Annotated in this window: 86 protein-coding genes and 1 pseudogene (1 of these 87 running past the window's edge); 45 read left to right on the top strand and 42 right to left on the bottom strand. The window is 57.9% G+C overall.

The window, feature by feature from the left end:
• Positions 1–22 carry the end of a hypothetical protein gene (locus CHB65_RS16830; RefSeq protein ID WP_143420365.1) on the top strand. It extends 416 nt beyond the left edge of the window, so the window shows 22 of its 438 coding nt (coding positions 417–438); its start codon lies off the left edge, out of view; it ends in the stop codon at positions 20–22.
• A 162-nt stretch (positions 23–184) separates the two neighbouring features.
• Positions 185–1375 (top strand): hypothetical protein, encoded by a 1191-nt coding sequence (locus CHB65_RS07635; RefSeq protein ID WP_143420366.1) that lies wholly within the window; start codon positions 185–187, stop codon positions 1373–1375.
• A gap of 14 nt (positions 1376–1389) precedes the next feature.
• Here the strand turns inward: CHB65_RS07635 and cmk are convergent, their stop codons facing one another.
• Positions 1390–1938, bottom strand: coding sequence for a (d)CMP kinase (cmk, locus tag CHB65_RS07640; protein ID WP_089384470.1), 549 nt, complete (start codon positions 1936–1938; stop codon positions 1390–1392).
• Between the two features lie 853 nt (positions 1939–2791).
• Between cmk and CHB65_RS07650 the strand changes: the two genes are divergently transcribed.
• From CHB65_RS07650 to CHB65_RS16835, 3 genes are all read left to right on the top strand, one after another.
• Positions 2792–3457, top strand: a complete 666-nt coding sequence (locus CHB65_RS07650; protein WP_179213610.1) for a sigma factor-like helix-turn-helix DNA-binding protein — start codon at positions 2792–2794, stop codon at positions 3455–3457.
• Positions 3450–4400 carry a recombinase family protein gene (locus CHB65_RS07655; RefSeq protein ID WP_089384472.1) on the top strand — a complete coding sequence of 317 codons (951 nt, stop codon included), beginning with the start codon at positions 3450–3452 and terminating at the stop codon, positions 4398–4400. Before CHB65_RS07650 ends, CHB65_RS07655 begins: the two co-directional genes overlap by 8 nt.
• A gap of 834 nt (positions 4401–5234) precedes the next feature.
• Positions 5235–5603: a DUF7344 domain-containing protein gene (locus CHB65_RS16835; RefSeq protein WP_143420367.1), complete on the top strand. Its 369-nt coding sequence runs from the start codon at positions 5235–5237 to the stop codon at positions 5601–5603.
• 194 nt (positions 5604–5797) lie between these two features.
• Here CHB65_RS16835 and CHB65_RS07665 read toward each other — a convergent pair whose 3' ends face one another.
• The 4 genes from CHB65_RS07665 to CHB65_RS16840 all read right to left on the bottom strand — a co-directional run bounded on the left by CHB65_RS07665 (position 5798) and on the right by CHB65_RS16840 (position 8631).
• A complete protein-coding gene (locus CHB65_RS07665) occupies positions 5798–6157 on the bottom strand; it encodes a hypothetical protein (protein WP_089384474.1) in 360 nt (119 codons plus the stop codon).
• Between the two features lie 68 nt (positions 6158–6225).
• A complete protein-coding gene (locus CHB65_RS07670) occupies positions 6226–6621 on the bottom strand; it encodes a hypothetical protein (protein ID WP_089384475.1) in 396 nt (131 codons plus the stop codon).
• Between the two features lie 283 nt (positions 6622–6904).
• Positions 6905–7639, bottom strand: a complete 735-nt coding sequence (locus CHB65_RS07675) for a hypothetical protein (protein ID WP_089384476.1) — start codon at positions 7637–7639, stop codon at positions 6905–6907.
• 440 nt (positions 7640–8079) lie between these two features.
• The gene (locus CHB65_RS16840; protein WP_143420368.1) at positions 8080–8631 is read right to left on the bottom strand and encodes a hypothetical protein; all 552 of its coding nucleotides are present in this window, start codon (positions 8629–8631) and stop codon (positions 8080–8082) included.
• 315 nt (positions 8632–8946) lie between these two features.
• On the opposite strand from CHB65_RS16840, the pseudogene CHB65_RS07680 reads away from it, so the two are divergent.
• Positions 8947–9770: pseudogene (locus tag CHB65_RS07680) on the top strand (transposase).
• Here CHB65_RS07680 and CHB65_RS16845 read toward each other — a convergent pair.
• Together CHB65_RS16845 and CHB65_RS07690 are read right to left on the bottom strand one after the other, a co-directional pair.
• Positions 9745–10014 (bottom strand): hypothetical protein, encoded by a 270-nt coding sequence (locus tag CHB65_RS16845; protein ID WP_143420369.1) that lies wholly within the window; start codon positions 10012–10014, stop codon positions 9745–9747. The pseudogene CHB65_RS07680 and the gene CHB65_RS16845 overlap by 26 nt on opposite strands.
• A gap of 418 nt (positions 10015–10432) precedes the next feature.
• The gene (locus tag CHB65_RS07690; protein WP_089384478.1) at positions 10433–10915 is read right to left on the bottom strand and encodes a hypothetical protein; all 483 of its coding nucleotides are present in this window, start codon (positions 10913–10915) and stop codon (positions 10433–10435) included.
• Positions 10916–11056: 141 nt separating this feature from the next.
• Here CHB65_RS07690 and CHB65_RS16850 point away from each other — a divergent pair, with 141 nt between their 5' ends.
• On the top strand, positions 11057–12220 hold the full coding sequence (locus tag CHB65_RS16850) for a hypothetical protein (RefSeq protein ID WP_143420370.1): 1164 nt from the start codon (positions 11057–11059) through the stop codon (positions 12218–12220).
• 163 nt (positions 12221–12383) lie between these two features.
• Here CHB65_RS16850 and CHB65_RS16855 read toward each other — a convergent pair whose 3' ends face one another.
• Positions 12384–13469, bottom strand: coding sequence for a hypothetical protein (locus tag CHB65_RS16855; RefSeq protein ID WP_143420371.1), 1086 nt, complete (start codon positions 13467–13469; stop codon positions 12384–12386).
• A gap of 248 nt (positions 13470–13717) precedes the next feature.
• On the opposite strand from CHB65_RS16855, the gene CHB65_RS16860 reads away from it, so the two are divergent.
• From CHB65_RS16860 to CHB65_RS16865, 3 genes are all read left to right on the top strand, one after another.
• Entirely contained in the window at positions 13718–14839 is a 1122-nt protein-coding gene (locus CHB65_RS16860; protein ID WP_143420372.1) for a hypothetical protein, read from the top strand.
• A 448-nt stretch (positions 14840–15287) separates the two neighbouring features.
• Complete coding sequence (locus CHB65_RS07705; protein ID WP_143420373.1) at positions 15288–16448, top strand: hypothetical protein; 1161 nt, start codon at positions 15288–15290, stop codon at positions 16446–16448.
• A gap of 224 nt (positions 16449–16672) precedes the next feature.
• Positions 16673–17074: a hypothetical protein gene (locus CHB65_RS16865; RefSeq protein ID WP_143420374.1), complete on the top strand. Its 402-nt coding sequence runs from the start codon at positions 16673–16675 to the stop codon at positions 17072–17074.
• A 312-nt stretch (positions 17075–17386) separates the two neighbouring features.
• On the opposite strand, the gene CHB65_RS07710 is transcribed toward CHB65_RS16865, so the two are convergent.
• The 3 genes from CHB65_RS07710 to CHB65_RS07720 all read right to left on the bottom strand — a co-directional run bounded on the left by CHB65_RS07710 (position 17387) and on the right by CHB65_RS07720 (position 22469).
• Positions 17387–19498 (bottom strand): pentapeptide repeat-containing protein, encoded by a 2112-nt coding sequence (locus tag CHB65_RS07710; RefSeq protein ID WP_089384482.1) that lies wholly within the window; start codon positions 19496–19498, stop codon positions 17387–17389.
• Positions 19499–19821: 323 nt separating this feature from the next.
• On the bottom strand, positions 19822–21054 hold the full coding sequence (locus CHB65_RS07715) for a recombinase family protein (RefSeq protein ID WP_179213611.1): 1233 nt from the start codon (positions 21052–21054) through the stop codon (positions 19822–19824).
• Between the two features lie 284 nt (positions 21055–21338).
• Positions 21339–22469, bottom strand: a complete 1131-nt coding sequence (locus CHB65_RS07720) for a tyrosine-type recombinase/integrase (RefSeq protein WP_089384484.1) — start codon at positions 22467–22469, stop codon at positions 21339–21341.
• A gap of 224 nt (positions 22470–22693) precedes the next feature.
• Here CHB65_RS07720 and CHB65_RS07725 point away from each other — a divergent pair, with 224 nt between their 5' ends.
• From CHB65_RS07725 to CHB65_RS16870, 3 genes are all read left to right on the top strand, one after another.
• Complete coding sequence (locus tag CHB65_RS07725) at positions 22694–23908, top strand: hypothetical protein (RefSeq protein WP_218818925.1); 1215 nt, start codon at positions 22694–22696, stop codon at positions 23906–23908.
• Positions 23909–23934: 26 nt separating this feature from the next.
• Positions 23935–25497: a DNA-directed RNA polymerase subunit B'' gene (locus tag CHB65_RS07730; protein WP_089384486.1), complete on the top strand. Its 1563-nt coding sequence runs from the start codon at positions 23935–23937 to the stop codon at positions 25495–25497.
• Between the two features lie 91 nt (positions 25498–25588).
• Complete coding sequence (locus tag CHB65_RS16870) at positions 25589–26209, top strand: hypothetical protein (protein ID WP_143420375.1); 621 nt, start codon at positions 25589–25591, stop codon at positions 26207–26209.
• Between the two features lie 483 nt (positions 26210–26692).
• Here CHB65_RS16870 and CHB65_RS07735 read toward each other — a convergent pair whose 3' ends face one another.
• The 3 genes from CHB65_RS07735 to CHB65_RS07745 all read right to left on the bottom strand — a co-directional run bounded on the left by CHB65_RS07735 (position 26693) and on the right by CHB65_RS07745 (position 34166).
• Complete coding sequence (locus CHB65_RS07735; RefSeq protein WP_089384487.1) at positions 26693–30739, bottom strand: AAA family ATPase; 4047 nt, start codon at positions 30737–30739, stop codon at positions 26693–26695.
• 140 nt (positions 30740–30879) lie between these two features.
• Positions 30880–31704, bottom strand: coding sequence for an IS5 family transposase (locus tag CHB65_RS07740; RefSeq protein ID WP_089384488.1), 825 nt, complete (start codon positions 31702–31704; stop codon positions 30880–30882).
• A gap of 272 nt (positions 31705–31976) precedes the next feature.
• Complete coding sequence (locus CHB65_RS07745; protein ID WP_143420376.1) at positions 31977–34166, bottom strand: hypothetical protein; 2190 nt, start codon at positions 34164–34166, stop codon at positions 31977–31979.
• Between the two features lie 235 nt (positions 34167–34401).
• Here CHB65_RS07745 and CHB65_RS07750 point away from each other — a divergent pair, with 235 nt between their 5' ends.
• The gene (locus CHB65_RS07750; RefSeq protein WP_089384490.1) at positions 34402–35223 is read left to right on the top strand and encodes an IS5 family transposase; all 822 of its coding nucleotides are present in this window, start codon (positions 34402–34404) and stop codon (positions 35221–35223) included.
• Positions 35224–35740: 517 nt separating this feature from the next.
• Positions 35741–36286 (top strand): hypothetical protein, encoded by a 546-nt coding sequence (locus CHB65_RS16875; RefSeq protein ID WP_143420377.1) that lies wholly within the window; start codon positions 35741–35743, stop codon positions 36284–36286.
• A 104-nt stretch (positions 36287–36390) separates the two neighbouring features.
• Here the strand turns inward: CHB65_RS16875 and CHB65_RS07755 are convergent, their stop codons facing one another.
• Positions 36391–36702: a hypothetical protein gene (locus CHB65_RS07755; protein WP_089384491.1), complete on the bottom strand. Its 312-nt coding sequence runs from the start codon at positions 36700–36702 to the stop codon at positions 36391–36393.
• A 170-nt stretch (positions 36703–36872) separates the two neighbouring features.
• Between CHB65_RS07755 and CHB65_RS07760 the strand changes: the two genes are divergently transcribed.
• Positions 36873–37181, top strand: a complete 309-nt coding sequence (locus CHB65_RS07760) for an HTH domain-containing protein (protein WP_089384544.1) — start codon at positions 36873–36875, stop codon at positions 37179–37181.
• A gap of 31 nt (positions 37182–37212) precedes the next feature.
• On the opposite strand, the gene CHB65_RS07765 is transcribed toward CHB65_RS07760, so the two are convergent.
• From CHB65_RS07765 to CHB65_RS17740, 7 genes are all read right to left on the bottom strand, one after another.
• Positions 37213–38223 carry a tyrosine-type recombinase/integrase gene (locus tag CHB65_RS07765; protein ID WP_089384492.1) on the bottom strand — a complete coding sequence of 337 codons (1011 nt, stop codon included), beginning with the start codon at positions 38221–38223 and terminating at the stop codon, positions 37213–37215.
• Between the two features lie 376 nt (positions 38224–38599).
• A complete protein-coding gene (locus CHB65_RS07770; RefSeq protein ID WP_089384493.1) occupies positions 38600–43207 on the bottom strand; it encodes a PGF-CTERM sorting domain-containing protein in 4608 nt (1535 codons plus the stop codon).
• Positions 43200–47636, bottom strand: a complete 4437-nt coding sequence (locus CHB65_RS07775) for an outer membrane protein assembly factor BamB family protein (protein WP_089384494.1) — start codon at positions 47634–47636, stop codon at positions 43200–43202. The genes CHB65_RS07770 and CHB65_RS07775 overlap by 8 nt, the downstream gene beginning before the upstream one ends.
• A 1094-nt stretch (positions 47637–48730) precedes the next feature.
• Complete coding sequence (locus tag CHB65_RS17390; RefSeq protein WP_179213612.1) at positions 48731–48871, bottom strand: hypothetical protein; 141 nt, start codon at positions 48869–48871, stop codon at positions 48731–48733.
• Positions 48872–48896: 25 nt separating this feature from the next.
• Entirely contained in the window at positions 48897–49385 is a 489-nt protein-coding gene (locus CHB65_RS07780) for a type II toxin-antitoxin system death-on-curing family toxin (protein ID WP_089384495.1), read from the bottom strand.
• Positions 49386–49628: 243 nt separating this feature from the next.
• Positions 49629–49805 (bottom strand): hypothetical protein, encoded by a 177-nt coding sequence (locus CHB65_RS17735; protein WP_245809928.1) that lies wholly within the window; start codon positions 49803–49805, stop codon positions 49629–49631.
• 217 nt (positions 49806–50022) lie between these two features.
• The gene (locus CHB65_RS17740; RefSeq protein ID WP_245809929.1) at positions 50023–50214 is read right to left on the bottom strand and encodes a hypothetical protein; all 192 of its coding nucleotides are present in this window, start codon (positions 50212–50214) and stop codon (positions 50023–50025) included.
• 125 nt (positions 50215–50339) lie between these two features.
• On the opposite strand from CHB65_RS17740, the gene CHB65_RS07790 reads away from it, so the two are divergent.
• From CHB65_RS07790 to CHB65_RS07810, 4 genes are all read left to right on the top strand, one after another.
• Positions 50340–51905 carry a hypothetical protein gene (locus CHB65_RS07790; RefSeq protein ID WP_218818926.1) on the top strand — a complete coding sequence of 522 codons (1566 nt, stop codon included), beginning with the start codon at positions 50340–50342 and terminating at the stop codon, positions 51903–51905.
• A 445-nt stretch (positions 51906–52350) separates the two neighbouring features.
• Entirely contained in the window at positions 52351–53025 is a 675-nt protein-coding gene (locus tag CHB65_RS07800; protein WP_089384497.1) for an HAD family hydrolase, read from the top strand.
• A complete protein-coding gene (locus CHB65_RS07805; RefSeq protein WP_089384498.1) occupies positions 53022–53981 on the top strand; it encodes a phosphotransferase family protein in 960 nt (319 codons plus the stop codon). The genes CHB65_RS07800 and CHB65_RS07805 overlap by 4 nt, the downstream gene beginning before the upstream one ends.
• A 66-nt stretch (positions 53982–54047) precedes the next feature.
• Positions 54048–54488, top strand: a complete 441-nt coding sequence (locus CHB65_RS07810) for a hypothetical protein (RefSeq protein WP_089384499.1) — start codon at positions 54048–54050, stop codon at positions 54486–54488.
• A 121-nt stretch (positions 54489–54609) separates the two neighbouring features.
• Here CHB65_RS07810 and CHB65_RS07815 read toward each other — a convergent pair whose 3' ends face one another.
• Positions 54610–54996: a thiol-disulfide oxidoreductase DCC family protein gene (locus CHB65_RS07815; RefSeq protein ID WP_089384500.1), complete on the bottom strand. Its 387-nt coding sequence runs from the start codon at positions 54994–54996 to the stop codon at positions 54610–54612.
• A gap of 144 nt (positions 54997–55140) precedes the next feature.
• Here CHB65_RS07815 and CHB65_RS07820 point away from each other — a divergent pair, with 144 nt between their 5' ends.
• Positions 55141–55653 (top strand): OsmC family protein, encoded by a 513-nt coding sequence (locus CHB65_RS07820; protein ID WP_089384501.1) that lies wholly within the window; start codon positions 55141–55143, stop codon positions 55651–55653.
• Between the two features lie 32 nt (positions 55654–55685).
• Here the strand turns inward: CHB65_RS07820 and CHB65_RS07825 are convergent, their stop codons facing one another.
• The 6 genes from CHB65_RS07825 to CHB65_RS07850 form a co-directional block, all read right to left on the bottom strand.
• Positions 55686–57992 (bottom strand): heavy metal translocating P-type ATPase, encoded by a 2307-nt coding sequence (locus CHB65_RS07825; RefSeq protein ID WP_089384502.1) that lies wholly within the window; start codon positions 57990–57992, stop codon positions 55686–55688.
• A 278-nt stretch (positions 57993–58270) separates the two neighbouring features.
• Complete coding sequence (locus tag CHB65_RS07830) at positions 58271–58567, bottom strand: hypothetical protein (RefSeq protein WP_143420378.1); 297 nt, start codon at positions 58565–58567, stop codon at positions 58271–58273.
• Between the two features lie 166 nt (positions 58568–58733).
• Positions 58734–59435 carry a DUF7343 domain-containing protein gene (locus tag CHB65_RS07835; RefSeq protein WP_245809930.1) on the bottom strand — a complete coding sequence of 234 codons (702 nt, stop codon included), beginning with the start codon at positions 59433–59435 and terminating at the stop codon, positions 58734–58736.
• 72 nt (positions 59436–59507) lie between these two features.
• A complete protein-coding gene (locus CHB65_RS07840) occupies positions 59508–62696 on the bottom strand; it encodes an FAD-binding and (Fe-S)-binding domain-containing protein (RefSeq protein ID WP_089384504.1) in 3189 nt (1062 codons plus the stop codon).
• A gap of 98 nt (positions 62697–62794) precedes the next feature.
• Positions 62795–64582 carry an L-lactate permease gene (locus tag CHB65_RS07845; protein WP_089384505.1) on the bottom strand — a complete coding sequence of 596 codons (1788 nt, stop codon included), beginning with the start codon at positions 64580–64582 and terminating at the stop codon, positions 62795–62797.
• Positions 64583–64859: 277 nt separating this feature from the next.
• Entirely contained in the window at positions 64860–65858 is a 999-nt protein-coding gene (locus tag CHB65_RS07850; protein ID WP_089384506.1) for a radical SAM protein, read from the bottom strand.
• Positions 65859–65975: 117 nt separating this feature from the next.
• Between CHB65_RS07850 and CHB65_RS07855 the strand changes: the two genes are divergently transcribed.
• A complete protein-coding gene (locus tag CHB65_RS07855; protein WP_089384507.1) occupies positions 65976–67094 on the top strand; it encodes a DUF373 family protein in 1119 nt (372 codons plus the stop codon).
• Between the two features lie 39 nt (positions 67095–67133).
• Here CHB65_RS07855 and CHB65_RS07860 read toward each other — a convergent pair whose 3' ends face one another.
• Positions 67134–68183 (bottom strand): DUF7139 domain-containing protein, encoded by a 1050-nt coding sequence (locus CHB65_RS07860; protein ID WP_089384508.1) that lies wholly within the window; start codon positions 68181–68183, stop codon positions 67134–67136.
• A gap of 136 nt (positions 68184–68319) precedes the next feature.
• Positions 68320–68928, bottom strand: a complete 609-nt coding sequence (locus tag CHB65_RS07865; protein ID WP_089384509.1) for a hypothetical protein — start codon at positions 68926–68928, stop codon at positions 68320–68322.
• Between the two features lie 158 nt (positions 68929–69086).
• On the opposite strand from CHB65_RS07865, the gene CHB65_RS07870 reads away from it, so the two are divergent.
• Positions 69087–69377 carry a DUF5789 family protein gene (locus tag CHB65_RS07870; RefSeq protein ID WP_089384547.1) on the top strand — a complete coding sequence of 97 codons (291 nt, stop codon included), beginning with the start codon at positions 69087–69089 and terminating at the stop codon, positions 69375–69377.
• A gap of 57 nt (positions 69378–69434) precedes the next feature.
• Positions 69435–69884, top strand: coding sequence for a DUF302 domain-containing protein (locus tag CHB65_RS07875; RefSeq protein ID WP_089384510.1), 450 nt, complete (start codon positions 69435–69437; stop codon positions 69882–69884).
• Between the two features lie 71 nt (positions 69885–69955).
• Here CHB65_RS07875 and CHB65_RS07880 read toward each other — a convergent pair whose 3' ends face one another.
• Entirely contained in the window at positions 69956–70603 is a 648-nt protein-coding gene (locus tag CHB65_RS07880; protein WP_089384511.1) for a DUF7095 family protein, read from the bottom strand.
• A 15-nt stretch (positions 70604–70618) separates the two neighbouring features.
• The gene (gatB, locus tag CHB65_RS07885; protein WP_089384512.1) at positions 70619–72106 is read right to left on the bottom strand and encodes an Asp-tRNA(Asn)/Glu-tRNA(Gln) amidotransferase subunit GatB; all 1488 of its coding nucleotides are present in this window, start codon (positions 72104–72106) and stop codon (positions 70619–70621) included.
• A 333-nt stretch (positions 72107–72439) separates the two neighbouring features.
• Between gatB and CHB65_RS07890 the strand changes: the two genes are divergently transcribed.
• The 10 genes from CHB65_RS07890 to CHB65_RS07935 all read left to right on the top strand — a co-directional run bounded on the left by CHB65_RS07890 (position 72440) and on the right by CHB65_RS07935 (position 81483).
• On the top strand, positions 72440–73495 hold the full coding sequence (locus tag CHB65_RS07890; protein ID WP_179213613.1) for a Bug family tripartite tricarboxylate transporter substrate binding protein: 1056 nt from the start codon (positions 72440–72442) through the stop codon (positions 73493–73495).
• Between the two features lie 209 nt (positions 73496–73704).
• On the top strand, positions 73705–74694 hold the full coding sequence (locus CHB65_RS07895) for a hypothetical protein (protein WP_179213614.1): 990 nt from the start codon (positions 73705–73707) through the stop codon (positions 74692–74694).
• Positions 74691–76205 (top strand): tripartite tricarboxylate transporter permease, encoded by a 1515-nt coding sequence (locus CHB65_RS07900; RefSeq protein ID WP_089384513.1) that lies wholly within the window; start codon positions 74691–74693, stop codon positions 76203–76205. The genes CHB65_RS07895 and CHB65_RS07900 overlap by 4 nt, the downstream gene beginning before the upstream one ends.
• Positions 76206–76293: 88 nt before the next feature.
• Entirely contained in the window at positions 76294–76998 is a 705-nt protein-coding gene (locus CHB65_RS07905) for a phosphoribosyltransferase (RefSeq protein WP_089384514.1), read from the top strand.
• Positions 76999–77008: 10 nt separating this feature from the next.
• Entirely contained in the window at positions 77009–77647 is a 639-nt protein-coding gene (locus CHB65_RS07910) for an HD domain-containing protein (RefSeq protein WP_089384515.1), read from the top strand.
• Positions 77648–77730: 83 nt separating this feature from the next.
• Positions 77731–77901, top strand: a complete 171-nt coding sequence (locus tag CHB65_RS17395) for a hypothetical protein (RefSeq protein WP_179213615.1) — start codon at positions 77731–77733, stop codon at positions 77899–77901.
• Complete coding sequence (locus CHB65_RS07920) at positions 77901–78896, top strand: YeiH family protein (protein WP_089384517.1); 996 nt, start codon at positions 77901–77903, stop codon at positions 78894–78896. The genes CHB65_RS17395 and CHB65_RS07920 overlap by 1 nt, the downstream gene beginning before the upstream one ends.
• A gap of 70 nt (positions 78897–78966) precedes the next feature.
• Positions 78967–80028 carry an ABC transporter ATP-binding protein gene (locus tag CHB65_RS07925; protein WP_089384518.1) on the top strand — a complete coding sequence of 354 codons (1062 nt, stop codon included), beginning with the start codon at positions 78967–78969 and terminating at the stop codon, positions 80026–80028.
• Positions 80025–80780, top strand: a complete 756-nt coding sequence (locus tag CHB65_RS07930; RefSeq protein WP_089384519.1) for an ABC transporter permease — start codon at positions 80025–80027, stop codon at positions 80778–80780. The genes CHB65_RS07925 and CHB65_RS07930 overlap by 4 nt, the downstream gene beginning before the upstream one ends.
• 55 nt (positions 80781–80835) lie before the next feature.
• Positions 80836–81483 carry a bifunctional 4-hydroxy-2-oxoglutarate aldolase/2-dehydro-3-deoxy-phosphogluconate aldolase gene (locus CHB65_RS07935; RefSeq protein ID WP_089384520.1) on the top strand — a complete coding sequence of 216 codons (648 nt, stop codon included), beginning with the start codon at positions 80836–80838 and terminating at the stop codon, positions 81481–81483.
• A gap of 52 nt (positions 81484–81535) precedes the next feature.
• On the opposite strand, the gene CHB65_RS07940 is transcribed toward CHB65_RS07935, so the two are convergent.
• A complete protein-coding gene (locus CHB65_RS07940) occupies positions 81536–82024 on the bottom strand; it encodes a cupin domain-containing protein (protein ID WP_089384521.1) in 489 nt (162 codons plus the stop codon).
• Between the two features lie 290 nt (positions 82025–82314).
• Between CHB65_RS07940 and CHB65_RS07945 the strand changes: the two genes are divergently transcribed.
• On the top strand, positions 82315–83841 hold the full coding sequence (locus CHB65_RS07945; RefSeq protein WP_281251560.1) for a (R)-citramalate synthase: 1527 nt from the start codon (positions 82315–82317) through the stop codon (positions 83839–83841).
• A gap of 67 nt (positions 83842–83908) precedes the next feature.
• Here CHB65_RS07945 and CHB65_RS07950 read toward each other — a convergent pair whose 3' ends face one another.
• The 3 genes from CHB65_RS07950 to CHB65_RS07960 form a co-directional block, all read right to left on the bottom strand.
• On the bottom strand, positions 83909–84613 hold the full coding sequence (locus CHB65_RS07950) for an energy-coupling factor transporter transmembrane component T family protein (RefSeq protein WP_089384523.1): 705 nt from the start codon (positions 84611–84613) through the stop codon (positions 83909–83911).
• Positions 84610–85452 (bottom strand): energy-coupling factor ABC transporter ATP-binding protein, encoded by an 843-nt coding sequence (locus CHB65_RS07955; RefSeq protein ID WP_089384524.1) that lies wholly within the window; start codon positions 85450–85452, stop codon positions 84610–84612. Before CHB65_RS07955 ends, CHB65_RS07950 begins: the two co-directional genes overlap by 4 nt.
• A 64-nt stretch (positions 85453–85516) precedes the next feature.
• A complete protein-coding gene (locus tag CHB65_RS07960) occupies positions 85517–86101 on the bottom strand; it encodes a biotin transporter BioY (RefSeq protein WP_089384525.1) in 585 nt (194 codons plus the stop codon).
• Positions 86102–86274: 173 nt separating this feature from the next.
• On the opposite strand from CHB65_RS07960, the gene CHB65_RS07965 reads away from it, so the two are divergent.
• Positions 86275–86880 (top strand): hypothetical protein, encoded by a 606-nt coding sequence (locus CHB65_RS07965; protein ID WP_089384526.1) that lies wholly within the window; start codon positions 86275–86277, stop codon positions 86878–86880.
• 66 nt (positions 86881–86946) lie between these two features.
• Positions 86947–87705 carry a CRISPR-associated protein Cas4 gene (locus CHB65_RS07970; protein ID WP_089384527.1) on the top strand — a complete coding sequence of 253 codons (759 nt, stop codon included), beginning with the start codon at positions 86947–86949 and terminating at the stop codon, positions 87703–87705.
• Between the two features lie 9 nt (positions 87706–87714).
• On the opposite strand, the gene cysS is transcribed toward CHB65_RS07970, so the two are convergent.
• Positions 87715–89193, bottom strand: coding sequence for a cysteine--tRNA ligase (gene cysS / locus CHB65_RS07975; RefSeq protein WP_089384528.1), 1479 nt, complete (start codon positions 89191–89193; stop codon positions 87715–87717).
• A 333-nt stretch (positions 89194–89526) separates the two neighbouring features.
• Positions 89527–90060: a DUF7523 family protein gene (locus tag CHB65_RS07980; protein WP_089384529.1), complete on the bottom strand. Its 534-nt coding sequence runs from the start codon at positions 90058–90060 to the stop codon at positions 89527–89529.
• Between the two features lie 53 nt (positions 90061–90113).
• Here CHB65_RS07980 and CHB65_RS07985 point away from each other — a divergent pair, with 53 nt between their 5' ends.
• From CHB65_RS07985 to CHB65_RS08010, 6 genes are all read left to right on the top strand, one after another.
• A complete protein-coding gene (locus CHB65_RS07985; protein ID WP_089384530.1) occupies positions 90114–90449 on the top strand; it encodes a hypothetical protein in 336 nt (111 codons plus the stop codon).
• An 81-nt stretch (positions 90450–90530) separates the two neighbouring features.
• The gene (locus tag CHB65_RS07990; RefSeq protein ID WP_089384531.1) at positions 90531–91400 is read left to right on the top strand and encodes a CbiX/SirB N-terminal domain-containing protein; all 870 of its coding nucleotides are present in this window, start codon (positions 90531–90533) and stop codon (positions 91398–91400) included.
• Positions 91401–91403: 3 nt separating this feature from the next.
• Positions 91404–92564, top strand: a complete 1161-nt coding sequence (locus tag CHB65_RS07995; protein ID WP_089384532.1) for a DR2241 family protein — start codon at positions 91404–91406, stop codon at positions 92562–92564.
• 164 nt (positions 92565–92728) lie between these two features.
• Positions 92729–93568, top strand: coding sequence for a proline dehydrogenase family protein (locus CHB65_RS08000; RefSeq protein WP_089384533.1), 840 nt, complete (start codon positions 92729–92731; stop codon positions 93566–93568).
• A gap of 87 nt (positions 93569–93655) precedes the next feature.
• A complete protein-coding gene (locus CHB65_RS08005) occupies positions 93656–94447 on the top strand; it encodes a DUF502 domain-containing protein (protein WP_089384534.1) in 792 nt (263 codons plus the stop codon).
• Positions 94448–94573: 126 nt separating this feature from the next.
• Complete coding sequence (locus CHB65_RS08010) at positions 94574–96223, top strand: alpha-amylase family protein (RefSeq protein ID WP_089384535.1); 1650 nt, start codon at positions 94574–94576, stop codon at positions 96221–96223.
• Positions 96224–96256: 33 nt separating this feature from the next.
• On the opposite strand, the gene CHB65_RS08015 is transcribed toward CHB65_RS08010, so the two are convergent.
• The 3 genes from CHB65_RS08015 to CHB65_RS08025 all read right to left on the bottom strand — a co-directional run bounded on the left by CHB65_RS08015 (position 96257) and on the right by CHB65_RS08025 (position 100812).
• Positions 96257–98848: a methyl-accepting chemotaxis protein gene (locus CHB65_RS08015; protein ID WP_143420379.1), complete on the bottom strand. Its 2592-nt coding sequence runs from the start codon at positions 98846–98848 to the stop codon at positions 96257–96259.
• Positions 98849–98995: 147 nt separating this feature from the next.
• Entirely contained in the window at positions 98996–100210 is a 1215-nt protein-coding gene (gene ilvA, locus CHB65_RS08020) for a threonine ammonia-lyase (RefSeq protein ID WP_089384536.1), read from the bottom strand.
• Positions 100211–100389: 179 nt separating this feature from the next.
• On the bottom strand, positions 100390–100812 hold the full coding sequence (locus tag CHB65_RS08025) for a gamma-glutamylcyclotransferase family protein (RefSeq protein ID WP_089384537.1): 423 nt from the start codon (positions 100810–100812) through the stop codon (positions 100390–100392).
• Positions 100813–101460: 648 nt separating this feature from the next.
• Here CHB65_RS08025 and CHB65_RS08030 point away from each other — a divergent pair.
• Positions 101461–101706, top strand: coding sequence for a hypothetical protein (locus CHB65_RS08030; protein ID WP_089384550.1), 246 nt, complete (start codon positions 101461–101463; stop codon positions 101704–101706).
• A 7-nt stretch (positions 101707–101713) separates the two neighbouring features.
• Entirely contained in the window at positions 101714–101992 is a 279-nt protein-coding gene (locus CHB65_RS08035) for a DUF7123 family protein (protein WP_089384538.1), read from the top strand.
• Positions 101993–102310: the final 318 nt, after the last annotated feature.

Raw genomic sequence — 102310 nt, forward strand, 5'->3', positions numbered from 1 at the left:
TCGACTCAATAAACTTGAGTAGAATGGCTCTGTTAAAACCCTCCGAGGTTGATATTTTTCAGCGGTCGTGCTGAATATAGAGTGTAGATTCAACAGATGACTGTATTTGGTCTTGACAATAGCATTTAATACCCCACCTGTTCAATACGCATTAAACTCGCGGAGGTAAACCATTCCACCGAAAGTGGTTTTGTCTGATGTTAGAGGCCGTGCTGGAGAGATAGGAGCAGGTGTCTCTTCATTGAAAGAAGAGGTTGAGATAGTTAAAATTACAACAGGGACATTTATAGAGGAACAACAGTCGGATATCTGGGTAGAAATAGTGCTTGGGAATGACTCTGATGAAGAATTGATGATAACTGAACTCGATATTCAAACTGACATCTCTGTTGAAGACTTTTCTCTGGGTGAATCTGACTACGTTTCAACTGAACTTGATACGACTACACCGTATTATGAGGCTGATAGTACACATGGAAATGATGGTGATGATAGGTGGGATAGCATGTACAAACATTTTGAAATTTTGGATGATACAGAACCGTATTTTGAGAAAGGTACTGTTGCCACAACAGACAAAGTGTTTTTACATACTGTCAACAGCGATATATTCTCTCAACGAGTAGTGACGATCCCTGTCACTTGCGACATTGAACCTCAGACAAAGGATGAAGATTGGACACACTTCACCTGCTATAATTTCGATACAGGCAGTGAGAGCGGTGAACCCAGTTTGCTCCCCAAGGAGGAGGTACGCGAGAAACTCATCACACAAGGTCCAGATTTTGATGAGTACGTAGATGCAATCACGTTCTGGATCCGGTTCAGCACCGATACCATACCAACATACAACGGTGAGGGAGAGTTTATTTTCGATCTACAAACGGCCAGTGAGTTTGGCCCGGTCAGGCATACATATCACTTTTATACGTTACCGAGGGGTGGGACGTTCGGGTCAAGCTGGACAAGTCCCGAGATTGAATACTGGTCACCGATGGAAGATCGGACAATGTTCATCCAGTGGGAAGATGAATATGGTGTCGAAGAGGCAACACAGACTGGGACCGGTAGCGATCGCCAGATGATTCGGGTTAGGGATGGAGTCCGTAACGAGGACAGCGTCACAACACGGGGTGACTATAAAATCTCTTCCGTCAAAGAAATTGATGACTCGCTCCGGGACTTTCTGAACATTACTCTAGCGATCTTGGGCACGCTGGTAATCGGCGCTTTCGTTGGAGGAGGCCAAATCTTCAATTTCGCTACTGTAACAGTAGCTGTCCTTTTTTTAATCTTCCTTTTGGTCCTCGTCCTGAATCTCTATGTACGTGATCTCTTTACTAATATCCTCTGGCGACTTTTTAGAGGACTGTGATTACACATCCCGTTCTACACTGATGGCGGCTTCACAATGAGATCCTCCTCAAAGAGTAGATTTTGTAGTTGCTCAAACGACTCGGAGACAGTGGCCTCCCCGGTATTGATGACTGCATCATACACCTGACGATCCTCAATATCGATCCCATAAAATTCGCGAGCCCTGAAACGAATGGATCTTTCGATAGACGGCACTCTTTCGCTGGCTTTTGCTACAGATATTCCCTCCCGATCAGCAAAACGTCGTATTCGCTGTTTATGGGGTGCGGTCATCCAGATATGTAAAGCAGTATTATCTAATCGATGTCCGGAATAGCAAGACTCTAAGATCACCCGATTGTACTCAGCGACTCGGCTGCGGATCTTGGCGTCCAGTTCCCGGTCGAGTTCTTCGTTCTCACAAAGCGTCTGGTCAAAGGCGACCAAACTCTGTCCGTGAGCTTCTGCAGCCTCACGAACGATCTCACCTGCCTCAATACGAGTGAAGGAATATCGATCTGCAAGCCGCATAGCCAGCGTCGTTGTTCCACTAGCTGGGTATCCCGAGAGTACGATATTCATTTATTGATCTATCTAGAGCAAGAAGGCACAAATAAGTTGAGACTGGAGTCAATGGAAACCGCCATCACATTATTTAAGACATAAATTATTTCATATATTAGGCCCATATTCCCGGGGCTTCGTGTTATAATTAGTTACTCTCCTAACACTACTGAATACGCGCGCTCTATTCAGCACTCGGATCTTGTCAGAGTCGAAGGATTTCAAAAAAGCCAGTAGAATGTATAATTAATATGAGTCTCGCTTATTGACTCCTTGTACAAGCAATATATTTATCAAATTGGTTTTGACACTAGCCTGTCTCTGTGGTTGAGATATGCGTGGGATCCCACCAGACTATCGCTCGTGCACCCACCTTCTTTGATCTGAGCTTATCTTCTTCTTCCAAATTTTCTAGTCGATTCCGTAGCCCTCGGTGAGTAATATCAAATTCCGCTGCTACTTCGCTAGTCGTCAAGACAGGTTCTGATGACGATTTAAACACCGCGAGTATCTCTTCGTCCGTCACTTCTGGGCGGCGACCCGGGCCATCACTCATCATGTTATCTGCTGGTACGTTTCGTGATAGCACTTTATTCTCTTGTGGGAACTATCATTTGTTCTTACAAAAGAACTATTAATCACGATGTCATAGACATGGCACGGTCACTGATGAGATCGACTGAGAACCCGATATACCCTATCCGTCTACGCCGCGGTAGCTGGTCTAACTATCCGGATAAGCGAGGATACGAAGGGGTAGTGTAATATGTCGTCAGAATCACAGGCCTGTCGCCAGTGCCCTGCGTGCAGTTCGGAACAAATTGATCGAACCATCGACGACATAGGCGGAATCTGTGAGGCCTGTGGATTTGTGGTTGATCACGATTCTGTCTCCCTTGACTGGGAAATTGCAGACGGCGTACTCCGCCGGTCAAATAATAGAGAGTGGCGCTCGGCGTGTCACATACACAATGCCACTGAAAAACGGCTGATGCAGGCTATTGAAATATTAGAGACTCTAGGCGATGATCTCGATCTCTCGAACGATCTCCGTGATGCAGCGGTTGATGTCTATTGTGATGCTTTTCGGTCTGGAGTCACTGACGGGCGAGTCACCGCATGTGTGGTCGCCGTGGCGTTGTGCATTGCCTCACGACGCACAGGCCATCCCATCCCAATGAGTCGGCTCACTCAGAGCGAGCAAGTTGACGAAACAAAATACAACCGCTGTTACATTGCTGTTTGTGACGCTCTAGATGTCGATTTGCAACTTCTAAGCCCATCAGATTACTTGGCATTTATTCGTGGACAGCTATCGGGTGAGACTGACGATCAGGATCCTGCAGCAGAACTACTAGACGCTGTTGGAGAGGATACACAATTTGTCGGGAAGGATCCCGCGGGAGTCGCTGCTGCCAGCGTCTATCTCGTTGAACAAGAGCACACTCAAAAGGAGGTTGCCGAGGTCGTCGGATTATCTACAGAAACGATCCGTCAGCGGGTAAGCGACCTACGAGAGGTGGCTGACGATGTTTGATCGAGATCAAGTCCGGACCCGAGTCGCTGAGCAGGATGATCCCGATGAACTACGAGCAGCAGTGTATGCGCGCACCTCATCGACAAGCCAGAAGTACGGATACTCACTCGATGAGCAAGTGAGTCGGTGTCTTAGCCGATGTAGATTGCTCGGCTGGGACGTGCTGTTCGTGTATCGAGACGGTGCCGAGAGTGGCAAAGATACTGACCGACCGATGTTTAAACGGATGCTTAGCGCCGCCGAGAAGCGAGTATTTGACGTGATCGTCTTTTGGAAGCTAGATCGGTTTTCTAGAAGCCTTTTACACGCAGTCCAGCTGGAATCAGAACTCCGGCAGCATGGTGTGTATCTGTATTCAGTGACTGAACAGATCGATACGACCTCTGCAACTGGGAGATTTAATTTTAGGAATCTGGCGAGTGCCGCCGAATTTGAGAGGGATATGATCCGCCAACGCACCCAGATAGGGCTTGATGCACTTGCATCTGAGGCATGCTGGCCCAATGCCTCTGCGCCACTTGGATACAAGATCGACAACGACGGACGTCTACAGATTATCGAGGAAGAGGCGGAATTGGTGAGAGATATTTTTGAAATGTATATCAAGGCCAGATCGATGCCTGACGTAGCAGCGGATCTGAACAGCAGAGGTATCCAGACCAAGCAAGGTGGGGACTGGACACCACGTGCGGTCGGCGACGTGCTCCGGAACGAGATATATACAGGCCAGTACGAAGTTGGCGAGATTTCGAAGCATGTTCAAGAATACCAAATCATCAAGACAGAGATATTTGAGGAGGTCACGGCCATCCGTCGGCGGTTTGTCGAGGATGAAGATGCGAAGAGGTCACCGATGGCCGACAGCCGCAAAGAGCGCGCTATCACCCGCGTACGTGAGATGTACCGGGACTACCGAGAGGGATCAATCGGTGATAGCTTATGAGCGCTCACTGGACTGCAGGTATTCCTCCTCCGAGCTATGGATGCCTATCCGAGAAGAAACAACATGAAAATGAAGAAACAGATCAATAATGACCGAAACACGCGACCTCGTCGATACGGAACGCCATTCAATCATCAAACAGCGAACAGCGATTGTGGATGCTATTACCTCTACGTCTTCGGTCGCTGCACACCTGTACGCCGTTATCGAGACCACAGACCACAACATCAACCGGACGCCTCGACAGAATGGAGAGGAGAGAGTCACACTGCATGTCGGCAGAGATGGTCTGAGACAGTGGCTACGCTACGGATGCGAACGTGTGATGCAGATCGGGGGACAAACAGTTTGTCGCCCTCATAAACGGCATGGAGCCTTTACGCGACCGTCTGATGGCTATCACGACGCGAGTTCCTGCGCTGGTGTTGAAAATCCTGCTGGCTGCCTCATCCACGATTTGTTCGGCGGCGATGCACGTTTATCACAGCAGCTGGTTACTTCCCGACCAACTAAGAGACACTTGTGGGAGATAGCAGTCGACACGCCACAACCAGCAGACATCGGATTGATTGTCGAGGCTATTCGCTATCTGGACTCACGAGATGTGTCTCTCCCAGCACATGGCCATGTGAACACACGGCTCGTAAACCCACTGTACGACGAGAAAGAGGTATTGCGGACATACCTAACTCAGACCGTGACGGACTCGATGCATCACAAAGATCAGCGTTGGCGTGATTCAACGTGTGAGAAGCATATCGCTGCGTTGCGGGAACAGCTAGCTGTTCGAGATGAATTACACCCTGCGATCTATCCTGACGGAGGTGAACGCTGATGAGCCAAAAGGCATGGCAGCATCCACAGCACGCGTATCCCGAGCGCATTTCGCGCCTGTATAACTGTCTCTCAGCGACACGACGATGCTGCGTTATTCAAATACTTGCTGCGAGTGAATCTGATGATGAGCCCATGTCTGTGCGCTCATTAGCGCGACAAATTACAGCAGCAGAACAAGATATCCGTATTGAGGCAGCGACAGGCGATCCGTACCGTAGCGTGTACATGACGCTTGTAGATACTCATCTCCCAACGCTAGATAGGGCCAACATTATCGAGTATGACTCAGATCGGCAGACTGTAGCCACAGGGCAGGATCTCGATGATGCCGTGCAGTTGCTGCGAGTTTTCGATGACAACAAGTAGATATTCCGCTCTATCGGTCTCACGCAGTGAACGATCAAATCATCTGTGACGGATACACGGACCAAGGGTAGTCAATAGATGGGTGATACCTGATTAGCTCGGCTAAAAGCTAGTGCCGCTTCAACTGTGAATCGCTAGGTTCGTCGGCTACAGAGTCTCTTAGTTGATTGTAGCTGATCAGGCTTGAAGCAGCACTAGTTTTCTTCAGTAAAAACAGTAATACCGCGATCAACCAGCAAATGCTCCTTCTCTGTCTCATCCAGTATCTTTCCAAAGAACTCTTCGGATTCACATGCTGCCATCATAGGGTATTTCGCCCGACCGATGTTCTTGCCCCCTCTGGCGCTGCGGAACCCAACCACTACTTGATCTTTTGATTTAGCCACTTGGATGACTTTTTGTGACTCAGGATACGCTCCTGTTTGAGCAATCACTGTCCGTCCTTTTGACGTATACTGCTTGTTGAAATAATCAAAATCAGCAGTCAGAAAAGCCTCTAGTTGGAGCAGGACCGCTGCGACCGATTCTAACTCAAGCACATCTAGCGGAATCATCTGCGTCGAACACCGCTAACGCGGTGTCGGTGTCCTCTTCAGTATCAACAATTTCCTACAAAAGAACGCTAATTTCTAACGTTGTCAGCTGCTTCCTCCACGATCTCGTCAGCTGCTTCCTCCACGATCTCGTCAGCTGCTTCCTCCACGATCTCGTCATCTAATTCGTCGTCCTCTACATTATCCTGAATGAACACCAACAGGAGACTCCAAATTGTCAATATCATTAGAGCACTAGTAAGTGCGAAAAGCTCAAGTTGATCAAATATGAATATAGTCTGATTGGCTCCTTCCAGAGTTGTATACATAGTCATTAATATAGTCATTCCCGCTATCGCAGAACAAATTACAGCAACATATTTCCCGAGACCTTCTGCATCATAATTCTTTAACACATACGCGAGAATCCCCAATATCACACTGTACAACGTAACAAGAGCTCCCATTACTTCAGCGCCTGTCATGGTAGTTGAATATTCTCACCAGTATATATTATTAACTGACATAGAAAAGAAACAGAATTTAATTTCCTACCAGCCCGGTATCCCATCTTCACGCTCACTCTTGATAGTTTTCCGGTTTCACGCTTTGTCACCGATACAAGTGCACATAGGGCACCCTGAGCGTGCCATAGAATGGTTACGCGCCCTTTTATTCCATACCTACTAACCACCAGTTGAAAATCATACAGTATGAGTCGGCCACAACATGTTTTAATTGACTAATAGATCAGAAAGATAGAGACATCTATATTGACAGCGACCAAACGAACTCGACATACGCGACAAACAACGAGTAGAAAACCCAGAGGGCGCTAATGCAGAGAAATATTGGATAGGATACGTCTTTGAGATGCCTCCACGAAGTGCTCGAATAGACGGGCTTCTCTCGCACCGGGTCAATCCAACCGGGTAGATGTTGGATGATAGGCTCCGCGTGATTGTCGCCTACTACTGCTACGACCCGTCCTCCATCCTTAGCTGCATCAGTGATCAATTCCGCCATCAGTTCGTTCCGACTATTATTAGTCCTAGCAGATTCATGAAAACGGAGAAACAATAATGGAACAAGTGCACTCCCGAGCAAAAGTGGGACCCCGAGGAGGTGGTTGCCTAATATTCCATAGAATGCAGAGATAGAAAATAATCCCAGAAACATAATCGCGGCAGCAACCCTTGCAAGGCTGTGAGAGTTTTCGAGGACTGAAGCATCCGATTTACGGGTTTTCACAACTTCGCCATCTTGCGCTTTGGTGATATCTTCAAGGACAGAACTGTCGGTTTGGAGAATTCGAAAGAACAGGTAGTTAGTGAGCATCATTACAAAGGCGTACCACTGTTGGGTCAGAGAATACTCAGCTTCATTCTCTGGGCCTTCCAGAATAAGATGGTCGACACCCTCAACCAGAAGCTCTCGTTCGTGGGCGAGATCACCCTTCGAGCTATGCAACTCGCCTTTGATAATAATCTCGCAATCAGTCATTCACAGGGTTGATTCACCCGTTTTACTTAAATTTGCTTCTGTGGGAACAACCGCAGGGGTAGCTATCGAGGGCCAACCCTTTCAGTAAACAAGTAGATCTACTGGAGAGTCATCAGATCATCTTTAACAAGAGTCACGGAAACGGCTCTGTTGAAATCCTTGAGCGATGATAGGTTTCGGGCGTTGTGCTGAATATAGAGGGTGAGTTCAGCAAGGTGGCTGGTTGCTTACGACCAATCTATGCTGAACTAGCTGGCCACTGAAGACGGCGTATTGATTACGATGAGCTCTACCAGCTTCAGACGATATCCTGAGAGCTGTACGACAGACCGCGCAAATTTTGGATTGAGGATCCGATAAAACAGGACGCTATTTACACGGGATATTTCACAAGAGTAGTCTATGTTAATTATATTAGAAAACTCCAACTATCTTCCTAATCATGATCGCAGAGAAAGGACAGAAATGGTAAATCCTCCGATACCATCGGCCTGCTCTACTGCCCGCCTGAGACATATCTTTCTCTTCTCCCACGAGAGGTCATTCATAAATTCTTCTTCTTGTACGTGGTTACATACTATCTGGAGAATTTTTGTGACTTCGGTAGAATTTGAAATGCCATTAAGTTCAAATAATATACAATCAGATTCCGACAATTTTCGGTAAAAAATATTTTTCCTCGTGTTCTTGTCTACTTTCTCTTCTGCTTTGGCTAAGTAACCGGGATGATCTTCAAACACTACCAGAGCTGGATGGTTACCACTCCACTTCTCCTCAACTCTTTCGGGCAGATCCGACATACGCAACGATGAAAATCGTATATAAATCTCATCATCCAGATATTCTCCGACCCTCTCAAAATTGTCATCAAGCGCTAGAGTCACCTCATCCCTTAGATCCGGTTCAGGTCTCAACTCAAGTATATAGCCATCGTAAGCCCCAATTCTAACGAGGTTATTAGAGGATGTGATAACAGCGGCTGGCCGTGGCATGACATATTATTTAGTTGCAAAAATAATAAGATTTCCTTGGCGTGTACTGAGTAGTTAACCCCGACGTGAGCCGATAGTGAAAGCCTGTACTGATTAGGGAGATTAACCTGAGAGGTAACGTTCATCCCGTGCCACATTCGCTCGGTAGATGCAGCACGCAGTTCGTATCAGATCTGAAGGATTTCAACAGAGCCAAATAATCAAGGGTATTTATTTTCGAATGCCATTCCCTATTCTGCTGCTCTATTGAAAATGGAAGACGGCAACGCGATCACGCCGTAATGAGTTTAGGAAAACGAGGTCGAGAAGACGGTAATGGGAGTCGTCTTGCTCGACCTCGCTAAGACAGCACTACGCGTAGCTAAACAATCGTTAGGGAAGCGAGCGGGCAAGCCCGTCTCAGGCGGGCCTGCCCGCGAGGCGCATATGTCGCGCACGTTATTTGCAAGGAAGAGGGCCACAGCTATGCCGAACTCGTTGATCGGCTTAGCCTCATGCCAGACGTGTGTGATTGTCTTGGGATCAGCTCGGATGCTCCCCCCGATCCAACCACGTTCTACCACTCGTTTGATCGATACGCGATGCATGTTTGGCGGGCGTTGCTGCGCGTTTCAGCGCAGCAACACCCGCAATCTGGTTACGTTGCACTCGACAGCACGTTCTTCGAGCGATCTAACGCGTCCCAGTACTACTGTCAGCGGAAAGGACGGAAAGTAGAGACGGTCAAAGCAACGACATTAACCGATACAGAGTCGCTGGCGGTGCTGGACGTGCACTGCTGTATCGGGCGTGAGTATGATACGAAGGCTGGCCCGCGGGTCGTCCGCCGGAACGCGGGCTACCTGCTGGCCGTCGCTGCTGATAACGGATTCCAAGATTGGTACTCAGAATACGAAATGGCCGCATTAAATGTGGACTACCTCATTCAGTACCGTGGATCGACTCCGAAAGCAGCAGCAAACAACGCGCTGATCCGGTCAAAAGGCTACACACAGCGGTAGATGTCAGAAACATCCTACTCAATGGTCAAGCGAACGCAGGACTCCGCCCTGCGTTCGCAGTTATGGTAACGAAAGTTCCGTGAGATCATCCTCTCGTTCGCCCTCAACAACCTCAAGAGGCTCGCCAAAAGACTATGATCCCGCTCCCGCACCGCATTTTCAATAGAGCAGGGGAATCGACAACCGAGAGCGTGGCGAATTTCCACGAGTAGGCGTAGTTGCGGCCCGGTTTCGTCCCCTGCACCCAGCCGGGACGGTCGTCAGGGTCGATGGTGCCGTACCACGGCCAATCCGTGATGTCCGCCGCCACGTCGACGGACTCTCTGGAGTCGTGGTACAGCTCTGCGAGGTCAATCAGGGCCTCGTTCGCGGCGATGAACATCCGTTCGACCTCGCGCTGCTGGATGGGGTAGACGTGGTGAAACAGGTCTTGGCTGTCCGGAACCGGGCGTTCGTAGTAGAACGGCTTGAGCGCCAGATTCTCCGCTGCCTCGTTCGGAAAAATGCCGTCTTTCCCGGCGGCCGCGAGGATCGACAGCAGTTCGTCCTTCCGGTAGGTCGTGCTTGCGTCGCGGTCGAAGCGGACGAACTGCTGGATCGACTGTCCATCTGGTAGCCGATCTCTACGACCTTGGGCGGGCCGCTCCCGTCCGGGGTCGGATCCGGGTCTGGAAGCCCGAGGGCGTCGGTGTCCATCCCGTGGGCCCTGAGACGGTCGGCAAGCAATTCACGCTCAGCCTTGATATAGGCCTCTGCTTCAGGCTGAACACGATCCTCGATGCGGTTGATTGTCGGCTGGCTCACCGGTTTGTAGACAGCCAGCCGCTCACGGAACGATTTTCGGTTGAACCGGTTGGCGATGCGGAGCTGCGGGAGCGTTGAGAGCTCGTCAAAGATGTACAACCGGAACGCCTCTCCGGTAGAAAGTTTGCCCGAGAATTGGGGGTCGCCTCGAAGTCGAGATACTTCCCCTCTACGTCGATCTGTCCGATCTGCTCACCGAGTAGTTCGTGGGGCGTCGGGTCGGCACTCTCACACCACCCGTCGGGCAGCCCCTCGAAGATGAGTTCGGCCAGCGACACCTCGATGACGCGCTCTTCCAGCTCCTCGCGGTAGCTCTGATACTCGGCGTAGCTGTCGAACTCCTCGAAGATGTCGCCGTACTCGCCTTCTATGCCGAGAATCGCAGGCGGTTCCCAGTCCTCGGGCTCGTCCGGCCACGTCGGCCGTTCCGCCCCGTCTTCCTCGGAGGCGTTCTGGCCGTCGTCGCCGGGGGCTGTCATACCGCCGGCAAGCGACCGCGGGTACTAAAATATAGCTGAAGATGTGGTGGTGATTACCCCTCTTGAGGTTCTCAGTTCTGACGAGAATATAACAGAGAACAACATCTTTGTCGAATCGGCTTGATGGTTCGACTATGGAGAATGAATATTGATCACCACAAATTCAGCCTAAAATATGTGGAGATAATCGAAGATGTCTTACACCTTGGTGAATCCGAATCTATTCGTCCTGTTCCAGAGGCTCGTGTTGAAGAACTTTCTCGAAGGCTATACACTCATTTTTCGGTGTGGCAACGAGGAGCATTAAATTCATTAAGAAATAGTGACCAAAATATTGTATTTCACTTTGGCAATTCTGATAGACTTACTGAAACTCTGGAATACTCTCCATTATATGCCGACCACGTTGTCTTGCAAGATTTGATTTTTCGACAACTACAGACGCGAACTACTCCAGCGAAGAAACTAATGAGAATTAAACCGGTTATAAATGAGATTATAAAGTGGAAGCCACTTATAGAAGAAGGACGAGTGTCGATAGTGCCAAGTCCTAGGTATTGGGATGATCAAATTGAGGAACATCATATGGGGTTAGGGCCTCAAGAACGTCTGTTTGCTTCACCTCTTTATGCCTCAGTTTTATTGGATTGTCAACCCTTGACGGATGTTCCCACTATAGAGCGTAAGCTTCCTAAATTAGCAAAAAGCAGTATGGGGGAAGAAATAGCAAAAATTAGCGTAGACCAGAACGCAGTTAGCACAGAAGAGATATTTGAAGATGAGGAATTTTATAGAAATACGCTATCAGAGTTTGAAAACAACCAAGTATTTGATTTACTTCCGAACTTAATTGGGTCATCTCCAAAAAACAGCAATCCCGAGCTTTGGTGCTTGAAAGATCCAGACCCGGAACAATTGAGTGAGCTGTCTGAAGATATTCATGGATTCCGTGAGTGGATTCATGAGACAATTAGAGAAATTGAAGAGGTGGATGATGCAAGCGAAATACACGAGATCGTAGAGGTTGCTTCTGAACAGGCCCAGAAAGAGTATGTAACAATTCACCAAGAGAGGGTTGAATATCGAGACCAATTAGGTAAACAATCTATCCGGGTTGTATTCCAAAGTATCCCAATTGTCGTAGGAGTAACTCATCAAGATATTCTAATATCTATGTTAAGTTCAACCGCAGGTGCTGGGTTGACTGGGATAGAATTGTATGATCTAATCAAAAAATGGAGAGAGGGGCCATCTGAGTCGCATAATTCTGTATTCAGAGTCTTTAACTTCTTTGATAAGAATTGATCTAATTTGAGCCTCTTCTTTTGATTCATCTCTTTCTATAAGATACTAGCTCAGACCTTCCTGTTCGTTCTGACACCCTTCTAAAATTGGTGTTTAATTTTTCTTGCGAAAAACGCTGGACCAGCAAATAAATCTGGGGGATTATTTATTCCCTAAGAATGTTCTAAACAGGAGATTGATCGACCAGTTGCCTCTCATCATCTATATACAGTTGACGGGCATCTTCACGCAAATAGACTCCCCACGGATCAGTTTCCATCAAGTAATTTAAATTTGCTAGATATTCGATGGACTCTCCACGTATGAAAACAATATGTTCTGGGGCCATCTGTTCTGGGAACTTCACCAGATCGGTTATTGAATCCACAAATTTATTCATCGCCCTAATAGATTCGCGAATTATATACGCTAATACGGGCCAAAGAGGTGCTACTTTATTTTCTGATATGTGTTCACTATCCCATTCATTTTCAAAATAATGTAACACTGGATCATCTGTACTCACGCCCAATCCGGAAGATGATCTGAAAATTGGCCCAACTGTCTTCCCGTGGTGAACTATTGAATCTCTCGCATCGCGTATTTTTGCGAACGGTTCTGCGGCATCAACATAGTACTCCGCAAATTCCTCTGGTATTCCATAATCTTCTGTTAATTGGTCTACTTCAACTGGATCATCTCCATGCAACGCCATCGATGAGAATTTTTTAGACAACGTATTAGTACCCCCACCATCCTGCAATTCAACTCGATCCCAAGTGTTGCGGATTACCTTCTGCAACGTCTCATACATACTCCTACAAGTAGTAAGAATATATTCAATTTCAGTTTTGATAAAATGTGTCGAGTTCGAATTCCCTTCTTGAATCAAGTAATCAAATAATCCAATCTGCGCCATACTACTCGAAAGATGGCGTAAATCGGAAAGTAACATATTGACGAGCGTTGATGTATCTCTGAACATAGCACACTGTATATAAAATTCAAAGAATTTTGAATGGACATCTCTCCACGAAGTTGCTTCTGTGCCAAAATAGATGTTTTCTGACGGCCATCCACGAAGGCGGGTTAATTCGTCATCCTGTACCGCCCAAATATACCAATCAGATTCATCACCCCAATCCCGATACTCTTCACCATCATAATCAGGATCATAAACTGGGTACAACGGAAGCTCCTCTGGATTAATGTTATCTCGGAAATGAAACAATCTGTCTAATTCATCCTTCTTGATAGACCCTCTACTCATGAGATTCCGTATTCATTGAGAACGTATATAATTCCGTCCACGAGAATGTTCACAATCCCGTTAGATCAAAATCTCCGAGTGGGAGGATGAAGAACTCGAATCCGAACTAATGCTGCTTCAAACCTGATCTGCTACAATCAACCAAGAGACGCTGTATCGGATGAACCTAGCGATTCACAATTGAAGCGGCACTATGTCCAACCACCCATCCACTAGATTGATTCCAATTACTATCCTATGGCTAAGCAATGCCACGACCTAATAAACAAATTCAAAAACTTGATACAGATTGGCCCGGGATTATACTCATTCTCTGCAACGGGGACACGTTGTTCGGAAAATGTCATGAATCTCATTGGTCTGGTGATGAAATTGAACTAATCAGTCTCCTTTGGGACAGGTATTTTGAGATTCCCAAAGATCGGGTTGCTGGAATATATCCTATAACTGCCTCACAAGAGAAAATTGAAAATAGTGTACAGAGTGATAACTCACCGTTAATTCAGAATCTGTCTAAATTTACTGAAAGAAAGGTGAATGAACACGGATTTAATACGCATTCAATCGGTTTATCTTATTTTTCTTCAATCGACTCGGAGTTAGGAGAGGCACCACAGGTTAATATCCCAAAAGAGGATACTGATAAGAGGTCATCGGATACCGATGCATACGGTGAAAAAGTTAAACCGGTTGACCGGCACTACGGCGGCCCACCACCGTCTGACGATGAAGAATATGATGAAAATGACAGTTTAAGTCAGGAGACTATACAATCGGTCACGCATACTGTTGAGCGACGGGGCGAGGTCTGGGCAGAAGAGAAAAGTTGGTTTGAAGAAGGATTTGACTGGGGAGCAATTGAATTTGATAACGACACACCACTTTACTGCGACTGGGATTTTCTCACCCGGAAACAAGGAAAGACTTTGAACAGTCTGGGTGCAGGAGCATTAGGACTCAGTTTATCTGCAGGATGGGACACACAGCTCTGGTCAGACTTCCAGAATAAAGTTGATGAAAGCAAAACACCCATTCAGTCAATATCTAATGAACATGAAGTGACTGTTGTAGGACATACTCAGTTCATTTCTTTAGGAGGTGGGGGATTGTCGATGACAATGGAAGGAGATGACTGGTATGCCGCAATCATTTCCCCCTCCCCAATTAAAAAAATAGATCAGTTATCGGATTATGACTGGGCTATCGTCTTTTTCAAATCGGACTGCTTTATGTTTCCAAAGAGTTTGTGGGACCAAATAGAAGAGCGAATGAATGTCTACGGCGATGTAGTTAGCACGAATTTCAGTACACCTATAGGTGAAGCGAAATGTTTCGTGAAGGCCCGAGCTTGTGCGTATATTGAGGACTGACTTTTCTGGACTTTACTGACGTGAGCTACCTCCGCAAGAACCATTGACTCGCGTGCCTTGCCTCTCCTATGCCGGACGCATCTCTCGCTCGCTCTACTATGTGAGAAGTGACGGCCAGCGTGGATGCTCACTCGTTGGATAGCAATCAAAAATGGGTATGGAGCGCAGGTCGGGTTCCCCAAAATAAATGAAGGCAGGTATTTCCTATGTGATTATTTGGTGGATGCTAGTTGCCAAAGGCGTGCATTCCCGACTTTTCGGGAAGTCACCTCTCACCCGTCTTCTAAGTCCGAGAGTTTGGCGAATGCTGTCCGGTAAGAGTGATTATTTCGCATCTGCATTAGATTTGCATGAGAAGTAAATGAGATTACATGCCGTTTGGGTGAATGTTTTGGAAAGATCAACTTGCGCCTGAGTAAATGTATGTAGCACCACTATCCAAATGGCTATGAGCCAACCCCAGCAGACTACGACACGAGCCGCAGGAGATACAGCTAATCAACCAACAGCTGAGCCAGTGGATATTGATGATCCAGACGACTATCGATACCAGTGCCCGCTATGTGAGGCGGTCTATGATAGCGAGATTGCTGCTCGCGTCCACATTACTCGTTCGGACGATGATACTCATCAAAATCAAAATGGGCTCATGCCAGAGAGCTACATTGAGATTATCGCAGACGACGATGAGGTAATTGGCACGGTGTCACGACAACCCGATGAGATCGCAGTCGGCAGCTTCTCGCTTGATCAGGTCCCTGATGAGTACCCCGAACATCACAAGCACATAATCAAGATCGCTACTCAGCATCCATACAAAAATTATGCTGAGATCGAAGATCTGGTCATCAAAGAATTTGATGAGAAAGGCATTGATGTACCGTCATACTCCACGATCCGCCGCGTGGTGCGTGACTTCTACCATCCACGCGAGCTCAGTGAACAAGTTGAATCACTCGAAGCTCTAACAGCCAAGCAGCAGGCTATCATTATCGCCCGCACGTTGTTGCCGTCCGAGCCAAAAGCGAAAATCTCTGACAGAGTAGGCTGTGCATCGTCGTATCCCGCGCAAGTTTACGAACGTGCACCCGGTATAATTAGATCCATCGAAGAGTCAGGTGATGTTTCTGAGCGGATAAAGTCGGAGCTGTCTGTCGAGAGCAAAAGGGAACTGACGACTGCCGGACTCGTTGACGAACTCCCGATTGAATTCGACGTGGCGGTCGAGGAAGTAGCAGATACAGACACCGAGGAAGCTAATGATAATGGTCAGCAGAGTCTGTGGGGATCGCCTGTCGATAATCCCACGGGTCTGCGAGGAGTTCCAACGCCAGAGTCTGTTATTGATACTGATGACGATGATGCTCACGAAGACGCGCAGACGAAAGTACCAGCCGCACCACAGGCTGATGATTCAAAACCAGAGTTAGACAGTCTCGCAGAGGCAGATGTTCTTCGAGCTGATGTTGCTGATTTATATCAGGACATCAGCTTCTTATCAGATGTTTATCAGCACGTAGGAGGAAACAACGACCCCGATTTCACTCAGGCGGTTATTACAGCGGTCGCAGATCGGTGTGAGTCAATCCTACAGCGAGGTGAGGCGTGATGTACGTTGCTCGCGACATACATCGTGACATTGCGATTTCAGGTGATGAGGTTATGAAACACACAGATAGTGGTAGCGATCAATTTCGTTGCCTGTTCTGTGATGAGCCGCTTACGTTCGACCCATGTAGTACCGGTCGTTTTGATTCTTTCCACCACCAGAATCACTCGGAACCGTGCGTAGCCGAGGGAAACATCTCAACGGCCCATCGAGTTGCACAGGAGATGGTGGCAAAGAAGGTGTATAATTTGTTCCCACACGGCTCGAAGATAGCTAGGGTTGACCTCGAAAGACGTGTCGGTAACAAGTCTGATTTTGTGATAACCGATCTGCTGTCCGACCCTGCAAGAGTAGCAATAGAGGTGATATACAAAAACACAGATCTTGGCCTGCAGCGTCGGTTACGGACGCTCTTTGACGAGGGCTATGCAGTAATGCTAGTAGTGGTAACAACTTCCGATCTCCATCCTGACCGGTTAGAACGATATCTCAAACGAGTCGGACCAATCCAAGTTGGACAGTTCGATCCGAGCACGATGGCAACGCGTCTTGGATCACTCGTGCGACCGGGCACGATAGATATTGATGCACAGGTTTGGGACGTGCTACCGCAGTATCTTTCATAGTTCATATAATATCGACTGCGGCTTATTCAATCACTGCTCCGCGGTAAGGTATTCAACTATGGAAATTATGGATTAGGTGGTATTTCTGTCTGATGTTGCAGAATAGAACTAAAGAGACAGAAGCTTTTTGATCGATACCACGTCGTTATAATATCTCATCTAAATAGAGAATATATAAATAGCGAGTTTAGGGTACAAGGCTCTGTTGAAATCCTTAGAAAGTGATATGTATTCGTGGCCGTGCTGCATATAGAGGTTCTACTCAGCAGCTTCTTGGGTTCGCCATCCAATACAACCAACCGGCGGAGCAGTTCACCGCGTTGCCCGCCGACCGAATACGAACACGAGGATGGCGAGTAGGACGACACCTATTGAAGTTTCAAACACGGCGAGAACCTGACCCCACTGGTTGACTGGAGCGAAGTCGCCGTAGCCCAGCGTCGTGAACGTCAGCCCGCTGAAATAGAGACTCTCAAACAGTGTCGCCTCATACCCAGAGTTTGCGTGCTCAACAAGGCCGAACGCATAATAAACGAGGCCAAAGGCCAGAACGGTGACCGCGCCAGTCCCCAGCACGCGGGCGGGACTCTCACCGTACCGCGCAACGAGGGTCGGTACAAACGAGCGGACGGTCATCATCGTCTCGCCGTCGCGCCAGTACTTCCTTAATTGCACATCTTTGCGCCCGAGGAAGCACTCGCTTGCCAGCCCCGGCAGGCTGTTGTTGCGGGCGAGATTTTCCAGCGTACCGTACACCTCGCCGGCTTTCTCCAGACTAACCGATCCGTCGCTCCCACGGTAGCGCGGGTCATAGGAGCAGTAGGGCTCCTGATCGCGGAAGGCCATTTTGACGCGCCGGAGTACACGCACCGGGACCGGAGAGCCATCGGGGTCGCGGCGGTTGTCGTCCCCGTCCAGCCAGAAGTCTGTCTCGCGGTTGATGCGGGCGTCGCCCAGCAGCGCGCCGTAGAGTTTCGCCCCAGCGAGATTCGCCCAGAGGAGTTCCGCGCGATTGAGGCGTGCACGCTCAAACGACGCGCCAGCGAGTTCCGCGCGGCTGAAGTTCGCACCGGTGAGGTTCGTGCCGTCAAATGAGGCCGTCGAGATGTTCTCAGTGCCCGTTACGTCGGCATGCTCGAAGTCCGCGCCTTCGAGTGTGGCGTCGGTGAACTTGGCGTCCGACGGGAAGCGGGTGTTGCTGAAGTCGATTCCATCTTGGAAAGTCACGTCGCTAAAATCCACATCACCCGCGAACACGAAGTCGAACTGTTGCTCTTCTTGGTCGGATTGTTCGATCCGAGTGGTCGAGTCGACCCCACCGCGAAACTCCAACGCACGGCGGAACGTCGCACCTGAAAAGTCCAGCGAGTGTTCATATACGTTCTTATCGGCATTGCCAGCAGGCACCGCCCCAATACCGAATCCAAACGCAACGTCGTCCCGGAAGTTTACGTCGGTGAGAACTACACTGGACGCGACATCGAACCGCGTGTTCAGAAACGAGAGGGGAGCGGCGACCGTCGCACCTTCGAACGAAATCCTACCCTCTCCGAATGCCGCAGTATCGAACAACACCATACCTTCCCCGAAAGTCGCACTATCGAACAACACCCTACCTTCCCCGAACTCCGAACCCACGAACGACACCACGCCCTCCCCGAACTCCGCATTATTGAACGTAATCCTACCCCCGCCGAATTCCGCACTATTGAACGACACCCTACCTTCCCCGAACGCCGCCCTGCTGAACACCACATTACTTCCCCCGAACGTCGCATCAGAGAACGACACCTTGCCCCTCCCGAACTCCGCACCCCAGAAGGACACCTCGCCCTCCCCGAACTCCGAATCCGCGAACGACACCGTACCTTCTCCGAACTCCGCACCCCAGAACGACACTGTACCCTCTCTGAACTCCGCATGACGAAATGAAATCCACCCGAGCTCAGCGATCACTTCCTCTTCGCCAGTTTCGAACCGCGCCTGCCTTGCGAGCACGTCGTGTTCGAAAACGGCGTTTTCGGCGTTCAGTCCGTGCGCGAATGTCGCGTGGTCGAGTCGAATAGGATGTTCGTCACCAGCATCTAGCGTCTCATTCTCGATGTCAAACGCTCCGAACGTCGCGCCGACGAACTCTTTATGACGGCGCGCCGCCTCCTCGTTGTCGACAGCACTCACTTCGTTGACAACCTCGACGAACCGTTCGCCCTCGTCCACGTCGTCGGGCATGTCCTCGGGGCTGGTGTGGAACGCGCAGTACTCCTCACCGTCGAGTGACTCGTGTGGACACTCCCAGACCTCCTGTTCCAGCCCCCGCCTATGCTGATGGTTGTCCAGCAACCAGTCGTCGGGATCGTCACCGTGCCAGTTCGACGGATCTTCTTTCCGTGCAACATAGTCGCACGTTCCCTCTGGGTCGGCCATCGTGTCTCACTCGTCTGCTCTCAAATTATAAATTCCGCTCCTGTATACCTCTCTGACACTGGATATGGCACAGCAAACGGACGACTGCTCGTGCACAAGCATCCTTTCGGCATCACTGGCGCAAGCAATGATAACCGACTGTTTTATATGCGCGTTGTATTCAGCACCGAGATCGTATCAGCTTTGAAGGATTTCAACAGAGCCAAAAAGACCTAATCGAGGAACGCAAGTCACATGTATTCCGCTTGGAGTTGTCTAATATATATGTGTGAAGTAAGACAAATATGCCATTAAGTATGTACTTGTCGGATTAGCTGAAATTATTAAATAACGTCTTTAAAGTCGCCAATTTTTTCCAGCATCTTCATCATATCGAGTTCACTTTTGTTTGGCCACCGCCGCTCACCAAACTCACAATCACTATTAGTGCACATATATGAGCGCTGTGTATATCCCTCAAGATAGTATCGTCCGTTACTTATCAACATCTCATCACAGGAAGGACATTGCAACCGTATCAACGGACTAGCCGATTCAATGATATATGGTGAAAATTGATCGACATATTCCTTTTCTGTCTCTGATCTGGATCTCTTGGCGCTGTACTTTTCATTTATCTGAGCAACCACTTCTTGTACCTCATCGAACTTATCAGCTGATATCATAGCTAGCTGCTTGTCTTCATGATGTGGGTTTTCGGGATGATGCTGAAGATAATCAATTCGTAGTGTCGGTGAGCCCTTGTATACAGGGTTAGTCACGATTGACTTAATATCCTTTCCAGTTAGTTTGTCATCTACCAGTTGTGGAGTAAATTTAACCCTCGTTTTCGTATCAGTACTATTTTTTGCATCTTCATTACCTTCGTTGTCATCCGGACTCGCCACAACATATTTATTTGAATCTACAAAATCCTCAAGATTAGATATCTCCTGAAGCTCTTTTTTGAATATCTTATTAATTTCACGTGCTGTAGCTTCGTATCCACGCTTCTGTTTGAATACCTTAAAGATTTTTTTGATGATAGGTTTCCACTCATCTATCGGCTCAATCCATTCACCCATCGGTTTATACCCGAGAGGGATATGATGGCGAAACCATGCTCTCCATACTCTTTTCTCCAAAAATCCATCAGCGGCAGATCTAACTGCAGACCTCGTGCGGGTCATCGTGCTAAATTCGGCCATCGTCGCTTGCATGATGGCCTGTAGTCGATCTTCCGGAACTTTCAGATCTAGTTCTTTGTTTCGACACAACAACTTTACATCGTAATCATTCCGAAGTTGGGTGATGAACATCAGCGTCTCAGGAACGGTTCTGCCGATTCGATCTATGGTGTCTACCAATAGATGGGTTACATCGTCACGCTGAGCAAGCCGACCAACTTTTTGTATGCCGTCTCGGTTGAAATCGGTCCCAGATCTACCTTCATCTGTAATATCCTCTATGAGCCTTGCGTCTGCTCGGTTGTTAAGAACTGCTGTGAGTTCTTCTTTCTGTGAATCGAGAGATCGACCGTTCTCTTTTTGTTCATCTGTACTTACACGACGATACATTAGAATTCCTTCTCCACCCTGTTTTTGTGAATCAGTTACAGGTGGAGAATCCGAGAATTCGTACAGATTCGTCTGTGAAGACTGGGACAGGAGAGTAATGACTGCGACGAGAGGAAGGAAGATACTCGTTCGCCTATGTAAGCTCTGGCCAAGATTACTTATATAACGCCTGATACGGAAAGCCAAGGCTTGTCGTATCCGACCTTTTATAAGTATATTGGGCCAACCGGGGTGCTCTGCGGCCGTCGCAAAACGGGCTCGTAAATCGTCTAACCAGCCCGCGATCATAGATAACCACCTCCACTCTCATCAGCAACACGGTCCAAAATTCGCCGGCGAGCACGGCACCGCTCTTCTTCTGTCGTTTCATCGTAGTGCTTGCGTATGGTATCTTCGCTAACATCGCAGCGTTCGCTCAGTACATCGAGTGGTATACCACGCCGGCGGCCCTCAGTAATGAATCCATGTTTGAGTGCGTGGGGTGAGCGGCTCGATGGGCATTTCGAGGCGTGGTCCATCGACTGTGCAGCCGAGCAAGAATCAGGATCACGATCATGCGGACAACCAGCACCGATCACGCACGGTCGGCTCCACTGGTAGATGTACCGACGGATGGTAGATTTTGAGACCCGACCATGCCTCGTCGCTAAAAGAGGCTCTCGGTCACAGTCATCTGTTACGTCCGGTCGGGTCGTCTCGATATAATCAGTGACAACCTCAGCGTCACCCTTCGAGATAGCTACGTGACCTGCGCTCTTGGTCCCGTTTTTCAGTCTCGTGCCTTGATCTGGCCGATGGTGAAACTCAAGATATGGCTCATCAGTATCTAAGTGAGCGTCATCTACATCTAAGGCGACTAGGCACCCGGTGCGCCGCCCTGTACGCACGCCGAGCACCCATACTACGTGTGCGAGCGTGGCATACTCATATTTCTCCAGATAGCTGAGGGTGAGCCGAACTCGCTCAGGATCCAGATCCACGTCTCGTACGCCATCACCTGCTGAGAGCTCCGGGACTGGTACCGAGTCGCTCAGTCCGGGTTTGACGGCCTCAATATCTTCGAGATAGGAGAGCCAGCTTCGAAGCCGATACATCTCATCACGCATCGTCTTGTTTGATAGCTCACTGACTCGCTCGCACGATTCGTACCGCCGCCACGTGGCGATGTCGTTGATCAAGCGACCGTCAAGGTCTCGCAAATCGTCGATCTCCTCTTGTTCCAAAAAGTCCAAGATTCGACCTAATTTGGATGCGTAAGTTTCGAGGGTCTTCTCCGTCAGCTCTGGACGTCTCGCGTCTAAATAACGCTCAAGACCCTGCTTAGGCGTACAGGGCTTGAGATTCGGTCCCAGCTTAGAGCGGAGTAACTCAAAAATCTCGTCTTCATCCAGATCACCAATTGAGGCTCCGCTCATCGGCACCACCCCACGGTGTCTGTATCTGCTTGCGTGTCTGTTCGACTCTGCGGCTCGTTTCGACTGGTCTTGCCAGTCTTGGTATCGATGGCTTTCATTGCCGCGAAGGAAAACGGGAGCGGGGTCCCTCGACCTATCGGTAAATTTACATTTAGTAGATTGACTTAAGACCTCCAATAAAAGACTCCATCTCGAACGAAGGTATATAAAGAGAGCCTGAAACTGTGATTTTAGACAGAACTATGGATGCCACAGATCGACTGGATTGCCGTCAGTACAACCTTTCCGCATTACAGTTGGCACATCTTCTTGATGGCGACATTGGGGATCGTAACCCAAAAAATCTAGAAAAAGAGATACAAGATACAGCGATACAGCTCGATAAACGTCTGCAGTATCTAATTGAAGATATTTGCATCCTCTATGAACAAGGCTATTTGAATAAAGAAAATTGGCCGGTAGGTTGGGATCAGCTTAGCGATCTTAACCGTAATGACAATCTCTACGATCCTCCACTCGGGATAGTTGGGGCTTCTCAGGAAACTATGGATTACATGTCTATGGCAATGCATTTGGGCCATGTCTGTCGACTCCTCTACTCCGCAACGGCACCACAGTTCGATTCAGAAATGGCCGCGCTTGGGTTTTTGATCGGGCTAAGAGGTGGATGGCTGAGTGAGGATTGGAGGGCTGAGTCATCTCAGAAATTATTGAAAGTGCTTCCTGAGGAGGGCCTGAAAGCAGACATCTTCGAGATGCCATCATCAGATACAAGCAAGGGCCTTGCTGACGTTCTCCGTCAGGTTGATGATAGTTTTACCAAGGAAGATATCGTGCAGGACGAGGATATCGAGCTACGGAACCGTTTAGAGGAATCTAATCTCACTCTTACTCCAACAGTATTTGAGTATGCAGAGGAAATGCTCGTAACAGCAGATTTCCCTGCCACATCACCCGTAATAGAGGGTGTAGTAGACCAAACAACGGCTAATCACGAGTTAAAAAAAGCAGAAAGGCTAGCTGACCAGTTAATACAGGATATCGACTCCCTCGTACATCATAATTATAGGGGTGGCGAAGCGATCCAAGTCTTCTGGGCCATCCACACCACCGAGTCCGTTGAGGATAATGACGATATCGTAGGTTCTGTTGACACAAAAAAGCACCAAGTTAGTAAGCTAATGACTGATTTGTGTGGCCGCGAGTCACCATGGGACCTACGCCCAGTAATTGTGGACGGGCAATTTGGAATAAAGAAGACTAATTATGGAAAGCTGATCGCCCAGTTGCTGACCGCAGAAAGTGACGACAAAAAATATGCTGTTCCACCTGATAATGAGATATATGATGCTTGTCATGCAGCCATTCTTGGTGAATCCGACGATGTACGTCAAGAGTTGATGAATGAGGTACTCTCGGAGGTAGAAATAGATACCTAAAGCCTCAATATCACTCCACATATCTAATGCATCGTGAAAAACGTCAGAGGCTCGCTCAGGCATATCTCAGTCGGCAAAACGTTGCCGCACACCATCTCCATTCATTCAATCGGTTTTTAGAGGCTGGTCTACAGACGGTTGTAAAGCAGAAGGGGCCGATTCATACGAGTATAGGAAATCAAGATACTGACGCTACCTCTGGCAACGAATCACATGAAGAGCCTCTCGTAGCTAAGATAACTGAAATTCGGGTGGAGTCACCTCAATTCCGAGAGAGCGACGGAAAGGTAACTACACTATATCCTCAGGAAGCTAGGCATCGGAATCTTACCTATGCTGCACCGATGTTTCTAACCATTCAATTAATCATAGGTGGTAATCAAGAACCAAAATCTATTTTCAAACGGCAGGAGGTAAAAGTCGGGAAGTTACCGATTATGGTCCGTTCTCATAGTTGCAACCTAGCCGGCTTATCCCCATCGGAGCGTATAAATAAGAACGAGGATCCGCTTGACCCCGGTGGGTACTTTATTGTGAACGGTAATGAGCGCGTTTTGATTAGTACGGAGGACCTTGCCTCCAACCGAATTCTGACCGCCTTTGCTCAGCGATCCGGAACTAAGATTCCAGAAGCAACGACGTATTCGCGCCGACGGGGATATAGGAATATCACCCGGGTTGTTTACGACAAGAACGACCAGCTGGCCGTGTCCTTTCCGGGTGTTTCCGGGATGGTCTCATTCACTACAGCTGTCTGTGCGTTGGGTATGGAGACAGATGACGATATTTACCAGCACTTTTCTGACGATGAGAAAATCATTCGAATATTGTTTAGCTCTCTTGAAACCCGACAAGCGAGAGATAGAGATGCTGCTTTGGTGAAAATAGGCTCAAACCTCGCACCGAAGCAGTCTGCAGAGCAACAGAGGGAGAAAGCTCTCGAAGTCTTTGACCAACGGCTTCTCCCACACCTCACGGAATCCAGAGATCAACAAGCAAGAGTCCGATATTCCAAGGCCATTCACCTCTGTCGGATGGCCGAGGCCTGCCTCAATTTATATCTTGGCCGAAAAGAGCCCGAGGACAAAGATCACTACAAAAACCAGAGGCTACGAGTAGCAGGCGACTTGATGAGGGAACAATTCCGTGCGGTTCTAAACCGATTTGGTCGAGATCTAAAATATCAAATTGAGCGAACTTACAAACGGAACCGGAAACTGTCGATACCGAATCTGATCCAATCTGATCTGATCGGGAACCGTCTGGAAGCTGCCCTTGCGACAGGGAACTGGGTAGGCGGCCGATCCGGTGTCTCGCAGTTTGTTGATCGGACGAATATGCCAAGTCTGCTCAGCCAACTCAGACGAGTGCAGAGCCCGCTATCACGCGGGAGGCCGCACTTTGATGCACGTGATCTGCATGCTACGCACTGGGGTCGTATCTGTCCAAGCGAGACGCCTGAGGGACCAAATTGTGGATTAGTGAAGCATCTCGCGCAGGCAACCGACCTTTCTACTACCGGTATTGACGAGAGAATTCTGAAAGATGAGTTGGTATCGATGGGTGTTCGGCAGACGGATCCACACTAAGCGAGGAACCTGATGACATTACTTACTGGCATCTGGATCCCCGAAAAAAACAAATATTAAATTGATCACACTTACTATTTGATCGATACACATGTCTGATAGTGAGTTGAATCTGCTCCTTCTGGGTGGTGTACACATCAAAGATTCGAGCGCCCGATTTGAACTAACTAAACAGACTTTTGATCACGTGGATACGGTCTTTATTGAGTCAGTCACAAAAAATGAGTCTTCTGTTACAAAGCTCATTAGTGGGCTAAGAGCTCCGCTGATTGTTCCTATTTGCTTATTTGCTCTGAAAGCTATGAATTATTATACCAAATTAACTGGGAAAGGGGATGGTGAGTTGCGAAGGGACATAGTAGATGAGTTTGATGCAGATGTTATTGAAATAGATCATAGCTTTTTTCCGATAATTAACGAGTCCCCATGGTTTTGGCCACTCTCAAACTACGTAGCTTTGTTGAGTTCGATGCTGTCGTACATATGGATCGGATCGATGAGCGTGTCTCTACTTACACCCGTGTCTCTACTGCTTCTTTATCTCGCTTCTACTCTATACGGTCGGGATGCTAAGATGGCACTTGATATTGAACAGTACGCACAAGCAAAATCTGGTAATGCGGTCGCAATTATCGGTAGTCATCATCAAACTGGAGTGGTTAGTAAATTAGCGAATAGCTCTATCGTACGAATCGTGTCAAAAAATAATTGAATCATTTGGGGTTTTCAGTTGATATTTGTCAAGAAGGACATCCAATACAAGTATTCACCTTTCATATATGACCGATCTCAACATGATGTGGAAGATAGGCCGCGTGTAACGCTTCCTTCCAGCAGCCGAATTTGTATTTATACGTCGTAGGTGTCGCCACAGCATCTCGCTCACGAAGACCATATTTCGTCACCACACCACTTGTTCCAGCATCAACTCCTGTAACGTCGCAATCAACTCCTCGTCTTCATACTGTGGTGGTCCAGCATGATACGTTTCCAACCCTGCTGTTTCCCTCGTTCCAATTCAGTTCCCAAACACATTCTGGAACACACTGATCGGCGGTACATCCACTGTCTATTCTAGTCTGACTTGGAGGTGAACAGTCCCACCCTTGCAGCACCATCTTGCAATTCCTCGATTAACTCCTCACGACGGACATCACTCAATGCCGAGTATGTTATAGCGTGCTAGTAGTTCTATTTAAATGGGGAGATGGCTTTCTAAAAATTCCGTGTCCATTTTATTGTTTTCTGCTGCAAACTGATCGGCTATGTCTAATGCTGTCTGTAGCGCCTCCTCTCCTGCATCTTCCGCACACTCGTAAAGGTAAGACCGATGGTCTTCCTGACTTGTTCGAGCAATAGATGACCATTCACCACAGGTAACAGCATCAACTAATTCATCATATATCTTTATTGTCACAACAGGGCAGTCAGCTGCTTGCTCTGCTAACCATCCCTCAATGCGCCGCCAGTGGTGCGTGTGTTTAGCAACGAATGGGAGTGATTGAAGAATTCGGCTTTCCTCGTCTTTTAGGGTTGTTGTCGTTGCACTTCGAACACAGTCAAGGAAATACCTGATCTCTGTATCATGATCTTCTGTGTCAGGGTCAACCACATTTAACCGATACTCCCAGAGATCTCGGATTTTGCTCCACTGGTCCTCAACTTCCTCGTTACCCATTGACGATGCCAACGTTGAGGCCAGTTCTTTTACCGCCTCACGATCAGCAATATGGTAAAAGTGGTTGATCAGGCTTTCGTCATCACTGAGGTCGTCGTTTTCAAACAAGTAGATCGAAGCAACGTGAGCAGTGGTTGACCGAGCCTCAATTTGATATGCAGCATCTTTATCGGCATCAAGCAGGCTGAGCGCGTGGAAATAGTATTCGCGGAACAATTCGCTGTCCCAGTATCGATTATACGCCGTATAGGAATTCCATGCGGCAATAAACTGTCGTTGAGCTGGCTGGTCAGTCCCCCGTGTGAAAATATCGTCCAAGTGATCTTTAATGAACTGTGTATTAAGCCTATACAGGGTGCCAAATCGGCGACCAATCACTGACCGAACAGCAAGGGACTGGTCCTCAAGGATACGCTCCTCGATGGGGTCAAAAAACAGCTCGTCTAGCTGTGTTTCAGTTTGTTCATCTTTCCATGCAAGATAAGTGATATATGCGTTCACTGCCATCGGACGGACGGAATTAATCGCAACCGTGGCCGGATCGCCGTGGCCAGCCATTCCTTCAGCAGGCTGGTCACGCTCAGGCACGGGATCTGGGTCAGTAGACAAGGTAGACAAAACGTCTTCGATCTGTGATTCAAAACCATCCGGGAACGCAGTCGTATCGGCTGCAATCCCTCGATTAATCAGCATCGCGAGGTTGGTTTTCGAACGCTCACTCCAAGCGGTCGGTGATGTCGTAATTGCTTGTCCGAGTGCAAGAATTGAGTCCCATGGGAAGGTCTCGCCATCATCAATAAGATCTCGAAATGCACGGAAAGCAGCTTCAGCGTACTGTGAATGAGCGTCTTCCAACACCGAAATTTCACGCGCATATCGCTGCGGATCCTCCTTGATCAATTCACCGAGCTGACTTGAGAAACCCCTGTGACTGCGTTCCTCAAGCTGAACAGTTTCACCTGTGTTCCACCTCTCTGATTCGGGTGGTTCCCATTTGACTGCTGTCGTAAGGACTTCTTCGGCAGGCTGGTCCCGAAGTTTGTCTGTCTTTTCTGGGCCGTATTGTCGGACCACACCACCATGCATCCGTACTGGCTGCCGGCCCCGTGATGGTGGTCGGTCTGGCTCACCGTGCTTTTCGAGCAGTTCGTCAAGTTGCGCTATATACGGATCGTCTAGGTAATCGCGAATTAGATAAAACCGATCACGCTTCCACTTTTCCCGTATTCGTTGTTCGAAATAGCTTGCTGATTCTTCCTCTCGTGCGGCTAATCGTTCAGCACGATTTTCCACATCGTCGGCATACGGGCCATTTTCGATGATCCCACAAACCCGCTGCTGTGCTCTATGATCAAGGTGCTCATAGCCCTTCTCGAAAGCAAGATAAAACTCATAATGGGACTGCTGCTCGTGATACTTTTGCTCGTTCGTTACTTCGTCGCTAATTTGTGTGACAAATGCTTCCGGAAATTCACTGAGGACGTACAAACCTATCCGCTGAAGGACCGTATGTTGATCTAACAACCATTCTACAAATTCAGTTTTCTGGTCGCTTGTAGGGTTTATATTGACCCACGCAGTCATCGCTTGGACGGAGTAATCCAGCAAAATCTCTGCAAGCGATCCTCGCTTATTTTCAACAAAGTTTAAATCAGCAAATGAGATCTGATCTGCAACAGTGCCATACTTTTCTTCCTCTTCTGTCCGCTGTTGGAGTGCTGTGATGAGATTTGTTGTAAACATTCCCAAGAGCTCCCCACCGCGTTCCTGAAGTAATTCATCAAAGTGTTCGTCAAACAGCTCCGTCAGATTGTACCGGATCATACCTTGGTCGACATCCAACTGGTTTCCTTCTCGTGGCATCAGCATCACATCAAGAATTTCAAGTGCCACATCGTACTCGTCATGCTCAATAAGATACGAAGCCAGTCGTATTGCATAACTGCCAAGGTAACCGTACGCTTCGTCGTCCTGTACCCAAGTTAGAGCCTGTTGTCCGACGACAGCGGCATTATTTACTGGAAGATCACGACTAAGTGAAAGGAAAAATCGTTGCGTTCGAAGATTATCTGTTTCAAGCTCTTGAGCAACTTGTTGTACAAATGATGGCCGTGTCTCGGCGGTCCGGCCCAAGTAAGTTATGAGGTTATTATGTGGGTCGGTGAACTTGCCTTCTTCGAAAAGAAACTCGACCCACGAAGGATCAAGGTCTCTATCGTAGAAGTGATTCGCCATATTACAGCTTGTTTCAACGCTTGACAGTATTGCTTTCACGATGGTGTCTGGTAACTCAGCGGGATCATGTTGCTTGAATTCATCAAGAAGAATCGATGAGGGATAAAATCGGAGTCCTTCGTCGGAGATGGTTGTCTCAATCAGATCCGTGAGGAGGTCCTGCTCTTCTTCGAGAGTGCTTTCTGAAAGGTGGGATATCCAAGAGGTGACATGGTTGATTTCGATTTCGAAGGTACGATGGTCATCAACGAGTTTGATGAGTTTCTCAGCATGATAAACACATGCACCAACGTGGGCAGTCTCAGTATGATCAGACCGTGCCTCCAGAAAGTCTCGAAAGACATCATGGACTTTGAAGATCTGAAGACCATCCGCATTGGTGCCCAGTGTCTGCACAACGGTACGCGTATTGAGTGAATCAAGTATTTCGCCCACCTTGACACGATCAAATCCATGAGCACGGGAGGCTACACGCGTGCAGAGTTCTTCATTGAGTTCCTCAAGTGAAGCCGTAGCTAGGAGAAGCCGTCGCTCATCAGCCGTAAGAAATTCAAAATATCGCCGCTTGATTTCTTTTTGAATCTTCTTTTCAGGGATATCTAACAGATCATCATCACTGTTCGCTTCTGTCTGCAATCCGAGATACAGGGGGTGACCGCCTAATTGGTCATGAACTGCATGTGCGTCCTCGGTCGTAACGTCTGTGGCATTTTGGAGAAAAGTGATCGTCTGTTCCTCGGTAAACATAGATAGCGAAACCGTCGCATCTATTTCATCTAAGGCAAGCCGACCGGCAGTGATAAGAATAACATTGGACGGCAGTTCCTCAGCCGCTTCCTGAATCGCACCCTGCACCTTCCGCTTGTCCTCGCTCAATTCATGGACATCATCTACACAGACAATCAATGATTGATCCTCAGGAAACAAATCACTCAAACCTAACAAAGAATCTTTGTAACCAAACTGTGCACGAGACGCTTCCGCCTCGTGTGATTCAAATGAGACACCCCCGCCACCGATTGGTGTACTTACACTCAAACCAGCAAACTTCCGCCCCTCTTCCTTCTTTCCCTCAGGCAACGCATTAAAAAGTGCACGGCAGAGTTTCCGAAAAAGCTCATCTAAATTATGATTCGCCTGAATATTCCGCCGATCTACCCGAATCTCACCATCCAACTCCTCCTCAATATGGTCAAGCACTGTTGTCTTCCCCACACCCGGTTCACCGACGATATGAACCACTTCCTTATTATGCTCAATGTATTGAGCGATGATCTCCTCCTCAGGCCGAGATATTGCATCTGACGAGGAAACACCGTTTTCTGTCATTGCACGACGATTCACAAGTAGACTTTTTCAATGTTTATGTGAAGCACATCCGTGTTAGAGGCTTTGTTGAAAGTGCTGTGCTGAATGGCTCCTTTACAGCAATGTAGAGAGTGCTGTGTTGAATAGATGCTGAGTCACGGTTAGAGCGGCTCACACAGTGGTTCTATGTTGGTGATGGCGAACATGAGGACAATTTCACGGAACTGTCGATACCAGCCGAGCGCTCGCACGGCATCGCCGAGCGAGCGCTTGGTTGTCGAGTAGGATGTTTCAGCCATCCACCGCTGAGAGTAGCCCTTTGCTTGATTGAGTGCGTTATTCGCAGTTGCTTTCGCTGATGATCCACGGTAGTGAACAAGGTACTCAACGTCGTGTGCGGCGATTTCGTACTCTGTATGCCAGTCTTGGAAGCCGCTGTCAGCGGCGACTGACTGCAGGTCGTCCGCGTTTCGGCGGACGACCTGCGGTCCACTCTTTGTGTCGTGCTTCCACCGTGCTGCGATGTGAACGTCAAGCACAGCAAGCGATTCCACATCAGTCAATGTCGTCACTTTCAGCGTCTGTATCGTCCGTCCTGCCCGCTGACGGAAGTACGAGGACGCACGCCGCCGGTCAAAGAACGTGCTATCGAGAGCTACGTGTCCGGACTGCGGGTGCTGCTGCGCAGAAACGCGCAGCAGCGCCCGCCACACCCACATTTTCAGCCGATCAAACGACTTGTAGATCGTCGTGTGATCGGGGAGCTCGTCCCGATCTAATCCGAGAGCATCGCGGACCTCAGCCATGTACTTCAGCCGATTCGGCGTTTCACGGTAGCTGTGGCCGTCTTCGACCCGAAAACAGTGCAAAACGACGTGAACCCAGCGGGCGAACCCGCCGCTGGCGGGCTCGCCCGCGTGCTTTCCTAACGCTTGTTTAGCTAGGTCACGACACTGTTCAATGAAGTCGAGGATGTCGATTTCCATACCAAGTTCGATTTCCTCGGCTTCATCCTTCTAAACCAGTGATATCGGTAGATAAGATCGCTATTCAACGCAGCAGTAGAGAGAATAAATTACTTCGGAAGCGGTTCGTTCAGCTTTCAAAGTAGCGTATTAACTATCGATGGTAGGAGAAATAAAGAGCCATTTGGTAGAACCCGTGCTTGCCTGCTTGGTCGACATCTGCGATGTATAGGTTCTCTCTAAGTGGATCCATCTCGCACTCACCCGCTAGTACTTTATTTCATCCGCCAATTTCAAATATATCGGTTTCTATCTTCTGGGATGTAATCTTCTCTGTCGATGATCCTTCGGATGTTACCTAGATGGTTCTCTTCATTTTCCTCTAATTCTAGACAGTTGTCTGAGAGCTTACTTTCTTCAATCATGGCCTTAATCTCTGAAAACACGTCTTCGCGGACATCATTAGTGCTTGACAGTATGTGAGTATTCTCCGAGAATATTTCATATATTTTATACACAGTCTCTACACTGAGAAAGTGGAAACTTGCATCCTCGTCTCCGGCAACCCGTTCTCGTGCATCTGGATTTAGACTACCAGACTCAGTATTTGAGAGAAGCAGCTCTTTTGAAATGACGAATATCATGCTATCACTTTCTACAAGATCGCTGTACTTCGAATCAACTAGGTCTTGATTAGCTTTTATTAGCTGCGATTGAGGAAGATCTGATCGCTGTTTTGAATCGACGAGATAATATTTATTTCGTAGCTGTAGGGCACCATCTGGTTCATTTTTCCCTCCAGCATATAGATAATCTCTAAATAAATATCTAAATAGGACATTGAGATGGTCTTCGACTACATAACCTGCCTCGGCCGGCCTTTCATATCTATCTCGAAATTCTTCGGGACTCTGTAAGTAATCACTTAGAATTTTTGCCGACCGCCGAGCTTCTTTTTCTACAAGCATCTTTTGATGATATTTTGCCTGTCTCTGAGCAGCTCTAACGATGTATTCGACTACCTCTTCCTCTGATTGGGAAGTTAATATTTTATGGTAATCAATTCTAGAAAGAATAATATTATAAATCTTCTCGAAATTATCCGGTCTGGCTCTAAATGGAATAATTACTCGATAGAACCGTCTGTGAGCGTCCTCTGCATCATCAGAATATGACTTCAAAACTAGGGCCAATCGACTGTCTTCGTATCCTTCAAGCTCGGCGATCCGATGCTGTCTACCGTTGATCTCAATATCAACTCTCTCTGCTTCCTCTAACTGATTTTGTATTGCACTGGCTAGTGTTTCTTTGTCCAACGTGATTTTATCTTCTTCATTATCTTCGTTGATGATGCCGCCATCAGTGAGAATATCAAGGTCGTTGTTGTTCTCCATCTCCTCCAAGGGAGCCAAATACTTGCTACGATAATTGCTATTGGTCGTCAGAAGCTTGTTGAAATAGTATGCTGACGGTTTATAGTAGGGCTCATAAACCTCAACTCCGTAATGTTCTAATATGTCCTCAAGATCTTCTCGCGAAGATTCATGATCTGTTGGTAATTCAAGCGCGATCTTTATGAACTCTTGATTGGTTTCGATGCGTCTGAACGTTTGGAAATTTAGTTTGAAATCGATATCTTCATTCTCCGTTATATAGACAAACTCGCAGCTACTCAGTGAAAGAATATCCTGCTTGTTCTGGAGCAATAGATCATAATCCACAAAATCTTGCACATCTATAGCGCCGTCACCAGACGCAACAGACATGGATATGTCAGAGCCACCTCCTGAGATCTTTATATTCTTGAGAAAAATATCGTGGTCTTTTAAATTCTGTATGAAGTCAGGTCTTATCTCCAATTCATCATACGCCTCCGGTTCTTCATCCTGTAAACTTATTGTATCATGTTCTGACGTCTCTTTCACAAACCTATTCCTTTGATCTCTATCACCAGATAGCTGAATCTCCCCGCTCTCACTATCGACTTCGATCAATAACGGAGGATAGAACTCTGCATCTATTGGTTGTAAAGGCTCAACGTACTCTCTAGAAGTTCGCTCACCCACATAGATTATTCTCGGATTTGAATCATCATCTTCCAAGACAAGATCATTACCTCCTGCGATTTCAGATAAAAACGAATCAATATCAGTATCGTCTTCTAACTTTTTTACGTCGTTTTTCCTGAACTCTTTGTCAAACCTGATCTTGAGTAATTTCTTTATATAGTCTCTAAATTCTTCCTCAGAGAAGTCGGGCACATCAGCGTCATATGCATCCGATATGATTTCAGCTACGTCTGTCCAAAAATCCTCATCATCTTTTGAGAGAGAATCATATCTTTCTTGTAAACTCTCGATGGATGTTCCGTGATCTTTGAATGCATTTCTGGCGGAAACAAATGTATTGGCACTTTTTGAACTGAAGAGGAGAGGCAGAACACTTTGTTGTAAGAATTCTTTTTCTACTTGTTCGTCTCTCATACTCTACTTACCCCCGTGTGGATGGTGATATAATGCTGAGAGGCTGAATTCTGCCTTTTAGGTACATGCAAGACGGTTTACAACCAACATATAAATATACTGGGTATACAGTGCACTATATTCAACCATACCAGATCCTCGTTAATCTGTGCAATCAGTATTCGTCTTCAGTTAATATTTTCAGGCTCTGTTGAAATCCTTAGAGAGTTACAGGATTGAGCAGTAGTCTGACCGAATGCAGGCCCTCCCAAAGTCACAGTTGCTCCGGTTTGTTGAGCAGGCGTATCACTTGGCCCAGCGAGCTGTCGCTCGGTACTCTTCGAAATTCTCGAAACGGCGGTACACACTTCATCAATACATCGTCCTCCTCTGTCTCAAGGTTCGGAAGAATACAACGTACCGAACGCTCCTTGACGAATTAATCGAGATGCCTCGGATTCGAAGCGCTATCAATCTTGAGGAGCTCCCATCCCCCTCGATGTTGTGTAAGGCGTTCAATCGCCTCGATATGGCGGTTTGGCGCGTCCTGCTCAACCTCTCAGTCGCACTCCTTCCGACCAACGGTGTCGTCGGGATTGATGCCTCGGGGTTCGACCGGGGTCACGCCTCGAAACACTATACGAAGCGAGCGAAGCTGACGATCCAGCAGCTGAAAGTCACGCTTCTCGTGGACACGAGGTCGAACGCGATTCTCGACGTACACGTAACAACGACACGAAAACACGACTCGAAGATCGCGCCGTCGCTCATCAAGCGGAATAGCGACGAAGTAGCGATTCTCTTCGATGACAAGGGGTACGATGACCAGAAGATTCGTGCATTAGCTCGTGAAGATGATGTTCGTCCGGTCATCAAACATCGAGAATTTTCGCCGCTCCACAAGGCTTGGAACTCCCGGCTTGACGCTGACCTCTACGGGAAACGTAGTCAGAACAAGACGGTGAACTCTCGTCTCAAACGGAAATACGGCGCATTCGTCCGCTCACGACGCTGGTGGAAGCAGTTCCGTGAACTCGCTATTGGCTGTCTCACTCACAACCTCGACAAGACACTATGAAAATTCTACAGAGCTGGCACACTAATCAGGCCGTCGAGATTGTACGACTGTTGCGACTCCAGAGATAACGAGAAGGAGGCTACCACCAATTGCAACCAAGTTAACTGGTCTGTTTTGTATCTCTGGCCCAAGTGGGTTCTGAAATGCACCATTAATTCCGAGAAGAGTAAGACCGACTGCGCCAAGAATGAGAGTCCTAATACCCCCACTTGAGTTGGTCGTTCATACTCGGAAGGTGCTATCGGATAAATAAAAAAACTGTGCCAGAGCCGGCGATTGGTTCGCAGTTCTACCCAACAACCGCTTCAGCGGGAAAGGTGTCGATCCAATGGGACTTCAACAGAGCCGGGAGAATTAGATCGGTTAGTGCAGGAGAGAGTGATGTTCTCCCCGAACGTTAAAATGAAACCGTGTCTGATACAACTCAGAAGCCGTTCGACATTTGCTCATGAGTAGACTGAATGTACTGTCCGGATATATACGACAGGTCCTCCAAGAGGTACCAGTAGTTAGAACGATGTATCGTCTGGGGTTATTGTCGTGGGATCGCCTAACAGGTCGGGTTCGAGATCATCTTGTTCAAGACGTGCATATTGCTTCTCATGAGCATATGGGCGATTATCCCGTTGAAACCGCCGTTTTTGGAAATAAAAATCCCGGGTGGCTAGAGTTCGAACTCCCAATACAAAATGAATCTGAAGATGAAATGTCCGTAAGCGGCGTCGATTTGAGATTCGGCTTAAATAGTGGTGGTGCCGAGATTGGTCATGTGATCTGGAATTCTGAGACAGGCGTGGAGAAGCCCAAATACATCTCTTGTCGCAAAATTAGCCCTCATGGGGTAGGATATTTAAAGATACACGTAACGCCCCCAGAGTATGTGTTTCGCGCAAAGAGACCGTTCAACGTCCGAGTGGCAGGAACAGTACAGTTAGATACTTCTTTTGGTGAAATTCAAGTTCCTGTTGCTTCGTCAGGACGTTTTATGGAGGGTGATTTTGAAGACCTGTTTGCCGAAGCATTAGATGATTTTGAAAGACGGTGGAGTAGAGAACTTGGATAATAGGTACAACAGCTTGTTGAAATCCTCGTACTGCATTCGCACTGTGTATTCAGCAGGACTCCTGAAACAAGTCACCTAGCGAGGGGATCAACAACCGGAGCCAGTTATACGTCCTCGGGCCAGTCGTTTGGTAATCGTGACAGGGTTGCTTTGATAGTGAGGTCACTAAGTACCGTTTGCTCCCGTAACCAATCAGCGGCCGCAATATGGGCGTCCTGACCGTTTGGAATATAGAGCCCGTCCGGCGACTGTGCGACGAATGGCAGTTCGGTCACCTCGTTTTCAAGCACCTCTCTCAGCTCGTCATGATCTTCCGTTCCAGCTACGAGACGAACAAGTTGTCCAGCCGGAATGGGCGATCCCCATGAGTGACGGCGAGCCAACTTCCACACGAACTTCGCCGCAGCATCCGACATTATGGTGGATACTGTGTTGTATCCATTTATATCTATACAGTCCAGTAAGACATACGTGTCCAATAGGTTTAACACAATGAGCACACTACATCAAGATAACAGCGTATCCAACCGCTAGCAATAGTATGTCGAGTCAAAAGCCCCCCTCCAACCCGATGGAGAACCTTTCGATGGACGAATTGCGCGACGAGTATCCAAGTGGATGGCGTATTCTCGTCCAGAACGAGAGCGTTGGCTATATCCTTGATATGCTGATGGATTCCCTGCCGAGATCTGAATTCACAAAATCGGAACTGGCCGAGAAGTCAGGTGTCAGCCGTCAATCCGTGTATACACATTTGGATCTTTTGCTGGTCTTAGGTGTACTCGAACCCGTTGACGATACCTCTCCAGAACGCTATCGCGTATGCCACAGTAGCGAATTACTTGAACTACTCCACCAAATCAACGGAACAGTGAACGAGCGACTTGCCCGCTAAGGGCTCATCAGCCCCGTTCACACACGACTACTCAGAGGTCGTCTAAGTAGTCTCGCCGTTGCTCCATTTTCTCTTCCTCTGTCCGCGAATCGTAGTGCACTGAGAGCACTTTTTCGCTCACGTTGGCGCGATCACCGACTGCCTTCATCGGCCATCCGTTCTGCAGTGCGTGTGTGATGCCGCCTCTCCGCACTGCGTGAGGACTTACAGCTGATGGACATGCAGACGCTGAGTCATACGAGGTCGCATCACATTCGTCCAGATCTCGTCCGTGCGGACATTCTCGTGAGACCTCACAGGGTCGAGTGTATCGATAACAGTCGCCGCGTAGCGTCGTCGTATGAGCTCGTCCTTCTGGAGTCGAAATCAACGGCTTCCGTCCGTGCTCATCCGTCACGGCTGGACGAGTATGTTCTAACCAGTCGTCCAGAAGCTCACACACCTCATCAGATAGGGCAACCAATCGTTCCCCTCGTTTTTGATTCTTCAGCGTCGTCTCTGACTCTGGCCGATGGACTACCTGTAACGATTGCTTGACGGAATCGTAATCACCGCAATCAAGCCCATGAATTTCTCCGACACGCATCATGGTGTGCCACATCAGCGTAAGTGCGACGTGTGGTCGGGATGCGTACTCGTACTTGTTGAGATGAGAAAGGACCTGCTCGGCTCGATCAGTATCCAGCATATCATCGCGGACGTTGTCGTTCCCACTCAGTGTGGGTGACAACACTTTCGTGTGGAGATCGAGTTCGACGGCATCAATTGACTCCAACCATTTAACGAACACCCGTAGTGTGTCCATCTGCGTCTTTTCACTCGCTGGCGAGAGACCACCTTCCATGCGTCGCCACATTCTGAATTCATGTAATTGGCGACCGGACAGCTCGTTCAGATTCGTGATCTCGGCATCGTTACACCACCGGACGAAGTGTCCAAGCCGCGACCGATGCGAATAGATCGTCGCTTGCGAGACACTATTTTCTCGATCAGCGAGGTACAGTTCGAGCGCGTGTTCGGGGTCTATGGGTTCCAAACTCATGTTTGCCTACGCAAACCCCCGTCAGAATACCCATTCTGAGACGGCCGATTTCAGCCGCCTCACGCCTCAGAGGTTGATCCGTTCGACAGTCGAACAAGCGCTCGTCGCGCCCGTACGCTTCTAATTGGAGTACAGCGACGAGATAGACGCGATGATAGTAAGAGGTGCACGCGTTCGTTCGACCAGTGACCGTCTACGGGTACATTGGTGGGGTTCGCGTACCTCCCAACTCGGGTGGAAAAGAGATGATCAGCCGGACACTGACGGGAGCGGTGCTCAGATCCGGTGTGAATCGTGGGACGGTACGTTCTCGATAGAATCTACGCCCCAAAATACTCATCTCGCCTTTCAATCAATTGTCTGAACACCGACTGTGCTACTCGGAGACCCGTGTGCGTGCTGCGATGAGTGCTGTGGCGAGCAGTGCGATGAGTGCGACGACCACACCGAATCCGGGTATTTGCTCTTCGACGGCCGGCTCCTCTTCGGGCGTGTCGGCTACGCTATCGTCGCTGTCGTCGCTATCGTCCGCCGTGTCTTCCTCGGGATCGGTGTCGTCCGTTCCAATAGTCAGCGTGTCGGTGTACGTATCGTCAGCAGTCGTGAGACGGTACGTGTATTCTCCCTCGCTTAACGCGGAGATATCAACGTCGTTGAACTCAACCGTTACCTGTCCATCTGAGCCGAGCGTCAACTCCTCCTCGGCAACGGTTTCGCCATCGATCTCCAGTTCGATCGTCTGGCCGTCGGACGGTCCACCCGTATTCGTGATCGTCGCCGTGACATCGATCGGTGTACTCGCGTCCTCCTGACCGCTCACTTCGGGCGCGGAGATCTCGAACTGTTCATCGCCAGGGGTGGGAGCGCCGGCGCCGCCACCACCACCGCCGCTGGCACCAGCGTCGGCGCCGTCGTCGTCATCAGATTCTGTGTCCTCCTCTTCGGATTCATCTTCTTGTGCGTCCTCCTCTTCGGATTCATCTTCTTGTGCGTCCTCAACGGATATTGTTTCCGTGGTGGTGACGTCGTTGCCGGCCTGATCGACGACCTGCAATTCGACGCTAAAGGTCTCATCAGGCTGCAGATCATCGACGTGCACCTCGGTCTCCTCGCCGGTAATCTGCACGTCCGTTCGATCGTCACTGAGATCAACGTCGACGCTCGTCTCCGAGACGTCGATCGCGGATATCACCGGGGAGTACTCGAAGGTGAGCGTCACGTCTTCATCATCGATATCGAGGTCGGTACCGGGATCAACGGTCGTGTCGTCGATCGATGGTGGCTGATCATCCATCCCACCGGGCGCGAGCTGGCTGAAGCCGTCCACCTCGACGACGAGTTCGTCATCGACGATCTCGGGTTCAATCACCTCGTAGTCTTCCTCACCCTCCGGTGAGTAGAAGAAGACGAGGTCCTCATCATCGATGCCCTCGATATCGATGTCAGCGAGTGGAACGCTCACGGTCGCGTCCTCGAGTTCGTCTTCGTCGAGGCCAATGTCGGCGACATCGATGAACTCGTCCGTGATCTGGTCGGGTTCAACGGATGTTCCGGCGGGCGCGCTGGACGTCTGTCCGACCGACGCACTTCGCTCCTCATTCCCGTCGGCGTCATCGCTCGCTGAGAGAGCGAACGAGCCGTCAGTCGAGTCGGGCTCGACGGTCGCCTCGTTGTTCTCATCGAGTGCATAGCTAGTGACTGATGTGGTCAGCTCGTAGGTATCAGCGTTGCCGATCTCATCTTCGGCCTCCACCTCGATCGTGAAGGTAGTGTCTTCATCATCGAGAGTTGTCCCGTCGAATTCGATCTCGAACTCATCACCCTCATCGGTCGGTGTGGATGGCGATCGATCCTCGGTGGTTCCATCGGCTTCTGCTTCGATGTCGATCTCGTCGATCGTGACGTCCTCATCGGCCTCGATCGTGAGCGTGGCATCAACTTCACCGAGGTCAGTCACGCGCGGCTGGATATCCGGGGCGGTCGTATCGACCGTCACGGTGGCGTCTTCATCTTCGAGTTCTGCGACGTTCCCAGCTTCGTCCTGCGCGGAAATGATCGCATTGTACTCACCATCGCCGACGAGGTCATCGACATCGATCGTCGTTTCAACGTCACCTTCCGCGTCGGCGTCAGTGAATTCTTCCCCGATAGCGAAGAAAGTAAACCCGGAGGCCAGACCGAGATTGACGACCTCAACATCACTGTTGACACCCTCAACATCGGCACTGACAGTAACCTCATCGTTTGTCAGGTCCGTATCGAGTTGGAGATTCTCGATCGTCGGTGGGGAGTTGTCGACCTCGAACGGCTCGGTTTCGACTTGTTCTTCCTGACCGTCTCCACCGAATGCGGTCACTCTGAGGCGGTACTCCCCGTCATCGACCGGTTCGTCGTCCTCATCGATGGCGGTGTAGAAGAGGTCGGTGACGTCATCCTCGGCGTCGAAGGTGGACGTACGAACGACTTCGTCGTCCTCGTTCAGCACCTCCGTTTCGAAGGACTCCGCGACATCACTGTTGAGTTCGACCGTGACATCAAGCGGCTGGTTCGTGCTGATGAGGTCTGGCCCGGAAGCGAGCTGCAGATCGATCTCGTCATCCGGCACGAAGTCGCTCTCGACCTCGAAATCACTTTGCAGATTGCGGACAGTGCCGAGCCGCTCATGGATACGTTCGCCCGCTACTTCCTCTTCGAACATCGATATACTGGCACTGTACTCCCCGCTTTCAATCTCGGAGACATCAACGGTGAATTCGAACTCGTCGTCCCCGTCACTATGTTCAACTTCCTGCTCAAGGACGGGTAGCGGATCTTCACCAACCAACCGGAAGGTGACAAACCAGTCTTCATCAACTTCCTCATCTCGTGGCGCTGTGACTGTTATTTCGTCTTCCGTCCCATCTTGTTCGATATCGCCAACATAATTCACCCCAATAAGGCGCTCCTCACTCGTATCTACTCGGTCACCATCTTCAACAAGAGCAAGTTCAAATTCGTTGAACGTGTCACCACTGCCGGTGAAGACATCATCATCACCCTCGACTGTGATGTTTATATCCTCACCGTCTTCATCTGGTGTTATCATTCCGACTCGCGGATCGACACGGATCTCACCAAGACCGTCGTAAATACTCAGCCGAATCGCCTCAACGTCGAATGTTTTCTCATCCTCCTCGGGAATGATCTCAATGGTACGGTCAGTATCTGTATTCGTGACCTCGATCGTGCGGTCGGCATCACCACCGAATGAGAAGGTGTCTTCACCCTCGGGCGCTGCATGAAGAACTTCCGCGGTGGTAGACGTTCCATCCTCAGTTAGTGTCGTCGTCGATCCTGCCACACCTTCCGCGTGCGTGATGCCGACGTCGGGGTCAGATTCGGGCTCATCCTTCTCAACGTTGTTTGTGACGTCTAGGTCGGTAAACCCTTGCGCAAACGTACCGTCATCGACTGCGACGACGGCGCCATCATCGCCAAGGGAGAAGTATGCCAATGACTCCTCAATCACGTCCGGATCATCTGCCTCAACCTCTTCGGTCAGTGGCACGATGATGTCGCCGTCAGCAACGCTGAGATCGCCATCAGCCACTGTTTCGGGGTCGTTGTTCAGGCCGTCGCCATCAAATATGAAGAATTCTCCCGCATCATTAGGGAAATTATCCATCAGTTCCACTTCCTCCTCGAAGACCACGACGATCTCGTCTGGGGCGTCGTCCCGAACAGTCGCGGACGCAACTTCCGGTCCGGGCTTAAAAACGGTGATCTGGTCGATCTCTTCCCCGGAGACGGGGTCGACATCAGCGTCGAACCCTTCAACGTCGACTTCCACAGCGAAGTCGGTCTCCGAGTCAACAACAGGTGCCTCAACGTTCTCAAACTCACTTCCTTCGACCGTCACCACAGCTGAGTCATCATCTGCGAGATTGCCGAGATCAGCCGACTTGACGATAGACGCTGATTCGCCATCCTCGTAGTTGACGAGCTCAACGGTAACGTCGGCTGTAGTTACGTCATCGAGGTTCTCCAACGCAACCTCAGCAACATAATCATCTGTATCATCCTCAGTCACAACATCCGGACTAATGCTCGACGCATCGGCGTCTACTGTCGGCTGGGTATCGGGTTCTTCAACGACCAGATCACCAGCCACGTCGTTATTACCGGCCATCACGAGCACGTCGTAGTCAGTAGCGTCGAAGTCGCCGGTGACGCTCCCGAAGGTAATCGTGTCACTGTCGCCAGCGTCGAGGGTGACGTCTTCGGTGGCTGCGGCACCGCCACCGTCAAGCCCGCCGGCAACCTCCAACTCAACTTCGAACGTGCCCTGTTCGTCACCGACGTTCTCGATAGTAGCACTGATGTCTTCGTCGTTACCTTCGGTGATAGTTGCATCAGCGCCTTGGCCGGCGATGTCGAGTCCGCTCAACGCCGGTTCTGCCGGGTCACTGGGTTCACCATCATCATCCGTATCGACCTCAAGTTCTGCATCTTCGGACTCGGTTACGGTGATACTCTGACCGTCACCGTCGCCGAGCGTCTCGACTGTCTGTTCAACCGATGCTGTACCGGGCTCCTTCGTTTCGATAGTTACGGTTGCGATGGTGACTTCATCGTCGGCGTCCGAGTCGATCGCCTCGTCTCCGTAGACGACATCAGCGGTCGCAGTTGCTCCATCATCAGAGACTGGGTCATCCGGCTCGAACAATGGATCGCCGGCCGGTTCGAGGTCCACTATCTTCGCAACGTTTGTGTCGGTGATATCAACCGTTGTGGTATATGCACCGACATCATCCTCAACGCCCTCGACGACGATATCGAAAGTTAGCTCCTCACCGACATTCGCTTCGGTCTCATCGGGTGAGAGCGTGGCCGTCACCGCTCCAGTGTCGGCAGCAAAACCCACACCGCCAAAGAGGACGGTGATCGCGAGAAGTGTAATAACGAATTTCCGGGGAGTCAGCGAGTCTACAAACCGATCACTCATCGGAATCACCCCCAGTAACGCGGTCGTACAATGCCTCAACGTCTGCCTCAGTCACCTCGTCGGGGTCGTCATCTGCGAAGTTGAATGCCTCCGAATTTTGTTGTACCTCCTCGGAATCAAGATTCTGCTGGAGTGCTTGAACATCTACGACATCTGCTGTGCCGTCTCCGTTGATATCCTCATACAGGCCGTCTCCGTTGAGGTCTTGAGGTGGATCATCTCCGACGATTGGTGAGAGAGAAGCACCGTCAAGAGACACATGTAGTTCATTTTTTTCTGGCTCAATTGATAATTTCTTTCTGACACGATCGAACCCGGACTTTTTAATAACAACCTCGTACGTTCCCTCATCTATCCGCTCAATTGAATACTCCCCATCTGTGTCCGTTGTCGCGGTGGCCTCAAGATCGCCTGTTTCAGAATCAACTACATTGATTTCAGCCGCTTCGAGTGAATCATCATCAGGGCCCGTTACTCTTCCAGTAAGAGTGCCTGTGTCCGGATTGATCGTCCCGGACTGAGCTTCGGCCCAGTCGTTGTTATGACCAAGTGTTCCGAGAGATGTTCGTGAGTCTTCACTGGAGCCATCGACACCTGCACTTAACGCATACACTGTACCCGGATCGTCCCAGTCCGCGATGTAGACCGTACCATCCGCCACGGTTGGGGATGAGAAGAAACCCCAAGGAGAAACAGGTTCGAATCTCCACTGTCTATCCCCGAAAAATGAAGCATCCGCGTCCAACGCATATACGCTTCCCTCTCCACCTCCGACGAAGACAGTACTACCGGCTACCGTCGGTGACGACCGAACTCGACCACTCGTCTCGTAACCCCATTCTCTCTCGCCCGTCTTCGCGTCCAATGCGTATACATGCGGATGGTCCGCCGCAGGGAGATCATTGGTCCCAATGTAGACGGTTCCATCGATAACTGTAGGTGAAGACCTTCCCAAAGTCTCGGCTTCGAACGTCCACTCTTCCTCGCCCGTTTCTGCATCCAATGCGTATACGTTGTTATCGTCACTCCCAACATAGACGATTCCATCCTCCACCGTCGGTGACGACCTGACCGAGTCCCCAGTAGCAAGTTCCCACTTTTTATTTCCGTCGTCAGCATCCAGTGCGTATATGCTGTTGTCTTCACTCCCGATATAGACGGTTCCGTCCAATACCGTCGGAGATGAAATGACTGCACCGTCGGTTTCGAAGAACCATTCTTTCTGACCTGTGGCCGCATCCAGTGCGTACACATTGTCGTCACTTCTCCCAAAATAGACGGTCCCATTTGCGACCGTTGGCGAAGATTGAACTGTTGCACCTTCCTCAAAACTCCATATCTCACTCCCGTTGGACGCATCCAGTGCGTACACATTCCCCGCAGCACCGAAGGTGCTATCATCACTTCCAACATATACAATACCATCTACTACTGCTGGTGATGACCTTACAGATGAACCGGCATTGAAACGCCACTGCTCTTCACCTGTTTCTGTGTCCAGTGCGTATATGTTGTTATCGTTGCTCCCGATATAGACGGTTCCATCCACCACCGTCGGTGACGAGAATATCCGAGAATTAGTTTGGAAGGTCCAGAGTTCTTCTCCCGGTAAGTTAGTCCGTGTTAGTTGAACATCTTCACTACGGGTCTCATCTGGTTGGATAGTTACTTCGGTGCTGAACGATTCGAACTCTACTTGATCGATAATGACTTCATACGTTGCCTCAGCAGGTAGATCGGTTTCGTACTTTCCTTCTTCACTTGTTTTCGTGGTTGATACTAATTCATCTGTTCTAGTGTCGCCGAATTTTAATTCAACGTCAGTAACAGGGTCATCACTATCGTCGGTGACAATTCCCGTGATCGTACCGATATCTGGCGGAAGCGAAGCATCACCTATATTTATTGTCGTGACCGCTTCATCGGTTGTTTCGTCATTATCACTCTTAGTGACGACCGTTAAGTCTATTTGGTACGAACCAGCCGTGTCAAATGTATAGTTTATTGATTCGCGTTCGAACTCTTCCTCTTTAATTTCCCACTTATAGGTGTCTATTGAGCGATCGTCGCGTGGATGATACGAATCCGACCCGTCGAATTCGATCTCCTCCCCGGTTTTGAGATCACCAATGACATCGATCCTCGCCCGGGGGGTTCCCAACCGTTCCTCAATGTCCTCAACAGTAAATGTCGAAGTGATTTCGTCATTTTCGCCGCTCCGGCTCACTTCGAGACTCACTTCGTATTCGCCGGGATCGTCAAACGTGACTGAAACCGACTCACCGCTGTAGTTCTGTCCATCAATCTCCCACTCGTAGCTATCAGCATCACCCGTTGAAGTAAATTCGACCACATCGCCGGGTTCGGGTGCCGAAGGTCGACGATCGAACGACGCGATTACCGGCGGCACCTCCTCAATGATAACCTCGGTTTCTGTCTCATCCACGAGACCGCGGTCGTCTTCAACGGTCAGCCGTGCTGTGACGACACCCGGTTCGAACGTTACGTCGTCGACGCTCTCACCACTACGGGTCTCTTCGAACGACCCATCGTCATCTCTCTCGAACACCCACGAGAACGACTCGATGTCGCTCCCAGCGGTCGACTCGCTTGCGTCGAACGTGACCGAATCGTCCATCACCTCGGCCGGTGCGTCGATCTTCGCGATGGGGGGATACTCGATGTTTCCTGCTGAAACCTCGTACGCCGTGAACCCCTGTTGATCCGTTTTGACTCCTTGCGCACCGTTATCTTCAGGAGCGCGTGCGAACTCATTTTGTCCCGCTTCACTTTCCGGATCTTCTGCAGTCAGAATGGGTTCCAGCGCTGAGCGATATCTGAACCAGACGTCTTCGAACGCATCATCAGCATCATCATCGTCGTCATCGATCGGCTCATCACCAGCATAGCTAAATTCGACGACCAATCGCTTGGTCTCACCGGGTTCATACTGTCCATTGATATCAAGGAGGGTGTGTTCTGCCGTATCGGTGGTGCCATCGTCTTGAATTATCTCATCTTCTCCCGCTTTGTGTCGCGTAACACTGATCACGTCGTCACTTTCTGCTTCAATAAAATCGACCGCTAGCTTATCAGAATGTGAAATAGACAGATAACCCTCATTGCTGGTGAGGCCTGCACTCGATCCGTTCGAAACCTCGAATTCGACGCGAGATTTTGTTTTTTCACCGGTTGCCACCTGCCGAAGTTCGGCGTCGATCACACCGTGATGGCGCACGGTTGAGACGGATGCACTGGGAGGATCAACAAAACGCAATATATCTCTGAGATTTTGATCCTCGTCACGACTGTACTGCTGCAGCATCTCGAAGAAATCACGAACATCATCCTTGGTTTTGCCTACAGAGGGTGGAGTCCCATCACACACGCGGCCTAGATTGCTCGAATAGTACCGCTGTGCACCTGACTCGCTCCAGAGGGACCCGCTGCCGGTAGACGTATCGAAGAGCCGTTCACGCTGCTTTTCAAGGGCTTCGATAACTCCAGTCCGATTCTTTTGTTCCCACGCGTCCTTTTCATCGCTGGCCAATTCTTGGAGGTCAACGAGTGCCTCGTCGGAGTTACCAGCGCATTCGATTGCTGCTTTATCAGCGTAGTCGAAGAAATCGTTTTTGAGGTCGAACGTTGATTTGACCGCCTGACTCATCGACGTCCCACTAAGCCCATTTCTCAGTCCATATGCAGCTCCCGCAACCTTGGGCCAATCCGAATCAATTACTTCGGCAGTCACACCCGCTACTTTGCTCGTAACCGAAGCAACTGCGAGATCCGACAGGATGCTGACTGTCTCCTTCGCGAACTGTTCTTCCCAAGCTTTCGCTTCAGTGACGCCAGCGTACGCTTCTGCATAATTTTCGAATAGAACCTCGCGCCTGCCAGCCATCTCCGCGAACAGGCTCCAGTCGAGTTCATCGATAACGTTGTATTGAAGCCGCGTGTTGTCGGTTACGTCCTGATCACTGTCGATGACTTCGATTGTCGGTTCATCACCTGTTGGTTGTAAAAAAAGCGTGACCGCATGTGTACTCGGTGCAGTAACGGGCTCTTCATTGTGAAGTGTAATCTCTGGCCCCCCGCCATTGACAGTAAATTCCCCGTCCGTGTCATCGCCCTCCACCTCCAGATCGCTCAATTCGATATCAACGTCCGCCTCCTCAATTTCGTCGCCAAATACTGAGAACCCTCCACTAATTTCGATGATGATCGTCACCGGAATCGTCGTCTCGGTTTCTGGAGGTAGCGGTATTGAGGTATCCTCTGGTGTCACGATAACTTCTTGTGACGGTCCAACTAACTGCGGCGTTGTTTGAGGACTTAGATCGGTTTCGTCGGTACGTACAACCCCGCTTAGCGGCACTAATGATGAAGCTGTGAGGAAATGTCGACGCGAGAGATCGAATTCACGCATTCATCCCACCTCTACTGATCTCCCTAGAGCAGACATCCGTCGTTTTTATTCGATTCTGCCTTTTTATACCAGCCGTCCAACCACTCTGGACACCTATCCGGAAAAAGAGCTTCTCACGATTCATTGACAAATGAAAGGTGGCTATTGGTATTAGTATACACTCCTCGATGCCATTCAACGAGTCCTCGATGGGTCGCCATTCCAACATCGAACACCGTCAGTAGCAAGCCGGACCCTCCCTCTGACCTTACGAGTGCCGTTCCACCACCCGCGATAACCGATCCGCAATGCAGGTAATTCATTTGCATTGACAATTGGTCGGAGGAAATCAATATAATTCTTATCTCTCACTCATAAAGTCACAACATTGTAGCATTAATTGCCGTGTATCGTTTATTTTCTATTGATCCGTATCTATGAAGGAGAATTAATTGATCATCCTGACCATTCTCATTTCTGATGGCATAGGCCGTTAGTTAATTGAAGCCGGTCCTTCCCAAATGGGTCGGCACAGCGCTGTCTGAACGTCAAGAAGGCATTATTTAATGTATGATTACATATCGAATTTATGTATTGAGATTGAAGTGTAATATAACCGGTAGTGAAGACGATGATGTCAATTACGGATTTTCTCCGCCGCTGACATGCAAAGCTGAGTCACGCTTAGATATGGTTCAAGAATCGTCGCCGTTGCTCCATCTTTTCGCGTTGACTTCGCCGGTCGTAGTGCTCGTCAAGGACACTGGCGTAACGTTGGCGCGATTGCTGACAACATCAGTGGGCACATGGTGGTATGGTGTGTGATTCCACCTCTCCGCAGCGCGCGCGGACTACCTATTGACAGTGTGTCCGTTGGGGGACGTCGGCACCGATGGGGTTGCCAACGTTGTCGTGTCTCTTGAGCATTGAGCGGTGTCAGGGACGCGGTTTCTCAGCGATCACTTCGAACGTGCAGCGACGGAGCGAGAAGGAGTACCTCACTGAGCAGCAAAAAATTACTTGGTCGAATACGAATCACACGTCGCCGTACTGAACCGGGTTCGGGGTGAGATTGCCGTCAAGCCACTATTCAGATGATTCTCGGGAAGAGGCCGCTATTCGTTTTCGAGTGCATCGTAGACCTCACGGTTTTCGTCCCGATCAGCCGCTGCGACTCGACGGACCAGCTCTTGGCGAATATCCTCCATCACCTCGTCGAGTGGGGATCCGGCCTCTGCACCTTCTTCAGTCGCCATGGTCACTCTATGTTTGCGAGGCTGGTTAATCGTTCGCATCATCCGAGTCTCCGGTCAGTTCGTCCAATCCGTATCTGATGAGTTCCTCACGCCACCGTTCTATCTCTCCCGGGAGTTCGATCTCTTCAGTGTGACATCGAAGATACTCGACGACTGTGTCTTCGTCTACAGCTGCCTCGTCCGTTCCGAACCGCTTGAGGATCGATCTGATCTCTTCGTCGTATACGAATCGGTATCCGTTGAGAAAGTAGAATACGGCGGTCGTGTTGAGTGCGGTTCGTTTGTTGGCGTCGGCAAACGGATGATTCGCTACAAGGAGCCGAAGGAGGTGAAATGCCTTTTCGTGTATCGTACGCGGCACCGTTCCGAAGTTCCCTTCCTCGATGTATTGGAGTGCGAACTCGATATCGCCACGATTCTGGATCCCAGCGTGCGTGTCGTCGTATTCGGAGACGATGTCCTCGTGAATAGTAAGCACGTCATCGACCGAAGGATACCAGAGTGAGTCGGCCATTCGTTCTGACGTTGAAGTCACCCGGCGTAATTCTTCCGCTCATTCGGTCACCGCAATAATATCCTCTCCTGTACGATATTCATATGAGACAAAGCATTCCCTGTTGAGGTGGCTCTCAAACAGGATACTGGCACGACTGAGAACGAAATCACGACGAAATTGGTATTCAAGTCGGTACGAGAAATTCGCTATATCTGCCAATTTATCGGAGGGTAGTCAAATCATACGTGATTTTGATCCCGCCTAGATGTTGTCGAGGAAGTCCCGTCGCTGTTCCATCCTCTCGCGCTGATTACGGCGATCGTGGTGCTCGTCAAGGACACCGCGTGTGACGTTGGCACGATCGCTGACGACATCGTTGGGAACGTCGTGGTTGAGGTGATGGGTGATGCCTCCTCGCCGAAGTGCATGCGGACTCACGCTCGAAGGACAATCAAATGGTGTTGTGTAGCTCATCCCTTCACAACTCTCCGGTTCTCGGTCGTGAGGACATTCACCCGCCACGATGCAAGGTCTGGTAACACGATAACAGTCTCCTCGGAGCGTGGTCCGATGAGCACGGCCGTTCGCCGTCGACAGCAGCGGCCGACGGCCGAACTCGTCTTCGACATCGGGACGCCGGTCAGCGATCCAGTCATCAAGCAGTCGGTAGACGGCCCCCTGAAAGGGCGACGAGCCGCTCTCCGTTCTCAGCATTCCTGATCGTCGTTCCCATCTCCGGGCGCCGGATGACGGCGATCGACTGCTCGTCGGGGTCGTAGTCGTCAACTTCGAGCGAGTGGACGGCACCGAGGTGCATCATCGTGTACCACATCAGCGACCGATTCATCAGGGACAATTCACAAATAGCCTCACCGTGTGGTACCGATATCGAACGATGGAATCGGAACCCAAGACAACAGGATCGCGATCGACTCCCGGTCCAGTAACGAGACGGAGCATGTCGATGGAGCGATGAACGGGAAGATCGATCGGGCGATCGAGTTTGTCCACCGCTCGCTTGACGCAGAGACAGCCGCGGAGTTCGACGCTCGGATACGGGACCAGGCCGAGTGGCTCCGATCGGCCATCGAGACCGGAGAGATGGACAACGACGGTTTCGCGACCGGTCTGGAGTTGGAGGTGTATGCAGTCACGGACGAGCGATGGACCGATTCGGACGGCCCGTACCTTTCCCCGTTGCCCGACGCTGTCTTCGAGACGCAGGCAGCGAACAAAGAACTCGGTCATCACAACATCGAGATCAACACGGAGCCAACGCTGTTGACGGACGACGGGCTGGCGACCCAGGCGACGGCGATCCGCGATCGGACCGCCGCGGCCCGGGCAGCGGTTCGGGAGCATGACCGCGAACTCGTGCTCGATTCCATATGGACGCTTCCGCCGGCCGACGGGACGATCGAGTATTTATCAGCGATCGACGAACGCGACGGGGTCGTGGTCGCGGCCAACATGCGGCCGGACTCGCGATACCTCGCCATCGACAACCACGTTCTCGAGTACGCCGATGGGGGCCCGATTCCGCTGTCGGTCCCGGGCGTTGAACAGGCGTTTCCATCGATGCTCTTCGAATCGCTCGCCACATCGATGCAGCCGCATTACCAGGTTCCATCCGCGGCCGACCTGCCGGCCGCCTACAATACCGCGATCCGAACCATGGGTCCGGTCCTCGCGCTGTCGGCGAACTCGCCGTTTCTCCCGGCGGACCTCTACACCCACGTCGAGGATCCGGCGACGCTCTGTACGGAGACCCACGCCGAACTCCGGATCGCGGTTTTCGAACAATCCGCCAACCACACTCCGAACCCGAAAGTCGGGGTGCCGAGAGACATCCGGACCGCCACGGACGTCGTCGATCGCGTTCTGGAGGACGACCTGTGTGCGCCGTTTCTCAGGGAGTGGGTCGCCGACGACCCGTCGCGAGGAACGCTCTCGGATCGGATCTGGGAGTTCGATCACAAACGCGGTACGTACTGGCGGTGGCTCCGTTGTGTGATCGGCGGCGATTACATCGGACCGGGCAACGACGAACGCTCGCTCCGGATCGAGTATCGCCCGATCCCCACCCAACCGACGGTTACCGACGTGATCGGCATGCAAGCCATCGTTGTCGGACTGATCCACGGACTCGTGGACGCCGACCATCCGATCGTCGATCTGCCCTGGAGGGCCGCCGAATCGAACTTCTACAACGCCGCGGAAGACGGATTGGATGCGGACCTGGAGTGGATAACCGCGGACGGGGAGCGAACGACCGATCGGGCGGTCCTCTTCGAGGAACTCTTCACCTACGCACGGCACGGGCTGGAGACTGCGGGCGTTCCGGCCGGCGACATCGAGCGATATTGTTCGCCGATCGAAGCCCGGTGGGAAAGCCGGACCGCGCCAAGCGACTGGAAGCGACGAACGGTCCTGGAGGCCGTCGAGCAAGGGACCGATCTGCCGGGGGCGATCGCCGACATGCAACGGGCGTATCTCCAGCGAAGTCTCGAGACCGATTCGTTCGCCGAATGGCTGTGATCGTCACCGTTCGGGGGGATCAAGCCCACGCCGGCGCCACGTTGCTGGCATCGTCGTGATCGCGTCGTGAATCGGGCGCCTTCCACAACGAGTACCAGTCTCCTCCCAGCGGTGGATGCATGAAGGGAACGAGTGAGCGGCTGAGCGGATATTTCAGCAACTACATTAATGAAAACATCACGCCATTTCGATTGCTCCGGCCCACCCATCTGCTGAGTGCTTGATACCACACCCACCGGAGGGTCGTCGGATTCCTGGGGCGGCACCCCGTTCGATCCCGGGTCGCTGGTGGTCGACTACGACCTCCGGGAACGGATCATGGACCGGAACGGTATCGACGGGGCCGTGATCCGTCCCTCATTCGAGTACGACATTCTCCATCGCTCGGCGGCCTCACGACTCCTCCGGCCGCGAGGTTTTTGCCCGAGACGGCCGTAGGCCGCCCGTGGCATCGTTCGACGCCGTTCTCTTCGACCTCGACGGGACGCTCTGTCGCCGGACGCAGGACACACAGGCCATGTACGAGCGTGCCTTCGAACGCGCCGGCGAGGTGCCGTTCGGGGATCCGGATGCCCTCTGGGCGGCCCTCGACGGCCCGCCGGATCACGACGACATCGTCGGCTACTTCGGTGCGGGCTTCGCCCGTGTCGCCGCCCAACACGGCCGATCGGACGCTGATCCGCTCGCATTGGGACGGGCGCTTGAGGAGGCCATCGACGACCGCGCGGTCGAACTGCTCCCGGGCGCGGGGGAGGCCGTCGAGCACGCCGCGACGAACGGACCGATCGGCGTCGTGACGAACGGTCCCGAAAGGGGCCAACGGACGAAACTCGACGCGCTCGGGATCGCCGACGCCTTCGACGTCCTCGTCTACGCCGGCGATCTCCCTCGATCGAAACCCCATGCGGCGCCGTTCGACCGGGCACTCGACGCGGTCGGGGTCACACCCGAACGGGCGCTGTACGTCGGCAACAAGCTCGCATACGATGTCGCGGGCGCACAGAACGCCGGGCTGGCGGCCGCATGGCTCCGTGGCGACGCGGAGGCGGGTGCATATAATCCGGAGTACACGATCGGCTCGCTCACCGAACTTCCCGACATCATTCGTGGCGACCGATGAGCCGCCCCGACCTCACGGCGGCGTTTCCCGCCGGTCCGTTGCGGGCGGCCGGCGCCGTCGCGCTCGAATCGATCGACGGGGCGGCAACGACGGTCGAGCCGCTCGTCCGCGGGAACCGAAAGCGAACGGTCATCGTTCGATTCGTCGACCGCAGACCGGTCGTCGTGCAGGTCTGTCGTGAGCGCGAGTGGCTCCGGACCGAGGCCACCCTCCTCGCTGCGATCCGGAAACGGACCGACGTCCCGGTTCCGCCGGTGCTCGCGGCCGGCACACACGGAGGGGCCGCATACATGGTCTCCGCGTACGTCCCCGGTGACGATCTTCACGAGCGATTCGGGTCGCTCGGTGCGGGGATGCGAGGCGATGTCGCCCGCTGGTTCGGGTCGACGCTCGCCCGACTTCATGGGGCGTTTCGCTTCGACGGCTACGGGACGTTAACACGCTCCTCCGGCGAACTCGTCGCGACGAACGGGGACTGGGAGACGTGGTTTCACGGGTACGCGACGGGGGCGGTAGACCGGCTCCCGGCGGGGTTCGATCCCCTTCGGGAGGAGCTCACCGCCGCGGTCACGAACGTTCCGGAGGCGGATCCCGCCGCGCGACTCTTTCCGTGGGACTTTCGGCCCGGAAACGCCCTGTTCGCCGACGGCTCGATCACCGCGGTGCTGGACTGGGAAGCGCCGCTCGCGGCGCCGCCGGCGCTTTCGATGGCCAAAGCCGAGTATCTCGTCGCCGACTGGTACGTCGACGATCCTGCCCCGCTCCGGCGGGCCTTTCGGGACGGCTACGCCTCCGTGCGTGAGTATCCCTCGATCCCGACGGCCTATCGAATCGCCGCCGTCGCCGACAGCGCGGTCGACTCCTCCGGAACCGTGACCAACCCACGGTATCCACCGGTCGGGGAGGAAGTCGCGGTGTCGTTTCACCGCGAGGCGCTGTGGCGGCTGCTCGGGTGACGGACGGGGATCATCCGTCGAAGGAGCCATAACGTCCGAACACCAGTACGATCGTGTGTAACGCTCATGATCCCGGCGTGGTTTCCGTCGCTGATCCTCTTTTCGGTCCCGATGACCCTCCTCGGCTATGCGTTCGGTCGGTTGCACATCCGCTACCTCGCGTTTCACGGCGGCGAGTCGAAGTATCCGGAACCGATCCCCGAAACCGTCGAGGCCTATCGCGAGCTCAACCACGTCGAGGAGCTGCAGCGGACCTTCTACGGGGTGATGGCCGTGCCGCTCGTTGCGACGGCCGCGTTATCGGCCGCCACTGTCGTCCTGCTCATCGGCTCTTTCGGCGTCGGATACTACTTCGCGACGCTGTCCATCCGCGAACTCGTCGGCGTCGAGCGAGCGGACGAGCAACGGATCTTCAACGACGACAGCCTCGAGCCGATCGCCGAGCCATCCCGATCCGAGGACGGGAACGGGATCGGATCGTCTCGGGACGACGAGACGGACGAGTAAGCGGATCCGGCCGTTCGCTGCGTCTCCGAACGTGGTGAATCGATGGCGGGAGCTTCCGAGACGCGGCCGACACATGATGGAGGACCGACGGACACGGTTCAGTTTACTCCCGATCGGACGCTCACTCAGCTTCTGATCCCGGGGACTTTCCATGTACGTGTTCACATGAGCGGTACCGTCCCCAGATCGCGCGACGGTCGGCGACGAACCGATACCCCCGCTCGCGGATCCGTTCCGAATACGGGAGGAGGCGGCCGACGCGGACGATGGCACGACCGAGGGGACCACAGCGGCTCACACTCGCTTCGAGCGCGTGTCCACAGGAGTAGACGGCCTCGTCGGTCAACAGATGCATGCAGTTCTCGTACTCCTCGGGAAGCCGGGCCTTCTGATCGGGTGTGAGTTCGCTGAACCCGACGGGATCGAACGTGCCGAACCGCAACAACCACTGAACCATATACATACAGAACCCGCAGTCGTCGTCGTACACGAGGCGTGGCACGGCCATATCCGTGGTTCGTGGCGCGCGTTTTTATATTCTCCACCGTGGGACGCCGGGCCGCGGTTCGACGGGTTCGGTCCCCGGATCCACATTCCGCGGAATTTCGCCCCGCCACACACGTTTATGAGCCTTCGCTTGTCAGTTTGGATGATGGCCCAAGACGACCTTCGCGCGGTACAGGAACCGATCAAAAAGCGGTATCAGGAGGAGCCCGAGCAAGCACGTGTCACCCTGCGGGCGACCGGCGACGAGCAGGATGACGCCCGCGCCTGCAGCGTCGACATCGGCCGGGCGATCTACGAGGCGGAGCTCCACGAGGGCACCGGCGGCCCCGGAACCGCCGCCTGTTCGGGGGATCTGCTCCTCGGCGCGCTCGCCGCGTGTTCCCAACTGACCGCGCAGGCGGTCGCGGAGAACTTCGGGGTCGCCGACGACGTCACGATCGAAGTCGACGTCGAGGGCGACCTCGACCTTCGTGGCACGCTCGGTCTCGACGACGACGTCCCGGTCGGCTTCGAGGACCTCCGGCTCACCGTGTCGGTCGAGGGCGACATCGACGAGCGGACGAAGGAGGGGCTACAGAAGTACACCGAACAGTACTGCGTCGTCTATCAGACGCTCGTCTCCGACGGTGACGTGGAGACGGAGTGGTCGTTCAGCTGATCGTCCTCGGTATATAAAAGGAGACGGTCGCCTCAGAGGTCGATCCGACCGAGCCGCGCCGAGTTGGTGATCACGGAGAGGCTGGAGGTGAACATCGCGATCACCGCGATAACCGGGTGGAGCAGCCCGAAGAACGCGATGGGGATCGCGACCGTATTGTAGATGAACGCCCAGAAGAGGTTCTGTTTGATCTTCGTGAAGATCCGCTCGGAGAGCGTGAACGCGTCGACGAGCGCCCCGAGGGATCCGCGGACGAGGCTCACGTCGCTCGACTGAATGGCGATATCGGTGCCGGTTCCGATGGCGATCCCGATGTTCGCCTGCTTGAGCGCGGGCGCGTCGTTGATCCCATCGCCGACCATGGCGACGTTGTGTCCCTCCGCTTGGAGCTCACGGACCTTCTCGATCTTGTCCTCGGGGAGGACGCCGGCCATGACGCGGTCGGGATCGATGTTCACCTGCTCGGCGATGGCCCGAGCGGTTCGCTCGTTGTCGCCCGTGATCATCCACGTTTCGAGCCCGCGGTCGTGCAGGTCCTGAATCGCCTGCGTGGAGTCGTCCTTGATCGTGTCGGCGGTGGCGACGAGCCCGATGACCTCGTCGTCGACGCCCACGAGGACGGTCGTCTTCCCCTGTCCTTCGAGCGCATCGAGTTCCGATTCGAGCGCGAGCGGAATGCCGGCCTCCTCGAGGAACGTCGTGTTGCCGACGAAGACGCGCTCGCCGTCGATCGTCGCCGAAATCCCCTTCCCCGGAATGCTTTCGAACTCCCGTGGCTCGGAGAGGTCGATCCCCTGCTCGTTCGCGTAGTCGATGATCGCCTGGCCGATCGGGTGTTCGCTGCCGCGCTCGGCCGAGGCGGCGAGCCGGATCACTCGGCGCTCGCGGTCGCTCAGACCGTCCGCGTCCTGCTGCGGCTCGACGAGGGCTCCGCCGTCCGGGCTCGCCCCGCGCCCGACGGGGACGACGTCCGTCACGGAGTGGTTGCCCTCGGTGATCGTCCCCGTTTTATCCAGGACGACGACATCGAGGTCCTTCATCGTCTGGATCGCCTCGCCATCACGGAAGAGCACGCCGTTCTCGGCGGCCTTTCCGGTTCCCGCCATCAGCGCGGTCGGCGTCGCGAGCCCGAGCGCACACGGACAGGAGATGACCAGGACGGCGACCGCCGCGAAGATCCCCAGCGTAAGCGGATCGAGCCCGAGGTCGACCCATGGAAGATATGGCGCGGCGATCGACGCGACCGATGCCATGGCGCCCGGAGCCGCGATCCAGACCACGAACGATAAGACTGCGAGGCCGATCACCGTGGGGACGAAGTAGTTGGTCACCCGGTCGGTGAGCGCTTGGATCGGCACCTTCGTGCCCTGTGCTTCCTCGACCAGTTCGACGACCTGCGAGAGGAACGTGTCCTCGCCGACCTTCTCTGCGCGTACCTTCAGCATGCCGGCCTGATTGACGGTCGCGCCGATGACCTCGTCGTCCACCTCTTTCGTGACCGGGTTCGACTCGCCGGTCACCATCGACTCGTCGACGTTGCTGCGTCCCTCGACGACGACGCCGTCGACGGGCACCTTCTCGCCGGGGCGGACGACCATCACGTCGCCGACTTCGACCTCGTCGACCGGGACCTCCACCTCCTCGCCGTCGCGTTCGACCACCGCCGTCTCCGCCTGCATCGACATCAGTCCCTCGATGGCGGCGCTCGCGCGGCCCTTCGCGCGGTGTTCGAGATACGTCCCCACCTTGTGTGAGGCCATGATCATCGCCCCGACGCCCGCGTAGTTCTCGATCGGGTAGGCGAACACCATCACGCCCGTCACCCAGGCGACGACGGTCCCGATGGCGATCAGCGAGTCCATGTTGAACGTCCCGTTTTTGATCCCTCGGATCGCGGACGCGTGCGTCCGTCGACCGTAGTAGAAGACGACGGGGGTCGCGAAGACGAGCATGAGGACGTCGATCTGAAAGCCCGTGAGTCCCTCAAGCGGCGTCCACATGAACAGCATGAGCCCGACGATGGGTGCCGTGACGATCCACGACCGAACCGCGAGCTGTTTTAGCTCCGCCAGTTCCGCTTCCTCTTCCAGCTCCTGTTCCCCCTCAAGGAGGTCCTCGCGGACGCCGTAGCCGGCCCCCTCGACCGCGTCGACGAGGTCCTCGGTTGCGAGGTCCGGATCGTGACGGACGTCCGCCCGCTCCGTTGCGAAGTTTACCGAGACGTCCGTGACGCCGTCGACTTCGGCGAGACTCTCTTCGATGGTCGATGCACAGGTCGCACAGGACATCCCCGAGAGGGAGAGGTCGGTTCGGTCGGGTTCGAAATCTGAATCCGTCATGATGAGTCACCTTATATACTACTACGGATGCCCCTTTGATGCGGTTTTTCACTTATAATACCAAAAATATACTGTAAAATACTTACGAATCAAAACCACAGTTGGTGATCGTTGGGTTCAATAGAGGCACACAAGGCCGATAATACGGCCAGTAGCGCGTCGATATTGTGAGAAAAGCGGCTGTGAACGTCTTGAGCGTCTATCTATGTGATTTCGATTCGAAGGCTCAGCTACCTCTCCGCCGAATATTCAAAAGAGGTACGCAAACGGTAGTCGGTTCAGCAGTAGCCGCCGCGTTCGCCGTCGGCGTGGTGCCGCGTCTCGTTGCCGACGTCATGCTGCATGTGTGCGCCCCGCTCGCCATCAGCGTGATGAGCGCCCCGCTCGCCATCAGCGTGGTGGGTCCCGGGGGCCCCATCGCCGTGACCCATCCACTCACCCATGTCCTCAGACCACGCGGGCATCTCGACACCATCGGTTGCGTTCTCATCCGCAGCGCTCACGACGCTCGCAGCGCCCGCCAGCGCAACGAGGACGACGACACCGACCGCGACGAGTAGGATTCTCTGTTGCATTGTCATCCCTCAAGTGAGCGTACGGTCGGGGATGATTTGGAGTATTGGGCGTGAACACACCGCTTGAAAGGACGTTATAACGTTTATAACCGTCTCTAAACGTTTTTTGTTACACAGATCGTTTCTCCGGCCCGTCTGCTGGTCTGCCGGCGAGCGGTGACGCCAACTACTCGTCCGCGAGCTCCCCTGCAGGGTAGATCCGATACGTCCGTCCCTGCCGCTCACGCGACACGAGTCCGCGTTTTTCGAGTTCGGAGACCGTCTGGCTCACTTTGGCTTTCGAGAAGTCGGCCCGATCACGCAACTCGATCTGGGTTATCCCCGGCGACTCGACGATCGGGGTGAGGATCCGCCGCTCGTCCTCCGGAAGGAGCTGGAGGAGCGCATCCACGTCGCGGTTGCTTTCGGTGTCGCCGTCGGTTTCGGTGTCGCCGTCGGTTTCGGTGTCGCCGTCGGTTTCGACATCGCCGTCGGTTTCGGTGTCGCCGTCGGTTTCGGTGTCGCCGTCGGTTTCGACGTCGCCGTCGGTTTCCGTATCGTGGTCGGTGGCTCCCTCGACCGTTTCGTGTCCGGTTGGGGGCACCCCGGCTTCCGAATCGGATCGGGCGGGCTGCCCGCTCGGCGTTCCACCGCGACCGTCCCCGGTGTCGAGCAGTTCGTCGCGCACGAGCAGGTAGAGCCCGACGAGTATCCCCGCGACGACGACGGTTCCAAGGAGGTTCCAGATCGGGCTGATCCCGTGCATCCCCGAGCCGTGTCTCATCCCCTCGGTCGTCGCTTGATACGCCTGCAGGGTGGTGATGGCTCCGGCTCCGAGGATGAGTAGGGCGATCAGCCCGACGACGTAATCCAGCGGTGAACGGGTCACGGGAAACTCACTTACGAGGCCGCTCACCGGGGAGATGGATACGTGTCCCGGTTTTCCCCGTACGCTCCCCGCTCATCGACCACCGTCCGCTCCTTCGACCGCGCTGGCCAGTTTCTGGATCGGATGATCGGGCGTCCCGTACTGTTTCTCGTACTCCTTGAGCTGTGATCGGCAGGAGGTGCCGGGGGCGACGACCTCGGGCGCGGGTGACGCCTCGACGGCATCGAAGAGCAACTCGCCGATCGCCATGCTCATCGAGTAGTGCTCCGCTTCGTAGCCGAACGAGCCAGCCATCCCACAACAGGAGGTGTCGAGCACGTCGACCTCGAAGCCGGCCCGCCGAAGCACGGCGACGGCGTGATGGTCACGACTCGCCGCGGTCTGGTGGCAGTGGCCGTGATACGCGAGATGGGCCGCACCCGACGCCCCGCCGGCGCTCCCGGCCTCCAACCCGGCGTCCAGCTGGAAGACGTCGAGGTACTCCATCACGCTATAGCTGTTCGCGGCGACCTGCTCGACGTCGGGGCCGGTGAGCAGGTCGAGGTAGTCGACCTGATACATCACCGAGTCGCTCGGCTCAACGCTCACCACGTCGAAGCCCTCCTCGATCCGCGGCGCGAGCGCCGCGACGTTCTCCTCGGCGATCGCCCGCGACCGATCGACCAAGCTCTTCGAGTGGGCGGGACGGCCGCTGTCGCCGACGTCCTCCGGGATCTCGACGTAGACGCCCGCGGCTTCAAGAACCTGCACGGCGGCCTTGCCGATCTCCGGCGTCGTGTAGTTGGTGTACGGGTCCGCGAGCAGCAGCGCCTTCCGCTCGGCCTCCTCCTCGCTCACGGCGGGCGTACGCGATCGATCCCATTTCCGGAGCGTTTCGCGCTTGAACTTCGGGAGGTCGCGTTCCCGGGCGATCCCGAGGAGCTTCTCCGTCGCGACCCCGCTTCCAGGTAGCTTGCCGGCCCAGTTCGAAACCGGGGCGAACGTGCTCCCGAGTTTATAAAGCGACTCCGCGTTCGCAAAGAGCTTGTCGCGGAACGGGACCCCTTCGCGCTGGTGATACTCGTGTTTGACCTCCGTTTTGAGCTTCGCGAGGTCGACACCGCTCGGACAGTCCCGCTTGCAGCCTTTACACCCGATACAGAGGTCGAGCACCTCGTGGATGAACTCGTCCTCGAAGACGTCCTCGGGGAGGTCGCCGCTCATCGACCGCCGGAGCATGTTCGCCCGGCCGCGTGTCGAGGTGATCTCCTCGTGTTCGGTCGCTCGGTAGGTCGGACACATCACGCCGCCGGTCGTGTCCTGATGGCCCTCACAGCCCGCACAGCCGTGACAGAGTTCGACCATTCCCTGGAAGCCGTTCTCGTTGTCCCAGTTGAGCGCCGGTTCGAAGTCCGCCTCGAAGGCGTAGTTCCGATCGTATCGGAGGTTTTCGGTGGGATCGAAATCGCCACAGACGTTCCCCGGATTCAACAGCCCCTGCGGGTCGAAGGCGGCTTTGAGATCTTGGAACGACGCCCAGAGCTCGTCGCCGTAGAGCTTGCGGTTCCACGTCGTCCGCGCACGGCCGTCCCCATGTTCGCCCGAGACGCTCCCGCCGTACTCGATGACGAGGTCGGTGATACCCTCCGAGATGGCGAGCATCGTCTCCACGCCGTCCTCGGCTTTGAGGTTCAAAAGCGGCCGAATGTGTAACACGCCGGGACCGGCGTGGGCATAGTACGACGCGAACGTGTCGTGTTCGTCGAAGAGCGCCTGGATGTCCGCGACGTACTCCGGGAGGTTCTCGGCCGGCACGGCCGTATCCTCGACGAACGGCCAGTGTTTGTCGTCGCCGGTCCGCGAGAGCAGGATCGGCAACCCGGCCTTCCGCATCTTCCAGAACTTCGCCTGTCGGTCCGGGTCGTAGGCCTCCAGCGCGTCGACGGCGTTGCGCGCTGCGCCCGCCGCGGCCAGCTCCTCGCCGCGCTCGCTCGGTTCGAACTCCGCGTCATAGTCGGGGAGCCGGTCGGCTAACAGGTCCGCGACCTGCTGTTTGCCGTGATCGACCGAGTCGGCGTAGAACTCGACCAACAGCGTCGAGTCGGTCCCCTCCGGGAGGATGTCAACGACGCTCGCGAACTCCGCCGTGTCACGGGCGAGATCCAACATGATGTCGTCCATCACCTCGACGGCGGCGGGGTCGTGTTCGAGGATGGGCGCGACGTCGCGCATCGCGTCGATCACGGTGTCGTAGGTCAGGAGCACGACGCTCGTCTCCTCGGGGACGGGTTCGATCGAGACGGTCGCCTCCGTGACGATCCCGAGGGATCCCTCGCTGCCGGCGAACAGCCGGCCGACGTTGACCTCCCCGCGCTCCTCGACGTCCTCAAGCAGCTTATCGAAGTTGTACCCGGAGACGTTGCGCATGAGGTCCGGGTACTTCTCCTCGATGAGGTCGGCCTTGTTCCGCAAGACGTCGGAGACGACGCGATAGGCCTGTGCCTCGATGCCGTCATCGTCGGTGACCGCCTCGGCGCGCTCGTGCAGTTCCTCGATGGGCATCCAGTCGAACGTCGTCACGGTGCCGTCCGCGAGGACGACCTCGACGGATTCGAGGTAGCCGTCCGCCTTCTCGTATTTCAACGAGTGTGCGCCGGTCGTGTTGTTCCCGATACAGCCGCCGAGGACGCTTTTATCTCCCCACGCCGGGTCCGGTGCATATTTCAAGCCGTGCTCGGCGAGCCGGTCGTTCAGCCGGGCGAGCGTGATCCCCGGCTGGGCGGTGACCGTCCGTGCCTCGGGGTCGACGTCGATCACCGAGTTGAGCCGCTTTTTAAAGTCGAGCACGACCGCCTCGTTCACCGTCTGGCCCGCGAGGCTCGTGCCGCCCCCGCGGGGTAACACGGGGATCTCCCGCTCGGCGCAGTATTTCATCACCGCCTGTACGTCGGCGGTCGATTCGGGCACGACGACGCCGATCGGCAGCTGGTGATACGCGCTGGCGTCGGTCGCGAAGAGGTTCCGCGTGTAGCTGTCGAAGCGGACCTCACCGTCGATGAGCGATGAGAGGTCCGAAACGAGTTCGGGATCCTCGATATCGTCGCTCCGATAGTCGTAGTTCGCCCGCGGATCGTCGGCCGGATCGGTCGTGTCGGCCGGATCGGTCGTGTCAGCCGGATCGGTCGTGTCGGCCGGATCGGTCGTGTCAGCCGGATCGGTCGTGTCGGCCGGGTCGGTCGCGTCGGCTGTGTCGGTCGTGTTCGATGAAGCTGGTTTGCTCATGTGCGGATCGGTGGGTGTCGTGAGGTGGTGTGTCAGGCAGTCGATGCGGCGGTCCGGTCGGCGATACGGAAATGTGCTGATCGATTGGTGGGTCCCGATTAAAACACCGTCGGGAACACCACATAGACCGCGAGGGTGGTGATGATCCCGCCGCCAAGCAGGTAGTAGGCCAGCGGGATGAGGTTGAGCCGGATCACCCGACCAACCGCCCCGACCAACCCGACGGTCGCCAACGCGGCGATCACGTTGTGGATCGCGATGATGTTCCCGATGGACGCGCCGATCGACTGGCTGGCGACGAGGACGGTCGTCGGCATATCGAGCGCGAGCGCGACCTCGAACTGGAAGGCGGCGAACGTGATGTTGCTCACCGTGATCGAGCCGGCGACGAACGCGCCGACCATCCCGACGACGGGCGCGACCATCGGGTAGGCCGGCCCGAACGTCGCCGCCGTCCCGTCGGCGAGGACGACGATCATGCTGACGTCGATGGGACCAGTTCCGTGCGCGTTCGTGTTGAGCATGACCTCGACCATCGCGATCACGAAGAAGAGCACGATGGCGGGGGCGATGATCTTCTCACCGGCCTCCTTCCAGGCGCCGACGACCTCCTGTCCGTTCATGCCGAAGATCGGGACGGCGATGAGCGCGCTCACCAGCAGCCACGTACCGGGGACGTATGCCCAGCTGATCCCGCCGACCAGCCCGGTTCCGAAGACGTCCCAGCTGATCGCGAGGAACGGCTCCTGCTGGAGGAACTCCTGAACCGGTTCGATGACCCGCGTCGCGATCAAAAGCACCGTCAGCACAAGGTATGGTGACCACGCGCGCAGGAGGCCCATCGAGGGGGTCGAATCGATGGCCCCCGTGTCGATCTGGGTGTCGGCGTCCTCGACGTCGACCGCCTCGTCAGCGGCGACATCAGCGTCCTCCGCGTTCTCCGTCTCGACATCCTCCGCATCCGCGTTCTCTCCGCCGGGTTCGATGGTACCGACCCAGTGGTCCGGCCACTCCTCACGCGGCGGGAACTCCCACTCGTCCTTCGGCTCCAGGTAGCCGGCACGGAGCAGCCCAACGACGACGACACCGCCGACCATCGGTGCGAACAGCGAGGGGAGCTCGGGGCCGACGAGATACGCCGTCGCCATGTAGGGGATCGCGAAGGCGACCCCGGAGACGATCGCGAGGGGGATGACGCTTTTTACCGGCGCGAGGGTCCGCTCCTCGCCGAAGAAGTAGACGACCATCGCGACGGCGACGAGCGGCATCAGGATACCGAGAATGCCGTTGAACAGGGCGGCGAACGCGCCTGCCTCAGCTGCGTACTGCGGTACGGTTTGGCCCGTTCCCTCGACGATCTCCTGTTCAACCGCGCCGAGCGGCTGCTGGAACCCGACGATCACCGGCGTTCCCACCGCGCCGAAGACGGTCGCGATGGCGTGGCCGATGAGCGCGGCGATCACCGCCGCCAGCGCGGGGAAGCCGAGCGCGAGCAACAGGGGCGCGACGACCGCCGCGGGCGTCCCGAATCCAGCGACACCCTCCAGAAACGTCGCCAAGAAGAACGCGAGGAGGATAATCTGCACGCGTCGATCGTCGCTGATCGTCGCGAAGCCGGTGTTGATCCGGTCGACGGCCCCGGAGCGCATCAGGGTATATAACAGAACGAGCGCGCCGAAGACGATCCAGAGGATCTCGATGGCGGCCATCACGCCAGTGAGGCTGGCGGCCGCGACGAACTCAAGCGGCATCTCCCAGAAGGCGAACGCGATGATCGCGGCGGCGGCCCACGCGATCGGCATGACCCGGGTGGCCGACCACAGCGCCCCGACGAGGAGAACGGCGACGATCAGCAGCGGTGTCAGTGCGAGAAGCGTTTCAAACATCCGCGCCTCCGCGGGCGTTCGAGCCCGGGTTACAGTACGACATCCGAGTATCTTTATTTATCCTCATAATTGGCACTCTACTATCTTGTATGTTATATGTTATGGTTTCTGTAATTGTTGCTCGAAATATATCGTATATGATCGTGTAAAAACACACGACGCGGACGGCATCGGGACGCTGAGTCCGTGATCTCTCAGAAAATCGTGAACTCCATTCAAGTGACCGGCGGTGTAACAGTCCGTGATCCAAGCACCCAGCGGCGTAACCGCGCGTGACTCACGCGACCGGGGTGCGTTCGACCACGGTGCCGTTCACCGTCGGGTACTGTTCGACGATCTCACCCGTATCGAGGTCGCCCGCTTCGACCATTTCCTCTAACAGCCACCAGGCGACCTCGACGTGGTTGGTCTTGACCGTGTAGAACTCCTCGGGAACGCCGAGCGCCTCGAACCGCTCGGGCGGGGCGTACGTCTTCCCGTAGACGAGCGTGCCGTCGTCTGTCACCTCGTCGAACTCCCGACGGACCCGGCGGGCCATCCGTTTCAGGCGGTTTCGGTGCTGGGCCGCGTCTTTAAATACGGAGGTACAGAAGTAGACCTTCTCGTGGGAGGCCATCTCCTCCAAGATGGCGGCATCCTTCGAGCCCTCGACGGCGGACATGTGTCCCTCCTGCAGCTCGTATCCCGCCTCCTGCATCCGCCGATAGTTCCCGTCGCTCATCTCGAACTCGTTGATGTTACAGAACTCGGCGGCTCCCTCGTCGAGGAACTCCAGAAACTCCGGCTCCGCACGAATGCCCGGAATCTCGAAAGCCGGCGTGAGTCCCTCCTCACGGGCGATATAGAGGATATCCTCCCACTCGGTGCCGTGCATCTCGCCCCACAGTTCGAGTGGCGGGTGAAAGCGGATCTCATCGAGACCCGCCTCCGCCAGTTGGCGCATGTTCTCACGCCCGCCCGTGATCCCGGTGTAGAGGTGGGTGTGGTGCTCCTCGCCGAACTCCTCTTTTAACAGCCGGAGGTAGCGGGTCGTCTTCGCCATCGCCTCTTGCGGCTCACCGCCGGTGATCGACGTGCCGAGCGCCTCCATCCGCTTGGCCTCGGCGATCACGTCCTCGTCACGTTCGACCTTCCGTTCGTTGGCGTAGACGTCCGTGACGTTTTTTCGGTTCTCTCCGAGGGGGCAATAAAAACAGTCCCGCTGATCACAGTAGCCGTAGACGAAAAGCACCATCTTCCCGCCCATCGCACACTGCTCACAGCCCTTGGAGATCATCTATCCTCCCATACCGACTCAGTCACCAAAAAGCGTGCGAACCCCGTTCGTGAACCGCCCATGCCGGATCCCATGCGGGCCGAAAGCATATGCCGACCGCTCACGTACCCCTGCCCGATGCTGTTGGTCCTCTGTGTCGACCTCGACGACGACCTCGGCCGCAAGACCGGCGTCAAAACGCCGGTGATCGGCCGGGAGGCCGTTCGCGACGCGGCGGTCGCGCTCGCCACCGTCGATCCGGAGGATTCCGACACCAACGTCCTGTTCCAGGGGATCCACACCCATGACGAGCTCCAAACCGCGGGCGAGGCGGTGGAGGTGGCAGCTGTCACGGGCGTCGATGGCTCGGACGTGCAGGCGAACCGGGCGGTCGGCGAGGAGGTCGATCGCGTCCTCGCGGAGCTCGCCACCGGTGAGGAGGTCTCGGCGATCGTCATCACCGACGGCGCACAGGACGAGTCGGTCCTCCCCGTGATCCGTTCACGAATGCCGATCGACGGGGTCAGACGGGTCGTCGTCCGGCAGGCACAGGACCTCGAATCGCTCTATTACACGATCAAGCAGGTCCTCGCCGATCGCGAGACACGGGGAACGATCCTCGTTCCGCTCGGCATCCTCCTGCTCATCTATCCCCTCGTCGTCGTCGCGAACCTCTTCGATCTGGCCGGTGCGGCGGTTCTCGGGGTCATCTCCGGGCTCGTCGGACTCTACTCGCTGTTCCGCGGGCTCGGGCTTGAGGAGTCGGTCGATCGGGCTGCCGACGCCGCCCGGAACCTGCTGTATGCCGGTCGGGTGACGCTCATCACGTACGTCGTCGCGCTCGCGCTGATCGTGGTCGGTGGCGTGCAGGGGCTCGAGACGCTCGAGGGGGTCCAAACCGTCGAGGGTGACGCGATTCCCGTCGGCACCGCCATCGCGGCGTTCGTCCACGGATTCGTCCAGTGGCTCGCGGTCGCCGGTGTTACCTCCAGCCTCGGCCAGATCACCGACGAGTACCTCGCCGGCCGGTTCCGCTGGCGGTACCTCAACGCGCCGTTTTACGTGGTCGCCATCGCCGTCGTGTTGTATGCGGTCTCGGGCTTCTTCCTGCCGGAAGCGCCCGGCGTGACCGCGCTCGGGCTCAACGACCTTGCGCTGGCGCTCGCGGTCGGGACGCTCATCGGCGTGTTGAGCACGCTCACCTTCGCGGTCGCGGAGTCACAGGTTCCCTCGATCGATCCGACCGAGCCGAGTTAGAACCGACCGCATCGAATACAACCGGCCGACGCGGTTCCCTCACCGGGGAACCCACTGATCGCAGGCCTCCATGTCGTCCATCAACTCGTCGTAGTGGCCACAGTACGGGCGCATCCCGTCGTCCGTCTGGACGTAATCGAAGCGGGCGCAGTTTCCACAGTACGCGTCGCCGGGTCCGTCGCGCGGGGCCGCGGCCGATCGGTCGCGCCCTTTCGACTGACGGCCTGCGGCATCTGCGGCCGGACCACCGGACGGGGCGGGGCCGGGGGGTGAAGCCGGGCCGTCCGGTGAAGCCGGGCCGGTCGGGCTGGCCGGTTCAGCCGATGACGTGGTCGTTCCGTGATCGTCCATCGGCGAGGTGATCGTCGTGGTCGACTCCCCGCCGTCGCTCACGCCCGTGGTGGGTCCGCCCGGGGAGCGATCCTTCCGGCGTGAGATCGTGCGGTCGGCGGTCGTCGTCGACGTGCCGGTATCGGGCCGGTTCGTCTGCGTCTCGACCTCGCCGTCCGGCGTGCCCCCGAGGAAGCCGACCCCGCCAAGACCGTTGAGCCCGTCCAGTTGGTCGCGTTCGACCTCGATCACCTTCGTCTCGCCTTTGTGCGTGACCTCCATCGTGACGGTCCCTCCGGGGTCGTTCCGCGTTTTGAAGTTCGCGATGCCGACGAAGAGACACCACAGCGTGGTCGCCGCGCCGAGCAGGTAGACCCCTGCGGTCGGGAGCGTGAGGTCCGTCAGCTCGGGGTTTGGGCCACCGACCCACTGCTGTGGGTACGCGTGTGCGAAGAGCGCCACGCCCAGCGCCATGATCGCGGCGCCGATCAGGGCCGCGACACGGGTGTTTCTGTCGGCCGGCAACACGATCATGATGCCGAGCATAACGATCGGCACGCCGAGGCCCCCGAGGATGCCGCCGTATCGACGCGCGGCACCGGAGGTAAATCGGCCGCTGAAGAGTACCTCGGCGGCCGTGAGTAGGCCGATAACGAGGAGGAGGGTCCCACCGACGAACAGCCCCACGCCGATGGAGAGGCGGCGCGGGTTCACCTCGGAACGTCCCCCACCCCCATACGTCTCGGAGAGACTGGTCATACGCGGTCTTCGTAGGCATCCCTCAAAACACTATGTCAGACGATTCGGCAACCAGCGCCCGATCGACGGTGTCCATCTCGACCGCGCTTGAATCGACATCACCCAACACCCAACCGGGATCGACCACCGATGACGCTCACGACCGACCCTTCGCCAACAACCGGTCGGCCAACGCCCCGAGCGATTCGAACGCGACGTTGACGTAGAGGCCAACGAGGAACGAGAGCCCCGCGATCAGGCGGCCGTCCGTGGTCGCATCCCCCGAGATGAGTACATTCGCGAGGAGAAACACGCCGGCGGCGAGGACCCACGCGGCCGGGACCCGGAGCGCCATGGCCACGAGCTGATCCACGGTCGCCCACGTCCCGAGGTCGCCGATCTTCGTGATCAGCTTCGTGAACGCGTACCCGAGTGCCCCCATCGTCGAATAGAGATACACCGCCGGCGGGATCGACGGGTCGATCGCCGGCAGCGGTCCGTACCCGGTCGAAAGGATCACTGTCGCCGCCGCAAGGGCGACGAACACGGCGATGAACCCTCGGTTCTCCGTGGACCACTGATACCCCGCGACGTGGGGACCCGATCCTTCCTCGGCGCGGTCCGTTTCGGACGACCCATCCGTCCCCGCACCGTCCTTTTCTGGCCCGTCCGCCGGCTGTTTGCCGTGTCCGTTGCCATCGCTCGCCTCCACGGATCGCCCCGACGTTCCCTCCCGCCGTGCGTGTCGTGTCTCGGACGTCGTCATCGCTCGTCTCCACCGCTCGGATCCACCTCCCCGAGTTGTGTGGCTGACATTTTCACGCATGCTATTAAGTGATCCGTGAGCGCATGGGCGGGGAGTGACGCCTATCGATCTCCCCGCGGACCGAAAGCGGTATGACCGCCGGACCGGAATCGGGGCGCATGAGCGACACCGAAGAGGAGTCCGAGGAGACGGAGCCGGCCGTCGCGCTCGGCGACGGGCCCGACGTCGAGGGCGAGCCGATCGCGCGGGTCGCCTCACGGCTCACCTGGCCGGTACGGAACAGCGACGCGGTCGCCCAGGAGGGCGACGCCACGATCCGAACGCCGGAGGGTCCCCGTGAGCTCGCATCGGTGCTTGAGGAGTCCGACGTCCCGCTGTTTCAGAGCCGCGGCGAATTCGTCGAGGCCGTCGAGGCAGTCGTCGGGACCGGCCCCGTCGCCGTCGAGTAGCCTCCGAACCGGCCGACTGCCCGCACCCTTTTGAGTACGTGGGACCGAACGGGGAGTATGACGCTCCCGTTCGACCCGGCCACGCTCGACCCCGAGGACTTCGGCGAGAAGCGCGCGACGCTCGCGATGGACCACGAGGACGCGATCGAGCATGTCCGAGCGGCCTGTACCGAGGAGGGGTTCGGCGTTCCCGTCGAGTTCTCCCCGAGCGAACTGTTGAACGAGAAGGTCGACGCCGATCGCGACCCCTACTACGTTCTCGGCGCCTGCAATCCCGCGATGGCCGACCGCGCCCTCGATGCGACGGACGGTCGGATCGGGTCATTGTTCCCCTGTAACATGGTTATCCAGCAGGTCGAACCGGGACGGCAGGTCGTCCATCACGTCTCGATCATGAAGCTCGCGCGCTTGCTCGACTTCCCGGACGACGAGGCGGCGCTCGATGCCGTGATCGAGGACACGGGTGAGATGGTCGAGACGGTCTTCGATCGGTTGGAGGCTGTGTAAGGGACGCAGACACCTTGCTTTCACCCTCGTGGTGATCCCTCACGCCCGGATTTGACTGTTCTGTGGCTCCTTCAGATCATGTCGCCCCGGACGGACGATCCCTCCTGCTCCGTTCGCTCGGCCGCGAGCACCTCGGCGATCTCCGCGGCGTGCTCGTCGTCGACGCCCAGCATTCCGAGGGCGGCCTCAAGGGTCGGCATCGCGAACGAGGCCGCTCGCAGCCGATCGAGCGCCTCGTCGTCGCGTTGCCCGTCGACCCACAGACAGACGCCACGCGGATCGAGCACCTCGTCGTACGCCTCACGCGCGAGCGCGCCCTTGAGCCGTTGGGTAACGTTGTCGTCGAAGCTCGCGTTACAGACCTCCAGATGGATCGGATCGTCCGTCTCGCCCAGCAACTCGGCCGCGAGACAGCGCTCCGGCGCGGCGTAGCCGTTGTCGCTCGCTCGGACACGGTCCGGATGACCCCGTGCCCAGTCCGCGCGAACGGTCGTTCCCACCCCTTTGATCCCGTACTCCGCCTCGAACTCGTGGGCTGTGTCCGGGTCGCCGCGCATCAACACGTCCTTCGTCACGTAGACGTCGAGCCGGCTGATCGGATCGAGGCCCAGCGCGACGTCGCCGAACGCCCACACCTCGCGGACCGGAACGGGCATCCGGGAGTTCTCCACGCGGTCGACGATCGCTTCGAGGCGGTCGACGGCGACATCACGATCCATACGATTCGACCCCACTCACCCGTCGAGGCGTTCACGCAACAGCCCGTTCACCTGTCCGGGGTCGGCGCTCCCGCCCGTGGCGGCCATCACCTGTCCGACGAGGAAGTTGATCGCGCCGTCGTCGCCGTCGTGGTAGTCCGCGACCGCCTCGGGGTTCTCGTCGATGGCCGCGTCGACGGCGGCCTCGACCTCCCCGGAGTCGGCCTTGCCGAGCCCCTCGCGTTCGATGATCGTCTCGGGGTCGTCGCCGTCATCGAGCATCCCGCGGAGGACGATCTCCTCGGCGTTTTTCACCGTCACCTCCTCGGCGTCGACGAGTTCGATCAGCCGGGTGAACTCGTCGAGCCGGCCCTCGACGTCGGTGATGTCCATCTCGCGGTAGTTGAGCTCGCCGAGCAGGTTGTCGGCGACCCACGTCGCCGCGAGTTCGGGGTCGAAAGCCGTCGCGACGTCCTCGAAGAAGTCGGCGACCGCCTTCCGTGAGGTGAGCTTGGATGCCGCCTCCCGATCCAATCCGTACTCCTCACGGAAGCGCTTGCGACGGGCGTCGGGGAGCTCGGGGATCGGAATCGACTCCTTCCAGTCGGCGACCTCGAGGGCGGGGAGATCGGCCTCTCGGAAGTACCGGTAGTCCTTCTCCTCCTCCTTCGAACGCATCGAGACGGTGACGCCGCGGCCCTCGTCCCAGTGACGGGTCTCCTGGGGGATCTCCCGTCCCCGTCGCAGGAGGTTCCGCTGGCGGGTGACCTCGTAGGCGAGCGCCCGCTCGGCTCCCTTGTGACTGGAGATGTTCTTCACCTCCGCACGGTTCGCCTCGGCGAGGACCGAATCCGGGACCGATCCGTCCTCGGCCATCTCCTCGGCCGGAACGAGCGAGACGTTGGCGTCGACGCGCAGGCTCCCGTCACGGCTTGCGTCGAAGACGCCGAGATAGGTGAGCACCTCCTCGAGCTTCGCGAGGAACGCCCGCGTCTCCTTCGGCGAGCGGAAGTCCGGCTCCGTCACGATCTCCATGAGCGGCGTCCCCGCCCGGTTGTAGTTCACGAGCGTGTGTGTCGCCGACTCGATCGACCCGCCGGCGTGCTGGAGGCTGCCCGGGTCCTCCTCCAAGTGGGCGCGGGTGATCCGGATCGTTCGTCGCTCGCCTTCGACGCTGACGTCGAGTTCGCCGCCGGCACAGATCGGCGCGTCGTACTGGGTGAGCTGGAAGTTCTTCGGCAGGTCGGGGTAGTAGTAGTTCTTCCGGTGGAAGGTGGTCGTCTCCGGGATGTCGGCGTCGATCGCCTTCCCGATCTTCACGGCGGCCTCGACGGCCGCCTCGTTGAGGACGGGAAGCGCTCCCGGGAGTCCGAGACACGTCGGACACGTGCGCGTGTTGGGCTCTTCGTCCTCGGCGGGCTCCGTCGAACAGCCACAGAAGACCTTCGTGTCGGTTTCGAGCTGGACGTGCACCTCCAGCCCGATCACCACCGCGGTCTCCTCCGCTGCGGCCTGTGTACTCATTGGAGGGTCGTTTCGTGCCGGGCCTCTAAACGATTGCGAGGCGACACCCGCGCCAGCGAATGAGTAAACCGCCGGGGACCCGGGCTGGAAGCTTCATGGACCGATCACGATCGCACAACGTCCAGCACGGACGGAAAAATATAATGAATGTTCACGTACCGGCAGGAATCACAGTAAAATTTGTGATTTACTTCCAGTATCATAGCGTATATGTCCGCGGATACCAAACGCATGCCCACATCCTGACGGTTTTGGCTATGGGTTTTAGCCAATGGGACGACATGCAGTTAGATGTATAAACTTATATCCCCCGATGTCTTGGTGTCGCTTAGCATGGAGAGACGAAACTTCCTGCGTACGACCGGAGCACTGGGTACGGGTGGCCTCATCGCCCTCGCTGGCTGTGCCGATGACGCCGAGGACGATGCGGACCCCGATGCGTTCCCCACCGACGACCTCACGTGGATGATCCCGTGGGGAGAGGGTGGCGGAACCGACACCTACGCGCGGCAGCTCCAGGGCACATTCGAGGAGGAGATCGGCGCGTCGGTCACCATCGACAACCGTGAGGGCGCCGGGAGCATGGTCGGTACGGAGTGGCTCACGACCCGCGACGCCGACGGTTACACGCTCGGGACGGTAAACAGCGCGGGTGCCCACTTCACCTGGCGCGCCGCCGAGATCGACGACTGGCACATCGAGGAGGACCTCGAACCGGTCGCGTATTCGGGCGTCTTCGGCTACACGATCATCGTCAACAACGACGTCGCCGACGAGCACGGTATCGACGACTTCGCCTCGCTGCGTGACGCCTATCAGGACGAAGACATCGAGACGTTCGGGTATCAGGGTGCCGGGAGCGACTCGCACCTGCTGATGCTGCTGCTTCGTGACGGGTACGACATGGCGTACAACAACGGCGTTCCGTACGACGGCGGTGGCCCAACGATGGAGGCGGTCATCAGCGGTGAGGTTTCCGCCGGGTTCGCGACGAACACGTCCGCGGTCAACGCCGAGGAGTCCGGCGAGGCGACCGCCATCGTCAACACGATGGACATCGACCTCAGCGACACGTGGCCCGACATCGACCGGATCGACAACTACGGTGACAGCCTCGGCTGGCTCTCGGAGTTTACACTGACCCAACACGTTCCCGTCGGCACGCCGACCGAAGTGAAAGAGCAACTTTCGGCGGCCATCGAGGTGGCCGCCAACTCCGACTCGGTCCAGGAGTGGTCCGAGGACACCGGCAACATCGTCCAGTACGGCGACATGGAGGAGGCCGAGGATCTGTGGTTCGGCATCGTCGACGAGATGGAAGAGCAGGTTGAGGCCGCCATCGATGGTGGCTTCGACGGCTTCCTCGCGCTGGCCGAGGAAGAGGGCTGATCCAGCGAGCCGACAGTCGCAGTTATTTATCCACCACATGATGGACCTGTCGATGGTACCGAGACACGTGAGGAGGGTGCTCAGTCATGTGAGCGACCGCTTGTTGTGCCGATGGGCGCGGCTCGTTTCCGGCGTCGATCGACAGGTATGGCGTACTCCGGTACCGCTCGACGGCCGAATAAGGCGATCACTATGATAGACTAACGACGATGGGACAGGATGAATCGACAACGGCCGACGAACTCATAGCCGGCGTGCGGTCCGTACAGCGCGTGCTCGGGGACGCGATCGAACCGGTGCTTCGTGAGCGTCCAACCATGGAGCACGTTCTCCTCGTGCTGTTTCTGGTCACGGGAGCCTACATGTACCTCGCGGCAAGGGAGTTCCCCGCGGTCGTCGCGGAGTTCCCGCAGCTCATGGCCGGCGCCACGGTGCTGCTCTCGTTTCTGATCCTCGCTCGAAACTACCTGAACGTCGTGGCACCACTGTTAACCGCTGGAATCGGTGCATACGCGGTGTACACCGGCGGCATGTCCTTCCTTGATGGCGATGGCGGACTGATTCGCGTGGTCTTCGGAATCGTCCTTCTGGTGGTTACGATCGGCTATCGCCAGCAACTCGTCAAGGGGGCGGAATCGTTCATCGCCGAGCCGATGCAGGTGCTCGGGAAAGAGGACATCCTCGATGAGGATCTAGAGGAGGGAGTCGAGAAGAATCGAGCCGAGGCGACGGGTGAGTCCCAGGAGATCGAAGAAGCGGAGGACACTGAGGGAGCGGACACCGAAGAGGAGCCGGACTCCGGCGCGATGTACGTCTATGAGATCGACGACCCGAAGGGGCCGGTCGTGACCGGGGTCCTGTGTGTCGCATACATGCTCGTTACCTTCGCCATCGGTATGCTCTATGCGACCCCGCTTTTCGTCATCGCGTGGGCGCTCTGGGTCAAGATGGAGTTCCCGAAGGCGGCGGCGCTGACGGGCGTCGGCATGCTCTGTTCGTACCTGTTTTATGACCTCATCCAGTCGGACATCGCTGAAGGATGGCTCACCGGATGGGAGCCAGCACCGCCGGACGTACTCTATGCCATGTACATCAATCCGCTGGTGCAGCCGATACTCCAGCTCATTGATCGATACATCATCTTCCCGATCCTCGATCTGATCGGTACCGTCGTGCCGCTCGGGGTGATCCCGCTATGACCGTCGCGACGTTCATTGGCGCGATTCTCGCGCTATTGACGCTCGAAACGATGTTCTGGCTGCTTGCCGGGGTGCTCGTCGGGATCATCGTCGGCGGCCTGCCGGGACTCGGTCCGCCGCTCGGCATGGCGATCATCCTGCCGTTGACGATCCCGCTGAACGCCGCCGACGCGATCATCCTGCTCGTCGGCGTGTACAGCGGATCGATGTACGGCGGATCCATCGCCGCGATCCTCATCAACACGCCCGGGGTGTCGTCGTCAGCGGCGACGATGTTCGACGGCTATCCCATGTCGAAACAGGGGAAGGCAGCGACCGCGTTGTCCATCTCCGCGACCGCCTCCGCGTTCGCGGGGCTGTTCACCATCGCGGCGCTCATCCTGTTCTCGCCGGTGTTGATCCAGATGGTGCTCGCGGTGGGGACCCCGGAACGGTTCCTCGTCGCGCTGCTCGGCCTCTCGATGATCACGGTGATCACCCGCGGATCGTTCGCCAAGGGACTGTTGGCGGGCGCCGCCGGCCTCCTCGTGACGACGGTCGGCTCCGCCCAACCGATCGCGATCGATCGGCGCTACGCGGAATCGTTGCTGTTGTACGACGGGATCGATTTCGTTGCGGTGCTCATCGGGCTGTTCGCGATCGCGGAGATGATGAAACTCGCCGGGCAGGAGGGCGGAATCGCCGAAGGGGACGTCGTCATCGATCGGGCCGGCATCAAAGACGGGATCGTCGAGACGGTCAGGCGACCGGTGACGGTGTTTAAATCCGGGATGATCGGCATGATCGTCGGTGCGATCCCGGGTGCTGGCGCGACGGTCTCGAACTTCGTCGCGTACTCCGAGGCCGTCCGTGCCTCGCCCGATCCCGACACCTTCGGGTCCGGGAACCCGGTCGGGGTCGTCGCCAGCGAGGCGTCGAACAACGGGACGGTCGCCGGCTCCCTCGTTCCGGCGATCTCTTTCGGGATCCCGGGCAGTTCCTCGACGGCGGTGCTGATCGGCGGCTTGCTCATGCACGGCCTGCAACCGGGGCCGAGCATGTTCCAGGTCGAGGGCGAACTCGGGTTGACCTACACGATGCTGCTCGCGCTGCTCGTGGGCAACGTCGTCATCCTGATCTTCGGGCTCTCGGCGGTCACCCGCCTCGGCTATCTCACGAAGATCGACACGGACTACATCATTCCGATCGTGATCGTCTTATCCTTCCTCGGGACCTACGCGCTCCGGATCAACCCGATCGACATCGTGACGATCATCGTCTTCGGTATCATCGGGTTCTACATGGTGCGGTACAACTACTCGGTGATCGCGTTCGTGCTCGGGGTCGTGTTAGGCGATATCGCCGAGAGCAACCTCTACACCGCGCTCCAGATCTCCGGCGGCACCTACGACATCTTCTACAACCCGTTCGCCTACGGTCGGCCGCTCTCGTTCGTGTTGACCGTGACGATCCTCCTGCTGCTGTTCGGCCCGCTGGTGAAGGGCCAACTCAACCGGCTCCGCGGGGAGTGATCCCGGGGACGCTCCTCGGGCCCACCCGGAGGCCGTTCGGTTCACACGGATCCGACTTCTTATGTCGCCGGACGCTGCATGAGCGACCATGAGCGACCTCCCGGACGACTTCGACTGTACCATCACCAACTGGGAGTATATCTACGGCCTCTGTCGAAGCGTCGCCGACGAGGTGAAACGGGCGGAGTTCGAACCCGACGTCGTCGTCGCGCTCGCACGCGGCGGCTGGTTCGCGGGTCGCTGTCTCTGTGATTTCCTCGGGCTCGACGACCTCACGAGCCTCAAAATGGAACATTACGTGGGGACGGGGATCAAAGCCGAGGAACCACAGGTGCGCTACCCGATGCCGGAGGGCAGCGTGAAGGGGAAAAACGTCCTCATCATCGACGACATCGCGGACACCGGCGGATCGATAAAGCGCGCACATGAGTACGTCGAGGAACGCGATGCCGCCGCGATCCGTACCGCGACCCTCCAGCTGCTCCAGACCTCCGAGTTCGAGCCCGATTTCGTCGGCGAACGGTTGGAGGAGTGGACGTGGGTCGTCTACCCGTGGAACTTCATCGAGGACATGATCGACCTGACCGTGGGCGCGATGGAGCGGGCCGACGGGGAGACGTTCGGCCGCGAGGCCGTCCGTCACTATCTCGATGAGTTCCACGATATCGACCGGATCGCGATGGAGATCGCCCAACCCGGCCGGCTCGATGAGGTGCTCGCGGAGATGGAACGGCGCGACGTGATCGCCCCCGTCGAGACCGACGGACGCGACGCGTGGCGGCTCGTGGAGTAGTCGGGCGCGAATGGACGGAGTTGACCCCGAGCGGACGGCGGACCTCGATGCCGCAGTGGACGCCCTCTGTGATGCGTACGCGTTAAAAGACGAAGCGCGGACCGGCTGGACGCTTCGTGGCGTCGACGACCCGGAGTCGGTCGCCGCCCACACGTGGGGGGTCGCCTATCTCGTGTTGGCGCTCGGGGAACGTTTTCGCGGGGAGCTTCCGGGGGTAGACCTGGATCGTGCGCTTCGGCTTGCGGTGGTCCACGACGTCGCCGAGGCAGAAACCGGCGATATCGCGACGCGAGCGGACCCCTCGGCCGAGCGGGTGGATCCGACGGTGAAAGCCGACGCGGAGCGCCGGGCGATGGAGGGCCTCACCGGGGCGCTTCCGGCCGCCGTCCGTGCGGCGTGGAACGACTACGAGGCGCGGGAGTCGCCGGAGGCGGTCCTGGTGAAGGAGTGTGACCTGCTCGACGTCTGCGTCCAAGCCGTGATCTACGAACGGGACGACCGATATGACCCGGAGGCCGGCGATCCGAACGCGTTTCGTGAGTACGAGGCGCTCGATGAGTTCTTTGCGACGACGGAATCGCGGCTGCAAACCGGGACCGGACGGGAGATATTCGAGCGCCTCCGTCGGCGGTACGATGCGATCCGGTGAGCGTCGTCCGCCACCCCGCGGCGAAAGCGGGCACGTACTCCGGAAGCGACACGGGTAAACCTCCGGCCCGAGGAGCCGTCGTCATGGGCTCGGACACATCGGAGGGACCGGCTGCTCGCGACCCGTCCGGTCCGTCGACTGAGACCCCCGGCGTGACGCTCGCCGATCGCTGGATGGCGCTCGATCGCGGGTGGCAGGCGCTCTGTCTCGGGTTGGCGATCGTCGCCGTCCACCTCCTCTGGCAGGCGATCTGATGGATTCGTTGGGCGTCCTCGAACGGCACGCCCCGGGTCTGGCGCTGCTTGCCGGCGGCGCGCTTCTCGCGCATCTTCTCGCGGGGCCCGTCGATGGACTCCAGCCGCTCGTCGTCGCCGTCGCAGTCGGATTCGTCTTCGGGAACCTCGTCGGGATCCCTGCCGTGGTCGCTCCCGGTGTTGGCAGCCACAAGCTCTTTTTGGAGACGGGGATCGTCCTCCTCGGCGCGGCGGTCGTCATCGAGGAGTTTCTCGTGGCGGGACCGACCGTGCTCGCGCTCGTCGTCGGCGCGGTCGCCGGCGGCGTGCTGCTCGCGGAGGGGATCGCCCGGCTCCTCTTTCGGCTGGACGGCGAGACGCCCTCGTTGCTCGCGGCGGGTGCGAGCATCTGTGGCGTGTCGGCGGTCGTCGCCGTCGGCCGCGTCCTCGATGCACGGGGGACGGCGCTCACCTTCGCGGCGGCGACGATCCTGATCTTCGATGCGATCACGCTCGTCGCCTTCCCGCTCGCCGGCGAGTGGCTCGACCTCTCGGCGCGACAGTTCGGCGTCTGGGCCGGCGTCAGCATGTTCTCGACCGGACCGGTCGCGGCCGCCGGGTTCGCCCACTCCGCCGAGGCGGGTCAGTGGGCGACGGTGACGAAGCTCGCACGAAACTCGCTGCTCGGCGGCGTCGCCATCGCCTACTCGGTCGCCTATGCGGCGCGGTCGGCGACGGAGCCGAGCGTCCGGCGGCTCTGGAGCGAGTTCCCGAAGTTTCTGCTCGGCTTCCTGCTCGTGGCGGCGATCGCCAACGCGGGAGTCCTCTCGGCGGCGGCGATCGACTCCATTGGGACCGTCTCGGACGTCCTGTTCACGCTCGCGTTCGTCGGCCTTGGGCTCTCGATCCGGGTCCGCGAGATGCGCCGCGTCGGGGCCGCACCCGTTGGGGTCGTCCTCGTGCATCTGCTTATCGTGAGCGCCGTCATGCTCGCGCTGATCCGGCTGTTGTTGTGAGGGGTTGCGGTCGATCGTTGGTGTGGCCATGAAAAGCAACCCTTAGGCGCGGGGCCGGCCGAGTACTGATATGAACGGGACGACGACCCCGGGTACTCGGCGGGGCGCGGACGCCCCCGCCATCGTCGCCGAGGGCGTCCGGCGGGTCTACGGCGACGTCGTCGCGCTCGACGGGGTTGACCTGTCGGTCGACGCCGGCGAGGTGTTCGGGCTCATCGGGCCGAACGGGGCCGGTAAGACGACGCTCGTCCGGGCGCTCACGGGGACGACGACGTTCGAGGGCGGGGTCAAGGTCTTCGGGGAGTCGCCCGAGGCGGTCGACCCCGCCCGGATCGGTCTGTTGCCCCAGTCGTTCGACCCGCCGGCGCGGCTCACCGCCCGCGAACTGATCGACTACTACGGCGGGCTCTACGACGGGGCCCGTCCAACCGACGACGTGCTTCAGGACGTGGGGCTCGCGGATGCGGCAGACGCGTGGTATGAGACGCTTTCGGGCGGGCAGAAGCGTCGGACGTGTGTCGCGGCGACGCTCGTCAACGATCCGGACCTGCTGTTTCTCGACGAGCCCACGACGGGGATCGACCCGGCCGGGAGGCGGGCGCTGCATCGGCTCATCGAACGGCTCGCCGAGCGGGGTCGGACGGTCTTTCTCACGAGCCACGCGATGGACGAGGTGGAACGGCTCGCGGACCGGGTGGCGCTGCTTCGGGGCGGCTCCATCGTCGCCGTCGGCACCCCCGAGGAGCTGATCGCCGAACACGGCGGCGAGCCGCGGATCGAGGTCGACCTCGACTCGCCCGCGGACGATACGTTGCTCTCGGCGGTCGCCGCGGCGGCCCGGGACCGAGGACTCGTCGTGGAGACCTCCTCGACTGCTGGGGTCCTCCAGCTGTCGGGGGTTCAAGCGGCGTCGATCGGCGATGCGGTCGCGGCGCTCGAGGCGGCGGGCGTCGAGTTCGAGTCGCTCTCGTGGATGGAGCCGTCGCTCGAGGACGTCTATCTCCGGCTCACCGGCGAGGAGTATTCACCCCGGCGCGGCGGGCACGACGGGGTTTCAGCGCGGACCGACGGATCGGCCACATCGGCCGTGACCGCCGGTCGAGCGCGTGGAGCGGGGGTGACCGACGAGTGAGCCGGACGGGCCGGATCGCGTCGGAGGCCGTCGCGTCCGGGCGTTCGTTCCTTCGGCGACGGACGGCGGTGTTTTTCACCTTCTTCTTCCCGGTGATCCTCGTCGTCATCTTCGGGGCGTTGGTTCGGACACAGCCGACCGGCGGCGGCCTCTTCGCGGAGCCGGCGGGCTACTACCTGCCCGGCTACCTCGCAGTCGTCGTCCTCTTTACGCCGCTGTCACGGGTCGGGTCGGAGATCGCCCGCCATCGCGACGGGGGTCGCTTCGAGAAACTCGCGACGACCCCGCTTACCCGCGCCGAGTGGCTCCTCGCGCATACGCTCGTCAACGTGGCGATCATCGGTGCGGCGAGCCTGCTCATCTTCGGGCTGGTCATCGCGATCACCGACGCGACGCTCATCGTCTCGCCCGCGCTCGCCGTGCTCCCCGTCTTCGTCGCGATCGGCGTCGCGCTCTTTTGTGGGTTCGGGGCGATCCTCGGCGCGCTCGCGGACACCCAGGACGGCGTGATCGCCGCGAGCAACACGGTCGCGCTTCCCCTGCTTTTCCTCTCGGAGACGTTCGTCCCCCCGGAACTGCTTCCCGAGTGGTTCCTCCCCGCGGTCGCGGCGTCGCCGCTCACCTACTTCGCGCGCGGCGTCCGGTCGATCACCTACGACGGCGGGGCGTGGGCTGGCGATCTGGCGATCCTCTCGGCGCTCGCGGTCGGGTTCCTCGTCGTCGGCGCGTACGCGATCCCGCGGACGGATTGAGCAGCACCAGCGACACCCACCCACTTTTAAGTGTTCACTCGGCCCTGAATGAGGTATGACAGACACCTTCGATCGGATCGTCGATGCCGGCGTCGTCGCGGTGTTACGCGGCGTCGAGGCCGACCAGCTCATCGGGATCGCCGACGCGTTACGGGCGGGCGGCGTGACCGCCATCGAGGTCACGGCGGACACCCCCGGCGTCACCGACCTCATCGCCGACGTGGCGGGCTCCTTTTCGACCGGCGAGACGGTCATCGGCGCGGGGACGGTCCTCGATTCCGAGACTGCCCGCGCGACGCTCATGGCCGGCGCGGAGTTCGTCATCTCGCCGAGCCTCCACCCGGACGTCATCGAGACGTGTAACCGCTACGGCGCGGTGAGCATGCCGGGGATCATGACCCCAACGGAGGCGGTTCGGGCGTACGAGGCCGGCGCCGACTGCGTGAAGGTGTTCCCCGCGAGCACGCTCGGCCCCGGTCACATCGGCTCGATGCAGGGGCCGCTCGGACAGATCCCGATGATGGCCACGGGTGGGGTCTCACCGGAGAACGCCGGCGAGTTCATCGAAGCGGGCGCGATCGCCGTCGGCGCCGGCGGCGCGCTCGTCGATTACGACGCGGCCGCCCGCGGCGACTACGACGCGATCACCGAGACCGCCCGCGAGTTCTGCGAGGTCATCGAGGCGGCACGCAGCACGGACTGAGCGGTTGTGGAACTGGGGGCGAGCGGTCGTGGGTATATAAAAGACGCACCCGTTACAGGGTAAACGCCGTCGCACACGCCCTGCAGGTGAACCGGAACCGCCCCTCATCGGTGAGTTCAGTTCCATGCGGCCGTTCCTCCCCGCATCGCTCACAGTCGACAATCGTCTCGACGGCCTCCCAGTCGTGACGTGCGCCCGGTGCACCGATCGCCCACGCGACGACCCCTTCCTCGCACTCCTCGCGGACGAACCCGGATTGGAACTCGCCCGGTTCGAACCGGATCAGTTCGCCGGCTTCGACGTCGACGCGGTCGCGCTCGCGGCCGACCTCGAAGGTCGCGACTCCCGAGAGAATATAAAAGATCTCCTCCTGATCGTGATGGGTGTGTACCGCCCCGGCGAAGGCGTCACCCGGGGCCAACTCGAAGTAGTTCATCGCGACGTGTTCGGTGCCGAGCGCGCGTGAGACCGGTCTGCGCACGTCGTGGATGTCTAACGGGCTGTTCACGGTGTCGACGTCCTCGATGGCGACGTGGTCCATGGTGTCGACAACCCGTCCCGAGCGCATAACGGTGTGCCCGACACGCCCGATGGATCGTCGATAAACACACTTTTGCACCGACGATCGCTCGGCAAACTGCGTCTTTATCCATGGGTTTATATGTGTGAGGGGCTTGCGAAGTGATACGATGACCCGAGACGCTCGTGGTTCGTCGGAGGATAGAGGAAGTCGCCTCACGGCGGCTGGCCGTGAAATTCTCCGGTGAAGCGCCCACCCCGACGGCGGCGACGACGGACGACTCGACGGTTACGACGACTACGGAGGCCCTTTTGAACCCATTCACCACCCTCGAAGAGGTACAGCTTCTAGACACCACCTTGCGCGACGGCGAGCAGATGCCCGGCGTCTCGCTCACTCCGGCCGACAAGGTCGATCTCGCGCGCGAACTCGATGCCGCCGGCGTCCACCTCATCGAGGCGGGCTCGGCGTGCACCTCGGCGGGCGAACGCGAGGGGATCCGCCGGGTCGCGGCCGAGGGACTCGACGCGACCGTGACGAGCTTCGCCCGCGGCGTCCAGTCGGACATCGACCGGGCGCTCGATTGTGACGTCGACGGGGTCAACCTCGTCGTACCCGCCTCGGACAAACACGTCGAGACGAAGGTCGGATCGACACGCGAGGAGGTCGTCGAGACCACCGTCGAGCTCGTCGAGTACGCGACCGACCACGACCTCTGGGTCGAGGTACTCGGCGAGGACGGCTCGCGTGCCGACCTCGACTACCTCGAACAGCTGCTCGGGGCGGGGCTCGATGCGGGCGCCGACCGCATCTGCTACTGTGACACCGTCGGCGCCGCCGGTCCGGAACGAACCGCGGAGATCGTGAGCCGGCTCGCCGAACTCGGCCCGACCAGCCTGCACACCCACGACGACCTCGGCTTCGGGCTGACGAACGTCCACGCCGGGCTCAAAGCCGGAGCCGACACCGTTCACGGGACGGTCAACGGCGTCGGCGAACGCGCCGGCAACGTCGCCATAGAGGAGGTCGCCATCGCGCTCGACCGGTGTTATGACGTCGACACCGTGGAGCTGGACCGGCTCTACCGGCTCTGCCGACGGGTCGCGGAGGTCACGGGCGTCCCGCTCCCGCCGAACAAGGCGGTCGGCGGCGCGAACGCCTTCGCCCACGAGTCCGGCATCCACACCGACGGAACGCTCAAGGACGGCACGATGTACGAGCCGTATCCCCCGGAGACGATCGGTCGGGAGCGTCGGCTCGTCCTCGGGAAACACGCCGGGCGGGCGGGCGTCGCGGCCGCGCTCGCCGAACACGACCTCGAGGTCGACGAGGACGAGCTTCGCGAGGTGGTCGCCCGCGTGAAGGATCTCGGCGACCGCGGCAAGCGCGTCACCGACGCCGACCTGCTCGCGATCACCGAGGACGTGCAGGGTCGCGAACGCGACCGACACGTCGAACTCGTCGATTTCACCGCGACGTCCGGAGGCAACCTCCCGACCGCCTCGGTTCGGCTGCGTGTCGGCGACGAGGAGCGCGTCGCCTCCGGCACCGGCTCCGGTCCCGTCGACGCGGGCCTTGAGGCGGTGCGTGCCGCGCTCGCGGGGGTTGCCTTCGAGCTCGACTCCTACCACGTCGATGCGATCACGGGTGGCACCGACGCGGTCGTCACCGTGGAGGTCGACCTCTCTCGCGGCGATCGCTCCGTGAGCGTCTCCGCGAGCGATGCCGACATCACCCGCGCCAGCGTCGTCGCGATGGTCGACGCGCTGGATCGGTTGCTGTCGGCGGAGGCGGCGGAGGCGGGCGTCGAACCGGACGCCGTCACTGCTGACGACTGACGCTCGTCGGTACCGCCGATCACTGACGCTCGTCGGTACCGCTGCCGACTGGCGGGTCGACTTGCCCTTACACGACCGCGACGACGAGCAAGCCGACGCTTACCGCGAGTACGACCCCGTCGAGGCGACCGAACGCGAGCGGCGGCAGCGTCGGGTTCCACGCGAAACACCGTGCGGAGAGCGCGACGCCGAGACGGTCCGCCCGCTCGAAGGCCCGATTGATTCCCGCGGTCGCGACCAGTCGCATCCGGACGTGGACCGGGAGCCGGTCGCCGCCGCGGGCCGCGATGGCCTCCCGTGTCGTCCGCAGGTCATGCGTCAGAAGCGGCAGGAATCGAAACACGAGCGCGACCCCCACGCCGAGGACGACCCCGGCCCGGCCGGGGACGGTCCGCTGGATGGCGGCGCGCGAGTCCCGTACCGGGGTCGAGCGGACATAGGCGGCGGCGACGGCCAACACGAGGAGCACCCGATAGCTCGCGAGCGACGTCTCGAACGCCCGATCGGTTCGAAACCACGGATCGCCGAGCGTCGCGCCCGCGACGAGGGGTGCGACGAGGAGAAACGGCAACGCGAACCGATAGCTCCACAGCGACCGGGGACCGCCACCGGCAAGCCCGAGCACGGCCGCGGCGACGGCGGTGAGGACCACCAGCCCGCGTGGCGTCGTGTAGGCGTAGGCCGCGGCCGCGAAACCGACCTGAAAGAGGAGCTTCGAGCGGGGATCGAGCCGGTGTGCGAGCGTGTCGTCGGGAACGTATGAGAGCGTCACGGCTTGGAGCGACCGGTTTCGTCCGCCCCGGTGTCCGGGGGATATCGTGCCGGAACCCGGACGTCGATCCCGGGCAGCGACGCCACGGCCCGTTCCGGTGGGCCGTCGACGACGACGCGGCCGTTCGAGAGGCCGACGATCCGGTCGGCCAGCGGGAACACGTCACGGAGGTCGTGGGTGACGATGACGATCCCGGTCCCGTCCCCGTGGAGGGTGCGTACGCGGTCGAGCACGCTCCGTCGGGCGGGCTCATCGAGGCCGGTGAACGGCTCATCACAGACGAGGTGATCCGGCTCCATCGCGAGCGCCCCAGCGATGGCGACCCGCTCGCGTTCGCCCCCCGAGAGCGTCGCGATCCGGTCGTCCTCACGTCCGGAGAGGTTCACCGCCGCGAGCGCCGCCTGCACCCGCCGGTCGATCTCCTCGCGTGGAAGCCCGAGGTTCTCCGGTCCGAAGGCGACGTCCGCGCCGATCGTCGCGGCGACCAGCTGGTCGCGGGGGTCCTGAAAGACCATCCCGACCGCCTCGCGTGCGGCGACGAGGTCCTCCTCGACCGACCGACCGTTCACCGCGACGGTTCCCGTTGTCGGTCGCACGAGCCCGTTGAACGTCCGCACGAGCGTCGTCTTCCCGGAGCCGTTCGCGCCCGCGATAACGACGAACTCGCCGTCGTCGATCGAGAGCGTCACGTCGTCGACCGCGAGGACTCCACCCTCTCCAGCGGTCGTCCCGTTCCGCGTCTCGCCTGCCCGCGTGTCCCCGTCACCGGGGTCGGTGCCACCCGCCCGTCGGTCGCCTCCCGGTCCGTAGCGACAGGTGACGCCCGACAGCTCGATCACGGACGGTTACCCCGATGGCAAGGGCAAGGATCAGTCGACCGTCCAACGTCTCGTCGAGTCATCCTCACGCGGCGGCGATGGCGTCGGACCGCAAGATCCCGATCGCGGCGACGATCTTCGCCGCCTCGGCGGGCAGAAAGACGACCGCCCCCTGCAGGAAGGCTTCCGGCAGGGTGAGCGACAGGACGACCGCCATCCCGATCACGCCGAAGGTATAGATGACGACGGTGCCGGCGACCATCGCGCCCACGAGCGTCGCCACCCCGATCTCGCGCGGGTTCCGAAGGGTGGTTCCACGGTGGACGATCCCGCCCACGAGCGCCGCCGCGATCGGATACGACCAGAGGTAGCCGAGCGTCGGTTCCGCGAGCAACGTCCCGAGCCCGGCCGACCCACCCGAGAAGACGGGGGCCCCGAGCGCCCCCGCAACCAGGTAGAACGAAAGCGCCACGCCGCCCCACACCGGCCCGAGAAGGATCCCGGCGAGGAAGACGCCGAGCACCTGGAGGGTGACCGGCGCCGGCGAGAACGGGAAGGGGAACGAGACGTATGCGAACGCGCCGACCAACGCCGCGAACAGCGCGGCGCGAGCGAGGTTGATCGCCGCGTCGTCGCCGACGAGGTCGACGGCTTCGGTGCGTGTTTCCATGACGACGGCTCCGCGGTAAACCCACTTTAATATCATGGTTTACGAGACGGCACCTCGAATATCGCTATCTCGGACGACATGGTGGGCCATCTCCCGTGTCGGTCCGAACGAACCGCAGGATCCGCGGTGTTCCGCCGAGACGCTTTTTATTCGTTCCGGCCTACTGAGGACACATGGACGAACAGACCGCCGAGCTTCGCGACGTCTTTCTGGAGGCTACGGGCACGGAGACCGTGACCGAGGGACAGATCGAGTCGCGTGGCTCGCTGACGGACCGCGATGCGGACGTCGTCGCGAAACGCCTCGCGGAACTGATCGCGACGATGCGTGATCGCGACGGATTCAGTACCGATCTCGACGACGAGACGTACGCACGGATCGCCCGAGGACATCTGGAAGCGGCGGCGACGGATGAAGAGATCGCGGCCGACCTTTCCCTCGACGCCGACACCGTTCGGACCGCGCGTCTCGATCTTCACCTCGTCGACGACGCCGACCGGGACGCGCCGTTCGCGTACGAACGACTCACGCGGCTCGTCGACGAGGGTCGTTCGGCCGCGGCGTGTGCTGCCGAACTCGATGTCGACGTGACGACCGTCGAACGGTACGTCCCCGTCGTTCGGGCGGATCTCGCGTCCACGCGGGTGAGCGACCGGTTCCGCGACGAGTTTCACGAACTCCTCACGGACGCCGCGATCGAGGGATCCTACGCGACGAGCGCCCGCGAGGACGGCCTCCGCGACGCGACCGAGGACATCGAGACCGACGTCTCGCTGTGATGGCTCCGGGAGGGACGTGGTGTCCCGGGTTACACCTTATATACGTGACCGACGCCACTCCGGTTCGTGATCCCCTTCAGCGATCTCGCACGGGCGGCGTTCTGCCCACGGCAGTGTTACTACGCCCGCCGTGAGGAGGACCGATCGATCCCGGCCGGGGCACGCGAACGGATCGACCTCGCGTTCCGCTACCCCGACCTCGTCGACGCGTCGGATGCCACCCTTCGCCGGCTGCCGATCCGCCGATCCCCCGCGACGTACCGTCGGAACCTCGATCGGCTCCGACGGCGGCCGATCTACGACCGACTCGTCGATCCGCTCCGGGAGCGGGCCTTCGTCTCCGGACGTGACTGTCACGGTCTGGTGTGGAAGGTGATCGAGGCGCCGTCCGAGGCCGCACACGACGACGGCCCGTCAGCGGCCACACACGACGACGGTTCGTTCGACGGCGTTGGCGATGACGACGCGCCGGCGGACGGGACGGCAGCACACGTCCCGCAAGCGCCCGTCATCGTCTCCCCCGGCGATCCGCCGGAGCGAGGGGTCTGGAAGCCACAGTCGGTCCGCGCGGTTGCGGCCGCGAAGGCGCTCGCGTGGGAGCAACAGCGTCCCGTCCCGCGGGCGTACGTCGAGTACCCGACGGTCGGCGTTGTCCGCGAAGTCACATTGACGGTTCGTCGCAAGGCGGCGTACCGGCGGGCGCTGCGGACGGTTCGCGCCATCGATGGGCCACCGCCGCGAGTCGACGACGACCGCTGTATGAGCTGTACGTATCAGGAGCGGTGCGGGGTCGGCCGACGGTCGCTCCGATCGCTTCTCGGCTGAGCGGACCGGTCAGCCGTCGAACCGATAGGTCGCGCCGTCCGGGCCGTCCTCGACCTCGACGCCGACGGCCGTGAGGGCATCGCGCAGTTCATCGGCCCGCTCGTAGTTGCCCGCCTCACGTTCGGCCTCGCGGACCGACAACACGAGTTCGACCAGCTCACCGGCGAGCGTCACGTCGCCGTCGGACGGCTCGTCAAATTGGAGGCCGAGGACGTCGCCGCCGAGCTCCTCGAACGTCTCGACTGCCCGGCGAAGGCCGCGGTAATCGTAGGTCGCGGCGGCCTCGACGTGCCGGTTGACCGCGTCGGTGAGTTCGAGGAGCGCGGCGGTCGCCTCCCGGAGGTTGAGGTCGTCGTTCATCGCCGACTCGAAGTCCGCTCGCGTGGATTCGACCGTCTTCCGGAGGTCGTCGTCGATGGCCTTGCTCCGGGCGTCGGTCGAATCGAGCGCCTCGACGGCCCGTTCGTGCCCGCGGGAGAGCCGCTCCCAGCGCCGCTCCGCCTCGGCGATCGTCCCCTCGGTGAGCGCCTGTTCGGAGCGGTAGGCGGCCCCCGCATAGAAGGTCCGGACGACGTTGACGCCGAGTTCTTCTAACGCATCCGGGACGGTCCAGAAGTTGCCGATGGAGGAGGACATCTTCTCGCCGTCCATCTCCAGTAAGCCGACGTGCAGCCAGTGGCGGGCGAACGGCTGGCCCGTCGCCGCCCTCGATTGGGCGACCTCGTTTTCGTGGTGCGGGAAGACGAGGTCGCGTCCCCCCATGTGGATATCGAGGGTGTCCCCGAGGTGGGTCATCGACATCGCGGAGCACTCGATGTGCCAGCCGGGACGGCCCTCGCCCCACGGTGACTCCCACGTCTCGCCGGTCGGGGTCGACTCGCCGTGGTCGTGTTTGGCGTGTTCGCGGGCGGCCCCTTCGGACACCCCGCCGGCCTTCCAGAGCGCGAAGTCCGCCGGGTTGCGCTTGTCGGAGCGCTCGTCCGGGTCGCCTTGAGCTTCCAGTTCCTCGAGGTCCTGATTCGAGAGGGATCCGTACTCGTCGAACCGGGTGACGTCGAAGTAGACGGAGCCGTTCGACTCGTAGGCGTAGCCCTTCTCGATGAGCGTCTCGATCAGCTCGATGATCTCGGGGACGTGTTCGGTGACGCGGGGATAGACGGTCGCGCGACGGAGGTTGAGCCCGCGCATGGCCGCGAAGGTCGTCTCGGTGAACGATTCGGCGACGTCGCGTTCCGCGGTCCAGTCGTCGCGTTCGCCGACGCGGGCGGTGATCTTCTCGTTGACGTCGGTGACGTTTTCGACGTGCTGGACGTCGTAGCCGAGGTGTTCGAGCCAGCGGTGGAGCACGTCGGCGTGGAACCAGAGCCGGGCGTGCCCCAGGTGGGGGTCGTCCGACACCGTGAGCCCACAGACGTACAGCGTCACGTCGCCATCGGCCGTGAACTCGACGCGCTCGTCCGCGAGGGTGTCGGTAACGACGAGGGTCATCGGCGATGGCTACCCGCGGAAGCCCTTTTAAATCGTCGGATCGCGCGGGACTCGGTGTGGGTGAGCCGCACGAGGGTGGTTGGTCGCGGCGCTCCCCGGCCTCTATTAGCTATGTCCTCACACCTCCCCAGCCTCGCCACGGCTGGCGTCCGCCAGCCGTGGGCTCCCTCGCGCGCGTTCCTCGGGCTTCGCCCTCGTCTCACGCGCGCCGACCGCGAGTGGAAGGATACCGAACGTGGGGCTGGAACGCTACCGAACAACGGGCACATCGACCCAAACGAGTGCTGCGGACGACGAGATTGTATATAAGTGATGACGCGGGAGCGATTCACGTCACGCCGTCGGAACCGCCGCGAGCGCCGCCTCGACGATCCGGACGGCGGTCGCACCGTTCCGACGGGACACGACCACGACGAGGGAGTCGGCGACGACGCCGGCGGCCGCGACATCGACATCGGCCGCCGCGAGCCGCCCGAGGATGGCTGCGAGCGCGCGCGTGTCGACGTCGCCGGTCGCGAGGATCGCGGTGTGATCGCCGTCGTCGGTAACGGCGGCCCCGGCGACACGGAGGAGCGGCGCTGCCGGTTCGGAGTCGCCGTCTTCCGGTTCGGCTGCATCGCCGCCGCTCACGATCCCCACGCCGCTTCGCATGGAGACCGTCGCGGATCGGCGCTCGGTCGCATACGCCGCCAGCTCGGATTCGTACCGCCGAAGTGCCGTCGCGATGGCGTCCGTGCCGCCATCGAGGTCGGCGTCCTCGGCGAGCCACGATGCGGCCGCGGCGTAGTTGAGCAGGCCCGCACGGAGCGCGGAGCGGAGAAACGGTCGCTCCCGAACGGCCTCGCGGACGTCGGCTGCCAGTGACATACCCGACCATCTGCCGGCGGACGAATAAAGCCCGCGCGACACCAAGCAGGGATATGGAGACGATCGTCACGGAACACGCCGGTCACACGCTTGCACGGCTCGAATCCGCCGACCGTATCTTCGAGGTGAGCTTCGATGTGCTCGAACCGACGGACGTCACCCTTCGGTTCCGCCGTGACGGCGAGCGGGTCGGGAGCATCTACAACGACGACGGGACGGCCAGAACGATGGCGCGGCTCACCACGAACCGCGAGGGGACCGACTTCATCGCCGTCGAGGTGCCGAAGGCGTTCGTCGCCGAGATACTCGATGCCGCCATCGAACACGGTCGCGTGACCGACCGGGATGCTGCAGCGGGCTACCGGCTCCGCGTCCTTCCCGACGCTTGAGCCCACACACCGCCGGCCGCTCCCGCCCCCCTATCCGACCGCCTCCGAAGTCCCTAAGGCCGGCGCGACCCCAGTTCGGGTATGCAGTCGCTCGTCATCGTCGCACACGGCTCACACCTCAATCCCGATTCGAGCGCGCCGACGTACGCCCACGCCGACACGATACGCGCGTCTGGAGCCTTCGATGAGGTCCGAACCGGCTTCTGGAAGGAGGAGCCACACCTCAGGGAGGTGCTCCGAACCGTCGAGGGCGACGAGATCTACGTCGTCCCGCTTTTCATCTCCGAGGGCTACTTCACCGAGGAGGTGATCCCCCGGGAGCTCCGGCTCGCCGGCTGGGACGTCTCCGAATGGGACTCCGACGGGATTTCGGCGGACCAGGCGACGCTCGTCGCCGAGGACATCGACCGCGAGGTTCACTACTGTGGCCCCGTCGGCACCCACCGGGCGATGAGCGACGTGATCGTCCGCCGGGCGGAATCGGTGACGGACGACCCGGACGTCGGCGAGGGCTTCGGGCTGGCCGTCGTCGGCCACGGCACCGAGCGCAACGCGAACAGCGCGAAGGCGATCGAGTACCACGCCGACCGGATCCGCGAACGCGACCGCTTCGACGAGGTCCGAACCCTCTACATGGACGAGGAGCCCGAGGTCGACGACCTCCCCGAGCACTTCGAGAGCGAGGACGTCGTCCTCGTGCCGCTGTTCATCGCCGACGGCTATCACACCCAGGAGGACATCCCCGAGGACGTCGGGCTCTGTGAGGACTACCGCGACGGCTACGACGTGCCGACGGCCGTCGACGACACCCGTATCTGGTATGCGGGCGCCGTCGGGACGGAGCCGCTCATGGCCGACGTGATCCTCGAACGCGCCGCCGACGCCGGCGCCGACCTCGACGACGCGGTAGCGACCGTCCGTGAAACGACCCGCGTCGCCACGGGGGACTGACCCGTGCCGGAGACATCCACCGACGGCGTGCCGACCGCCGCTATCGATGTCGACCTTCCGGGCGACGCCTTCGACGCGTTGCTCGCGGCGGTTTCGGCGGACGGCTCGTCCGACGCGCCAGCGATCGATTTCGAGGGATTACGGGCGACCCGCGAGGACGGCGCGACCGTCATCGAGGTCGACGGGGAGCGCTTCCGCGCCGAATCCGAGCGCGACCTCCACGAGGTCGCCTCCGACCACGCCGCCCACGTCACGAACTGGCACTTCTACGAGCGGGTCGCCGGCGCCGACACGCCGCGGCGGGCGTTCGTCCGCTGGCTGGAGGCCGCGGAGGATCGTTCGGTCGAAGCGCGGTACGCCGCGCTCGCCGAGGGAATCGTCCGCGAGTGGGGGCAGCTGCGGGTGACGACGACGCTCACCGATCGCGGCGACCGTCGGTACGACGTGCGACACGCCGACGACGCGACGGCCGCGGTCGACGACCTCGACGCCCACGAGAAGCCGCGTGATGCCCGAGAGATCGTGACGTTCGATGCCGACGGGCGGTATCGACCCCTGAAGACCGCGCCGACGCTGCGGGCCGGGTGGGTCTTCCCCGATCTGGATCACCGCGATGTGTACGAGGTCGTCGAGGCGATCTATCCGGCGACGGTCGCGAACTGGCACCGCGAACGCGGGGGGCGGCTCGATGTCGACCACTGGCGTGAGACGATGGATCGGCAGTCCGGGATCTATGGCGTGGTGCAGACGTGGGACCGCGGCGAGGGTCACGAGCACGTGAACTGGGTCGCGGAGGCGTGCTGTGCGGACTCACAGTGTCTCAAACGCCGCGAGTGGCAGTATGACGACGAGACCGAACTCGACGTCGACGGCGGTGACGGCGTGTTTCCGTGTCGTGAACCGTGCTCGCTGGTCGTCTCCGCGGCTCGAAAATGGACACGGCTCGAGGGCGAGGACGAGCAATCCTACGAGTTCACGTTGACCCCGAGCGAGAAGGAGCAGCTGGAGGCGATCATCGACGCCGTCGCCGACGGCCGCACCGAAGCGATCCGCGAGGCCGACCTCAAAGATCCCGCCAATCGCTACCGTGCGCGGTTCCTTCGTGCGAAACGGTTCGACGAGGAAGGAAACCTCCCCGGCGTCCCGACCGACGACGGGTCGTGATCGGCGGGCCGCACCCGTACACGGTACCGCGCACCCGTCGATCCTGGACGTCCGCATACCTGCCGACCATGGACGTCCGCATACCTGCCGCTCCTGGACGTCCGCACATCCCCCCGACCATGGACGTGTGAATCCTCAAGATGGATCCGCGGATATAGGTCTCTATGATCCTTCCGATCGCACGCCGATTCGTCGCCGGCGAGACCATCCCGGAAGCGCTCGAACACACCCGCCAGTACAACGAGGATGATATTTCGGTGATCCTCAACCTGCTCGGGGAGCACTACGACAACGCCGCAGAGGCACGCGAGGATACGGACACGTATCTCACGCTTATCGACGACATCGCCGAAAGCGGCCTCGATGCGTGCGTGTCGGTGAAGCCGTCACAGATCGGCCTCGACGTCTCGGCCGATCTCTTCGAGGAGCACTACCGTGAGATCGTTGCCCACGCTCACGAACGCGACGCGTTCGTCTGGTGTGACATGGAGGACGTCGACACGACCGATGACACCCTCGATGCCTTCGAGTCGATCGCCGAGGAGTATCCCTGGAGCGTCGGGCAGTGTCTCCAGTCGAACCTCAAGCGGACACGCGATGACCTCGAACGCTTCGTCGACGTGCCCGGGAAGATCCGGATCGTCAAGGGCGCATATGACGAACCGGCGTCGGTCGCCTACACCGACAAGGCGGACGTCAACGAGGCATATCGCAGGGACATCGAATACCTCTTCGAGAACCGCGAGCAGGGTGTCGCCGTCGGCAGCCACGATCCGGAGATGATCTCGCTCGCCGGACGGCTGGCCGACGAACACGGCACCGACTACGAGATCCAGATGCTGACGGGTGTGCGCGAGGACGCCCAGCGGGACCTCGCGAAACAGGGCGTGCGGGTCGTCCAGTACGCGCCATACGGCAAGAAATGGCTCTCGTACTTCTATCGACGCGTCCGCGAGCGGAAAGAGAACGTTCTTTTCGCCGCGCGGGCCGTCATCGGTCGCTGAGGTGTCGCCGTGTGGCTTCCGTCGACTGCCACGCGACGAACGCGTAGAAGCCCTCTTAAGGGTCCCGATCGCATAATACTCGCATAGATGTCTACGTGGAAACGCGACTTCGCGAGCGGGCTGATCGTGTTGGCCCCCTTGCTCGTTCTTCTGCTCGTGATCCGGTGGATATACATCTACATCGCCTCCATTCCGCTCATCGAGGCGCTGCAGCCCGCGATCATTCCCGAGGCGCTGTTGCCCGTCTCGCGGGTGATCATCGCCGTCGCCGTCCTCACGACGCTCGTGCTCGCGGTCGGATACCTCATGCGAACGACGTTCGGCCGGGTAGCGGAGTCGGCGATCGACGACACGATCAATCGGATCCCCGCGCTCCGCGTGGTGTATAACGCCTCGAAACTCGCCGTCGAAACCGCGCTCTCCGGAACCGACGAACTACAGAGTCCCGTCTATTTGGAGACGTGGGCCGGCATCCGCATGACCGCGTTCAAAACCGGCAAGAAGACCCGGGACGGGAAGATCGTCCTGTTCATGCCGACCGCGCCGAACATCACCACCGGGTTCGTCATCGAGGTCGAACCGGAACGGATCGAAGAGACCGGCGAGACCGTCGAGGAGGGGATGACCCGGATCCTCTCGGCCGGATTCGCCGACTCCGCCCATCAGATCCCCGTCGAGGAGGAACGGCGGCCCGACGCCGGGGGCTCGGGATCCGCCGACCGATCCCGATCGACCGCCGGATCCGGGATGAACTCACAACGGACCGTCGACATCGGCGGGCCGGGACGACCCACTGGCGAATCCGCGGGCGAGCCGGGCACGGATGGCTCCGGTGGGAGCGGGGGTGACGGCGGTCGGTCCGGCGTCGATTCGCCGTAGCTCACAGGGGTGACGGCGTCGTCCTCGTGGGATCGGGTTTCCGCGATCGATCCCGGTCAGCGCGTTCCACGTCGGCGGTGAGCCCGGATCGCAAGAGTACAAACCCCGGTATCCGTATCCCGCGGTATGACCGACCCGGATTGGTATCAGGACGCGACGATCTACTCGCTCGATATCAAGACGTTCAACGACGCGGACGGCGACGGCTGGGGCGATTTCGAGGGAGCGACCGAGCGGCTGGGATATCTCGAGGAGCTCGGCGTCGACGCGCTCTGGATCCGGCCGTTCTACCCGAGCCCGCTGCGTGATAACGGCTACGACGTCGCCGACTATCGCGACGTGGACGACCGGCTCGGCACGCTCGCGGACTTTCGGGCGTTCGCCGACGCCGCCCACGACCGCGGGATGCGCGTGCTCACCGACCTCGTGTTCAATCACACCTCGATCGATCACGAGTGGTTCCAACGGGCCCGTGAGGATCCGTACTCGGCGTATCACGACTACTACCTCTGGACCAGCCACCTCGAGGACGCCCACCAGCGCGGGAATATCTTTCCGGAGTATGAAGACGGCGTCTGGTCATACGACGACGTCGCGGGGAAACACTACTTCCATCAGTTCTACCATCACCAACCCGACCTCAACGTCGCGAACCCCGCGGTCCGTGAGGAGCTGTACGACGTCCTCCGCTTCTGGCTCGATCAGGGCGCGGACGGCTTCCGGATCGACGCCGCACATCCGATGTTGATGGCGAAAGGGCACAACGCGATGACGCTCGAGGACGCCCCCGGGCTCGATGAGCCCATCGACCTATTTAAAGAGATGCGCGCGGTCGTCGAGGCCGAACAGGCGGACGCCGTGCTGCTCGCGGAGGCGGACGACGAGCCCGAACACCTCGATTACTACTTCGGTGACGGCGAGGCGTTCCACCTGCAGTTCAACTTCGTGATGAACGCACACCTCACCTACGCGGTCGGCGTGGCCGACACGTGGCCGCTGCACCGCGCCGAGGAGTTGCTTCCGGACGTCTCCGGCGTCGGCACGTGGGTGAACTTCCTTCGAAACCACGACGAGTGGAACCTGCTCAAACTCCCGGAGGAGGCGTTCGAACACGCCCGGGAGTACTTCGGCGACGACGAGGGCGACTCGTGGATCTTCGAGCGGGGTCATCGACTTCGGCTCGCGGACCTGTACGACGGCGACCCGGACCGGATCGCGGTCGCACACGCGCTGTTGTTCGCGCTGCCCGGCTCCGTCGCGTTGCAGTCCGGCGACGAGATCGGGATGGGGAGCGACCTCTCGCTCCCCGAGCGTGAGGCCGTTCGCACCCCGATGCAGTGGGACGACTCGAAAAACGGCGGCTTCTCCGCGGCCGACCCGGAGGCGTGTTATAACCCCGTGATCGACGAGGGGCAGTACGCGTACGACGGGGTCAACGTCGCCGACCAGCGCGAGGACCCCGATTCGGTGCTCTCGCGGGTTCGTGAACTGATCGCCGCACGGGAGGCGTCTCCGGGGATCGCCCGCGGGCACTACTCGGTTCCGGAGGCGGATCACAAAGGGACCCGCGTTCATCGGTTCGATCACGAGGGACGGGTGTTGCTGTGTGCGCACAACCTCGCGCGCGAGGGGCGGCGGGAGATCGTCGGCTTCGACGTCGATCCGGATTCCGTCGAACACATCGTCGGCGACGGCGACTACCACGTCGCCGACGGCAGCGTAACGTTCGACCTCGACGCCTGTGGATACGTCTGGATACGCGGGCAGCGGCGGTGAGGTTCGACGGGACGTTCCGGTCCGTCTCCCCCGTTACTCAATTTCTCTTGCGTACGCGTCGAGTTTCATCTCGACGCCCTCGTTCAACCGGGTGAGCGCCTCCTCGACGCCGTGTTCGCGGGCATCGATCGCCGCCTCCGCCACCAGCGTCCGAACCGTGTCGAACGGCCCGATCCGAGCGCCGGTCGTCGCGACGCCGTCCTCGGCGGCGAGCAGTTGATCGATCGCCGTACGAGCGCCCGGATGCTCGGTGAACCAGCCCTCCGCTTCGAGCCGATCGAGTGCATCCTCATGGACCGGGAAGTACCCCGTCTCGCGGTGCCAGCGAGCCTGCCGTTCCGGCGCCGCGAGCCACGCGAGAAACTCGGCAGCGACGCGCTGTGTACGGGTGGGGAGGTCCGCGGCGATCCAGAGCGATCCCCCGCCGATGACGACGCCGTGTCGCTCGTCGGCGACGGGGAAATATCCGGTTTCGACGGGAAACGACGCCCCCTCGTACACGCCGCTCATCGATGAGGTCGAGCCGATCAGCATCGCGGCGGTGCCATCGTGAAACGCCTCGCGTGCGGCCCCGCGTGCCTCGATCCCGGGGTCATGATAGAGGCCGTCGGCCTCCATCGCCGTGATCCACTCGAAGACCGTCGTGCCGGCCGGCGAGTCGAAATACGCCTCGGTGGGCGTTCCCGCCCGCCCGTTTCGTGCATCAACAAGTGGCTGTCCGGCCTCCGAAAACCACTGCTCGATGAACCACGAGTAGTTCGCGAAGGTGATCCCGACGTCGGCGACGCCCGACTCGACGATCCGCTCGGCCGCCGCACGCACCTCGCGGAAGGTCGACGGTGGATCGGCGGGGTCGAGTCCAGCCCGCTCGAACGCATCCCGGTTATAATAGAGGAGGGGCGTCGAGGAGTTGAACGGCATCGAGTGGAGTCGCCCCTCGGTTCGGTAGTAGTCGGCGACCGGATCGAGCAGCTCGTCGGGATCGAAGCGCTCGGGATCGAGATGTCGCTGGACGGGAGTGAACGCCCCGCTATCGAGCGCCCGCTTCGTCCCGATCTCGTAGATCTGTGCGATAGCGGGCGGGTCGCCGCGCTCGGCGGCCGCGAGCGTCGCGTTGAACACGCCGCGATAGCTCCCTTTTGAGGACGCACGGATACTCACGTCCCCGACGGTTGACTCGAACTCATCGATGAACGTCTCCAGCAGCCGAGCCTTGCTTCCACTGAGGGCATGCCAGAACTCCAAGACGGTCGCGTCCTCGCTTGTTCCCGTCGAATCCGCCAGCCGGTAGTCGTCGAGGCGGTCCTCGACCGTCCCGGTTCGATCCTCGAGCGCGGCCGCGCCCGCGACGACCTCCGTCAGGGAGGTCCGCTGGGTGTGTGCGATGGTCGTCACCTCCGCCGCCCGGGTCGCGGTCGCCTCCGCCACGTCGCCGACCGACTCGACCGTTCGAACCGCCTCCTCGACGGCGATCGCCTGATCGTCCGTCGCGGAGCTTATCTCGCGGATCCCGACGGTCGTCTCCTCGACGTCTTCGGTCAGTTCGGTGAACGCCCCGAGTGCGTCCTCCGCGGTCGCGATTCCCTCACCGACGCGCTCGCGCATCTCGGTGATCTCGGCGACCGTCGCATCCGTCTCCGTTCGGACCGACTCGATGGAGGCTTCGATCTCGCCGGTTGCCTCCCGCGCCTCCTCCGCGAGGTTCTTGACCTCCTCGGCGACGACTTCGAACCCCGCACCGGCCGCACCCGCACGGGCGGCCTCGATGGAAGCGTTGAGCGCGAGGATGTTCGTCTCGTCGGCGATCTCCCGGATCAGGTCGGTTACGTCCTCGATCGCCGCGACCTCCGTCTCCAAGGTCTCGACGCGGTCGAGGGCCGTCTCGGTCCGTTCGTCGATGACTTCCAACTCGTCGAGGGCTGCGGTCGCCGAGTCGTTGCCATCGGCAGCGCGGTCGGCGACCCCACTGGCCGTCGTCGCGACCTGCTCGGCGGAGGCGGCGACCTCTTCGGTGGCCGCCGAGACGCGTTGGAGTTCACCGACCGTCTCCGCGACTTCCTCCCGCTGATCGGCCGCGTTCGCGGCGATGTCGTCGACGGACTCGTACACGTCGCCGCTGCGGGCTTTCGACTCAACGACGGTGGATCGAACGTGTTTGGCAGCGCCCGACACCTCGTCGTTGAAGCCATCGACCTCCTGAAGCGTCTCCACGATATCTGACACGAACGCGTTGAACGAGGCGGCAAGCGCGGCCAGCTCCTCATCCGCGGACTCCTCCGGGAACCGAGCAGAGAGGTCGCCGTCGTTTAAACACGAGAGCGTCTCGTGAAACACCGCGAGGTCCGTCGAGGTTCGCGACGACCCGGGAGTGTGACCGTCACCTTCCGTCGACCCGGTTGATCGCGCCGTGCCGTTGGTTGATGTGACGGACATCGCTGCCGCCCCGCCGTCGTCGGTTGTGCCGTTGGTATGGCTGGTGTCGTTCGTGTCGTCGGTATCGCTGGCATCGTTGATGTGAACGGTTCGATCCTCGCCGGTTCCAGTGTCGTCGCCGTCGTCCGTGGCCGACGACATATCGATCGGATGGTCCCCACGACCATCCCGCTCCTCATCATGCCCGTTCATACGCCGTCGCGTCTCTATGCGGTGATAACTCCTTCACCGAAATTATCAGACCCGATATAAAAATGGTGACTAAATAACACGTCATGCGGACGCCGAATCCCCTTCGGGCGACGGCGTGATCGCTACGTGGTGATCGTCGCGTGATCGCTACGTGGTGATCGTCACGTCATAGCCGTGCGCCTCCAACTCGTCGACGATGTCGGCCGCGTGCTCGGCGTCGTCGGTTTCGAGTTCGAGCTCCAGCTCGGCGGCGTTGACCGCGACGTCACGGGACGTCCGGTCGTGGTGGACGGCGTAGACGTTGGCTCCCGCGCGGGCGACGATGGTCGAGACGCGTTCCAACTCACCGGGACGGTCTTTTAAGTCGATCGTCACCTTCAGGTAGCGACCCATCTGTACCAACCCGTGACGGATCACGGTCGTCAGCCGGTTGAGGTCGATGTTCCCGCCACAGAGCGTCGCCACGATCGTCTCGTCCGGGTCGTACTCGAACGCCTCCGAGAGGACCGCCGCGAGCGGAACGGCACCCGCGCCCTCCACGAGCGTCTTCGAGCGTTCCAGGAGCAGCGCGAGCGCGAGCGCGATCTCCCGGTCGTCGACGACGACGACCTCGTCGACGTACTCCTGCATGACCGCGAGCGTCCGCTCGCCGACCGTTCGCGTCGCGATCCCGTCGGCGATCGTGTCCACGCTGTCGATCGTCCGTCGCTCGCCGGTTCGCAACGAGTCCGCCGCCGTCGACGCGCCCGCCGCCTGCACCCCGACCACCCGGACGTCGTGGCCGAGTCGCTCCTTTACGGCGACGGCGATCCCCGAGATGAGTCCGCCGCCGCCGATCGGGACGACGACCGTGTCCACGTCGGGACAGTCGTCGGCCACCTCCAACCCGATCGTCCCCTGGCCGGCCATGACCGTGGGATCGTCGAACGCGTGGACGTAGGTCCGGCCCTGATCGCGTTCGAGCTCGTGCGCGTGTGCCTGCGCCTCGTCGTAATCGACGCCGTGGAGGACGACGCTCGCGCCGTACCCGCGCGTAGCCTTGACCTTCGAGACGGGGGCGAATCGCGGCATCACAACGGTCGCGTCGATGCCCGCCTCCGTGGCGGCGAGTGCGACCCCCTGTGCGTGGTTGCCGGCGCTCGCGGTGACGACGCCCGCGTCGCGCTCGGCGGATGAGAGCGTCGCGATCCGGTTCATCGCGCCGCGGATCTTGAACGCGCCGGTCCGTTGGAACGTCTCCAATTTGAGGTGAACGTTCGCGTCGGTCATTTCGGAGAAGGTTCGCGACCGTTCAAGCGGCGTATGACGGGCGACACCGGCGACGCGCTCGCGGGCATCGACGATGTCGGAAAGCGAGAGCATACCTGTGCCTGAGTCCGGACGGGATTAAAACGAACGCGTCGCTCGCGGCGGATACCGAAGGGGGAAAGGGGGAATGCACGCGTGTGACGTGCAGGTGTACGGAGCACCTCCGTGAATAAAAAGGTGGGCCTACCGGAGTGAAAGTGAAATCGGGGGACTGTGCGGGCGTCATCCGCCCGTCAGACGGGTGTTGCGGGGTCGACGCTGACCCGCACATCGGCGCTCGTGAGATACTGATCGACCCGCTTTGGGAAGCCTCCGTTTCCCGGCCACGTCGCGGCCGCGTCGAGGCGGTCGGGGTCGCCGACGTAGACAACCGCTTCGTCAGGGTAGTTGTCGATATCGCACGCGTCGGCGACCGCAAGCGGCACCGCGACCCGGACGTAGAGCCCATCAGCGATCCCCTCGTACCGATCGAGACGCGTCAGCTCCTCGGTCCGGAGGAGCCGGCCCGCCGTCCGACCCCCGGGCGCGAGGGTCGGATGCGCCCCCTCGACGAGGTGCATCCCCGAGAGGGTCGCCGGGCCGACGAACGCGAACGAGTCGAGCAGCTCGCGAACCCGCTCGGGCGCGGTGAGCGTCCCGTACACGAAGACGTCCATGTCACATCCCCGCGAGGGGGCCCAATCAACCTTCGGTCGGATCGGAGCGACCCGTTCGGACGACTACTGAGGGAATATCCACTGGTGAACGGTCTCAACTACCATGAGAGATGGCGGAGTTCCGCCGGGCGAGCCACGAACCGGTCAACGTGTTCGAGGTCGACGGGCTCTACCTGTTCAAATACTATGTGCAACGCGTCCGTCATCCAGCGAACCGTTGATGTGTTCAACTGTTTTTTTTCCGACGGATCGGACGGCCGTCGAGCAAGCAATCCAGGATGGGGCAACCCGTCTCACGGCGACGGACGGACGAAATCCGTTCTGATCCGATCCGATCTGACGCAGGTTCAGCACTTACCGTACACCACCGTGTGCGCACGGCGTTTCTTGACCGACGATTCGTCCGAAAGGGGTGGATTCGAGACTCACTCTGCGATGTTCAACGACTTACCGTGGAGCCGGAGGAAACCGGCAGAGATCGACGTATAAACCGTCCCGCGGATTTTGCGGCCGTCATAAAATGTCTGAAGAGACGGATAAACGGGATGAAAAGTCGGGGACGGTGGTTAATTAACTCGAAGCGAACGCAACGGTCTGGCGTTTATATAGGGTCGCCAGTCCACGGGGTGAGTGAAGCAGGTGATCCCGATGTCAACGCAATCGTCCCCCTCACTCGTTCCCGCACCGGTGGAAGTCGCCGCCATGGAGTTTCGCCGACTGACTATCGGTGGCGTCCGAGCTGCCGCCTTCTGGACGGCGGTGTTGCTCCCGCTCGCGTACGTCCCCGCAGCGTACACGACAGACGGTGCAGCGGTGCTCCTTGCGCTGTTGGCTCTCCACATGACCTGTGTCGTCATCGGCCACGAACACAACCCTCCAGCTGACCACGAGTGATTTCAACATGAGTACCACCGATTCGCCGATCGAGACGGCGACCGAGCAGCAGACACCGACTGAGGGCCGCTCGAAGTCGGAACGCCTCGCCGAGTACCTCCGGCAAGAGGCGGCCGACGGCGACGCGTACATCAAGGCGAAGTTCATCGCCGACGACGTCGGCCTCTCGCCGAAACAGATCGGCGCGCTCATCGTCCAACTGCAGGATTCAGTCGCCGATCTCGAGATCGAAAAGTGGTCATACACGGGTGCGACCACGTGGCGGATTTCACACCGACCGAGCTAGACGCCGACAACACGGGAGCACCTGTGTCACCCCGGATATCTCCTTCAACCCGGGTCCGTTCCTCGGCGGCCTCTATCGCCGTGGACGACCGGTGAAGGGTGGGGTCCGACCGATCGTCGTTGGCTGTAGGAGGCTCTTTCCCCCACAGCGGAGCAACTCACCCGCTACATTAACGCGACCGATGGACTGTCCGAAACGATAATAAAAACGAATATAAATCGTGGGCTCTGTTGAAATCCTTCAAGGCTGATACGAGGTCGGTACTGAATACAACGCGCGTATCTCGCACCGAGCAATCTTGAGAACAGAGCAACCGAA

Origin of the sequence: Halorubrum vacuolatum (genome assembly GCF_900188065.1) — an archaeon.
Taxonomy (GTDB): domain Archaea; phylum Halobacteriota; class Halobacteria; order Halobacteriales; family Haloferacaceae; genus Halorubrum; species Halorubrum vacuolatum.

Coding starts and splice junctions, on each gene's coding strand:
- cmk (WP_089384470.1), bottom strand. CDS start 1,938: ATGAATATCGTACTCTCGGGATACCCAGCTAGTGGAACAACGACGCTG.
- CHB65_RS07655 (WP_089384472.1), top strand. CDS start 3,450: ATGTTTGATCGAGATCAAGTCCGGACCCGAGTCGCTGAGCAGGATGAT.
- CHB65_RS16835 (WP_143420367.1), top strand. CDS start 5,235: ATGAGCCAAAAGGCATGGCAGCATCCACAGCACGCGTATCCCGAGCGC.
- CHB65_RS07665 (WP_089384474.1), bottom strand. CDS start 6,157: ATGATTCCGCTAGATGTGCTTGAGTTAGAATCGGTCGCAGCGGTCCTG.
- CHB65_RS07670 (WP_089384475.1), bottom strand. CDS start 6,621: ATGACAGGCGCTGAAGTAATGGGAGCTCTTGTTACGTTGTACAGTGTG.
- CHB65_RS07675 (WP_089384476.1), bottom strand. CDS start 7,639: ATGACTGATTGCGAGATTATTATCAAAGGCGAGTTGCATAGCTCGAAG.
- CHB65_RS16840 (WP_143420368.1), bottom strand. CDS start 8,631: ATGCCACGGCCAGCCGCTGTTATCACATCCTCTAATAACCTCGTTAGA.
- CHB65_RS16845 (WP_143420369.1), bottom strand. CDS start 10,014: ATGTTCATCGCCGCGAACGAGGCCCTGATTGACCTCGCAGAGCTGTAC.
- CHB65_RS07690 (WP_089384478.1), bottom strand. CDS start 10,915: ATGACAGCCCCCGGCGACGACGGCCAGAACGCCTCCGAGGAAGACGGG.
- CHB65_RS16850 (WP_143420370.1), top strand. CDS start 11,057: ATGAATATTGATCACCACAAATTCAGCCTAAAATATGTGGAGATAATC.
- CHB65_RS16855 (WP_143420371.1), bottom strand. CDS start 13,469: ATGAGTAGAGGGTCTATCAAGAAGGATGAATTAGACAGATTGTTTCAT.
- CHB65_RS16860 (WP_143420372.1), top strand. CDS start 13,718: ATGCCACGACCTAATAAACAAATTCAAAAACTTGATACAGATTGGCCC.
- CHB65_RS07705 (WP_143420373.1), top strand. CDS start 15,288: ATGAGCCAACCCCAGCAGACTACGACACGAGCCGCAGGAGATACAGCT.
- CHB65_RS16865 (WP_143420374.1), top strand. CDS start 16,673: ATGGTGGCAAAGAAGGTGTATAATTTGTTCCCACACGGCTCGAAGATA.
- CHB65_RS07710 (WP_089384482.1), bottom strand. CDS start 19,498: ATGGCCGACCCAGAGGGAACGTGCGACTATGTTGCACGGAAAGAAGAT.
- CHB65_RS07715 (WP_179213611.1), bottom strand. CDS start 21,054: ATGTATCGTCGTGTAAGTACAGATGAACAAAAAGAGAACGGTCGATCT.
- CHB65_RS07720 (WP_089384484.1), bottom strand. CDS start 22,469: ATGAGCGGAGCCTCAATTGGTGATCTGGATGAAGACGAGATTTTTGAG.
- CHB65_RS07730 (WP_089384486.1), top strand. CDS start 23,935: ATGCATCGTGAAAAACGTCAGAGGCTCGCTCAGGCATATCTCAGTCGG.
- CHB65_RS16870 (WP_143420375.1), top strand. CDS start 25,589: ATGTCTGATAGTGAGTTGAATCTGCTCCTTCTGGGTGGTGTACACATC.
- CHB65_RS07735 (WP_089384487.1), bottom strand. CDS start 30,739: ATGACAGAAAACGGTGTTTCCTCGTCAGATGCAATATCTCGGCCTGAG.
- CHB65_RS07740 (WP_089384488.1), bottom strand. CDS start 31,704: ATGGAAATCGACATCCTCGACTTCATTGAACAGTGTCGTGACCTAGCT.
- CHB65_RS07745 (WP_143420376.1), bottom strand. CDS start 34,166: ATGAGAGACGAACAAGTAGAAAAAGAATTCTTACAACAAAGTGTTCTG.
- CHB65_RS07750 (WP_089384490.1), top strand. CDS start 34,402: ATGCAGGCCCTCCCAAAGTCACAGTTGCTCCGGTTTGTTGAGCAGGCG.
- CHB65_RS16875 (WP_143420377.1), top strand. CDS start 35,741: ATGTATCGTCTGGGGTTATTGTCGTGGGATCGCCTAACAGGTCGGGTT.
- CHB65_RS07755 (WP_089384491.1), bottom strand. CDS start 36,702: ATGTCGGATGCTGCGGCGAAGTTCGTGTGGAAGTTGGCTCGCCGTCAC.
- CHB65_RS07760 (WP_089384544.1), top strand. CDS start 36,873: ATGGACGAATTGCGCGACGAGTATCCAAGTGGATGGCGTATTCTCGTC.
- CHB65_RS07765 (WP_089384492.1), bottom strand. CDS start 38,223: ATGAGTTTGGAACCCATAGACCCCGAACACGCGCTCGAACTGTACCTC.
- CHB65_RS07770 (WP_089384493.1), bottom strand. CDS start 43,207: ATGAGTGATCGGTTTGTAGACTCGCTGACTCCCCGGAAATTCGTTATT.
- CHB65_RS07775 (WP_089384494.1), bottom strand. CDS start 47,636: ATGCGTGAATTCGATCTCTCGCGTCGACATTTCCTCACAGCTTCATCA.
- CHB65_RS17390 (WP_179213612.1), bottom strand. CDS start 48,871: ATGGCGACTGAAGAAGGTGCAGAGGCCGGATCCCCACTCGACGAGGTG.
- CHB65_RS07780 (WP_089384495.1), bottom strand. CDS start 49,385: ATGGCCGACTCACTCTGGTATCCTTCGGTCGATGACGTGCTTACTATT.
- CHB65_RS17740 (WP_245809929.1), bottom strand. CDS start 50,214: ATGAATCGGTCGCTGATGTGGTACACGATGATGCACCTCGGTGCCGTC.
- CHB65_RS07790 (WP_218818926.1), top strand. CDS start 50,340: ATGAACGGGAAGATCGATCGGGCGATCGAGTTTGTCCACCGCTCGCTT.
- CHB65_RS07805 (WP_089384498.1), top strand. CDS start 53,022: ATGAGCCGCCCCGACCTCACGGCGGCGTTTCCCGCCGGTCCGTTGCGG.
- CHB65_RS07810 (WP_089384499.1), top strand. CDS start 54,048: ATGATCCCGGCGTGGTTTCCGTCGCTGATCCTCTTTTCGGTCCCGATG.
- CHB65_RS07815 (WP_089384500.1), bottom strand. CDS start 54,996: ATGGCCGTGCCACGCCTCGTGTACGACGACGACTGCGGGTTCTGTATG.
- CHB65_RS07820 (WP_089384501.1), top strand. CDS start 55,141: ATGGCCCAAGACGACCTTCGCGCGGTACAGGAACCGATCAAAAAGCGG.
- CHB65_RS07825 (WP_089384502.1), bottom strand. CDS start 57,992: ATGACGGATTCAGATTTCGAACCCGACCGAACCGACCTCTCCCTCTCG.
- CHB65_RS07830 (WP_143420378.1), bottom strand. CDS start 58,567: ATGCAACAGAGAATCCTACTCGTCGCGGTCGGTGTCGTCGTCCTCGTT.
- CHB65_RS07840 (WP_089384504.1), bottom strand. CDS start 62,696: ATGAGCAAACCAGCTTCATCGAACACGACCGACACAGCCGACGCGACC.
- CHB65_RS07845 (WP_089384505.1), bottom strand. CDS start 64,582: ATGTTTGAAACGCTTCTCGCACTGACACCGCTGCTGATCGTCGCCGTT.
- CHB65_RS07850 (WP_089384506.1), bottom strand. CDS start 65,858: ATGATCTCCAAGGGCTGTGAGCAGTGTGCGATGGGCGGGAAGATGGTG.
- CHB65_RS07855 (WP_089384507.1), top strand. CDS start 65,976: ATGCTGTTGGTCCTCTGTGTCGACCTCGACGACGACCTCGGCCGCAAG.
- CHB65_RS07860 (WP_089384508.1), bottom strand. CDS start 68,183: ATGACCAGTCTCTCCGAGACGTATGGGGGTGGGGGACGTTCCGAGGTG.
- CHB65_RS07865 (WP_089384509.1), bottom strand. CDS start 68,928: ATGACGACGTCCGAGACACGACACGCACGGCGGGAGGGAACGTCGGGG.
- CHB65_RS07870 (WP_089384547.1), top strand. CDS start 69,087: ATGAGCGACACCGAAGAGGAGTCCGAGGAGACGGAGCCGGCCGTCGCG.
- CHB65_RS07875 (WP_089384510.1), top strand. CDS start 69,435: ATGACGCTCCCGTTCGACCCGGCCACGCTCGACCCCGAGGACTTCGGC.
- CHB65_RS07880 (WP_089384511.1), bottom strand. CDS start 70,603: ATGGATCGTGATGTCGCCGTCGACCGCCTCGAAGCGATCGTCGACCGC.
- gatB (WP_089384512.1), bottom strand. CDS start 72,106: ATGAGTACACAGGCCGCAGCGGAGGAGACCGCGGTGGTGATCGGGCTG.
- CHB65_RS07890 (WP_179213613.1), top strand. CDS start 72,440: ATGGAGAGACGAAACTTCCTGCGTACGACCGGAGCACTGGGTACGGGT.
- CHB65_RS07895 (WP_179213614.1), top strand. CDS start 73,705: ATGGGACAGGATGAATCGACAACGGCCGACGAACTCATAGCCGGCGTG.
- CHB65_RS07900 (WP_089384513.1), top strand. CDS start 74,691: ATGACCGTCGCGACGTTCATTGGCGCGATTCTCGCGCTATTGACGCTC.
- CHB65_RS07905 (WP_089384514.1), top strand. CDS start 76,294: ATGAGCGACCTCCCGGACGACTTCGACTGTACCATCACCAACTGGGAG.
- CHB65_RS07910 (WP_089384515.1), top strand. CDS start 77,009: ATGGACGGAGTTGACCCCGAGCGGACGGCGGACCTCGATGCCGCAGTG.
- CHB65_RS17395 (WP_179213615.1), top strand. CDS start 77,731: ATGGGCTCGGACACATCGGAGGGACCGGCTGCTCGCGACCCGTCCGGT.
- CHB65_RS07920 (WP_089384517.1), top strand. CDS start 77,901: ATGGATTCGTTGGGCGTCCTCGAACGGCACGCCCCGGGTCTGGCGCTG.
- CHB65_RS07925 (WP_089384518.1), top strand. CDS start 78,967: ATGAACGGGACGACGACCCCGGGTACTCGGCGGGGCGCGGACGCCCCC.
- CHB65_RS07935 (WP_089384520.1), top strand. CDS start 80,836: ATGACAGACACCTTCGATCGGATCGTCGATGCCGGCGTCGTCGCGGTG.
- CHB65_RS07940 (WP_089384521.1), bottom strand. CDS start 82,024: ATGGACCACGTCGCCATCGAGGACGTCGACACCGTGAACAGCCCGTTA.
- CHB65_RS07960 (WP_089384525.1), bottom strand. CDS start 86,101: ATGGAAACACGCACCGAAGCCGTCGACCTCGTCGGCGACGACGCGGCG.
- CHB65_RS07965 (WP_089384526.1), top strand. CDS start 86,275: ATGGACGAACAGACCGCCGAGCTTCGCGACGTCTTTCTGGAGGCTACG.
- cysS (WP_089384528.1), bottom strand. CDS start 89,193: ATGACCCTCGTCGTTACCGACACCCTCGCGGACGAGCGCGTCGAGTTC.
- CHB65_RS07980 (WP_089384529.1), bottom strand. CDS start 90,060: ATGTCACTGGCAGCCGACGTCCGCGAGGCCGTTCGGGAGCGACCGTTT.
- CHB65_RS07985 (WP_089384530.1), top strand. CDS start 90,114: ATGGAGACGATCGTCACGGAACACGCCGGTCACACGCTTGCACGGCTC.
- CHB65_RS07990 (WP_089384531.1), top strand. CDS start 90,531: ATGCAGTCGCTCGTCATCGTCGCACACGGCTCACACCTCAATCCCGAT.
- CHB65_RS08000 (WP_089384533.1), top strand. CDS start 92,729: ATGATCCTTCCGATCGCACGCCGATTCGTCGCCGGCGAGACCATCCCG.
- CHB65_RS08005 (WP_089384534.1), top strand. CDS start 93,656: ATGTCTACGTGGAAACGCGACTTCGCGAGCGGGCTGATCGTGTTGGCC.
- CHB65_RS08010 (WP_089384535.1), top strand. CDS start 94,574: ATGACCGACCCGGATTGGTATCAGGACGCGACGATCTACTCGCTCGAT.
- CHB65_RS08015 (WP_143420379.1), bottom strand. CDS start 98,848: ATGAACGGGCATGATGAGGAGCGGGATGGTCGTGGGGACCATCCGATC.
- ilvA (WP_089384536.1), bottom strand. CDS start 100,210: ATGCTCTCGCTTTCCGACATCGTCGATGCCCGCGAGCGCGTCGCCGGT.
- CHB65_RS08025 (WP_089384537.1), bottom strand. CDS start 100,812: ATGGACGTCTTCGTGTACGGGACGCTCACCGCGCCCGAGCGGGTTCGC.
- CHB65_RS08030 (WP_089384550.1), top strand. CDS start 101,461: ATGTCAACGCAATCGTCCCCCTCACTCGTTCCCGCACCGGTGGAAGTC.
- CHB65_RS08035 (WP_089384538.1), top strand. CDS start 101,714: ATGAGTACCACCGATTCGCCGATCGAGACGGCGACCGAGCAGCAGACA.